This is a genomic window from Citrobacter pasteurii, assembly GCF_019047765.1.
GTDB lineage: Bacteria > Pseudomonadota > Gammaproteobacteria > Enterobacterales > Enterobacteriaceae > Citrobacter > Citrobacter pasteurii.
The window spans coordinates 287,642-402,984 of the sequence record NZ_CP077262.1 but is presented as its reverse complement, the minus strand read 5'-3'; the positions used below and the strand labels follow the sequence as shown (position 1 = coordinate 402,984).

112 protein-coding genes, 1 tRNA gene, 2 pseudogenes and 1 other annotated feature (2 of these 116 running past the window's edge) are annotated in these 115,343 nt (G+C 51.8%); of the genes and pseudogenes, 50 read left to right on the top strand and 65 right to left on the bottom strand.

What is annotated here, in order from left to right:
• Together kbl and I6L54_RS01975 are read right to left on the bottom strand one after the other, a co-directional pair.
• Window positions 1–674 carry the 5' portion of a glycine C-acetyltransferase gene (gene kbl / locus I6L54_RS01980; protein WP_005120460.1) on the bottom strand. The gene continues 523 nt to the left of window position 1, outside the view, so 674 of the gene's 1,197 nt are visible here — the first part of the coding sequence; the start codon lies at window positions 672–674; its stop codon lies beyond the left edge, outside the window.
• A gap of 153 nt (window positions 675–827) precedes the next feature.
• Entirely contained in the window at window positions 828–1,979 is a 1,152-nt protein-coding gene (locus tag I6L54_RS01975; RefSeq protein WP_040231583.1) for a glycosyltransferase, read from the bottom strand.
• Window positions 1,980–2,276: 297 nt separating this feature from the next.
• Here I6L54_RS01975 and rfaD point away from each other — a divergent pair, with 297 nt between their 5' ends.
• From rfaD to rfaC, 3 genes are read left to right on the top strand one after another with little or no spacing between them, the layout of a single operon-like run.
• Complete coding sequence (gene rfaD / locus I6L54_RS01970) at window positions 2,277–3,209, top strand: ADP-glyceromanno-heptose 6-epimerase (protein ID WP_003827312.1); 933 nt, start codon at window positions 2,277–2,279, stop codon at window positions 3,207–3,209.
• A 12-nt stretch (window positions 3,210–3,221) separates the two neighbouring features.
• Window positions 3,222–4,268, top strand: a complete 1,047-nt coding sequence (gene rfaF, locus I6L54_RS01965) for an ADP-heptose--LPS heptosyltransferase RfaF (RefSeq protein ID WP_040231582.1) — start codon at window positions 3,222–3,224, stop codon at window positions 4,266–4,268.
• A gap of 3 nt (window positions 4,269–4,271) precedes the next feature.
• On the top strand, window positions 4,272–5,231 hold the full coding sequence (gene rfaC / locus I6L54_RS01960) for a lipopolysaccharide heptosyltransferase RfaC (RefSeq protein WP_040231581.1): 960 nt from the start codon (window positions 4,272–4,274) through the stop codon (window positions 5,229–5,231).
• Between the two features lie 128 nt (window positions 5,232–5,359).
• Here the strand turns inward: rfaC and I6L54_RS01955 are convergent, their stop codons facing one another.
• From I6L54_RS01955 to I6L54_RS01935, 5 genes are all read right to left on the bottom strand, one after another.
• Window positions 5,360–6,130: a glycosyltransferase family 25 protein gene (locus tag I6L54_RS01955; protein WP_040231579.1), complete on the bottom strand. Its 771-nt coding sequence runs from the start codon at window positions 6,128–6,130 to the stop codon at window positions 5,360–5,362.
• Window positions 6,131–6,257: 127 nt separating this feature from the next.
• Window positions 6,258–7,055 carry a lipopolysaccharide core heptose(I) kinase RfaP gene (rfaP, locus tag I6L54_RS01950; RefSeq protein WP_040231577.1) on the bottom strand — a complete coding sequence of 266 codons (798 nt, stop codon included), beginning with the start codon at window positions 7,053–7,055 and terminating at the stop codon, window positions 6,258–6,260.
• On the bottom strand, window positions 7,048–8,172 hold the full coding sequence (locus I6L54_RS01945; RefSeq protein WP_040231576.1) for a glycosyltransferase family 4 protein: 1,125 nt from the start codon (window positions 8,170–8,172) through the stop codon (window positions 7,048–7,050). The genes rfaP and I6L54_RS01945 overlap by 8 nt, the downstream gene beginning before the upstream one ends.
• A 21-nt stretch (window positions 8,173–8,193) precedes the next feature.
• Window positions 8,194–9,198 (bottom strand): lipopolysaccharide core heptosyltransferase RfaQ, encoded by a 1,005-nt coding sequence (gene rfaQ / locus I6L54_RS01940; protein ID WP_005122622.1) that lies wholly within the window; start codon window positions 9,196–9,198, stop codon window positions 8,194–8,196.
• A 280-nt stretch (window positions 9,199–9,478) separates the two neighbouring features.
• Entirely contained in the window at window positions 9,479–10,729 is a 1,251-nt protein-coding gene (locus I6L54_RS01935; RefSeq protein ID WP_040231574.1) for an O-antigen ligase family protein, read from the bottom strand.
• A 311-nt stretch (window positions 10,730–11,040) separates the two neighbouring features.
• On the opposite strand from I6L54_RS01935, the gene I6L54_RS01930 reads away from it, so the two are divergent.
• From I6L54_RS01930 to coaD, 3 genes are all read left to right on the top strand, one after another.
• A complete protein-coding gene (locus I6L54_RS01930) occupies window positions 11,041–12,030 on the top strand; it encodes a glycosyltransferase (protein ID WP_040231573.1) in 990 nt (329 codons plus the stop codon).
• 246 nt (window positions 12,031–12,276) lie between these two features.
• Window positions 12,277–13,554 carry a lipid IV(A) 3-deoxy-D-manno-octulosonic acid transferase gene (waaA, locus tag I6L54_RS01925; protein WP_040231572.1) on the top strand — a complete coding sequence of 426 codons (1,278 nt, stop codon included), beginning with the start codon at window positions 12,277–12,279 and terminating at the stop codon, window positions 13,552–13,554.
• Between the two features lie 8 nt (window positions 13,555–13,562).
• Window positions 13,563–14,042: a pantetheine-phosphate adenylyltransferase gene (coaD, locus tag I6L54_RS01920; RefSeq protein ID WP_005122615.1), complete on the top strand. Its 480-nt coding sequence runs from the start codon at window positions 13,563–13,565 to the stop codon at window positions 14,040–14,042.
• A 48-nt stretch (window positions 14,043–14,090) separates the two neighbouring features.
• On the opposite strand, the gene mutM is transcribed toward coaD, so the two are convergent.
• The 4 genes from mutM to radC all read right to left on the bottom strand — a co-directional run bounded on the left by mutM (window position 14,091) and on the right by radC (window position 16,309).
• Window positions 14,091–14,900 carry a bifunctional DNA-formamidopyrimidine glycosylase/DNA-(apurinic or apyrimidinic site) lyase gene (mutM, locus tag I6L54_RS01915; protein ID WP_005122614.1) on the bottom strand — a complete coding sequence of 270 codons (810 nt, stop codon included), beginning with the start codon at window positions 14,898–14,900 and terminating at the stop codon, window positions 14,091–14,093.
• A 98-nt stretch (window positions 14,901–14,998) separates the two neighbouring features.
• Window positions 14,999–15,166: a 50S ribosomal protein L33 gene (gene rpmG, locus I6L54_RS01910; protein ID WP_003024094.1), complete on the bottom strand. Its 168-nt coding sequence runs from the start codon at window positions 15,164–15,166 to the stop codon at window positions 14,999–15,001.
• A 22-nt stretch (window positions 15,167–15,188) separates the two neighbouring features.
• A complete protein-coding gene (gene rpmB, locus I6L54_RS01905) occupies window positions 15,189–15,425 on the bottom strand; it encodes a 50S ribosomal protein L28 (protein WP_002436699.1) in 237 nt (78 codons plus the stop codon).
• A 218-nt stretch (window positions 15,426–15,643) separates the two neighbouring features.
• On the bottom strand, window positions 15,644–16,309 hold the full coding sequence (gene radC, locus I6L54_RS01900) for a RadC family protein (protein WP_005122612.1): 666 nt from the start codon (window positions 16,307–16,309) through the stop codon (window positions 15,644–15,646).
• A gap of 172 nt (window positions 16,310–16,481) precedes the next feature.
• Here radC and coaBC point away from each other — a divergent pair, with 172 nt between their 5' ends.
• The 3 genes from coaBC (at window position 16,482) to slmA (ending at window position 18,851) form a co-directional block, all read left to right on the top strand.
• Window positions 16,482–17,702, top strand: coding sequence for a bifunctional phosphopantothenoylcysteine decarboxylase/phosphopantothenate--cysteine ligase CoaBC (gene coaBC / locus I6L54_RS01895; RefSeq protein WP_137378496.1), 1,221 nt, complete (start codon window positions 16,482–16,484; stop codon window positions 17,700–17,702).
• Complete coding sequence (gene dut / locus I6L54_RS01890; RefSeq protein WP_040231570.1) at window positions 17,680–18,138, top strand: dUTP diphosphatase; 459 nt, start codon at window positions 17,680–17,682, stop codon at window positions 18,136–18,138. Before coaBC ends, dut begins: the two co-directional genes overlap by 23 nt.
• A gap of 116 nt (window positions 18,139–18,254) precedes the next feature.
• A complete protein-coding gene (gene slmA, locus I6L54_RS01885) occupies window positions 18,255–18,851 on the top strand; it encodes a nucleoid occlusion factor SlmA (RefSeq protein WP_005122608.1) in 597 nt (198 codons plus the stop codon).
• A 77-nt stretch (window positions 18,852–18,928) separates the two neighbouring features.
• Here the strand turns inward: slmA and pyrE are convergent, their stop codons facing one another.
• Window positions 18,929–19,570, bottom strand: coding sequence for an orotate phosphoribosyltransferase (pyrE, locus tag I6L54_RS01880; RefSeq protein ID WP_005122607.1), 642 nt, complete (start codon window positions 19,568–19,570; stop codon window positions 18,929–18,931).
• 65 nt (window positions 19,571–19,635) lie between these two features.
• Entirely contained in the window at window positions 19,636–20,352 is a 717-nt protein-coding gene (rph, locus tag I6L54_RS01875) for a ribonuclease PH (protein WP_003024054.1), read from the bottom strand.
• 125 nt (window positions 20,353–20,477) lie between these two features.
• Here rph and I6L54_RS01870 point away from each other — a divergent pair, with 125 nt between their 5' ends.
• Window positions 20,478–21,341 (top strand): YicC/YloC family endoribonuclease, encoded by an 864-nt coding sequence (locus tag I6L54_RS01870; protein ID WP_005122606.1) that lies wholly within the window; start codon window positions 20,478–20,480, stop codon window positions 21,339–21,341.
• A 101-nt stretch (window positions 21,342–21,442) separates the two neighbouring features.
• Here the strand turns inward: I6L54_RS01870 and I6L54_RS01865 are convergent, their stop codons facing one another.
• Together I6L54_RS01865 and I6L54_RS01860 are read right to left on the bottom strand one after the other, a co-directional pair.
• Window positions 21,443–21,883: a hypothetical protein gene (locus tag I6L54_RS01865; RefSeq protein WP_040231568.1), complete on the bottom strand. Its 441-nt coding sequence runs from the start codon at window positions 21,881–21,883 to the stop codon at window positions 21,443–21,445.
• A gap of 13 nt (window positions 21,884–21,896) precedes the next feature.
• Window positions 21,897–22,568 (bottom strand): hypothetical protein, encoded by a 672-nt coding sequence (locus tag I6L54_RS01860; RefSeq protein WP_040231567.1) that lies wholly within the window; start codon window positions 22,566–22,568, stop codon window positions 21,897–21,899.
• A gap of 444 nt (window positions 22,569–23,012) precedes the next feature.
• Between I6L54_RS01860 and I6L54_RS01855 the strand changes: the two genes are divergently transcribed.
• Complete coding sequence (locus I6L54_RS01855; protein WP_003024049.1) at window positions 23,013–23,630, top strand: trimeric intracellular cation channel family protein; 618 nt, start codon at window positions 23,013–23,015, stop codon at window positions 23,628–23,630.
• On the opposite strand, the gene ligB is transcribed toward I6L54_RS01855, so the two are convergent.
• Window positions 23,627–25,306, bottom strand: coding sequence for an NAD-dependent DNA ligase LigB (ligB, locus tag I6L54_RS01850; protein ID WP_040231565.1), 1,680 nt, complete (start codon window positions 25,304–25,306; stop codon window positions 23,627–23,629). The genes I6L54_RS01855 and ligB overlap by 4 nt on opposite strands.
• 261 nt (window positions 25,307–25,567) lie before the next feature.
• On the opposite strand from ligB, the gene gmk reads away from it, so the two are divergent.
• From gmk to recG, 5 genes are read left to right on the top strand one after another with little or no spacing between them, the layout of a single operon-like run.
• Window positions 25,568–26,191: a guanylate kinase gene (gmk, locus tag I6L54_RS01845; protein ID WP_005122601.1), complete on the top strand. Its 624-nt coding sequence runs from the start codon at window positions 25,568–25,570 to the stop codon at window positions 26,189–26,191.
• Between the two features lie 54 nt (window positions 26,192–26,245).
• Window positions 26,246–26,521 carry a DNA-directed RNA polymerase subunit omega gene (gene rpoZ / locus I6L54_RS01840; RefSeq protein ID WP_000135058.1) on the top strand — a complete coding sequence of 92 codons (276 nt, stop codon included), beginning with the start codon at window positions 26,246–26,248 and terminating at the stop codon, window positions 26,519–26,521.
• 18 nt (window positions 26,522–26,539) lie between these two features.
• The gene (gene spoT / locus I6L54_RS01835; protein WP_005122599.1) at window positions 26,540–28,654 is read left to right on the top strand and encodes a bifunctional GTP diphosphokinase/guanosine-3',5'-bis pyrophosphate 3'-pyrophosphohydrolase; all 2,115 of its coding nucleotides are present in this window, start codon (window positions 26,540–26,542) and stop codon (window positions 28,652–28,654) included.
• A 10-nt stretch (window positions 28,655–28,664) separates the two neighbouring features.
• On the top strand, window positions 28,665–29,354 hold the full coding sequence (gene trmH / locus I6L54_RS01830; protein ID WP_040231564.1) for a tRNA (guanosine(18)-2'-O)-methyltransferase TrmH: 690 nt from the start codon (window positions 28,665–28,667) through the stop codon (window positions 29,352–29,354).
• Between the two features lie 5 nt (window positions 29,355–29,359).
• Complete coding sequence (recG, locus tag I6L54_RS01825; protein WP_040231563.1) at window positions 29,360–31,441, top strand: ATP-dependent DNA helicase RecG; 2,082 nt, start codon at window positions 29,360–29,362, stop codon at window positions 31,439–31,441.
• Between the two features lie 39 nt (window positions 31,442–31,480).
• Here recG and gltS read toward each other — a convergent pair whose 3' ends face one another.
• Window positions 31,481–32,686, bottom strand: a complete 1,206-nt coding sequence (gene gltS / locus I6L54_RS01820; protein ID WP_005122595.1) for a sodium/glutamate symporter — start codon at window positions 32,684–32,686, stop codon at window positions 31,481–31,483.
• 225 nt (window positions 32,687–32,911) lie between these two features.
• Here gltS and xanP point away from each other — a divergent pair, with 225 nt between their 5' ends.
• Both xanP and I6L54_RS01810 read left to right on the top strand, forming a co-directional pair.
• A complete protein-coding gene (gene xanP / locus I6L54_RS01815) occupies window positions 32,912–34,303 on the top strand; it encodes a xanthine/proton symporter XanP (protein ID WP_005122594.1) in 1,392 nt (463 codons plus the stop codon).
• Window positions 34,304–34,424: 121 nt separating this feature from the next.
• Window positions 34,425–36,134 (top strand): AsmA family protein, encoded by a 1,710-nt coding sequence (locus tag I6L54_RS01810; RefSeq protein WP_040231561.1) that lies wholly within the window; start codon window positions 34,425–34,427, stop codon window positions 36,132–36,134.
• Window positions 36,135–36,166: 32 nt separating this feature from the next.
• On the opposite strand, the gene I6L54_RS01805 is transcribed toward I6L54_RS01810, so the two are convergent.
• The 9 genes and pseudogenes from I6L54_RS01805 to I6L54_RS01765 all read right to left on the bottom strand — a co-directional run bounded on the left by I6L54_RS01805 (window position 36,167) and on the right by I6L54_RS01765 (window position 46,249).
• A complete protein-coding gene (locus tag I6L54_RS01805; RefSeq protein WP_040231559.1) occupies window positions 36,167–36,853 on the bottom strand; it encodes a D-lyxose/D-mannose family sugar isomerase in 687 nt (228 codons plus the stop codon).
• Between the two features lie 49 nt (window positions 36,854–36,902).
• Window positions 36,903–37,763 carry a ketose-bisphosphate aldolase gene (locus tag I6L54_RS01800; protein WP_040231557.1) on the bottom strand — a complete coding sequence of 287 codons (861 nt, stop codon included), beginning with the start codon at window positions 37,761–37,763 and terminating at the stop codon, window positions 36,903–36,905.
• An 80-nt stretch (window positions 37,764–37,843) separates the two neighbouring features.
• Window positions 37,844–38,695, bottom strand: coding sequence for a class II fructose-bisphosphate aldolase (locus tag I6L54_RS01795; RefSeq protein WP_040231556.1), 852 nt, complete (start codon window positions 38,693–38,695; stop codon window positions 37,844–37,846).
• Between the two features lie 11 nt (window positions 38,696–38,706).
• Window positions 38,707–39,798 (bottom strand): annotated as a pseudogene (locus I6L54_RS01790) (PTS fructose transporter subunit IIC).
• 26 nt (window positions 39,799–39,824) lie between these two features.
• Entirely contained in the window at window positions 39,825–40,145 is a 321-nt protein-coding gene (locus tag I6L54_RS01785) for a PTS fructose transporter subunit IIB (protein WP_003844521.1), read from the bottom strand.
• A gap of 19 nt (window positions 40,146–40,164) precedes the next feature.
• The gene (locus tag I6L54_RS01780) at window positions 40,165–40,635 is read right to left on the bottom strand and encodes a PTS sugar transporter subunit IIA (protein ID WP_003024008.1); all 471 of its coding nucleotides are present in this window, start codon (window positions 40,633–40,635) and stop codon (window positions 40,165–40,167) included.
• Between the two features lie 26 nt (window positions 40,636–40,661).
• Entirely contained in the window at window positions 40,662–42,215 is a 1,554-nt protein-coding gene (locus tag I6L54_RS01775; protein ID WP_040231554.1) for a BglG family transcription antiterminator, read from the bottom strand.
• A 322-nt stretch (window positions 42,216–42,537) separates the two neighbouring features.
• A complete protein-coding gene (gene yicI, locus I6L54_RS01770; RefSeq protein WP_040231553.1) occupies window positions 42,538–44,856 on the bottom strand; it encodes an alpha-xylosidase in 2,319 nt (772 codons plus the stop codon).
• A 10-nt stretch (window positions 44,857–44,866) separates the two neighbouring features.
• Complete coding sequence (locus I6L54_RS01765; protein ID WP_040231552.1) at window positions 44,867–46,249, bottom strand: glycoside-pentoside-hexuronide family transporter; 1,383 nt, start codon at window positions 46,247–46,249, stop codon at window positions 44,867–44,869.
• 290 nt (window positions 46,250–46,539) lie between these two features.
• Here I6L54_RS01765 and I6L54_RS01760 point away from each other — a divergent pair.
• Together I6L54_RS01760 and I6L54_RS01755 are read left to right on the top strand one after the other, a co-directional pair.
• Window positions 46,540–46,634, top strand: a tRNA-Sec gene (locus I6L54_RS01760).
• A gap of 64 nt (window positions 46,635–46,698) precedes the next feature.
• Window positions 46,699–47,178, top strand: a pseudogene (locus tag I6L54_RS01755) (DUF6680 family protein); the annotation flags it as partial.
• Between the two features lies 1 nt (window position 47,179).
• Here I6L54_RS01755 and I6L54_RS01750 read toward each other — a convergent pair.
• A complete protein-coding gene (locus I6L54_RS01750; RefSeq protein WP_003844491.1) occupies window positions 47,180–47,371 on the bottom strand; it encodes a toxin-antitoxin system HicB family antitoxin in 192 nt (63 codons plus the stop codon).
• A 136-nt stretch (window positions 47,372–47,507) separates the two neighbouring features.
• Between I6L54_RS01750 and I6L54_RS01745 the strand changes: the two genes are divergently transcribed.
• The 4 genes from I6L54_RS01745 (at window position 47,508) to I6L54_RS01730 (ending at window position 49,307) form a co-directional block, all read left to right on the top strand.
• Window positions 47,508–47,798 (top strand): SymE family type I addiction module toxin, encoded by a 291-nt coding sequence (locus tag I6L54_RS01745; RefSeq protein ID WP_040231550.1) that lies wholly within the window; start codon window positions 47,508–47,510, stop codon window positions 47,796–47,798.
• Between the two features lie 243 nt (window positions 47,799–48,041).
• A complete protein-coding gene (locus tag I6L54_RS01740) occupies window positions 48,042–48,527 on the top strand; it encodes an Hcp family type VI secretion system effector (protein ID WP_040231549.1) in 486 nt (161 codons plus the stop codon).
• Window positions 48,528–48,537: 10 nt separating this feature from the next.
• Window positions 48,538–48,981: an STM2901 family protein gene (locus tag I6L54_RS01735; RefSeq protein WP_040231548.1), complete on the top strand. Its 444-nt coding sequence runs from the start codon at window positions 48,538–48,540 to the stop codon at window positions 48,979–48,981.
• Complete coding sequence (locus tag I6L54_RS01730; RefSeq protein WP_040231546.1) at window positions 48,975–49,307, top strand: DUF1493 family protein; 333 nt, start codon at window positions 48,975–48,977, stop codon at window positions 49,305–49,307. The genes I6L54_RS01735 and I6L54_RS01730 overlap by 7 nt, the downstream gene beginning before the upstream one ends.
• A gap of 98 nt (window positions 49,308–49,405) precedes the next feature.
• On the opposite strand, the gene misL is transcribed toward I6L54_RS01730, so the two are convergent.
• The gene (gene misL / locus I6L54_RS01725; protein WP_040231545.1) at window positions 49,406–52,186 is read right to left on the bottom strand and encodes an intestinal colonization autotransporter adhesin MisL; all 2,781 of its coding nucleotides are present in this window, start codon (window positions 52,184–52,186) and stop codon (window positions 49,406–49,408) included.
• A 74-nt stretch (window positions 52,187–52,260) separates the two neighbouring features.
• Window positions 52,261–52,878 (bottom strand): hypothetical protein, encoded by a 618-nt coding sequence (locus I6L54_RS01720; protein ID WP_005121535.1) that lies wholly within the window; start codon window positions 52,876–52,878, stop codon window positions 52,261–52,263.
• A 574-nt stretch (window positions 52,879–53,452) separates the two neighbouring features.
• On the opposite strand from I6L54_RS01720, the gene I6L54_RS01715 reads away from it, so the two are divergent.
• The 3 genes from I6L54_RS01715 (at window position 53,453) to I6L54_RS01705 (ending at window position 56,526) form a co-directional block, all read left to right on the top strand.
• A complete protein-coding gene (locus I6L54_RS01715) occupies window positions 53,453–54,226 on the top strand; it encodes a winged helix-turn-helix domain-containing protein (RefSeq protein WP_005121534.1) in 774 nt (257 codons plus the stop codon).
• Window positions 54,223–54,687: a hypothetical protein gene (locus I6L54_RS01710; RefSeq protein WP_005121533.1), complete on the top strand. Its 465-nt coding sequence runs from the start codon at window positions 54,223–54,225 to the stop codon at window positions 54,685–54,687. The genes I6L54_RS01715 and I6L54_RS01710 overlap by 4 nt, the downstream gene beginning before the upstream one ends.
• A 342-nt stretch (window positions 54,688–55,029) precedes the next feature.
• The gene (locus tag I6L54_RS01705; protein ID WP_040231543.1) at window positions 55,030–56,526 is read left to right on the top strand and encodes a C69 family dipeptidase; all 1,497 of its coding nucleotides are present in this window, start codon (window positions 55,030–55,032) and stop codon (window positions 56,524–56,526) included.
• Window positions 56,527–56,556: 30 nt separating this feature from the next.
• Here the strand turns inward: I6L54_RS01705 and I6L54_RS01700 are convergent, their stop codons facing one another.
• Complete coding sequence (locus tag I6L54_RS01700) at window positions 56,557–57,459, bottom strand: LysR family transcriptional regulator (protein ID WP_040231542.1); 903 nt, start codon at window positions 57,457–57,459, stop codon at window positions 56,557–56,559.
• A gap of 110 nt (window positions 57,460–57,569) precedes the next feature.
• Between I6L54_RS01700 and I6L54_RS01695 the strand changes: the two genes are divergently transcribed.
• Together I6L54_RS01695 and I6L54_RS01690 are read left to right on the top strand one after the other, a co-directional pair.
• Window positions 57,570–58,577 (top strand): zinc-binding alcohol dehydrogenase family protein, encoded by a 1,008-nt coding sequence (locus I6L54_RS01695; protein WP_040231541.1) that lies wholly within the window; start codon window positions 57,570–57,572, stop codon window positions 58,575–58,577.
• Between the two features lie 205 nt (window positions 58,578–58,782).
• Window positions 58,783–59,685: a carboxylate/amino acid/amine transporter gene (locus I6L54_RS01690; RefSeq protein WP_040231540.1), complete on the top strand. Its 903-nt coding sequence runs from the start codon at window positions 58,783–58,785 to the stop codon at window positions 59,683–59,685.
• Window positions 59,686–59,711: 26 nt separating this feature from the next.
• Here the strand turns inward: I6L54_RS01690 and nlpA are convergent, their stop codons facing one another.
• The 9 genes from nlpA to dagR all read right to left on the bottom strand — a co-directional run bounded on the left by nlpA (window position 59,712) and on the right by dagR (window position 69,210).
• Window positions 59,712–60,530, bottom strand: a complete 819-nt coding sequence (nlpA, locus tag I6L54_RS01685; RefSeq protein ID WP_040231539.1) for a lipoprotein NlpA — start codon at window positions 60,528–60,530, stop codon at window positions 59,712–59,714.
• A gap of 123 nt (window positions 60,531–60,653) precedes the next feature.
• Complete coding sequence (locus I6L54_RS01680) at window positions 60,654–61,592, bottom strand: Rpn family recombination-promoting nuclease/putative transposase (RefSeq protein WP_040231537.1); 939 nt, start codon at window positions 61,590–61,592, stop codon at window positions 60,654–60,656.
• Window positions 61,593–61,801: 209 nt separating this feature from the next.
• Window positions 61,802–62,545, bottom strand: coding sequence for a 2-dehydro-3-deoxy-phosphogluconate aldolase (gene dagF, locus I6L54_RS01675; RefSeq protein WP_040231535.1), 744 nt, complete (start codon window positions 62,543–62,545; stop codon window positions 61,802–61,804).
• Window positions 62,532–63,641 carry a D-glucosaminate-6-phosphate ammonia lyase gene (dgaE, locus tag I6L54_RS01670; protein ID WP_040231534.1) on the bottom strand — a complete coding sequence of 370 codons (1,110 nt, stop codon included), beginning with the start codon at window positions 63,639–63,641 and terminating at the stop codon, window positions 62,532–62,534. Before dgaE ends, dagF begins: the two co-directional genes overlap by 14 nt.
• A 3-nt stretch (window positions 63,642–63,644) precedes the next feature.
• Complete coding sequence (locus I6L54_RS01665; protein ID WP_005121522.1) at window positions 63,645–64,505, bottom strand: PTS system mannose/fructose/sorbose family transporter subunit IID; 861 nt, start codon at window positions 64,503–64,505, stop codon at window positions 63,645–63,647.
• The gene (locus I6L54_RS01660; protein ID WP_003023960.1) at window positions 64,502–65,251 is read right to left on the bottom strand and encodes a PTS mannose/fructose/sorbose/N-acetylgalactosamine transporter subunit IIC; all 750 of its coding nucleotides are present in this window, start codon (window positions 65,249–65,251) and stop codon (window positions 64,502–64,504) included. The genes I6L54_RS01665 and I6L54_RS01660 overlap by 4 nt, the downstream gene beginning before the upstream one ends.
• A 25-nt stretch (window positions 65,252–65,276) precedes the next feature.
• Entirely contained in the window at window positions 65,277–65,762 is a 486-nt protein-coding gene (locus tag I6L54_RS01655) for a PTS sugar transporter subunit IIB (RefSeq protein ID WP_005121521.1), read from the bottom strand.
• Between the two features lie 12 nt (window positions 65,763–65,774).
• Window positions 65,775–66,200, bottom strand: a complete 426-nt coding sequence (locus I6L54_RS01650) for a PTS sugar transporter subunit IIA (RefSeq protein ID WP_040231533.1) — start codon at window positions 66,198–66,200, stop codon at window positions 65,775–65,777.
• 211 nt (window positions 66,201–66,411) lie between these two features.
• The gene (gene dagR, locus I6L54_RS01645) at window positions 66,412–69,210 is read right to left on the bottom strand and encodes a transcriptional regulator DagR (RefSeq protein ID WP_040231530.1); all 2,799 of its coding nucleotides are present in this window, start codon (window positions 69,208–69,210) and stop codon (window positions 66,412–66,414) included.
• A 204-nt stretch (window positions 69,211–69,414) separates the two neighbouring features.
• Between dagR and I6L54_RS01640 the strand changes: the two genes are divergently transcribed.
• Both I6L54_RS01640 and I6L54_RS01635 read left to right on the top strand, forming a co-directional pair.
• Entirely contained in the window at window positions 69,415–69,708 is a 294-nt protein-coding gene (locus I6L54_RS01640) for a YicS family protein (RefSeq protein WP_040231528.1), read from the top strand.
• 92 nt (window positions 69,709–69,800) lie between these two features.
• Window positions 69,801–71,183: a 6-phospho-beta-glucosidase GmuD gene (locus I6L54_RS01635; RefSeq protein ID WP_040231526.1), complete on the top strand. Its 1,383-nt coding sequence runs from the start codon at window positions 69,801–69,803 to the stop codon at window positions 71,181–71,183.
• Window positions 71,184–71,238: 55 nt separating this feature from the next.
• Here I6L54_RS01635 and nepI read toward each other — a convergent pair whose 3' ends face one another.
• The 9 genes from nepI to ivbL form a co-directional block, all read right to left on the bottom strand.
• Window positions 71,239–72,423: a purine ribonucleoside efflux pump NepI gene (nepI, locus tag I6L54_RS01630; protein WP_005121516.1), complete on the bottom strand. Its 1,185-nt coding sequence runs from the start codon at window positions 72,421–72,423 to the stop codon at window positions 71,239–71,241.
• Window positions 72,424–72,592: 169 nt separating this feature from the next.
• Window positions 72,593–73,045, bottom strand: a complete 453-nt coding sequence (locus I6L54_RS01625; protein WP_040231524.1) for a DUF1198 family protein — start codon at window positions 73,043–73,045, stop codon at window positions 72,593–72,595.
• 125 nt (window positions 73,046–73,170) lie between these two features.
• Complete coding sequence (gene uhpT, locus I6L54_RS01620; RefSeq protein ID WP_040231523.1) at window positions 73,171–74,562, bottom strand: hexose-6-phosphate:phosphate antiporter UhpT; 1,392 nt, start codon at window positions 74,560–74,562, stop codon at window positions 73,171–73,173.
• 141 nt (window positions 74,563–74,703) lie between these two features.
• A complete protein-coding gene (gene uhpC / locus I6L54_RS01615; RefSeq protein WP_040231521.1) occupies window positions 74,704–76,032 on the bottom strand; it encodes an MFS transporter in 1,329 nt (442 codons plus the stop codon).
• Window positions 76,033–76,041: 9 nt separating this feature from the next.
• Complete coding sequence (gene uhpB, locus I6L54_RS01610; protein ID WP_040231520.1) at window positions 76,042–77,544, bottom strand: signal transduction histidine-protein kinase/phosphatase UhpB; 1,503 nt, start codon at window positions 77,542–77,544, stop codon at window positions 76,042–76,044.
• On the bottom strand, window positions 77,541–78,134 hold the full coding sequence (gene uhpA / locus I6L54_RS01605) for a response regulator transcription factor UhpA (protein ID WP_005121502.1): 594 nt from the start codon (window positions 78,132–78,134) through the stop codon (window positions 77,541–77,543). Before uhpA ends, uhpB begins: the two co-directional genes overlap by 4 nt.
• Before the next feature lie 156 nt (window positions 78,135–78,290).
• A complete protein-coding gene (ilvN, locus tag I6L54_RS01600) occupies window positions 78,291–78,581 on the bottom strand; it encodes an acetolactate synthase small subunit (protein WP_003023914.1) in 291 nt (96 codons plus the stop codon).
• A gap of 3 nt (window positions 78,582–78,584) precedes the next feature.
• Window positions 78,585–80,273, bottom strand: coding sequence for an acetolactate synthase large subunit (ilvB, locus tag I6L54_RS01595; RefSeq protein ID WP_040231518.1), 1,689 nt, complete (start codon window positions 80,271–80,273; stop codon window positions 78,585–78,587).
• A gap of 107 nt (window positions 80,274–80,380) precedes the next feature.
• Window positions 80,381–80,479: an ilvB operon leader peptide IvbL gene (gene ivbL, locus I6L54_RS01590; protein WP_072041451.1), complete on the bottom strand. Its 99-nt coding sequence runs from the start codon at window positions 80,477–80,479 to the stop codon at window positions 80,381–80,383.
• A gap of 522 nt (window positions 80,480–81,001) precedes the next feature.
• Here ivbL and tisB point away from each other — a divergent pair.
• The 3 genes from tisB (at window position 81,002) to emrD (ending at window position 83,426) form a co-directional block, all read left to right on the top strand.
• Complete coding sequence (gene tisB / locus I6L54_RS01585) at window positions 81,002–81,091, top strand: type I toxin-antitoxin system toxin TisB (protein ID WP_003023909.1); 90 nt, start codon at window positions 81,002–81,004, stop codon at window positions 81,089–81,091.
• A gap of 123 nt (window positions 81,092–81,214) precedes the next feature.
• The gene (locus I6L54_RS01580; RefSeq protein ID WP_040231517.1) at window positions 81,215–82,048 is read left to right on the top strand and encodes an EamA family transporter; all 834 of its coding nucleotides are present in this window, start codon (window positions 81,215–81,217) and stop codon (window positions 82,046–82,048) included.
• Between the two features lie 193 nt (window positions 82,049–82,241).
• A complete protein-coding gene (gene emrD / locus I6L54_RS01575; protein ID WP_040231516.1) occupies window positions 82,242–83,426 on the top strand; it encodes a multidrug efflux MFS transporter EmrD in 1,185 nt (394 codons plus the stop codon).
• On the opposite strand, the gene I6L54_RS01570 is transcribed toward emrD, so the two are convergent.
• Entirely contained in the window at window positions 83,353–84,435 is a 1,083-nt protein-coding gene (locus I6L54_RS01570; protein ID WP_040231514.1) for a cellulase family glycosylhydrolase, read from the bottom strand. The genes emrD and I6L54_RS01570 overlap by 74 nt on opposite strands.
• Before the next feature lie 78 nt (window positions 84,436–84,513).
• A complete protein-coding gene (dsdC, locus tag I6L54_RS01565; RefSeq protein ID WP_040231513.1) occupies window positions 84,514–85,440 on the bottom strand; it encodes a DNA-binding transcriptional regulator DsdC in 927 nt (308 codons plus the stop codon).
• Window positions 85,441–85,668: 228 nt separating this feature from the next.
• Between dsdC and dsdX the strand changes: the two genes are divergently transcribed.
• Both dsdX and dsdA read left to right on the top strand, forming a co-directional pair.
• The gene (gene dsdX, locus I6L54_RS01560) at window positions 85,669–87,006 is read left to right on the top strand and encodes a D-serine transporter DsdX (RefSeq protein ID WP_040231512.1); all 1,338 of its coding nucleotides are present in this window, start codon (window positions 85,669–85,671) and stop codon (window positions 87,004–87,006) included.
• Window positions 87,007–87,023: 17 nt separating this feature from the next.
• Window positions 87,024–88,346 (top strand): D-serine ammonia-lyase, encoded by a 1,323-nt coding sequence (gene dsdA / locus I6L54_RS01555; RefSeq protein WP_040231510.1) that lies wholly within the window; start codon window positions 87,024–87,026, stop codon window positions 88,344–88,346.
• A gap of 12 nt (window positions 88,347–88,358) precedes the next feature.
• Here dsdA and I6L54_RS01550 read toward each other — a convergent pair whose 3' ends face one another.
• The 6 genes from I6L54_RS01550 to ibpA form a co-directional block, all read right to left on the bottom strand.
• The gene (locus tag I6L54_RS01550; protein WP_040231509.1) at window positions 88,359–88,889 is read right to left on the bottom strand and encodes a radical SAM protein; all 531 of its coding nucleotides are present in this window, start codon (window positions 88,887–88,889) and stop codon (window positions 88,359–88,361) included.
• Complete coding sequence (locus I6L54_RS01545; RefSeq protein WP_040231507.1) at window positions 88,886–89,248, bottom strand: DUF202 domain-containing protein; 363 nt, start codon at window positions 89,246–89,248, stop codon at window positions 88,886–88,888. The genes I6L54_RS01550 and I6L54_RS01545 overlap by 4 nt, the downstream gene beginning before the upstream one ends.
• Window positions 89,238–89,585 carry a YidH family protein gene (locus I6L54_RS01540; protein WP_005121491.1) on the bottom strand — a complete coding sequence of 116 codons (348 nt, stop codon included), beginning with the start codon at window positions 89,583–89,585 and terminating at the stop codon, window positions 89,238–89,240. The genes I6L54_RS01545 and I6L54_RS01540 overlap by 11 nt, the downstream gene beginning before the upstream one ends.
• Window positions 89,586–89,820: 235 nt before the next feature.
• Entirely contained in the window at window positions 89,821–91,482 is a 1,662-nt protein-coding gene (locus tag I6L54_RS01535; protein WP_040231506.1) for a putative transporter, read from the bottom strand.
• Between the two features lie 124 nt (window positions 91,483–91,606).
• The gene (gene ibpB, locus I6L54_RS01530) at window positions 91,607–92,035 is read right to left on the bottom strand and encodes a small heat shock chaperone IbpB (protein WP_005121488.1); all 429 of its coding nucleotides are present in this window, start codon (window positions 92,033–92,035) and stop codon (window positions 91,607–91,609) included.
• Window positions 92,036–92,129: 94 nt separating this feature from the next.
• Complete coding sequence (gene ibpA, locus I6L54_RS01525; protein ID WP_040231504.1) at window positions 92,130–92,543, bottom strand: small heat shock chaperone IbpA; 414 nt, start codon at window positions 92,541–92,543, stop codon at window positions 92,130–92,132.
• Window positions 92,537–92,609: a sequence feature (ROSE (Repression Of Heat Shock gene Expression) occurs in the 5'-region of heat shock genes and acts as an RNA thermometer to modulate expression.), on the bottom strand. (Overlaps the previous gene by 7 nt.)
• A gap of 239 nt (window positions 92,610–92,848) precedes the next feature.
• Between ibpA and I6L54_RS01520 the strand changes: the two genes are divergently transcribed.
• Window positions 92,849–93,181: a YceK/YidQ family lipoprotein gene (locus tag I6L54_RS01520; protein ID WP_005121486.1), complete on the top strand. Its 333-nt coding sequence runs from the start codon at window positions 92,849–92,851 to the stop codon at window positions 93,179–93,181.
• Window position 93,182: 1 nt separating this feature from the next.
• On the opposite strand, the gene I6L54_RS01515 is transcribed toward I6L54_RS01520, so the two are convergent.
• On the bottom strand, window positions 93,183–94,409 hold the full coding sequence (locus I6L54_RS01515; RefSeq protein WP_005121485.1) for a YidR family protein: 1,227 nt from the start codon (window positions 94,407–94,409) through the stop codon (window positions 93,183–93,185).
• Window positions 94,410–94,508: 99 nt separating this feature from the next.
• Between I6L54_RS01515 and cbrA the strand changes: the two genes are divergently transcribed.
• Entirely contained in the window at window positions 94,509–95,633 is a 1,125-nt protein-coding gene (gene cbrA, locus I6L54_RS01510; protein ID WP_040231502.1) for a colicin M resistance lipid reductase CbrA, read from the top strand.
• Window positions 95,634–95,655: 22 nt separating this feature from the next.
• Window positions 95,656–96,306 carry a YidX family protein gene (locus I6L54_RS01505; RefSeq protein ID WP_137378489.1) on the top strand — a complete coding sequence of 217 codons (651 nt, stop codon included), beginning with the start codon at window positions 95,656–95,658 and terminating at the stop codon, window positions 96,304–96,306.
• Between the two features lie 43 nt (window positions 96,307–96,349).
• Here I6L54_RS01505 and yidA read toward each other — a convergent pair whose 3' ends face one another.
• From yidA to dnaA, 5 genes are all read right to left on the bottom strand, one after another.
• Entirely contained in the window at window positions 96,350–97,162 is an 813-nt protein-coding gene (gene yidA / locus I6L54_RS01500) for a sugar-phosphatase (protein ID WP_005121481.1), read from the bottom strand.
• Window positions 97,163–97,375: 213 nt separating this feature from the next.
• Window positions 97,376–99,790 (bottom strand): DNA topoisomerase (ATP-hydrolyzing) subunit B, encoded by a 2,415-nt coding sequence (gene gyrB / locus I6L54_RS01495; RefSeq protein WP_005121480.1) that lies wholly within the window; start codon window positions 99,788–99,790, stop codon window positions 97,376–97,378.
• A gap of 28 nt (window positions 99,791–99,818) precedes the next feature.
• Complete coding sequence (gene recF / locus I6L54_RS01490) at window positions 99,819–100,892, bottom strand: DNA replication/repair protein RecF (RefSeq protein WP_005121479.1); 1,074 nt, start codon at window positions 100,890–100,892, stop codon at window positions 99,819–99,821.
• On the bottom strand, window positions 100,892–101,992 hold the full coding sequence (dnaN, locus tag I6L54_RS01485; RefSeq protein ID WP_005121477.1) for a DNA polymerase III subunit beta: 1,101 nt from the start codon (window positions 101,990–101,992) through the stop codon (window positions 100,892–100,894). The genes recF and dnaN overlap by 1 nt, the downstream gene beginning before the upstream one ends.
• Window positions 101,993–101,996: 4 nt before the next feature.
• Entirely contained in the window at window positions 101,997–103,400 is a 1,404-nt protein-coding gene (dnaA, locus tag I6L54_RS01480) for a chromosomal replication initiator protein DnaA (protein WP_005121475.1), read from the bottom strand.
• A 222-nt stretch (window positions 103,401–103,622) separates the two neighbouring features.
• Between dnaA and I6L54_RS24530 the strand changes: the two genes are divergently transcribed.
• From I6L54_RS24530 to I6L54_RS01435, 10 genes are all read left to right on the top strand, one after another.
• Entirely contained in the window at window positions 103,623–103,778 is a 156-nt protein-coding gene (locus I6L54_RS24530; RefSeq protein WP_423244543.1) for a hypothetical protein, read from the top strand.
• A 228-nt stretch (window positions 103,779–104,006) separates the two neighbouring features.
• Window positions 104,007–104,147, top strand: coding sequence for a 50S ribosomal protein L34 (rpmH, locus tag I6L54_RS01475; RefSeq protein WP_003023858.1), 141 nt, complete (start codon window positions 104,007–104,009; stop codon window positions 104,145–104,147).
• Window positions 104,148–104,164: 17 nt separating this feature from the next.
• Complete coding sequence (gene rnpA, locus I6L54_RS01470; RefSeq protein ID WP_003844432.1) at window positions 104,165–104,524, top strand: ribonuclease P protein component; 360 nt, start codon at window positions 104,165–104,167, stop codon at window positions 104,522–104,524.
• On the top strand, window positions 104,488–104,745 hold the full coding sequence (gene yidD / locus I6L54_RS01465; protein WP_003023846.1) for a membrane protein insertion efficiency factor YidD: 258 nt from the start codon (window positions 104,488–104,490) through the stop codon (window positions 104,743–104,745). The genes rnpA and yidD overlap by 37 nt, the downstream gene beginning before the upstream one ends.
• A gap of 2 nt (window positions 104,746–104,747) precedes the next feature.
• A complete protein-coding gene (gene yidC / locus I6L54_RS01460; RefSeq protein ID WP_003023844.1) occupies window positions 104,748–106,394 on the top strand; it encodes a membrane protein insertase YidC in 1,647 nt (548 codons plus the stop codon).
• 105 nt (window positions 106,395–106,499) lie between these two features.
• Window positions 106,500–107,864 carry a tRNA uridine-5-carboxymethylaminomethyl(34) synthesis GTPase MnmE gene (gene mnmE / locus I6L54_RS01455; RefSeq protein WP_005121473.1) on the top strand — a complete coding sequence of 455 codons (1,365 nt, stop codon included), beginning with the start codon at window positions 106,500–106,502 and terminating at the stop codon, window positions 107,862–107,864.
• Between the two features lie 174 nt (window positions 107,865–108,038).
• Complete coding sequence (locus I6L54_RS01450) at window positions 108,039–109,220, top strand: MFS transporter (RefSeq protein WP_040231497.1); 1,182 nt, start codon at window positions 108,039–108,041, stop codon at window positions 109,218–109,220.
• The gene (gene yidZ / locus I6L54_RS01445) at window positions 109,189–110,148 is read left to right on the top strand and encodes an HTH-type transcriptional regulator YidZ (protein ID WP_040231496.1); all 960 of its coding nucleotides are present in this window, start codon (window positions 109,189–109,191) and stop codon (window positions 110,146–110,148) included. The genes I6L54_RS01450 and yidZ overlap by 32 nt, the downstream gene beginning before the upstream one ends.
• 166 nt (window positions 110,149–110,314) lie before the next feature.
• A complete protein-coding gene (locus tag I6L54_RS01440) occupies window positions 110,315–111,061 on the top strand; it encodes a 4'-phosphopantetheinyl transferase family protein (protein ID WP_040231494.1) in 747 nt (248 codons plus the stop codon).
• A 30-nt stretch (window positions 111,062–111,091) separates the two neighbouring features.
• Window positions 111,092–111,658 (top strand): NADPH-dependent FMN reductase, encoded by a 567-nt coding sequence (locus I6L54_RS01435; RefSeq protein ID WP_003827046.1) that lies wholly within the window; start codon window positions 111,092–111,094, stop codon window positions 111,656–111,658.
• Between the two features lie 54 nt (window positions 111,659–111,712).
• On the opposite strand, the gene adeP is transcribed toward I6L54_RS01435, so the two are convergent.
• Entirely contained in the window at window positions 111,713–113,050 is a 1,338-nt protein-coding gene (gene adeP, locus I6L54_RS01430; RefSeq protein WP_005121469.1) for an adenine permease AdeP, read from the bottom strand.
• A gap of 167 nt (window positions 113,051–113,217) precedes the next feature.
• Between adeP and yieH the strand changes: the two genes are divergently transcribed.
• Window positions 113,218–113,883, top strand: coding sequence for a 6-phosphogluconate phosphatase (gene yieH, locus I6L54_RS01425; protein WP_005121468.1), 666 nt, complete (start codon window positions 113,218–113,220; stop codon window positions 113,881–113,883).
• A gap of 84 nt (window positions 113,884–113,967) precedes the next feature.
• Here yieH and phoU read toward each other — a convergent pair whose 3' ends face one another.
• Both phoU and pstB read right to left on the bottom strand, forming a co-directional pair.
• Window positions 113,968–114,693, bottom strand: a complete 726-nt coding sequence (gene phoU / locus I6L54_RS01420; protein ID WP_006687755.1) for a phosphate signaling complex protein PhoU — start codon at window positions 114,691–114,693, stop codon at window positions 113,968–113,970.
• Between the two features lie 14 nt (window positions 114,694–114,707).
• Window positions 114,708–115,343, bottom strand: the 3' portion of a protein-coding gene (gene pstB / locus I6L54_RS01415; RefSeq protein ID WP_003023821.1) for a phosphate ABC transporter ATP-binding protein PstB. The gene runs 138 nt beyond the window's last position; 636 of the gene's 774 nt are visible here — the last part of the coding sequence; the start codon falls outside the window, past its right edge; its stop codon occupies window positions 114,708–114,710.

Below are 115,343 nucleotides of genomic sequence, written 5' to 3'. Positions count from 1 at the left end.
GAGCCACGGCCGTTCTCACCCACAAAGCCTACCGCGTGGGAATCATCTACCATCACCAGCGCATCATATTTGTCTGCCAGATCGCATACGCCTCTCAGGTTAGCGATGACGCCATCCATAGAGAACACGCCATCGGTGGCGATCAATACATGGCGGGCGCCTGCCTCACGCGCTTCTTTCAGACGCGCTTCCAGTTCCTGCATATCGTTGTTGGCGTAGCGGAAACGCTTCGCTTTGCACAGACGAACGCCATCGATAATAGAGGCGTGGTTCAGGGCGTCAGAGATAATGGCATCTTCTGCTCCCAGCAGCGTTTCGAACAGGCCGCCGTTGGCGTCAAAGCAAGAAGAGTAAAGAATGGCATCTTCCATACCCAGGAACGCCGCCAGTTTTTGCTCCAGTTGCTTATGGGTGTCCTGAGTGCCGCAAATAAAGCGCACCGAGGCCATACCAAATCCGTGAGAATCCATACCCGCTTTTGCCGCTGCAATCAGTTCCGGGTGGTTAGCCAGCCCTAAGTAGTTGTTAGCACAAAAGTTAATAACATGGCTTCCGTCAGCCACGGTGATATCAGCCTGCTGAGCAGACGTAATAATGCGCTCTTCTTTAAACAACCCTTCCGCGCGTGCGGTTTCCAGATCGTTCGTTAACTGCTTATAAAAATTCCCACGCATTGCAATTCTCCAGACTGGGCAAATTTCAGCACATATTACCCAATGCTATTGGTTTGTACGAGATGACTCATCATGACTTGTCTAAAATGCAGCATAAATCACGTGTACCCACATAACCTTTCAGGAATGACAGACCTGGCATCACAACCTGACTTACGTTGTCGCGTCATCAATGACCTGAGACACTGATGACGGTGCTATAGTAAATCCTGCCATAGCAAAGGCCTTATTAACCTTAATGATATAGTTGTCTTCGTAGAATTCCTCAATCGCCTGCTGAATCTGTTCGCCGGCAGGCAACGCTTTTCCATCAACAATTCCCTGTAGCAAGGAAACAAATTTTTCCGGTTCATCAGTAGGGTATAAATTACCGTTTATCCCTTCTTTGATAATGTCTGCAGGCCCCGTTTCACAATCAGAGCTAATGGCATAAACGCCGTGAGCGCTGGCTTCAACCAGAACCATAACGAAACCTTCAAAATGAGAAGTTAACAGCAGGCAGGTGATATTTTTTAGCGTATTTTGAATATATTCCCATGGTGATTTCTGCCAACCATGCCAGTGAATATTTCCACTAATCCCCAACGTTTCAGCTAATGCCGTTAAGGTATCAACATCCGGGCCGGTGCCGATAATATCTAAGGACCACTTCCCTTTTAGTTTAGCCAACCCGTTGAAAAGACTGCGTACATTTTTCTGTCCATCTGCCACAACCCTGCCTACATACACAAACCGGGCATGCTTCTCAGGGGTAGGGATACGGATATCGCATCGCGCAACGGGATTATAAATCGTTGCAATAGTGCTTTTTTCTATTCCCATCTCAATGAGCTGCTGAGTTATCCCTGAGCTAATTGAAAGATGATAGTCAGCTTTATTAATGTACTTGATTTTTTTCTTATAATTATTTTTGTAGAAGTTAAAAATAGAGAAGTGAAACCATGAAAATATTTTCACCTGCTTGCTTGTATATTTTCTTGCAACGTGACTGATGTAACATGAAAGCGTATCCAGGGAAATAATTATATCTGGACTTTCCTGAAGAATAATTTTTCGCAAACCATAAGCAAAACTTAGTCTTCTTAATTTAGTTATTTTTATATTAGAAGATAGATGACAATAGCGCTGCCCTGTGAGCCAGTCATTATTGACATTGCTATTATTATTTTTCTTAAAAAAAACAAAAGAGACATCAATATCAGGGTCTTGCGTCCGCAGCAGCCTCACCAAATTAATACATACCGTCTCCATACCTCCGAGGCCACTGGTTTCATAACCTGTAATAATTATCTTCTTAAGTTGCATATATTTTTTTCATTCCAACGACTATTGTCAGCCCCAACACAGTGCTTTACCTTGCTTATTCATTCGTTGATGGCTCCGAAAAAGCCAGCACCGCGCGCCTGAACATCCATTTACGACGTGAATCATACACCACCAGACCCTAACTATTTCAATTAAGAATGACTGAAGCAATAATCAGTACACATGTCACACGCCACATGACGCGACGTACTGCTGAAGCCGAAGCCATGTAGTGATATGATTAGAGGTATTCGTGTCTGAGATTGTCTCTGACTCCATAATTCGAAGGTTACATTTATGATCATCGTTACCGGCGGCGCGGGCTTTATCGGCAGCAACATCGTTAAGTCCCTGAATGACAAAGGCATCACCGATATTCTGGTGGTGGACAACCTGAAAGACGGCACCAAGTTTGTGAATCTGGTGGATCTGAATATTGCTGACTATATGGATAAGGAAGACTTCCTGATCCAGATTATGGCTGGAGAAGATTTCGGCGATATCGAGGCAATTTTCCACGAAGGCGCGTGCTCTTCCACGACCGAGTGGGATGGCAAGTATATGATGGACAACAACTATCAATACTCCAAAGAGCTGCTGCACTACTGTCTGGAGCGTGAAATTCCTTTCCTGTATGCCTCTTCTGCAGCAACGTACGGCGGTCGTACCTCTGACTTCATCGAATCTCGTGAATATGAGAAGCCGCTGAACGTCTATGGCTACTCAAAATTCCTGTTCGACGAATATGTACGCCAGATCCTGCCAGAAGCAAATTCTCAGATCGTTGGCTTCCGTTATTTCAACGTCTACGGGCCGCGTGAAGGTCACAAAGGCAGCATGGCGAGCGTCGCTTTCCACCTCAATACTCAACTCAACAATGGCGAAACGCCAAAATTGTTCGAAGGCAGTGAAAACTTCAAACGTGATTTCGTCTATGTCGGCGATGTTGCAGCAGTAAACCTGTGGTTCCTGGAAAACGGGGTTTCTGGCATCTTTAACCTCGGTACTGGTCGCGCAGAGTCTTTCCAGGCCGTCGCGGATGCCACGCTGGCATACCACAAAAAAGGCAGCATTGAGTACATTCCGTTCCCGGAAAAACTGAAGGGCCGCTATCAGGCATTTACTCAGGCGGATCTGACTAACCTGCGCGCTGCGGGCTATGACAAACCGTTCAAGACCGTTGCCGAAGGCGTAACGGAATATATGGCCTGGCTGAACCGCGACGCATAAGGCAGGCAATCAATGAGGATTCTGGTGGTTGGCCCGTCCTGGGTGGGCGACATGATGATGTCGCAAAGTCTCTATCGCACGCTCAAGGCGCGCTATCCCCAGGCGATAATCGACGTGATGGCACCTGCATGGTGCCGTCCGCTGCTGTCGCGTATGCCTGAAGTCAACGACGCCATCGCCATGCCGCTGGGACACGGCGCGCTGGAGATTGGCGAGCGCCGCAAACTGGGCCACAGTTTGCGTGATAAACGCTACGATCGCGCGTATGTCCTGCCGAACTCGTTTAAATCCGCACTGGTACCCTTCTTCGCGGGTATTCCTCATCGTACCGGCTGGCGTGGCGAGATGCGCTATGGTCTGCTGAACGATGCACGTGTACTGGATAAGGAAGCCTGGCCGCTGATGGTCGAGCGCTATGTCGCGTTAGCGTACGATAAAGGCGTGATGCTCACAGCCAAAGATTTACCACAGCCGCTGCTGTGGCCACAATTACAGGTCAGTGAAGGTGAAAAGTCACTTACCTGTAGCCAATTTTCCCTCTCGGCTGAACGTCCAGTCATCGGTTTCTGCCCCGGGGCAGAATTTGGTCCAGCGAAACGTTGGCCACATTACCACTATGCTGAACTGGCAAAGCAGTTGATTGACGAAGGTCATCAGATTGTCCTGTTTGGCTCGGCTAAGGATCATGAAGCTGGCAATGAAATTCTGGCTGCACTGAGCGTTGAACAGCAGGCATGGTGTCGGAACCTGGCTGGTGAAACGCAGCTGGAGCAGGCCGTTATTCTTCTCGCCGCCTGCAAAGCCGTGGTCACCAATGACTCCGGTTTGATGCACGTGGCTGCCGCACTAAATCGTCCGCTGGTCGCTCTGTATGGCCCTAGCAGCCCGGATTTCACTCCACCACTCTCTCACAAAGCACGCGTGATTCGCCTGATTACGGGCTATCATAAGGTGCGTAAGGGAGATGCTGCACAAGGGTATCACCAGAGCCTGATTGACATCACACCTCAGCGCGTACTGGAAGAACTGAATAACCTGTTGTTACAAGAGGAAGTCTGACGGATGCAGGTTCTGATCGTTAAAACATCGTCAATGGGCGATGTGCTGCATACGTTGCCCGCATTAACAGATGCGCAGCAGGCCATTGCGGATATTCAGTTTGATTGGGTAGTGGAAGAAGGGTTTGCTCAAATCCCCTCCTGGCATCCGGCCGTAGACCGTGTGATCCCGGTGGCGATTCGCCGCTGGCGTAAAGCCTGGTTTTCCGCCCCCATTAAAGCTGAGCGCAAGGCTTTTCGCGATGCGGTACGTTTACAGAACTATGACGTGGTTATCGATGCGCAGGGGTTGGTAAAAAGCGCCGCGCTGGTCACTCGTCTGGCGCATGGCATTAAGCATGGTATGGACTGGAGTACCGCGCGCGAACCGCTGGCGAGTCTGTTTTATAACCGTAAGCATCATATCGCCAAACAACAGCATGCTGTTGAACGTACTCGTGAGCTGTTCGCGAAAAGTCTGGGATATACCAAACCCCAGTCGCAGGGTGATTACGCTATTGCACAGCATTTTCTGAATGAACGCAATGCCGATGCAGGGCAGTATGCCGTCTTCCTGCACGCCACCACTCGTGATGACAAGCACTGGCCGGAAGCGAAGTGGCGGGAGCTCATTGGCTTATTAAATCACGCAGAAATACGTATTAAGCTCCCCTGGGGCGCTCCGCATGAAGAAGCGCGAGCCAGACGACTGGCAGAAGGATTTGATTACGTAGACGTTTTACCGCGAATGAGTCTTGGGGATGTAGCCCGGATATTAGCCGGCGCTAAGTTTGTAGTATCCGTTGATACCGGATTAAGCCACTTGACCGCCGCACTGGATCGGCCGAATGTTACGCTATATGGCCCTACGGATCCGGGGTTGATTGGGGGATACGGGAAGAATCAGGTCACATGTCGTGCCCCGGAAGGAAAGCTTGCTTTGCTTGAACCCACTCAGGTTTATTCTCACATAGCGCTACTGTAATTATTCAGGTATCGCAGATATGTTAAATTCTTTCTTATACAATCGCTTTGCTATTTAACATATCTGCAGCTGACCAAAACTATGCACTATATCGTCTTTCATCCACGATTAAGCATTGTTGCATTCATCTACTTCCACCAACATAACCCAAGAATAATTCGTCGGCCATACCAGTATGAGGATGAAATTTTACGTCTGAAAAGTGATTTTTGCTTTTTCTTGTGACTCTTTATCTCTTTACGTTCTTTCTCTAACCAGCTCCCGGACAACTCTTCAGGGTGATGGACAAAGTTTGCCAGGTATATATCAGAAAAATAGCCCTGACGCATCAGATATGCCCATTCATCTATGATGAAAAAGTTATTTTCAAAACGGGAAACAAGTTTTTGAGCGGTTACAGAATTCATCAAATAACCGCAGGCTCGCAAAACATATCCATGACCAAATATAACTTTGCCGAAGGTCTGGCCACCAATTTTCTTGAGTTTAAGCAAATTTAAGACAACTTTATTTTTATACCTTAAACCATCCTGCCCACCAAGTAGGTATAACGCATCTTTATTGAGAACACTTTCATCGACTGTCGATATAAATTCCTTAAAATTCTGATCGATTATTGCATCATCCTCAAGAATACAAACCCAATCTTGTCCACTCTGCCCAAACTGTTTAAATGCCTTCATATGGCTTAGTGAGCAACCCAGTTCACCATCAGTAGGCGTATGGTTTTCCCTGTGCTGAAAGTCAGTTAACGGTATCTTGCGCTTTTCTTCGGCGGACAAATTTTTCCCATAGATAGCATCAACGAACGAATACTCGATCTTTAATTCATTCATTATATCTGATACGCGTTTTCGTCGGGCATCGTCAAAAGGAAGCGAAATGACCAGCACGTACATGAGTTCAAACCCTCTAATATAATTAAGCCAGCACCGTCATCGTGAACTAAAGATTAACAATCACTGGCCAGCTGAATAAACTTAATTAACTATTCTATGTAGCTATACAAAGTCTATCATTTCATATTTATAGTTTATTCTTTGATGTATGATTAATAATTTTATCAGTTTTTTTTGCATAAGTTGCAAAGAGATCGGACTCATCACGAATAATTTTATTAATGTCTTTTTTAAAGTATATCTTCAAAAATCTGAAGTAGTCTCTTTGCGTTAACCCGATGTTTAACGAGGAGAAGTACAAACCAATCAGATCTTTATTGCGCCAACGAACAGGAACCGCATTTCTTATCTGAGCCCGGTGCAGATCAATAACCGACAGTTTGAACGTATTATCCTCAAAATTGGCCGGTTGGTGCAATAAGAAGTGACAGAGATAGCAATCACGGTGATTAACGCCTCCCTGATGCATCCTTCTGACCATAATGGCAAGACGCTCAATTAATGCCATTTTAATTTTTCGCGCAGGTGGATTCACCAACCAATCTGCGCAATAGTCTTCCAGGCTAACCGCCGGGCTCAGATCTTCAGTTATAATAAATGAGATACGGTTGAGCGGATTTATACCTTGCTGCCCGAAACCAACACCGTGCATTGTATCAACATCCAGTTCCTGCAAACGGTGTATAGCATTCCATTCCCTATCAGCTCCGAGTACCGGCAAACGTAAAGAGAACAAGTTTTTGATAACTTCCTTCAGTTTAGTTCCCTGGTGCCATTTCAGGAAATAGCTTTTACCTGCAATCTCAAACCTTATCGTTCTACGCGTTTCGAGCTGTCTAAATGTTTCTCCCTGCAGCTTCTGCACTTCAGAAAAAGCATCTTTCCCTTTCCACAAGGATAAAAATGGTTCTTTTAACTCAACCATGGGCACCACCTATAATAATATCCGCTGCTTTCTCAGGTAGACTATAAAGGTCTTGAGTATCAGCAAAGTGTTGTGCATTCTCTTTCCAGGCATTTCTCTGCTCTGAGTCAGTTAAAGAAAAATAAACAGCTTCATTTAATAATTTTTGTTCAAACGGTTCATCAATAACAATGCCGCACTCAGCATCTTTAACATAATGAGCATATCCGCAAACTGCCGTTGTTATGACAGGTAAACCTGCTGCAATTGCTTCAACCAGCACGATCCCTGCGGCTTCCTGGTATGCCGGATGAATCAATAGATCGGCCGCTGCCATTAACTCTGAGACATCATTACGGCCAGGGAAGAACTTGATATTGTCAGCAACACCATACTCTGTTGCCAGCTTTATATAGCGATCAGGCTTATCCTGACCCACAACAAACAGAATCGTTTGTTTGCGGACAGCTTCCGGTAAGGAAGCAATCGCCCTGATAGTTCTGTCGACACCCTTACGGGTAAAATCAGAACCGATTTGTATAATTAAATACTGGAAACCACTGATATCATTTTCTTTCCTGAAGCTAGCTCTACAATTTGCTGCCTGAGAGCTATATTTTCTGTCAGGATAAATCCCCGGCGGAAGAATATGGAAACGCGCTGGCTCGGTATGATAGTGCTTCTGAAAATCCGCAATTTGCTTATCTGTTAACATCAACAGCTGTGTTGATTTTCCCTCAGCAAATGTTGCTTTCTCAAAGGCAGCATAATGCCGGTATCGTGGTGTCAGACGATAGAGCAAACCTTTTTCTTGCGCGACTTTTTCTGCGTAGCAGACATCAGCAGCATAATAAACATCTAATCCAGGCATTTTATTGAACCCAACGACCCGGTCTGCTGGATTACTCTCAAGATGTTTACTTACCCACCGATGATACTCAGCATTTTTCCCGTTGTTGGAGCATGACCTCACAGGAACAATGATGATCTCCAGGCTGTCTGGAATATTTCCTTGCCATGATTGTGTGTAAACCCGAACATGATGTCCACGTGATGCGACTGTCGACGCTATACGCAAAAAATCACGCTGTAACCCACCAAAAGGGAAATATTTATACAAACAGAAAGCAATAACCATTTTATATATCCGGATGCTTTATTAATCGAGTTTAGGTAACCGTGATGCTATGGCTGCAATCACGTCTTCCGCAGGTATAGCAGATAAATATTTCTTACTTCGATCAAGTTTTTCACGCACAGGCATTGGTTGGTAATCACCAGCCCAAAATTGAACCACATCATCAGACCATGGTCGCCAGGCGATATGATCGGTGGCGCCGAAAAGACAAATGATGGGGGTTTTAACAGCTGCAGCAATATGCATCGGGGCAGAGTCAACACCAATAAAAAGTACGGCATGATCAATTAATGCAGCAAGCTCAGGGAATGTTGTCTTCCCGGCAATTTCAGTTAAAGGTTTGGTTTCACATGCCCTGGCAATCTCATCGACGCAGGCAATATCGCTGGCACCGGGTCCAGAAGTCAGTACAACCTGATACCCCAAATGATGTATCGCATCAATCACCAGGGAGAATCTATCATTCTCCCACGACTTGAATTCTTGTCTCGCCGTAGGCTGTATAACAACATACTTCTGGGTATCAACCTGAGGAAGTTTTTTCCGGACAGATTGCCAGACTTGCTCACCATAAACCATTTTCAGTATCGGGACTGATTCTTTTAGATTTAATGGCGTCAACACAGACAAATTACGTTCAACCCAATGATCGCCACTTAGAGGAACGTGATGAGTAAAACTGTCGCGCCAGAATTTCTTATTTCTGTGCGAGAAATCATGTGTCAACTTTATTGGGCAATCCAAACAACGACACAGTAAGGCAACTATCCACTGATCGGTAAGATTGACCACTAAATCATAATGATTACCACGTAGTGCCTTGGTTAGCGCTAAGAAATTTTTTGCTTTCTCAAAAGCAGAGCTCTTTTTATTTTTTATGCCATACAAAGCATGGATATCGGGGTTTTCAGATAAAATAGGAATGGTGTCTTCGTAGAGTAAAACATCAATATCAGCATCAGGATAATTTTTTTTAAGCGTGCTGATGACCGGTGTGGTTAGCAACATATCGCCGTGAAAGCGCATTTTTATTACCAGGATCTTTTTCACACTATACCCTTTCAGGTTATTGTTAATTTTCAAATCACGCTACCGCCCCAGGCTCAACAGCTACCTGTGTACTGCAGATCACACCATCTTATTTTATCGCTTATATTATACCACTATTCACTTGACAATTCGATATCTATGGGAATTTTCTATGTGAATTAGAGAAAAATGAATACTTACAATATATGAGACTATTTATCATATTATGAAAATTGAGCCTATATTCTCAACTACGTTACATAGGCTCATTTTAATGTTAATTCATTAATTTTCCTGACTCATTTTTGTCATACAACATCAGGATAGCTATGCTGTATAATAAAAAGACATTTATGAACATCTTTTCAAATAGACAATATACCAGAATATAGCCAACAAGAGAGCACAGTAATGAAATGCTAAAAATATCTTTTTGGCTTCTGGCTCGAATATATATGTCTTTAAATGTAATGAAAAAAGCCGCAGTAAATAAGAAGAGACCAATTGCCCCAACATTATAAAGAATTATTATAAAAAATGGTTCATCTATATTATAGCCTTTGTTCCGCTCAGAATATACCCCGCCATTTTTCGGCGCATTATGGTCCTCTAAATATTGATTGTATGTAGAATTTCCATATCCAATACCAAAGGCGGCATTGTTTATATTTTCCATTACTAAAGGGAAACGGTCTAAGATGATTTCATCACGACTGGATGTGACGTTATTCATTTGCAGAGTTTGATCGACTTTCATTTTTACCTGACCCACAGTGTTGTAGGCCCCGACAAGCAAAGCAACCATTATAAATAGCAAGCCACAGGTAGCAGCCATAAATCTCTTGATAGTTTTACTCACCAGAAATGAAATCAGGAAAATCTCTACAACAACTGCTAAGATCCCTGCCCGACTCCCGGTGTATGATAAAAAGACAAACGCAAGCGCAGAAATGATATATAATACTGTCTTCAGGAAGTGATTCTTGAATAAGATCGCCCCTGTTAATACAAAAGGAAATAGCATAACAACATAGAATGCGAAACCATAGCGAAGCTGTAGATACAGTTCCTGCGGGTTATTTTTTATAATTCTTAAAATCGGCACTACTAAGACAATATAGGATAGAGTAAGTATCGCCCCAATGACAAAGACCCGTCTCAGTGAGGTTATATGCTTACTGAATGCTCCAAAAAATAACATCATCACTAACGGGTAACGCCAGTCTTTTATCAATATAATAAAGGCATCAAGAGATTTATCTTCATAGGTGAAAAACACAATACAAAAAACACACCACAACGTGAAGAGTAACAATAACTTTCTCTTCTGTATGAGATCAAGCACAATATTTTTAATATCTATTTTATTGGCTTTAATATAGTAAATAGATAAAACTACAGCGAGCACAGAGGTCATATTTAGCACCCCTTGATTATCTATCGTAAATAACCCAAAAATCATTAAAACCAATACAACTTTGCTTAAAATCAAGATATTACTATTTTGACTGTATCTTACTTGATTCATAAAATTCAAATCTCACTTCTTCAAATTGCCTTGTTAATCAATAACAAACACTCGCTCGCACGATTTATGGGGCATATCTTATTATATAACATCGTAAAAATCCCCCATTAATTTTAGTCTCTTCCTCTCACGGTGTACCTTCATTCTAATCACAAAAATATTTTCACATAACACAATGATTAATAAAGAAAATTTAGCCACCAAGTATCTCTTTCCTTCCTTTACAGTTTGTTCTATTCTATGCCGACAGGAGAGCCATTTTGTCTTACATAAACACGCGTGCGCTCTGAAAGAATCAAAAGGAAAAGGATGTGAAAGAAAATATAGTAAAATATATTAAAAATGCACATATTGAAAATGACGATAAAAAAAGTACATGCATCAATATTACCTATGGCGCTGACAGACCCTTTCTTTACGGTACGGGCGTTTCAATTACATCGGTACTTTTAAATAATCGGGATCTGAACTTCCATTTCCATATTTTCACTAATTATCTTGATGAACATCAACTTCATCTTTTTTCTGTCCTGGCAAGCCAATACAATACCCGCATTACGTTTTATGTACTGGATGATAATGAATTAAAAAATCTACCTACTGCATCTAAGGCATGGAATTATTCGATCTACTTCAGACTTATTGCAATCGATTATTTTGCCGATAAACTCAGCAGCATTATATATCTTGACTCTGATATTATATGTAAAGGAAGCCTTACCTCGTTACTCACGGAAGAATTTAATGGCAATGTATTAATGGCTGTCCATGATAGCTTTGTCGATACGTCTGCTGTTGCCGGTATCAATCCAGGCCTGTACTTCAACTCAGGCTTCATGTATTTTAATCTTCCAGAATTAAAAGATACTAATTTGACTCTACAGGTCATTTCAAAGGTCAATGAAAACCGTTTCTCACATCCCGATCAGGATGCGTTGAACGTCCTCTTCAATGATCGCGTAAAAATTCTTGACCATAAATTCAATTCATTCTTTAACATTGATACGTTAGCCAGGAAAGGGGGGGATGCCTTTAAAATCACATCACAAACGGTATTCATTCACTATGTCGGCGTCACTAAACCCTGGCATGACTGGGCGCAATATTATGCTGAAGTCAAATACTTCAAAATCGCCAGAGATAATTCACCGTGGAAAGATATTCCTTTATTGGCACCCACTACGTATAAACAGCTATCGCGAAAAAGCACACATTTAAAACACAATGGTCATCTCCTCGGTGCTTTTATTTTCTATGTTAAGTATTTAGTTAACAAATACCAAACACAGAAAAAACGCTAATGTATTGATATTATTGTCTTTTCAGGAATGGCTATGTTTCTGGCATATTCTATAAAGAGATCGGTTTTTATGACCATAACCATTCCGTTTTTAGCCTTCCACTGCAGAGATTACCAAGCGGGGCAACACAACTCAGGCCCCCTTTCTCGTGATCCGTACAGTTTCCTCAAAAAATCAGCAAAAATGATGGTAAAGCCATAGTTAAATACATAGAATCCCCAGCACATCCATAAGCCAGCTACTATTATGCTTGAATTGCTTTACACCGCCCTTTTCTACCTTATTCAGCCTCTAATCTGGATACGGCTTTGGGTGCGCGGACGTAAAGCTCCGGCGTACCGTAAACGCTGGGGTGAACGTTACGGTTTTTATCGCCGCCCACTGAAACCAGGCGGCATCATGCTCCATTCAGTTTCCGTAGGTGAAACGCTGGCAGCAATCCCCTTAGTCCGCGCTCTGCGACATCGTTACCCGGATTTGCCGATCATGGTAACCACCATGACGCCAACCGGTTCTGAGCGCGTGCAATCTGCTTTTGGCACAGACGTTCAACATATCTATCTTCCCTATGATTTACCGGATGCGTTGAACCGCTTCCTGAATAAAGTTGACCCCAAACTGGTGTTAATTATGGAAACCGAGCTCTGGCCAAATCTGATCGCTGCACTGCATAAGCGCCACATCCCGTTGGTCATAGCCAACGCGCGCCTTTCTGCTCGTTCAGCCGCTGGCTACGCTAAATTAGGGAAATTTGTTAGCAGGCTATTACGCCGCATTACGCTGATTGCTGCACAAAACGAAGAAGATGGCGCTCGCTTCATTACATTGGGTGCCAGAAGCAATCAGGTCACCGTCACCGGCAGCCTGAAGTTTGATATTTCTGTCACCCCACAGCTGGCCGCTAAAGCGGTTACGTTGCGACGCCAGTGGGCACCGCATCGCCCGGTATGGATTGCGACCAGCACGCATGACGGGGAAGAAAGCATTATCATCGCTGCTCATCAGGCGCTGTTACACCAGTTCCCGAATCTTTTATTGATTCTGGTTCCCAGACATCCTGAGCGCTTCCCGGATGCCATCAACCTCGTACGCCAGGCTGGTCTAAGCTTTACCACACGTTCTTCAGGCGAAGTGCCGTCCTCAAGTACCCAGGTGGTTATCGGCGACACGATGGGTGAGCTGATGCTGCTGTACGGAATTGCCGATCTTGCTTTTGTCGGTGGCTCTCTGGTTGAGCGTGGTGGACACAACCCACTGGAAGCAGCGGCACATGCCATTCCCGTATTGATGGGCCCGCATACCTTTAACTTCAAAGACATTTGCGCCCGACTGGAACAGGCAAGCGGGTTGATCACCGTCACTGACGTCACCACGCTGGTGAAAGAGGTTTCGTCCCTTCTGACCGATGAAGATTATCGTAATTTTTATGGTCGCCATGCTGTTGAAGTACTGTATCAAAATCAGGGCGCGCTACAGCGTCTGCTGCAGCTGCTGGAACCTTACCTGCCACCCAAAACGCATTGAGGGCTGTCATGCAAAAACGGGCGATTTATCCAGGAACCTTTGATCCCATTACTAACGGCCACCTCGATATCGTGACGCGTGCGACAAGCATGTTTGATCACGTGATCCTGGCAATTGCCGCAAGCCCCAGTAAAAAACCGATGTTCACACTGGAAGAACGCGTTCAGCTGGCACAGCAGGCAACGGCGCATCTTGGTAATGTAGACGTCATGGGATTTAGCGATTTAATGGCAAACTTTGCCCGCGATAATCAGGCTAATATTCTGATTCGCGGTCTGCGTGCCGTGGCTGATTTTGAATATGAAATGCAGTTGGCGCACATGAACCGCCACTTAATGCCTCAACTGGAAAGCGTCTTTTTGATGCCTTCTAAAGAGTGGTCGTTTATTTCATCATCGCTGGTTAAAGAAGTCGCCCGCCACCAGGGTGACGTGACCCACTTCCTGCCAAAAAATGTTCATCAGGCGCTGATGGATAAGCTGAAGTAGCGCTTTAGCCGGGTAAGCCGACAATGTTTATCCGGCCTGCAATGAATGTTATTTCTGACAGCGACGGCAGTAGAACGTCGTTCGCTGAGCGTGCTTAGTTGCAACGATTGGCGCTCCGCATACGCGGCAAGGCTCACCTTCACGTCCATAAACCTGTAATTCCTGAGCAAAATAGCCTGGCTTACCGTCACTTTGCAGAAAATCTTTCAGCGTCGTTCCACCCTGCTCGATAGAGCGCAGCAATACAGCCTTAATAACACGTACCAGCAGCCCACACTCATCTTTCGACAGCGATGATGCCAGGCGGTCAGGATGAATGCCAGCCGCAAAGAGAGACTCACTGGCGTAGATATTTCCCACCCCCACCACCAGCTTGTTATCCATCAGCCAGGGTTTTATTGCCGTTTTCTTCTTCGCGCATTTCTGCTGGAGATAAGCGGCGTTGAAATCGTCGCTCAGCGGCTCAGGGCCAAGATGGGCGAGGACATTATGTCCATCCAGTTCTTTCGTCCACAGCCAGGCGCCAAAACGCCGGGGATCGGTATACCGTAGGACTTTGCCATTACTCATCACTAAGTCGACGTGATCATGCTTTTCTGCGGGAAGTTCTTCAGGAAGAATACGCAGACTACCCGACATCCCCAGATGAATGATAATCCAGCCATCCGCCAGTTCCAGCAGCAGGTATTTCGCGCGGCGCTGTACGCTCAGTACAGGTTTATCGCTCAGGCGATAGATTTCCTCAGATACTGGCCAGCGCAAACGACCATTACGCACAGTGGCGTGTAGAATCGTCGCCCCTACCAGATGCGGCTCAATACCACGGCGACTGGTTTCGACTTCAGGTAATTCAGGCATAGCATCTCCGGCGCTGTATCAGGTCTCATTAATATGGGGACGGCCAGAAAACAAAAAACCCCGCCGAGGCGAGGTTTTTTGCTACATCGAATCTAAAATTATTTGATTTTAGCTTCTTTGTACAGTACGTGCTGGCGTACAACTGGATCGAATTTTTTCAGTTCCAGTTTTTCCGGCTTAGTACGTTTGTTCTTCGTGGTGGTGTAGAAGTGACCTGTACCAGCAGAAGAAACCAGCTTGATTTTCTCGCGAATACCTTTAGCCATGATTTATTTCCTCTTTAAGTACTTAGTACTTTTCGCCACGGGCACGCAGTTCAGACAGAACTGTATCGATGCCTTTCTTATCGATTACACGCATACCTTTAGCAGATACGCGCAGGGTGACAAAACGCTTCTCGCTCTCAACCCAGAAACGGTGAGAGTGCAGGTTCGGCAGGAAACGGCGTTTAGTCGCGTTCAGTGCGTGGGAACGGTTGTTACCGGTCACCGGACGCTTGCCAGTAACTTGGCAGACTCGGGACATGTCTATTCTCCAAAAATCAAATTAGCTCGAGCTTCGTATGGGGTATCGGCGCCTCGTCAGGCTTTACAGCCCGGTCATCGCATAGTTCTAAGTGAACTCTCGATTGCCAGGCCCAAATGCCAAACCCGAGATTCTCAAAGGTGGCGTAGTATACGCTGACCCGGCGTTATGCTCAAGTCCCGAACAGACAAAGATCCCGATGGATCGCGTAAAGTGCGTTAAATCCAACCGCGTTCCGCAAAAGAAACGTACTCTCCGCGCCCAATGACCAGATGATCAAGCACCCGGATATCCATGAACTGACAGCATTTCACAACACGCTCGGTGATGAGTTTATCTGCTTTGCTCGGCTCTGCACAGCCTGAAGGGTGATTATGCGCAAGGATCACTGCGGAAGCATTCATTTTTATCGCTTCGCGGACAATTTCTCGCGGATGTACCTCGACGTGGCTAATCGTACCGGAAAAAAGTTTACTGTGTTTAATCACGCGATGTTGAGAATCCATAAAGATCACAAAAAAGATCTCGCGTTCCTCTTGCGAGAGCTGGCTTTGCAAAAATTCACGCGCCATTTCCGGGCTAAGTATCGCGCGCTCCTCAATCACCCGTACGTTGTAGTAACGCCTTGCCAGTTCCGCTATCCCCTTCAGCTGCGCATACTTCGCGATACCGATACCCGGAACATAGCTGAATTCCATGTAATCAGCAGACAACAGGCCATACAGCGAATCAAAATGCTGCAGCATCTCTTTCGCCAGCGTCAGCACATCTTTACCCAGCATCCCGGTGCGTAAAAAAAGAGCCAGTAGCTCAACGTCGGTCAGCGAGCTGGCTCCCTGCGCCAACAGCTTTTCCCGAGGCATTATACGTCCTGTATTTTCCATGCTTTTCCCCTCCTTTCGCGTCCGCATAGTGGCATAACGCCAACGGTGAATCGACGCTCTGTTATCAGTTCTTCGTAGCGCCTCGCAAACTGGATCGCGGGCAAAAGCGCGACACATTGCGGATTGTGATAAAATATCCGCCTTCTGGTGAAACCCAACAGGAAAGATCATGATGAGCCTGGCCGGTAAAAAAATCGTACTTGGCGTCAGTGGCGGTATTGCTGCGTACAAAACCCCTGAGCTGGTGCGTCGTTTACGGGAACGCGGCGCTGATGTTCGCGTGGCAATGACTGAGGCGGCAAAAGCGTTTATTACTCCTCTGAGCTTACAGGCAGTTTCGGGTTACCCCGTTTCCGACAGCCTGCTTGACCCCGCTGCCGAAGCCGCGATGGGTCACATTGAGCTGGGGAAATGGGCCGATTTGGTTATCCTGGCTCCTGCGACGGCAGACCTGATTGCTCGCGTTGCCGCCGGGATGGCCAACGATCTGGTCTCTACGATTTGTCTGGCAACACCCGCGTCTGTTGCCGTGCTGCCGGCCATGAACCAGCAGATGTACCGCGCTGCCGCTACCCAGCACAATCTGGGCATTCTTGCCTCGCGCGGTTTGCTCATTTGGGGCCCTGACAGCGGTAGCCAGGCATGTGGCGATGTCGGTCCTGGCCGTATGCTGGATCCCTTAACAATTGTGGATATGGCGGCAGAACATTTTTCACCTGTCAAAGATCTGCAACATCTCAACATCATGATTACGGCGGGTCCGACGCGTGAACCACTTGATCCCGTGCGATATATTTCCAACCATAGCTCCGGGAAGATGGGATTTGCTATCGCGGCCGCTGCAGCAAAACGCGGGGCAAACGTCACGCTGGTATCAGGTCCGGTTTCGTTGCCCACGCCGCCATTTGTCCAGCGCGTTGATGTGATGACCGCGCTGGAAATGGAAGCCGCCGTGCAATCTGCGGTGCAACAACAGCATATTTTTATCGGCTGCGCCGCAGTCGCTGATTACCGCGCTGAAACTGTCGCCCATGAGAAAATCAAAAAGCAGGCGACGCAGGGCGATGAATTAACAGTAAAAATGGTCAAAAACCCGGATGTTATTGCCGGCGTTGCCGCACTGGATGCTAACCGGCCTTTTGTCGTTGGGTTTGCCGCCGAAACAAATAATGTGGAAGAATATGCCCGACAAAAACGCCTCCGCAAAAACCTTGATGTGATTTGTGCGAACGACGTTTCGCTGTCTACTCAAGGATTTAACAGTGACAGCAACGCATTACACCTTTTTTGGCAGGATGGAGATAAAGTCTTACCGCTTGAGCGCAAAGAACTCCTGAGCCAATTATTACTCGACGAGATCGTGACCCGTTATGATGAAAAAAATCGACGTTAAGATTCTGGACCCGCGCGTAGGGCAACAATTTCCGCTCCCGACGTACGCCACCTCTGGTTCTGCCGGACTTGACCTGCGTGCTTGTCTTGAGGATGCCGTAGAACTGGCGCCAGGCGCAACAACGCTGGTGCCTACCGGGTTAGCCATCCATATCGCCGATCCTTCTCTGGCGGCGGTGATGCTCCCGCGCTCCGGGTTGGGCCATAAGCACGGTATCGTACTGGGCAATCTGGTCGGTTTGATTGATTCCGACTACCAGGGCCAACTGATGGTATCCATCTGGAACCGTGGTCAGGACAGCTTCACTATTGAGCCAGGCGAACGTATCGCGCAGATGGTATTTGTACCGGTCGTGCAGGCTGAATTTAATCTGGTGGAAGAGTTTGAAGCCACCGATCGTGGCGAAGGTGGCTTCGGCCATTCCGGGCGCAAGTAACCCGCAGAAAAGTATCCCACAGCGTAATAACGCAATAACATACCGCAAACAGTCGTTTGCGGTCGCTGTGTGGATGCCTGCCTGGCAAGAGCTTATTTTCAGGGGTATTTTGTAACATGGTAGAAAAGCAAACTGCGAAAAGGAATCGTCGCGAAGAAATACTTCAGTCTCTGGCGCTGATGCTGGAATCCAGTGATGGAAGCCAGCGTATCACGACAGCAAAACTGGCAGCCTCTGTGGGCGTATCCGAAGCGGCATTGTATCGCCATTTTCCCAGCAAGACTCGCATGTTCGATAGCCTGATTGAGTTTATCGAAGATAGTCTGATTACCCGTATCAATCTGATTTTGAAAGATGAAAAGGACACTAACGCGCGCTTGCGTCTAATCGTTCTGTTGATTTTAGGGTTCGGTGAACGTAATCCCGGCCTGACGCGAATTCTGACCGGACACGCGTTGATGTTCGAACAAGACCGTCTGCAAGGCCGCATTAACCAGCTGTTTGAGCGAATTGAGTCACAGCTACGCCAGGTTCTGCGAGAAAAAAGAATGCGCGAAGGTGAAGGCTACACCGTGGATGAAACGCTGCTGGCCAGCCAGTTACTGGCTTTCTGCGAAGGTATGCTATCCCGGTTTGTACGTAGCGAATTTAAATACCGCCCAACGGATGATTTTGACACCCGCTGGCCGTTAGTTGCCGCTCAATTGCAGTAACACAGCCGTCCACCTTATCAGGCCTGCGCAACCCGTAGGCCCGGTAAGCTTAGCGCCACCGGGCAATTCAAAAGCGATTAAACCCCAAACTCTTCGCGATACGCCCGTACTGCGGCCAGGTGTTCTGCCATTTCAGGTTTTTCTTCCAGATAGGCAATCAGATCTTTCAGGGTAATGATAGAAATCACCTTGCAACCATAATCGCGTTCCACTTCCTGAATCGCTGAAATCTCGCCGCGACCGCGTTCCTGACGATCGAGAGAAATGAGTACCCCTGCCAACGTCGCGCCATTTGTCTGGATTATCTCCATGGATTCACGAATCGCAGTACCGGCAGTGATCACGTCATCCACCAGCATGACACGCCCCTCAAGTGCGCTACCGACCAGATTGCCACCTTCACCGTGGGTCTTCGCCTCTTTACGGTTAAAGCAGTACGGCAAATCTTTATCGTGGTGTTCAGCCAGCGCAACGGCCGTTGTAGTCGCAATCGGAATACCTTTGTACGCTGGGCCAAACAGCAAATCGAACTCAATACCGGAATCCACCAGCGCTTCGGCGTAAAAACGGCCTAACAGAGCCAGGTCGCGCCCGGTATTAAACAGTCCGGCGTTGAAGAAATAGGGGCTTTTACGCCCGGATTTCAGCGTAAACTGGCCAAACTTTAGTACCTGCTTGCTAAGCGCAAACTCAATAAACTGGCGCTGATACGGTTTCATGGATTCGCTCCTCATCTCACTTTATTACAGACAAAAAAAAGGCGACTCATCAGTCGCCTTTAAAATCAATTTTCTAACGCCGCCTTCTGCGTCGCTACAATGGATTCGATTCCCCCTCGGGCCAATGCCAGTAGGGTGAGTAGCTCTTCGTGGCTGAACGGCTCACCTTCTGCCGTACCTTGCACTTCAATAATGCGACCGTCTTCGGTCATCACCACGTTCATGTCGGTCTCTGCGGCAGAATCTTCAACGTACTCGAGGTCACAGAGCGCTTCACCGTTAACAATACCCACGGAAACCGCCGCAACCATCCCCTTCATCGGGTTAGTTTTCAGTTTCCCGCTCGCGACCAGCTTGTTCAGCGCATCAGCCAACGCAACACATGCACCGGTGATTGATGCGGTGCGCGTACCGCCATCTGCCTGAATAACATCGCAGTCCAGCGTAATGGTGAACTCGCCAAGAGTTTTCAGGTCAACTGCGGCACGCAGCGCACGCGCAATAAGACGCTGAATCTCCATGGTACGGCCACCCTGCTTACCTTTCGCCGCTTCACGCGCGTTACGGGTATGCGTGGCGCGAGGCAGCATGCCGTATTCTGCGGTGATCCATCCCTGGCCCTGGCCTTTCAGGAAACGCGGAACACCTTCATCAATAGACGCGGTGCACAACACTTTGGTATCACCAAATTCGACCAGCACGGAGCCTTCAGCGTGTTTTGTATAATTACGGGTCAGGGTGACGGGACGCACCTGATTGGCACTACGACCTGCTGGACGCATGATAAAATCTCCGGCTTGAAACGAATGTGGCTGCGCATTATACGGACTTCCGACTGTTATTCCTATCCTGACAAGACGTGGATGGCTATAATCCTCCCATCTCATCTTTAAAAACAGGAACGTCTATGATCCGCAGCATGACCGCTTACGCCCGGCGTGAAATCAAGGGTGAATGGGGTAGCGCTACCTGGGAAATGCGCTCGGTAAACCAGCGTTATCTGGAAACTTATTTTCGCCTGCCGGAGCAGTTCCGTAGTCTCGAACCCGTGGTTCGCGAGCGTATTCGCACGCGTCTGACGCGCGGTAAAGTCGAATGTACGCTGCGTTTTGAGCCTGATGCCAGTGCACAAGGCGAGCTGATTCTGAATGAAAAACTCGCTAAACAGCTCGTTAGCGCTGCTAACTGGGTCAAAATGCAGAGTGATGAAGGTGAAATTAACCCGGTTGATATCCTGCGTTGGCCTGGCGTAATGGCAGCCCAGGAGCAAGATCTGGACGCCATTGCCGCCGAAATCCTCGCCGCGCTTGACGGTACGCTGGATGACTTCGTCGTCGCGCGTGAAACCGAAGGTCAGGCGCTAAAAGCGCTGATCGAGCAGCGTCTGGAAGGCGTCAGCGCTGAAGTCACCAAAGTGCGCGCACATATGCCGGAAATCCTGCAATGGCAGCGCGAGCGTCTGGTCGCCAAACTGGAAGATGCTCAGGTGCAGCTGGAAAATAACCGCCTTGAGCAAGAGCTGGTGCTGATGGCACAGCGTATCGACGTGGCTGAAGAACTGGATCGCCTGGAAGCTCACGTCAAAGAAACCTACAACATTCTGAAGAAAAAAGAGGCGGTTGGCCGTCGTCTGGACTTCATGATGCAGGAATTCAACCGTGAGTCGAATACTCTGGCATCGAAGTCTATCAATGCCGAGGTGACTAATTCCGCGATTGAACTGAAGGTATTGATCGAGCAAATGCGCGAGCAAATTCAGAATATCGAGTAATTTTGAATATCATCCCTATGCTATCGTAACGTACTAGATAGCCTGCTCAATGCAGGCTATCCGTACCGCCAGTAAGTGCTGACTTATATAAAATTGAATACTTATTTATCTGGCATATATTTGTCGTTATAAATACTCTTCAGAATATCAATCCGAACAGCATTACTGCTGTTCATATTCACGACTGTCAGTACTTCATCGGAGCCCCTGAGACGCCAGCATTCCGCCTCAACATCGCATTTTACCTGTTTTTCATAGCCCGCCATTGAGAGATATTTACTAATCCTCCCCGTATTACTGGTATCATGGAACGTCACACTCCATACATCAGCCTTAGGACCAGAAATGTTCGTATAATTAAAGTCATACACTTGGGATATTCTCGGCATTTTTTTTAAAACTTGAGGAGTATAATAATCATATTTGTCTTTATCAAACTCTGTATATTGTGCGTTACCAGCAAGTCTCATTTTAATATTAGGACAGAAATAAGAACTGCATATAGCTATTATCATCAGCACTATTATGACTGCCTGTTTCATATGTTTCCCTTTTTTACCAGTTAACGACCGTTCCATCTCTGGAAACTATTTTAACGTTACCAGAACTAAAGTCGCTGTAAGGTATCACTGTTCTCATGAATGAGGGTAAAACACCTTTTACAGGAAGAGCTAAAGCTGATTTCATCGGATCGGGAAATAAAATCGGTTGGAATGAGGTGTTTTTAAAAGAACCGATTGGACCATAATAATCCCAACGTCTGAGGGCTTCCTCTTTGCTGACGGGCTGCAATAGCGGGAATGGGTTACTATATGAGACTACGCGGTAGAACCCCAGCAAATCGGATACTAAATCCTCACCACTGAAACCGCTGTCGGTGTAAAGATAAAAGGGGAAATTTGACTGTAAACCTTCAAAACGATGAGCAAGCGCCATCATCATGGAAAGCGCTATACTATATCGTTCAAATAAACTTCGCCCTTTTCTAATTCTCCATCTGATGAACTTCCCAATTGTGAGCCCTCCTCTTCCCATACTTTGAGTGTATTTTACATCGTAATAATCCTTTCCTGAATGCTCGCCTTGGTGCATATCCGAGAGTAACTTTCTGACATCATCTCCTCGAGCATGTCCCATATCTATCCACCCCAAAACTTCGGTGTAGATTTTCCCACTTCTTAAATTTCCAGCCTCTCTGCCATCCTGAATTTCCTCTCTTACGCTCATGTCTATCACTCCGACTGACTAAATGCTGAAGATTTTGCTGTAAATGTGTCTACACGCATAGAAGCGATAGCTGAGGGGGGCATTTTTCAGAATAGAGGCCGCTGAATATCAGAGTTTACTTAGGATGACTTCTCTAATGGCTTCTGGAGTGTCAACTTGTCCAATGGTCGGGGGGGATAGTTTTGTTGAAATACCATACGTGGCTCGCCAGTAAACGGCGGCGCTACGTGCTTTTCCGATGGGCATGTTTATAACTTCTCACTACGCATTATATTTTCTCATCACTTATCACCATCACTAATATCGTTATGCGCACAACATATGGCATTTTCTTCAAACAAGCATTAGCTGTAGTTATTAGAATCACTTCACCTTAGAAAATCTCAATCGTGACAGTGCGCACAAATCGTTAACCTTAGCCCCCAGCAAATCAGGGGGAATAACATGCTGTTACACGTTTTATACTTAATTGGTATTACTGCCGAAGCCATGACGGGTGCACTTGCGGCAGGTCGTCGTCGTATGGATACATTTGGCGTCATTATTATTGCCACCGCGACGGCCATTGGCGGTGGATCAGTGCGCGACATTCTTCTCGGCCACTATCCGCTCGGTTGGGTAAAGCACCCTGAATACGTCATTATCGTGGCGACCGCTGCGGTACTGACCACCATTATTGCCCCCGTCATGCCCTATCTGCGTAAAATATTCCTCGTACTGGATGCGCTGGGCCTGGTGGTCTTTTCTATTATTGGCGCTCAGGTGGCGCTGGATATGGGACACGGGCCAATTATTGCCGTGGTCGCTGCGGTTACCACTGGTGTCTTTGGCGGTGTATTACGCGATATGTTCTGCAAACGCATCCCGCTGGTGTTCCAGAAAGAATTGTATGCCGGCGTATCATTTGCCGCTGCCGTGCTGTACATCGTGCTACAGCATTATGTCTCCAGCCACGATGTCGTAGTTATCTCCACCCTGCTTTTCGGCTTTACAGCACGTTTACTGGCACTGCGCCTGAAGTTAGGACTGCCGGTATTTTACTATCGCCATGAAGGGCATTAAGGCATAAAGCCCGTGATCCGCTGAGCAGCTAACCAGTTGCTCAGCACTGTGACCTCTCGCTCCTCCAGCCACTGCATCATCTGCCGAGCCCGCCGCTCCCCCATAAAAGGAAGCTGCCGCCAGCTTTGTTCACTACGCTCGTGTAACTGCAGCCATGAACCATCCCGACTGGCATTCAACGTAGCCTGTGTTATTGGTATTCCCATAGCAATCAGCCAGCGCGTGAACGGAAGATCGCGTGACAGGTTGAACTGATGCCATAACTTCTCCCCTTTGCTTACACCAAATGTGGACTGTAGTTGTTCCTGAGTTAGCCCAAGCCAGGAAAAGATATGCTCAAAGCGATACGCCTGATGGAGCTCCCGCCATCCCGCCTCGCCGATGCCCTCCAGCCCCAATACATCTTTGGCGCCCAGCCAGACCAGCCTTGCGACAAACTGCTCATAACACTCCGGGGTAGCATAAAAACAGGTTAATGAATTGAAGCGCCCCTCAGGTGGCGTTGGCTTAATACGCTGGGTACTGCGCCACACCACCTCATCTATACGGGGGATCCCTTGTCCGGCGAGGCTTATCAGAATCTGATCGCCAGGCGCGATATCCCATTCATTCCAGCGTCGGACAGAGCCAATATTGACGCGCTGCACCCGCTTATCATCCAGCATGACGGGCTTCAACATAGCAACAACGGCAATTTTCCCACTTTTACCAACTGAAAACTGAATATCTGTAACCTCTGATACCTGAGCCACCGGAGGATATTTCCACGCTGCCAGCCAGTCTCCCTGTCCAGGGAGCCAGTATCGCGCCTGCGGTTCTTTCCCCGATCGCACCACGACACCATCCGTCACAAAAGGGAGCGCCGAAGTCCACCACCTGGCGCGGGCCTGCTCTACGTCGTCCGCATTCTTCACGGCCTGAGTATAGCGCTGCGCAAAACTGAACCCGGCAGCAGTGAGTTGCTCCAACCTTTCCGACATGACCGCCGGACCATCAGGCCAGGCCCAGATAAATATGTTCAGAGAGCGTAATAACTCCGGCGTGTTCTGCCGCATCATCATTCCAGCAACCTTTGAACGGGCGTTCATTCCCCCTCTCTGCTGTTGGATATGCCCTTCCTGCTGCAAAAATATCTCACCCTGCAGAGTACTGTTAGCGAGCTGTCCCTCGGTAATATGGGGTACGGAAGGGATCTGAAGAACCTTTTGCGTCCAGTCTTCACCTTTCAGGCCGTTACCACGGCTAATCGCCTGTATCAGATTGCCGTTGCGATAAACCAGCGTGACCGCCACGCCGTCCACCTTCGGCTGCACCCAGAGATCGCTACGGGCCTGCATCCATTGCTGGAGCGCTTGCTTATCGGCAAGTTTTCGAACTCCCGTGTGGGGAACAGGGTGCGAAACTGTGCCACTTATTGGGGGCGCAGACAGATCGGGTGGGGCTTCATCGACAAAACAACGTTGCCATTGGATAAGTTGCGCATTGAGCTGGTCATAAACGCCGTCGTCTACGGCACTTTCACCCTGTTTCCAGTAACTGTCATTCCACTGTGTTATCTGCTGCTGTAGTCGCGAAATTTCCTCATTTGCCCGGGCAGGCGACCAGACGGGGCAAACCGCCCAGGCGGGTAGATATCCCATTAGCAAAATCACCCCTATGCCTTTCCATAACCTCATGCTACCTCCGCTGAACACTGCGTTTCCCGGCAGATATAGCGCGAAGTGAAAAGGAAACAGAGCGGTAAAAACTCATCCTGCGAGCACCATTCCTGACATTTGCACAAATTGCTGCAAATCGTGGATAAAACAGGAAACTGGTACGCAAAACGCAATAAACATGCGCAAAAAGTGTGACAAAGGCTACGTAGCAAAGCGGCTACGTGTATAATAAGCCCGTATGTAGGCTCTCTTTCGACAATCACATACATTAAGATACTCATGGCTCAAGGCACGCTTTATATTGTTTCTGCCCCCAGTGGCGCGGGTAAATCCAGCCTGATTCAGGCTTTATTAAAAACCCAACCGTTGTATGACACCCAGGTTTCTGTTTCGCACACCACGCGCGCTCCGCGTCCGGGGGAAGTGCATGGTGAACACTATTTCTTTGTGAACCATGATGAATTCAGAACCATGATTGGCAGAGATGCGTTCCTGGAACACGCTGAGGTATTTGGCAATTACTACGGCACCTCGCGTGAGGCAATTGAGCAAGTACTGGCATCGGGCGTCGATGTCTTTTTAGATATCGACTGGCAAGGTGCGCAGCAAATTCGTGAAAAAATGCCGCATGCACGCAGTATTTTTATTTTGCCACCTTCTAAGATTGAGCTGGACCGCCGCCTGCGTGGCCGTGGTCAGGATAGCGAAGAAGTTATCGCAAAACGTATGGCGCAAGCTGTTGCAGAAATGAGCCATTACGCCGAATATGATTATCTGATTGTGAATGATGACTTCGATACTGCCCTGGGCGATTTGAAAACGATCATTCGCGCCGAACGTCTGCGCATGAGCCGCCAAAAGCAGCGTCATGACGCTTTAATCAGCAAACTGTTGGCAGACTGAACCCACATTCAGTATCATGCCCAGTCATTTCTTCACCTGTGGAGCATTTTAAGTATGGCACGCGTAACTGTTCAGGACGCTGTAGAGAAAATTGGTAACCGTTTTGACCTGGTACTGGTCGCCGCGCGTCGCGCTCGTCAGATGCAGGTAGGCGGAAAGGATCCGCTCGTACCGGAAGAAAACGATAAAACTACCGTTATCGCGCTGCGCGAAATCGAAGAAGGTCTGATCAACAACCAGATCCTCGACGTGCGTGAGCGCCAGGAACAGCAAGAGCAGGAAGCCGCTGAATTACAAGCTGTTACCGCTATTGCTGAAGGTCGTCGTTAATCACAAAGCGGGTCGCCCTTGTATCTGTTTGAAAGCCTGAATCAACTGATTCAACACTACCTGCCGGAAGACCAGATTAAGCGTCTTCGGCAGGCGTATCTCGTTGCACGTGACGCTCACGAGGGCCAGACACGTTCAAGCGGTGAACCCTATATCACGCACCCGGTAGCGGTAGCCTGTATTCTGGCCGAGATGAAACTCGACTACGAAACGCTGATGGCTGCGCTGCTGCATGACGTGATTGAAGATACCCCAGCCACCTATCAGGACATGGAACAGCTTTTTGGTAAAAGCGTTGCAGAGCTAGTAGAAGGGGTATCGAAGCTTGATAAGCTTAAGTTTCGCGATAAGAAAGAGGCGCAAGCCGAAAACTTTCGCAAGATGATTATGGCGATGGTGCAGGATATCCGCGTCATTCTCATCAAACTTGCCGACCGTACTCACAATATGCGCACGCTGGGCTCATTACGCCCGGACAAGCGTCGCCGCATCGCCCGTGAAACCCTCGAAATCTATAGTCCGCTGGCACACCGTTTAGGTATTCATCACATTAAAACCGAGCTGGAAGAGCTGGGTTTTGAAGCGCTGTACCCGAACCGCTATCGCGTGATTAAAGAAGTGGTTAAAGCCGCTCGCGGCAACCGCAAAGAGATGATCCAAAAAATCCTCTCGGAAATCGAAGGGCGTTTGCAGGAGGCAGGCATTCCGTGTCGCGTGAGCGGGCGCGAGAAGCACCTGTACTCTATCTACTGCAAAATGGTGCTCAAAGAGCAGCGTTTTCACTCCATCATGGATATCTACGCTTTTCGCGTCATTGTTCATGATTCCGATACCTGCTATCGCGTACTCGGCCAGATGCATAGCCTGTACAAACCGCGTCCTGGTCGCGTGAAAGACTATATCGCCATTCCAAAAGCGAACGGATATCAGTCTTTGCACACCTCAATGATCGGCCCTCATGGCGTTCCGGTTGAAGTACAAATTCGTACTGAAGACATGGATCAGATGGCAGAAATGGGTGTGGCGGCGCACTGGGCTTACAAAGAGCACGGCGGCGAAAGCAGCACCACCGCACAAATCCGCGCTCAGCGCTGGATGCAAAGCCTGCTGGAACTGCAGCAGAGCGCCGGTAGCTCGTTTGAATTTATTGAAAGCGTCAAATCTGATCTCTTCCCGGATGAGATTTATGTTTTCACACCGGAAGGGCGCATTGTCGAACTGCCCGCCGGTGCAACGCCTGTCGACTTCGCCTACGCCGTGCATACCGATATCGGTCACGCCTGCGTCGGCGCACGTGTCGACAGACAGCCTTACCCGCTTTCACAACCGCTGTTTAGCGGTCAGACCGTTGAAATCATTACCGCGCCGGGCGCACGTCCGAATGCGGCATGGCTTAACTTCGTCGTCAGTTCGAAAGCGCGCGCCAAGATTCGCCAACTGCTGAAAAACCTCAAGCGCGATGATTCCGTCAGTCTGGGCCGTCGACTGCTCAACCATGCCCTGGGCGGTAGCCGTAAACTGGCTGAGATCCCGCCAGAGAGCATCCAGCGTGAGCTTGAGCGCATGAAGCTCGCCACGCTTGACGATCTGCTCGCAGAAATCGGTCTGGGTAACGCCATGAGCGTGGTGGTAGCGAAAAACCTCCAGCAGGGCGAAGCAACAGCGAACGTACCGGCACAATCTGGCCATGGTCATCTGCCGATCAAAGGCGCAGACGGTGTGCTGATCACCTTCGCGAAATGCTGTCGTCCGATTCCAGGCGATCCCATCATTGCCCACGTCAGCCCGGGTAAAGGTCTGGTGATTCACCATGAATCCTGCCGTAACATTCGTGGCTACCAGAAAGAGCCTGAGAAGTTTATGGCGGTGGAATGGGATAAAGAGACGGAGCAGGAGTTCATCACCGAGATTAAGGTGGATATGTTTAACCACCAGGGTGCTCTGGCGAACCTGACGGCGGCAATTAACACGACCACCTCCAATATTCAAAGTCTGAATACGGAAGAGAAAGATGGCCGCGTCTATAGCGCCTTTATTCGCCTGACCGCCCGCGACCGTGTGCACCTGGCAAATATCATGCGCAAAATCCGCGTCATGCCGGACGTGATCAAAGTCACCCGTAACCGTAACTAGAACACGTTTTATGAATGAACAGCGCTATGCACGTATCCGCGAAATGCTCGCACGTCGTCAGCCCGATCTGACCGTCTGCATGGAAGAGGTCCACAAACCTCATAACGTTTCCGCTATCATTCGTACTGCAGATGCGGTCGGCGTGCATGAAGTCCACGCCGTCTGGCCGGGTAGCCGTATGCGCACCATGGCCTCTTCTGCCGCAGGCAGTAACAGTTGGGTACAGGTTAAAACTCACCTTACTATTGGCGATGCGGTCTCACATTTAAAAAACCGCGGCATGCAGGTGCTGGCAACCCATCTGTCAGATAAAGCAGTGGATTTTCGCGAGATTGATTACACGCGCCCCACCTGCATCCTGATGGGCCAGGAGAAAACCGGCATCACTCAGGAAGCGTTGGATCTGGCTGATCAGGACATCATCATTCCCATGACTGGCATGGTGCAGTCGCTGAACGTTTCGGTCGCCTCCGCGCTGATTCTGTACGAAGCACAACGCCAGCGGCAAAACGCTGGGATGTACCGACGAGAAAACAGCATGCTGCCACAAGACGAGCAGCAGCGTTTGCTGTTTGAAGGCGGTTATCCGGTGCTGGCGAATGTCGCTAAGCGCAAAGGTCTTCCCTACCCTCACGTAAACACGCAGGGCGAAATTGAAGCCGATGCAACGTGGTGGGCCACTATGCAATCTGCGAGATAAACGCGATGAAAGGCCGTTTACTGGATGCCATCCCACTCAACTCTCTGACCGGCGTTGGCGCAGCGCAAAGCAGTAAACTGGCGAAAATTGGCCTGCACACCGTACAGGACCTCCTGCTACACCTCCCCCTGCGTTACGAAGACCGTACCCATCTGTACCCAATTGGCGAACTGCTGCCGGGCGTCTATGCCACCGTTGAAGGCGAAGTGCTGAACTGCAATATCACCTTCGGCGGTCGCCGGATGATGACCTGTCAGATCAGCGATGGCTCCGGCATTCTCACCATGCGCTTTTTCAACTTCAGCGCAGCAATGAAAAACAGCCTCGCCACCGGTCGCCGGGTGCTGGCCTACGGTGAAGCCAAACGCGGGAAATACGGTGCAGAGATGATCCACCCGGAATACCGTGTGCAGGGCGATCTCAGCACGCCGGAATTACAGGAAACGCTTACCCCTGTTTATCCGACTACCGAAGGCGTGAAGCAGGCCACGCTGCGCAAGCTGACCGATCAGGCGCTGGACCTGCTCGATACCTGCGCCATTGCCGAACTGCTGCCGCCAGAGCTGTTGCAGGGCATGATGAGCCTGCCGGAAGCCCTGCGCACGTTGCACCGCCCACCGCCGTCACTGCAGTTGAGCGATCTGGAAACCGGCCAGCATCCGGCGCAGCGACGTCTCATTCTGGAAGAACTGCTGGCGCATAACCTCAGCATGCTGGCGTTACGCGCCGGAGCCCAGCGTTTTCATGCCCAGCCGCTGAGCGCAAACAATGCGCTGAAAGATAAGCTGCTGGCGGCGCTACCGTTTAAACCGACCGGCGCACAGGCCCGCGTTACCGCTGAGATCGAACATGATATGGCGCTGGATGTCCCGATGATGCGCCTCGTGCAGGGCGATGTCGGCTCCGGTAAAACGCTGGTTGCAGCACTTGCTGCTCTACGGGCAATTGCACATGGCAAGCAAGTTGCGCTGATGGCCCCCACCGAACTACTGGCTGAGCAGCATGCGAATAACTTCCGTAACTGGTTCGCGCCGCTGGGCGTTGAAGTGGGCTGGCTGGCAGGTAAACAGAAAGGCAAAGCGCGCCAGGCGCAGCAGGAAGCTATCGCCAGCGGTCAGGTGCAGATGATTGTCGGCACGCACGCGATTTTCCAGGAACAGGTGCAGTTCAATGGACTGGCGCTGGTTATCATCGACGAACAGCATCGTTTTGGCGTGCATCAGCGTCTGGCGCTGTGGGAGAAAGGCCAGCAGCAGGGTTTCCATCCGCACCAGCTCATCATGACTGCCACGCCCATCCCGCGCACGCTGGCGATGACCGCCTATGCCGACCTCGACACATCAGTCATTGACGAACTGCCTCCGGGGCGTACGCCGGTCACTACGGTGGCGATTCCGGATACCCGCCGCAGCGACATCATTGATCGCGTGCGCAACGCCTGTACCCACGAAGCGCGCCAGGCATACTGGGTCTGTACGCTGATTGAAGAGTCTGATCTGTTAGAAGCTCAGGCAGCAGAAGCAACGTGGGAAGAGCTTAAAATTGCGCTGCCAGAACTCAATATTGGCCTGGTACACGGCCGTATGAAGCCCGCCGAGAAGCAGTCAGTAATGGCGGCCTTTAAGCAGGGTGAACTGCATCTGCTGGTTGCCACCACGGTAATTGAAGTGGGTGTGGACGTGCCAAACGCCAGCCTGATGATTATTGAAAACCCGGAGCGTTTGGGTTTAGCACAGTTACACCAGTTGCGCGGCCGCGTCGGTCGTGGCGCGGTAGCCTCCCACTGCGTCCTGTTGTACAAATCACCACTGTCAAAAACAGCGCAAAAACGCCTGCAGGTTCTGCGCGACAGCAACGACGGGTTTGTGATTGCACAAAAAGATTTGGAGATCCGCGGCCCCGGCGAGCTGTTAGGTACTCGCCAGACCGGAACGGCGGAATTCAAAGTAGCGGATCTGTTGCGCGATCAGGCAATTATTCCGGAAGTTCAGCGCATTGCCCGCCATATTCACGAACGTTACCCGCAACAGGCGGTGGCGCTGATTGAGCGCTGGATGCCGGAAACCGAGCGCTATTCCAACGCATAGTGAATTAATCGCGGCGGACATGACTCCGCCGCACAGCCGTTATTGCGCAAAAATCGGCAACAGCAGATACAGCTTAATCACCAGCGCGTTGACGATATCGATAAAGAACGCCCCCACCATCGGCACCACCAGAAACGCCATATGGGATGGCCCAAAGCGTTCGGTAATCGCCTGCATGTTGGCAATCGCCGTCGGCGTCGCGCCAAGACCAAAACCGCAATGCCCGGCTGCCAGTACGGCGGCATCGTAGTTCTTACCCATCATGCGCCAGGTGACGAATATCGCGTACAGCGCCATGAAAATAGTCTGCACAACCAGAATTGCCAGCATCGGCAGAGCCAGAGAAGCCAGCTCCCACAACTTCAGGCTCATCAGCGCCATCGCCAGGAACAACGACAAACTCACGTTACCCAGCACCGAAACCGCACGCTCGAACACCCGGTAAAAGCCCAGTAATGCCAGACCGTTACTGAGGATCACCCCAACAAACAGCACGCAGACAAAGGTCGGCAGTTCCAGCACCGTTCCGACCAGCATTTGCGCAACGATTTTCCCCACCGTCAGGCAGATAGCGATCAGCGCAATAGTTTCAATCAGCACCAGCGAAGTGATCATGCGCCCGACGTCCGGCTTTTCAAACGCGGTCGGCACGGCCTGATCGTCCGGCATGCCATCTGGCGTGGTGGAGTGTTTGACCAGATAGCGCGCCACCGGACCGCCAATCAGTCCACCCAGCACCAGGCCAAACGTTGCGCAAGCCATCGCCACTTCAGTCGCATTGGTGAAGCCATAACGTTCAATAAACAGCTTGCTCCAGGCGGCCCCGGTTCCGTGTCCGCCAGAGAGGGTTATCGAACCGGCGATCAGACCCATCAAAGGATCCAGGCCCAGCAAGGTTGCCATACCGATCCCGATGGCGTTTTGCATCAGCAGCAGGCCAACAACCACAATCAGAAAAATACCCACCACGCGGCCACCGGCGCGCAGGCTGGCGATATTGGCGTTCAGGCCGATGGTGGCGAAGAATGCCAGCATCAACGGATCGCGCAGGGTCATGTCGAAGTTCACTTCCCAGCCCATGCTTTTTTTCAGCACCAGCAGCGCAATCGCCACCAGCAATCCGCCAGCGACAGGTTCAGGAATCGTGTATTTTTTCAGGAAGGAAACAGACTGGATGAGCTTACGTCCCAGCAGCAACACAAGGGTTGCCGCAACCAGTGTTGATAACGTATCGAGATAAAACATTTACAGCTCCATTAGTGCGTTTAGCACAATCACGCACGATGCTTTCCAGACCGATTTTTAGCTCTTATTGAGTTTTCGGGGTGGATTTTAAGCAGAAAATGATGAAAGGTTATATAAAAATGTTTGTTTATCCGTTTTAAATATTAAGAATACTTACTGGCAAACGTTTGCTTTTCTGCCCTGGTCAGATAAAATCACCGCTTTTCCACCATGGGATTGCCTCTGATGTCCGTTAACGCCGTAGAGTCAACAAATGCGCAACCGGTTGCGCAGACTCACAACAGTGAACTGATTTACCGTCTTGAAGATCGCCCCCCGCTAGCCCAGACCCTGTTTGCCGCCTGTCAGCACCTGCTGGCCATGTTCGTCGCGGTAATCACCCCTGCTCTGTTAATTTGCCAGGCGCTCGGCTTACCGGCTCAGGATACTCAACACATTATCAGTATGTCGCTGTTCGCTTCCGGCGTGGCTTCTATCATTCAGATCAAAGCCTGGGGGCCGGTCGGCTCAGGGCTGTTATCCATTCAGGGCACCAGCTTTAACTTTGTTGCGCCACTGATTATGGGTGGTACGGCGCTAAAAACCGGTGGCGCAGATGTTCCAACCATGATGGCGGCGCTGTTCGGTACGCTGATGCTGGCCAGCTGCACTGAGATGGTTATCTCACGCGTACTGCATCTGGCGCGGCGGATCATTACCCCATTGGTCTCAGGCGTGGTGGTGATGATTATCGGCCTGTCGCTGATTCAGGTGGGTTTGACATCGATTGGCGGCGGCTATGCCGCAATGAGCGACAACACCTTTGGCGCACCGAAGAATTTAATGCTGGCAGGCGTCGTACTGGCGCTGATTATCCTGCTTAACCGCCAGCGCAACCCGTACCTGCGCGTTGCGTCATTGGTGATCGCAATGGCGGCGGGCTACCTGCTGGCCTGGTTTATGGATATGCTGCCGCAAAATACCGCGCCGGTAAGTCAGGATCTGCTGATGGTGCCAACGCCGCTGTATTATGGCCTGGGTATTGACTGGAGCTTACTATTACCGCTGATGCTGGTCTTTATGATCACCTCGCTGGAAACCATCGGTGATATTACCGCTACTTCCGATGTCTCCGAGCAACCCGTCTCTGGCCCGCTGTATATGAAGCGTCTGAAAGGCGGCGTGCTGGCGAACGGTCTGAACTCATTTGTTTCTGCCGTGTTCAATACCTTCCCTAACTCCTGTTTTGGTCAGAACAACGGGGTTATTCAGTTAACCGGCGTTGCCAGCCGCTATGTTGGTTTTGTGGTGGCGCTGATGCTGATCGCGCTGGGTCTGTTCCCGGCGGTCAGCGGTTTTGTACAGCATATTCCTGAGCCAGTACTGGGCGGGGCAACGCTGGTAATGTTCGGTACTATCGCCGCATCCGGCGTGCGTATTGTGTCCCGTGAGCCGCTGAACCGTCGCGCGATTCTGATTATCGCGCTGTCGCTGGCTGTTGGTCTCGGCGTCTCCCAGCAGCCGTTGATCCTGCAGTTCGCCCCGGACTGGGTGAAAAACCTGCTCTCTTCCGGCATTGCTGCTGGCGGTATTACCGCTATTGTTCTGAACCTGATTTTCCCGCCAGAGAAAGCGTAAGCGAAATGCGGCGTTGATTCTGAATCAACGCCGCTGTAACGCTCTTTCACCATTCCCGCCTTGAGCATTGCGCGTAAATCGTGCATAACTTGACTATGTGCACTTCGCGGGATGGAAGACCATGAAATTTATTGGAAAGCTGCTTCTTTACGTGCTGATCGCCTGTGCAGTGGCGATCCTCGGCCTTTATTTTCTACTGCAAACCCGCTGGGGCGCAGAGCACGTCAGCGCCTGGGTTTCACAGAACAGCAGCTACCATCTGGCCTTTGATGCCATCGATCACCGGTTTTCTTCCCCTTCCCATATTCTGCTGGAAAACGTCACCTTTGGCCGGGATGGTCAGCCCGCGACGCTGGTCGCTAAAACGGTCGATATTGGACTGAGCAGCCGCCAAATCACCGACCCGCTGCATGTTGACACCATTTTGTTGCAAAACGGTACGCTGAATTTGTCGCAGCAAACCGCGCCGTTGCCTTTCCAGGCCGATCGCCTGCAGTTGCAGGATATGGCGCTTAACAGCCCCGGCAGCGAATGGGCCCTGAGCGCGCAGCGCGTTAACGGCGGCGTCATGCCCTGGAGCCCTGAGGCGGGCAAAATTCTCGGCAGCAAAGCGCAAATTCAGCTCAGCGCCAGTTCGTTGACGCTGAACGATGTCCCGACCACCAACGTATTGATTGAAGGCAGCATCGACCATGACCGGGTGACGCTAAGCAATATTGGCGCGGACGTGGCGCGTGGGGCATTAACCGGTGTAGCGCAGCGCAATGCCGACGGTAGCTGGGTGGTGGAGAATCTGCGCCTGAACGATATTCGGCTGCAAAGCGACAAATCGTTGGCCGATTTTTTTGCCCCGTTAAGTACCATTCCTTCCCTGCAAATTGGTCGTCTGGAAGTGACGGATGCCCGTCTGCAAGGCCCTGACTGGGCGGTTACGGATCTCGATCTGAGCTTGCGCAACATGACCTTCAGCAAGGATGACTGGCAAACTCAGGAAGGAAAATTGTCGATGAACGCCAGCGAGTTTATCTACGGCTCGCTGCACTTCTTCGATCCGATTCTGAACGCTGAATTCTCGCCGCAGGGTATTGCGCTGCGCCAGTTCACCACCCGCTGGGAAGGCGGTATGGTCAGAACATCGGGTAACTGGCTGCGCAACAACAAAGCGCTGGTCCTCGATGATGCCGCCATCGCCGGCCTGGAATACACGCTGCCAGAAAACTGGAAACAGCTGTGGATGAAACCCCTGCCCACCTGGCTAAACAGCCTGACGCTGAAGAAATTCAGCGCCAGCCGTAATCTGGTGATTGATATCGATCCGGACTTCCCATGGCAGCTCACCGCGCTGGACGGCTACGGTGCCAACCTCGGGCTGGTACAAAATAATCAGTGGGGGATCTGGAGCGGCAGCGCCACCCTCAATGCCGCAGCCGCCACATTCAACCGCACCGACGTGCGTCGCCCTTCGTTGGCGCTGACGGCGAACAACAGCACCATCAATATCGGCGAACTGAGTGCCTATACGGAAAAAGGGTTGCTGGAGGCCACCGCCAGCATTTCGCAGTTGCCTCAGCGCCAGGCTCAGATCAGCCTGAACGGGCGCGGCGTGCCAATGACGATTCTGCAACAATGGGGATGGCCCGTGCTGCCGCTTTCCGGCGACGGTAATATTCAGCTTACCGCCAGCGGCAATATTCAGGCCGACGCGCCGCTCAAGCCAACGGTCAGCGGCCAACTACATGCGGTGAACGCGGAGAAACAGCAGGTCACGCAGACCATGCAGGCGGGCGTGGTTTCGGGGAGTGAAGTCACAGCCCCACCACCTGCGCAATGATTTATTGCCCGGTAAGCGAAGCGCCACCGGGCCTACTCACGCTCATAACGACTATATTCGCTGCACAGCAACCACTTCACCGGCTCATCCTCGTCTATCGTCGGAAAGCGACCGACCGGCTCAAGGAAATGGTTGTCATGCAGGTCGTCATTGACCATCGAGATTTCCCAGCCCAGCACAAATGCTTTCTCCGCCCAAAAGCGATGATACAGCCGCGGCGGCAGACACACCCCCTGCCCCGGTTTCAACACCAGCGTCTCACCGGGTTTCACGCTATGCCGCTGACCATCGACGCTAACTTCAACAATACGCCGTGCGTCATACCCGTTATCAGGCGTGGCCCATGCCAGCTGCATACATAAGTCACCGCCGCCGCGATTCACGATATCTTCCATTTTATGGCGATGAAAATGCCATGGCGTTTGCTGATCCTGCTGAATTTGCAGCATCTTTTCGGCATACGGTTTGGGATAACCCGCTGACCCTGGCTGACCATTGCGCAACGTCAGTAACGTCAGTCCCGTTTGCGCAAAATCTCCACGCCCAAAGTCGGTAATGTCCCAGCCCAGCCGGAGATCGAACACTTCACCCCACAGAGTTTGATCCTGTTGCCGCCAGACGTCAGCCGTAAAATACGCAAAATCAGGCAGACAGACCCGAAAAGTCTCGGCTATGGCATGCGCTTTATCGACGGCATAATTAATGTGTGAACGCTTCATTCCACTTTTCCTTGTTGCGAAAAAGGCGGGTCACCCCGCCTGCATGCCGTTAGTAAAGTGATGCTTTGCCGGTTGAACCGAACAATTTCATTTTGTGGCGGATCACGTCACGCGCGGCGCTAATCGCTTCCGGGTAAATCACGTTCGGATCCCACCAGGTTTCTTTCGCCAGGATTTCGCGGACTTTCTGGAAATAGGCGTATTTCATATCGCTGGAAATATTGATTTTACCCACGCCCAGCGTAACGGATTCGGCAATTTCCGCATCCGGGTTCGCGGAGCCACCATGCAGCACCAGCGGAATGTCCACACGCCCGGCAATATCGCGCAGGATGTTCATTTGCAGCTCTGGCTGCATCCCTTTCGGGTAGATCCCGTGCGCGGTTCCAATCGCCACCGCCAGCGTGTCTGCGCCGGTACGGGCGATAAAATCCTGTGCCTGAGCTGGATCGGTATAGGTAACCTTCGATACGCCGCCTTCCACTGACGTTCCGGTCTGGCCAATTGTACCCAGCTCACCTTCAACCGAGACGCCTACCGCATGCGCCAGTTTGACCACTTCGCGGGTTAGCGCCACGTTTTCTTCATACGGCAGTAGCGATCCATCAATCATCACCGAGGTAAACCCACACTGAATCGCCCTCAGGACATGCTCAACCGAAGCGCCGTGGTCCAGATGCAGAGTAAAGGGAACCGGGCTGCGCAGAGTGATATCGCGGACGTAGCTAAAAAACGCATCGCCGACAAAATCATGTTCGCTGGGGTGAATCGAGATAATCGCCGGGGTGTTAGTCGCTTCCGCTTCTTCCACGACTGCACGTACAAAGCAGCTGTCCGCCACGTTGAATGCGCCGATGGCAAAACCGTGCTGACGGGTAGGTTGCAGTAATTCTTTCATCGAAACTAACATGTCAATTCTCCAGTTTCAGGGTGTAGAAAGCCCTGCCAGTGCGTTATCGCAGAGGCATAGAAGGCGTTACAGAAAACGAATCAGGCTTTGTTGATAGCGCCGCTGGCCTGTAGATACGGAATAATGGCTTCCTCGCAGGCCTGCTCCATCAGGGCCAGGGCATCAACGAGCTCACCGGATGTGTCGCGACACAGGGTGTGCAGCAGCGCGGCCTTTCCGGCTTCAAAGACCGCCGCGCCAACGTTTATCTTGGCGACGCCAAACGTCGGACAGCGCTGCAACTGATCAAACGGCGTACCGCTGCCGCCATGCAGCGCCAGTGGCACAGTTGATAATCGGGCAATTTCCTCCAGCCGCTGGAAATCAATGGCTGGCGTAACGCCCGGCGCGTACATGCCGTGCGCCGTACCGACCGATACTGCCAGTAAGTCGATCCCGGTTTGTTGGATAAACGGTAAAACATCGGCGGCCTGAGTCATCAAATCCGCGTTAGTCTCGTGGTCATAACGCGGGGCGTCGGCCAAATGACCCAACTCGCCTTCCACGCACAGAGAAACGCTGGCTGCAAGTTCTACCACCGCCCGGGTCTGGCGAATGTTCTCCTCCAGTGCAAACGCCGAGGCGTCGATCATTAACCCGCTGAATCCGGCGCGGAAAGCCTGACGAATGCGTACAGGATCCTTTCCATGATCCAACGCCAGCGCGACCGGTACCGAGGCTTCTTCCGCCAACGTTTTGACGATCGCTACTGCTAGCGGCGCAGGAAAATGGTCCAGATGCCCCTGATACAGATTCAGAATGATGGGCGCACGGTGTTTCTCAGCTACCCGAACTGCCGCGCGGGCGCTTTCCAGGTTCATGCAGTTGATAGCCAGCAGCGCGTACTGCTCACGCCAGGCTTTTGTCACCATGCTTTTCATATCGGCAAACATACGGCCTCCGGTTATTCCAGGGTGAAGGTGATGTCTTCGTCTTTCAGCTTTTGATCGCTGAGTTCGTCAAACTCTTCGTCACGCTCGGTCACCGGTTTCTTCCACAGCGACAGCATGACGCCGCAAATCACCGTGCCGATCCCCAGCGCCAGGCAAAACAACAGCGGGTGCGTAAAGAGTGGGACCACGAACATACCGCCGTGCGGGACCGGGCTTTCAACGCCCCATACCATAATGAGCCCTCCCGCTACCGCCGAAGCCACCACACAGGACCCCACTACGCGCAGCAGGTCGCGCGCCGCAATCGGAATGACCCCTTCGGTAATCATGCAGATCCCCATCGGAAATGCTGCTTTCAGCGCCTCGCGCTCCGCACGGGTGTACTTGTGACGCGTCAGCAGGAAGGAGAGCGTAATGCCGAACGGCGGGATCATCGAACCAACAAACTTCACCGCTTCCGGACCGTACACACCGCTGACCAGCATGCCGTCAGCAAACAGCGACATGGTTTTATTCACCGGTCCGCCGAAGTCGAATGTCGCCATCGCACCGAGGATAGCGCCCATCAGAAAGCGGGATCCGCCCTGCATGGACTCCAGCAGATGAATCAACGCGTCCTGCAGCCAGGCTATCGGCTTGCCAATCAGCGTCATCATCAACAGGCCGCCAATGACGGTACTCAGTACCGGCAACACCATGATGGGCATCAGCCCCTGCATCGACTGTGGCAAACGGATATAGCGCTTAAGTAGCAGTACGGTATAACCGACCAGGAACCCGCCCAGCATCCCGCCGATAAAACCGGTATGAATTTCGCCGCAAACAAAGCCGACAATCAGGCCCGGCGCAAATCCGGGACGATCGGCAATGGAGTACGCAATCGCCGCACTAATCAGCGGTACGATTAACCCCATCCCCCAGCCGCCAATCTGGTTGAGCATCCAGGGTATGGTTCATGTTTTTTCACCCACGTTAGTGCCGCCAAGTATTTGCCCGAGAGCAATACAGATCCCGGCGGCGACAATTAACGGAATCATCCACGAAATCCCCGTTAATAAATGTCTTTTTATTTCCTGAGATAGCGGAATTTTATTTTCACTCATGTGAAATCCCTCCAAAATGAGGATCGCTACTGGTTATTATTAACTAATGATTTTTCGACCTTTTCAAGAAACTGAATGGGCGATTTTATGACGATTTCGGTTTTCACTCGCACGATGCGTTTATTTGAAAATCGTTCCTCCCCTTTTATTTTGACATCGACAGCAAGAATTACGACATCAGCTGCAGAAATATCCTCTGTCAGCAGTTCGTTCTCCGTGCCGATAGTTCCCTGGGTTTCAACTCTTATATTATGACCAAGCGCTTTAGCACCTTTAATTAGCTTCTCACGGGCAATATAGGTGTGCGCAATACCCGCCGTACAGGCGGCAACACAAACAATATTCATAACATGCTCCACTTTTTATTTAGCAGACATTGGATTCAGCATATTGGCTAAAAAGCTCAATAATTTTCTGTGGACTGCTTTCGACTAACAGTTGTTCAATAATGTCGTCATCCGCCAACGCGCCGGCAACCTGCGAAAGCAGACGAATATGTGTAGTGTTTTGATCTTCAAGACGTACGGCAAACAGAATGATGCAGCGCACGTTGCTGCCATCCAGGGTTTCCCAGGGAATATCCTGGCGGGTACGCCCAATTGCCAGCGTGGTATTGACCACCGCCGAGGATTTGCCGTGCGGAATAGCAATATGGTTTTCGAAACCGGTCGAGCCTTCTGATTCACGCTGCCAGACATCCTGAATAAACGTTTCCCGACAGCTAATTGCCCCATCTTTTTGCAGAATATCCGTCAGTTCCTCAATAGCCTCCGTTTTGTTCGTGGCCTTCATGTCCAAAATAACGCGATTTGTATTGAGTATTTTCGTGATGTCCATCAATCATACCTCATGGAGTTCAGACATTAATTTTCAACGACCAGCGACGTCGCCCGATGTAATTTTTCCGTAATAACCGTTTCTGTTACTCGCTTAATATCCGCATCATTGAAAAAGGCGGTGACATACACAACCGGCATGGCAACAGCGGGTAAATTAATTGTCGATACCACCAGTTCAATATCGTCCGTCAGTACGGAAGGCAAGCTACCAGCCGACACCACGCCAACGATGGTCCAGTCCGGAAAAGTGCGTAGAATGCGGCTTTTGAGTAAGTGGGAAGTACCGATACCGGTTGAGCAGACCAGCAGCACGCGCTTACGCGCGATCTGCCGCTCCATTGCGGCCTGAAAATGTACGGTTAGATACCCCACCTCATCTTCCGACACGGCCCGCTCGCCCCAGCCGCTAAACACCCGATTTACCGCGCACTGGGTCAGACGCCACACGTCCTGCAACTCGCCTTTAATGTCCTCCAGCAGCGGATTACGGATGCGGATTTGGTAGTTCAGGCGGTTAATCAGCGGCTTAATATGGATCAGTAATCCGTCATACAGCGCAGTATCCTGGCTAAGATCGCTGTCGACCATTTCAGCGAAGGTGGCAATCAGCCGCTGGGTAATCAAGCGCGCTTCATCGCTGGAGTGCATATGGCCAATCACGCTCACGTCGTTATGCTCTTCAATTACCACGCCGGAAGAGATAATGTATTGATAAATAAACCAGACTTCGTCTTCCGGCAGCGGGTGGGCAATGCGTTTTTCAATATGTTGAATCATACGACTGGCAATGGAAAAGATGTTCTCATCACAGGTAGTGATGCTCTCTTCTTTTCTCGGTAGCGCGTTGCCCCGCGTGATGCGGTACATCATGATCAGAATATGGGTAAAAATATTGACGTAATAAGGCTCGCCCAACGACCAACACAAATCGTTCTCCATTTCCTGCAACAGCGTCTGGACAAACAAAACGTCTTCTTCGCCGAAGTAATGCACCAGCGCTTTATAGCTGCCCGGATCAAGACGTGAATAAATTACGCTGCCAGGTTCATTATGGTTAATCACGCCGTTAATCAGCGATGCCATTGCCTGGCGTACACCGCTCTCGCTGCCTTCGATGTGCGTACCGCTCTGGCTGCGAATCAGCGACAGGCCCAGCGGGGTAATCCAGGATTCAATCACTTTCAGATCGTTAACAATCGATGCACTACTAATAAAATAACGCTCGGATAACTTACTGATCGACGTTTCATGAGGCGTTTCGCTTAATAATTGTGAGGCTATCTTGACTCGCCGTGAATTATTCATCATGCCGTCAGTATCATCACCCTCCGATCCTAATAACTGGTCCATATATAAAAGGTCAGTAATATTATCGGAACTTAATATCACCCCAGCACCAGCACGTTTATCGATGGTTATTTTCCATTCTGATAACCAGGGTTCCAGTAAGCGCAGATCGCGCTGCACAGTTTTCTCTGAAACAGATAAATACTCGGCAATTTTCAGCAGCGTGACATATTCCTTCCGTGATAGAAGAAACTTTAATAATCTGTTTTGTCGCGAGGTAATCATTTGCATTATTTACCCTTATTACATACCAGATTAAATATCTAAAGAAGCATTTATGCTCCACGTGTAATCCGTGATGATAAATATAAGAGGACTACGATGCGCCAACAATACTAAATCGTGTCCTGTATTCCGGACAGAAATAAGACAAAAGGAGGAAATAGTGAGATATTTACGGCGCAGATCACATTTTTCGCGGGAATCAGAGTGATACCGCTCGCAAATATGCAGAGATAAAAATTTAATTCAGGATGTTTTGGATTTTCAGATCTGGAATGCTGCTCGCAGCGTGGGCCGGATAAAACGCATCCGGCACCACGTCGACACATGCTTACAAGGTAATCGTCAGCTCACTGCCCTGTGGAGTAATAACTACACCCAGCTCGCTGCCCATATGCGACCCGCATTTAATGCCGCCAATTTTCTGAATATTTCGCAGGCACAGCGTCCAGTTACGTGCCTCACCATTCCCTTTCACAGTGATGGTATTACCTACACGCGTCGCCTTCAGCGTGAAGATAACCGAGCCGTCCATCGCAGACACTTCACACACCGCTTCCCGTCCCTCCTGCAAATGGAACAGCTGGAACGCGGTTCCTTCATGCCAGGCGTAGTCCGGCTTCTGGTTATTGCTGCCCAGCGCCAGCAGGGTGTTCTCACGCACGTAGACTGGCAGGCTCAGGAAGTCATGCCGCTGCTTATGCCAGCGGCTGCCAGACACCTCGTCGTTAAGCCACAGATGCGTCCAGCGTCCTTCCGGCAGGTAGAACTGCACATCGCCGGCCTCGCTAAACACCGGTGCGACCATTACGCTATCGCCCAGCATGTACTGGCGGTCGAGGTAATCACACGCCGGATCGTCCGGGAACTCCAGCATCATCGCGCGCATCATCGGTGTGCCTTGCTCATGGGCACGGGCCGCTTCGCGATACAGATACGGCATCATGCGGCATTTCTGCTCGGTGAAGTAGCGCACCACATCGCAGGATTCATTATCGTACGCCCACGGCACACGGTAGGATTTGCTCCCGTGCAGACGACTATGGCTGGAGAGCAGCCCGAACGCACACCAGCGCTTGTAGACGTGCGCCGGGGCGGTATTCTCAAAGCCGCCAATATCGTGACTCCAGAAGCCAAAGCCGGACAGACCAATGGACAACCCGCCGCGCAGGCTTTCCGCCATCGATTCATAGTTGGCATAGCAATCGCCGCCCCAATGCACCGGAAACTTCTGCGCGCCCACTGAAGCTGAACGGGCAAACAGGACAGCGTCTTCTTCACCGACGGTTTCTTTCAGCACGCTCCACACCAGTTTGTTGTAGATGTACGCATAATGGTTGTGCATTTTCTGTGGATCGGAACCGTCAAACCACTGCACATCCGTGGGAATGCGTTCGCCAAAGTCGGTTTTGAAGCAATCAACGCCGATATCCACCAGACCTTTCAGCTTGTTGGCATACCAATCACAGGCTTGCGGATTAGTGAAGTCATAAATCGCCAGGCCCGGCTGCCATTTATCCCATTGCCACAGGGAACCATCCGGTCGCTTGAGCAGATAGCCCTTCTCTTTCAGCTCGTTGAAAATCGGTGATTTTTGCCCGATGTACGGGTTGATCCACACGCACACCTTCAGCCCTTTCTCTTTCAGGCGGCGGATCATGCCTTCCGGGTCCGGGAAGGTCAGCGGGTCCCACTCAAAGTCGCACCACTGGAAGGCTTTCATCCAGAAGCAGTCGAAGTGAAAAACGTGCAGCGGCAGATTGCGCTCGGCCATGCCGTCGATAAAGCTGTTAACCGTCGCTTCATCGTAATTGGTGGTGAATGACGTGGTCAGCCACAGGCCGAACGACCAGGCGGGCGGCAGCGCGGGACGGCCAGTGAATTGGGTATAACGGTTCAACACGTCCTTCGGCGTTGGGCCGTCAATAACGAAGTATTCCAGATACTCGCTTTCCACGCTGAACTGCACTTTCGACACTTTCTCAGAGCCGATTTCAAACGACACGCACTGCGGATGATTCACCAGCACGCCGTAGCCGCGGTTGGTGAGATAAAACGGGATGTTCTTGTAAGATTGCTCGGTACTGGTGCCGCCGTCACGGTTCCAGGTTTCTACCGTTTGCCCGTTACGCACCAGCGCGGTAAAGCGTTCGCCCAGGCCGTATACCGTTTCGCCGACACCCAGATCCAGGCGCTCAAACATATAGTTACGCCCGCTGTGGGTCTCCTGCACGTAGCCGTTGTTTTTCAGCTGACTGCCGGTAATACGCTCGCCATTACGCAGGAAATCTAGCGACCAGAACTCACCTTTGGTAACGCGCACGCTGAGATTGCCGCTCTTCAGTTCGGCAATCTCAGCGGTGTTGCGCATCTCGACCTTCACATCCTGCAGCACATTTAGCGGGTAATGCGGACCGGTATCCAGCGCACCCTGGAAATGCTCCATACGCACGCCCACCACGCCTTCCTGCGGCGAGAAGAAGCGCAGGGTAAACAATGGGGTATCCAGTTGCCAGGTACGTTCACGCACGTCTCGCGGCGCAACGTAGACAATCATCTCATTGCCCTGCTGTTCAACCTCGAACACCTGAATCGGGTTAATCACGTTCAGACCGGGCTGAATCAGCCAGTTTCCATCGCTTATTTTCATCATCGGTTCCTTAGTTCTGTAATTCTTTCGTCGTAAAATCTTGCTGATTGCGACGCGCGCCCTGCGCCAGTTGGCTCATGATTTCAGTCAGATACGGCGTTTTCAGGGTATAGAAGCGTTTGGCAATCACGGCGCTCAGCAGGTAGCAAATAGCCGGGACAATGGTGAACAGCCCGATGATGATGCTAATGGTGGCGCCGTTCTGGGTTTTCGCTGCGGCGTCGTAGCCCCCACCTGCCAGCATCCAGCCAATCAGCGCCCCACCGAGCGCCAGGCCCAGCTTGAGCACGAACAACGTGCCGGCAAAGCTGATCCCCGTCAGACGTTTTCCGTTGCACCACTCGCCGTAATCCACGGTGTCGGACATCATTACCCACTGAATTGGCGTCACGAGCTGATGCAGTACGCCAATCACGAAGATGAAGACGAACATAGTGATGTTGGCGTGCATCGGTACGAAGAACATCGCCAGACTGACGACCGCCAGCGCGGCGTTGGTCCACCAGAAGACGCTGACTTTGCATTTCCAGTCGGTGAGAGGCTTCGCCAGTGCAGAGCCGATCAGGTTGCCGACACAATAGGTGGTAAGGAAGGCAACAAATACTTCTGGCGTACCCAGGATCCAGGTGACGTAATACATCATCGCCCCGCCGCGTACGCAGACGGCCAGGATGTTGAGAATGGTCAGCAGGCCGACGATGCGCCATTGATCGTTCTGCCAGATGTCGCGCAGGTCTTCACGCATCGAGGTGGTGCTCGGCGGCGCTTCCACGCGTTCTTTGGTGGTGAAAAAGCAAAACGCCAGCATCAGGAACGCCACCACCGAGAGCACGGCAATCCCGCCCTGAAAGCCGAACGCTTTATCCTCGCCGCCAATCAGATCCACCAGCGGCATCATCAGCACGGTGGAGAGCATGCCGCCCGCCGTCGCCAGCACGAAGCGCCATGATTGCAGGGAGATACGCTGCGCGGGGTCATTGGTGATGACACCGCCCAACGCACAGTAGGGGATGTTCACTACGGTGTAGAGCAGGGTCAGCAGCGTGTAAGTAATTGCAGCATAAATCATTTTGCCGTGCAGGCTGAGATCTGGCGTACTGTAGGCCAGCACGCAAACCAGACCAAACGGCAGTGCGCCAAACAGCACCCACGGGCGGAATTTCCCCCAGCGCGACCGGGTACGGTCGGCCAGCAGCCCCATGCAAGGGTCTGAGATGGCATCCAGCGCACGCGCCAGTAAGAACATGGTGCCGACAAATCCGGCCGGAATACCAAAAATATCGGTATAGAAGAACATCATATATAACATGACGTTATCGAAGATAATGTGGCTCGCCGCATCGCCCATTCCGTAGCCAATCTTCTCTTTAACAGACAGAATCTCACTTTTCATTACGCATCCTTGTTAGCACTTTCACACGCCCTGATACCGGTTACAGTTCTTGTAAACCATCCCTGTGAGCGCGGGTATTCCGATATCTCGTTATCAAATTACGATTCTTGTTTTCTGTGATCAGAGTTGCGTCGAAAAATGTGATGAAATGTAACTACCGGATTTATTGAGGATTTATATGAAACCGATCATGGCAAGACAAAAGGGAAGTTAAAAAAGTGAGTGAGGGGGTGTGGAAACCGTAGGAAGTAGCTATAATGCGCCCCGCCTCCATGTAGCAATCGAGGCGCGGAAGATCGTCATCTCCGGTGAGGTGGCTGGACTTCAAATCCAGTTGGGGACGCCAGCGTTCCCGGGCAGGTTCGACTCCTGTGATCTTCCGCCAAAATTCTCATATCATCCTCAAAGATTTTATTTCGTTTCAATTTTCATAACCTTCAGAAAAAAGAAACATAAAAGTTAATATATTCACCGAACTAATGGCAACAAGATCGGCCGCAGCTCGCCTTTCCAATGAGCACGTTAGAGCGCTGAATATGATCGACTTAGCATTCTATGGTGATATAAATGGAAGTATAAACAAAAGAACAAAATCCGAGAAAAAAGCCCTTGATGCCTGGAAAGAATATTTCACTCATTTATGTACTCACTGTCCAGAAAGTGAGAGTGGTAACACGATGTGGAATCAAACTAGCGATAGACTATTTGTGAATTTACTTTCGGTTATGGCTGAAGATATAGGCTACGATTTTGATCGAGTTCATTTGCAGAACGCTATTTATATACCTGTAGCTCACGGAAAAATGAATTTAGATAATCAAAAAATTCGTAAAGGCCTAGCTTCAATTTTCTCTGGTGAAACAGCATTAAAAATGGATGTGGTTTCTTTTCCCGAATCTTCTGACGCTCAAAATTCTCAATTGAACTAGCCTACATTTCTGGCTCAATACCTAATTTACGTAATTCATTTCTCCCCAAGGTTTTGAGCCAATTCCCCAAACTCATCCCTTCTGCTTTTGCAGCAGCCTCGAACTGCGCCTTTAACTCCGGCGTGATACGAATCTGAAAAGTCGGTGCTTTTCCGGATTTTGACTGATTTGGGTCGCGTTTAGCCGTTGACATGTACGTACCTACAAGCGCAAGATATCACCAATCAGGTACGTACCTTTTTATCTAACGACCTGACTTATAAACGCCCTTGCCCGGTATTCGCAGTACCCGACGAGAGCTAACCTCACCAACTATCAAGGAGTTGATTATGGCTGATTCGCATTCTACCCCAGACAGCGACCAATCCGGAACCGAGCGTTCGGTAATTGTGGGATATCGCCCGAATGTTTTCGACAAATCCACACCCAAAATTATTCTTTCCGGTAAGTGGCTACGCACAGCGGGGTTTGATACCGGGCAACAGATTAGCGTAAAAGTGATGAACGGCTGTATCGTCCTGATGGTCTATGGCGAACAGGAGCAACGATTGCAGGATGAGCTGCAAGAGTCACAGCAGAAGTTAATAATAATTAAGAGCACGCTGGCGACTCTCCAGTGAAGTGCGGCTGAACCGGTAAGCGTTAATTACAGGTTAGCCAGATGCCGGATGGCGCTAACGCTTATCCGGCCTACTTTCAAAATTAATTACCCGTCCCAAATCAATCATCTAAATTATATATGGATATTTTAAATTCACCCGCGGAATAAGTTATTTACTTTTATCTATTATTAATGCCTTTACTATTGCAAACCAATCGTAAAAAACTTTATATGTTATTTTTTAACAAAGTGGACTATTAAAATGGCAATTCCTGCTTATCTCTGGCTCAAAGACGATGGTGGTGCACCTATAAAGGGTTCTGTTGATGTAAATAATCGCGAACGTTCAATCGAGGTGACATCGTTTAGCCATAACCTTTATATCCCAACGGATGGTAACACAGGAAAGCTTACTGGCACACGTGTGCACGGCGCACTGATTTTTGAGAAGGAATTCGATAGCGCTTCCCCTTATCTTTTTAAAGCCGTTGCCACAGGGCAAAGCTTGCAATCGGCCGAATTCAAATGGTACGAGATCAATGATGCAGGTCAGGAAGTAGAGTACTACAACATGCTCCTCGAAGGGGTTAAAGTTGTATCCGTAACACCGATGATGCATGACACTAAAACTGTCATCAATGTTGGTCATAGAGAACAAGTACAGCTACGTTACGATAAAATCACCTGGCACTATCTCGATGGGAACATTCAATATTCAGATGCCTGGAATGAACGCATAACCGAATAAGTGAAATCATATGGACACTGTCGAAGAGCTTAACGGTACATATTTCTACAGAGGGTTTGCTAATCTTTCAGCAGGAGAACTTCTTTTCTGGATTTTCCTGGATGAAACAAGTGAACAATTTGGCGTAAATGATTATATGACCTTGGGTCTAATTTTACTTGGTCAACCTACGATCGCAACCAGAGATAAGCCGATAGGGGCAACTGCAGGGACATCACCACTGAGCTCTCAGTTACGACATTGGTTAAATATAGAAACTAGACGTTTACCCACCCTAACTACAGGAAGTATAAGACGATTAAAATTTGCATATGTAACAAATCTGGGCGCTTTTGTTGGAAGATGGATTCCAATATTGGGGATTGTCATAATGGCTTATGACGTGACTGAGATTTCATACAAAGTCACAATTAAATATAACACCATAGCCAGAGGTAAAGATAAGCTATGGTAAGTGATGATGATATCATCGCCTGGTACGATGAAACATTTAATAAACCCAGCTTATTCTTTAAAAAGCGTTGGCCAGTCACTCTCGATACCAGCCTTTCAACGGGAGATTATGTGTGGGCCAGTGAAACGGGCGCAGACATCATGGATGCTTACTTTGCAACTTTCAATGTTGATTGCGCCAATTTCGATTTCTATAAATATTGGCCTATTGAGACATTCATACTTTATGCAATGTTTACCTGTAGCAGAGATGACGATGAGCCACAGCCATTAACACTCCGCATGCTGGCAGAGTCTGCAAAAGCGGGTAAATGGCTTTATGACTGAACCTTATTGACGGATGCCATTTATCCGACCTACCGCTTCCCCAAAAAATAAAGCCGCTGACCTATTAATCAGCGGCTTTTCTGTTACTTACAATCCCGTCAGAAATTGTATTTCACGCCCAGCATACCGCGGGTATCGCTGTAGCCTTTGTCGCCGACCTGTTGGGCCACGTTGCTCCACACGTTGAGGCGCGGAGTGATTTGACCTTCAACGCCGACTTTCAGCTCGCCGATGTTCTTCGTGCCGCGCATGTCATTGCTCACATCGTCCATCTTCACGCTGGCGGTCTGGGTGTTGTGGATCCAGTTGGCTTCAACAAACGGCTGGAACTCACGGGATTTACCGTCGTCGATGGCGTTGTGACCGTTGATAAAGGCCTTCACGCCCAGACGGGTCATCAGGTTGCCATCGGTATCATCCTTCACACGGGTACCATTCGCTTCGCGGTGACTGTCGGCCTGCACATCCATCCACACCACCTGCGCTTTCGGTTGCAGCCAGTAGCTGTTGCGCTCGTTTTCACCCAGTTTGAAGCTGTAACCGGCTTCTACCGAAGCGGTTATCCCGCTGGATTTGTATTTCTCTATCGCCTGCTCCTGGCCCATCACTTTGTTATCAAACCAGTTGTACAGCATCCAAGTATCCACGTAGGTGCCGGTTTTGTCTGCGTCATTGGCATACCAGGTGCCGTACAGCCCCACGCTGTAACCGGTAACCTGACCACGTGAATGGTAGCCGGTCAGGCTGGACTGCGTGCGGTTCTGGCTGTTGGCATAGCCTGCCATTGCGCCAATGTGCCAGCGGTCGAGACCGTCGGAACTCCACTGCGCCAGATCGCCGCCTAACTGCATCACATAGCTGTTGCTTTGGGTTTTCAACTGCCCGCTACCGTCTTTAAAGCGGGTATGCGCCCCGACGTTACGCATCCACATACTGGTGACTTTTTTCTCGCCCGTCAGCATGTCGATGTACTGCGTTTCGCCCAGACGATCGTGCAGTCGGGTCATAAACAGCGTGTTAGCGGCGTAGTTGTTCGCCAGATAGCTACCCGCTTCCGGACGGTACTGCTGCTCAGTGACCGGAGGTGCTACAGGTTCTTCCGGTTCAGGAATAATCGGGTCCACAGGATCGACCGGGTCTGGGTCAACAGGATCAGGGTCATGCGGATCGACCGGGTCCGGGTCTTCCGGATCCGGCGGAGCAGGAATAAAGCTGGTCAGATACCAGTTGTTGCCCTTCTGCACAACGTTATAGTCGTAGGCACCGGCAACAATACGGCTTGCCTTCTCAAAATTGCCGTCAGAATTGCCAGCCACTTCAATTATCTCAATCCCTTCAACGGTTTGTGCCCCGGTGCCGCCAATGTTGTTCACCGCCACAAAAGAGTCACCCGTGGTGTTGCCGAGAACAATCAGCTTATCGGTTTCGGAGGTATCGTCATTGAGGACGGTATTAAAGACCAGCGTGCCGCCGTTGCCGGTGTAATCTTCATTGATGGTAAGCGTCTGCCACGGTTCGCCGTCAGTATGCCTAAAGTTCACCACCGCCCCGCTGTTCAGCGTCAGGTCGGTGAGCGTGGAACTGTTGGTCATATTCCAAACTGCATCACTCATTTGCAGCGAGATAACCCCCGTTCCGGCCGTGACGCTGGTGATGTATGACGCCCCACTCCACAACGAGTTGTCGGTCATGTTGAGCTTAATCGCACTGTTTTGCTGCGGCAGGCTGCTGTTCGCGGCAGTCGCGCCAGCGGCGTGAAGATCGCCGTCGATGAGGAAACGCCCGCCAGCAGAGCCATCGACGATACCGCCCGTTTCTGTGCTGATGGCGTAGCTTTCATTGCTGTGGTCGCCCGCCATAGCAATAGTAGCGCCGCCACCAAGATTTACCGTGCCGCGTGAAATCGCATACAGACCGCGTGGCGCTTTGCTGTAAGAGGCTGCCTTCGTAGAGCTGTTAACGTTAATCGTCGCGTTATCACCCAGATTCACCGTTGCATTGGTGGAATAGACCGCATGGGCGCTGGCACCGCTCACCGAAATAGTGGCGTTATTGCCCAGTTCCGTTTTGGAAGATGAGGCGGCATAGATCCCTGTCGAGGAAGCACCCGACGTCTCGATAGTGGCGTCATCACCAAGGCGGATCGAGGAACCACTCTGCCCGGTGCGAAGACCTTCTGAACTGTCACCGATCGTCACAATGTGTGCCCGGTCGCCGACGACAATTGTATTTTTAGCCTGCGTGGCGTCTTTCATTGCGTTTGCAGTGATACCACGCCCCTGGGAACCGGTGGTTTGAATATACAGATCGTCGCCGACGTAAATGCTGGCTGAGCCTTTCCAACCCTGGCTATAGGAGTTGTAACCGGCGTTAATACCGTCACCATCCTGACCGTCCACATAAATGCTGGTGCGATCTCCGGTGATGATAAACACTGGGTTATCCGGCGTATTGGCCCCGTGCGTACGGATACCGTCAACATCTTTACCATTATTAGCGGCATTCTTCGACTGTGTGCGAATCGTCAGGTCATCGCCAAAAATAACGCCCGGACTTCCCGTTTGGCTGTTCTGAATAACGGTAATGGAGTGCTCAAAGGCTTCTGCTCCTGGCCCATTGAGCGTTAACCCATTGCCATAAACAGGAATGATGCCAGCACTCCATTGATAAACATAATTCGGCGTGGCGCTGGTTTTTGCGAAACTGGCATTCGCCTGAGCAGGAAATAAAGCCTGCAATTCCGGCGAAAGGCTGCTCACCAGTCCACTGGAAGGCAGACTGTCAATATCAATCCAGGCCGCGTGGGTTGAAAATACCATTGACGTTAACGCGGCTGATACCGCTATAGCAATGCGTGAGTAATGCTTAGGTTTTTTCATAATAGCCTCCTGCTTTCGGGCGTAGGGCGTCCACCACATCGCGATGACGTGGAAATAATAAAAATGAGAATCAGCTATAAAATGTTAGAGAGTATTTTATGAATGCTTAGGCCTAACTTATCTTCAAGTCGAAGTTTGTAGACATATATTCTCTTAACATCAATATTATCTATTCGGGTAATTTGCTGAATACTTACCCCTGAAATAAATCGCTTGAGTAATACCATTTCCGTATAATTTAATGAACGCCCACGTTTGCTGTTGGCGAGATGCCCCCGGAATAAGCGACGTATTTTCTGATGTTGAACTTCATCACTATCATTGGAATAAATAATCCCTTGAATTTTATTGCTTTTCGATAACCAGTAATTGGCTAACGGCGCCAGGATCCGGTCCGCTATCAATACAATATGCATACCACTCTGCGTCAGGCGATCCACCCATTGCGGATCGGTGAACAGGCGCAAATTCGGGAATGAAAAATCGATAAAAATAAATCCATGGGATAAATGGTTGTGATTATTAAGTAAAAGTTTTTCAACAATGCCTTTTTTCAAATAATCATTACCCTCTGGCCAGACAGCAAAAGCGGCTCGGTGGCAATATTGTGCACGTACGGCAGCATCCGGAAATAATTCACAGGATAATTCACAGCTTATGCAACGAACACTCTGTAGCGTCTTTCTCTTCATCAACTATGCCCCTGTTATTTTCCATAAATATTTCATCGGTAAATAAATGTGTCAATCCGACACGTGGTGAACTCCATTTCTGCTAATAACAGTCGATTGATGAAAATGTTATAAAATCCTATAGAAAAACAATCTCCAACTGTAAACATCGTTATGTTGATAAGTATTACGAAGTTTTCTCTCAGATTAATAACCCATATATTAGGAGTTTTATACACAAATCCAGACATCACGATAAACGTAAATACAGCACTATTTGCTAAAACAAAACCTTAAAAAATGATTTTAGTAAATTACAAAATTCCTAAAAACCAGAAACCTTTGTGATGTTGTGGGATAAATATAATAACTAATCAGATAAACCTGTAATTAATTCTCATTATTTTACCTTAGTTAATTATCACCTAAGATATGTATACCATAACTCATTGTATTAAAAGGATTTACCCATCAAACACAAAATTCTTATCTTTGATCAAGTACAAAGGTAGAAGCGTCTTATCCATTTAGATGTAATATGAAATGGGTATGTTGATGCAAAATATGAGACGTTTTCGTTACTGAGGGCCGGGCATTGTACCTTATCAACCAGTTGGTCGAATTTAATCCTGATAACAAAAGTCTGGTCAATCGACAGACCGGGCGAGCAATTCAACTGCAGATCCCAGCCTCGCTCTGTTTTCTCTATTTAATTACTCACGCAAGTGACATTGTTTCTCAGAACACGCTGCTCAAAGTAGGTTGGGGAGAAAGAAACAATGTGACGACGACCAATACTTTTTACCAGGCAATTTTGACGTTGCGCAATGCACTGGCGGATGTCGGGTTGCCCCGTGATACAGTCAAAACTATTTCCCGGCGTGGACTCAGATTAAATGAGAATACGCATGTGGAGACGATCACTCATTCCCAAACTGAGCCCCCCTTAGCACCATTTATTAAGGAAAACAACAATCCCGAGGTAACACCCTCTCCACCGCAAGTAGCAACGTCGATTCCCTGGTGGAACATTTTCTTAACCACCGGAGTGATTATTACTACTCTGATTATCTGGTTGGTTTGGTATCAGACTCGCCCTGTCATGCCGTTTAGTAAATTCGTGTCGGTTTCTATGCAAATTCCCTCTCAGGAAAACTGTAAAATTTATTACTCACCGAATGAACACAATCTGGAAAGCTATTTCAGCCTGATGCAATCGCATCCCGATCTTTGTGAATATAACAAACATGTGTTTCTTTCAGGTTACCGTAGGGCACAGAGGATGGTGGCCTTTGTCTGCGATAAGGATGCGCGGATAGATGTTCACGCGTTTTGTTCTACTCATTACTACTGGATGCGCGGGAAATGAACAAAATACACAATCTTATCCTGCTGGCGATCGGCGTGGTATTGATGCTGGGTTCAGGCGCCTGGTTATGGTATTCACGCTACGCCGACAGGCCATTGAACTGCGTCGGTAACGTGGAGTGGAATATTGGCAGCAACCGCTTTACCGGCACGGTGTCGTATCGGTTGTACGACCATCAGGGGCTGGCAACCTTAACCGGAAAACTGTACGGGCGTCACGTCACAGGTATTAGCAGAAACATCTATTTTACCTATACCCAGCACCACGACGCGCGCGTGCTGCAGTCAACGCAACTGGTAAAAACCTTCTCAGACTCCGCCGATAAAGACGATATCAACGAGACCTTGCCCAGTTTTTATCGCGAAACCGGACAGCGCCTGAGTCTGGTCATGGAGGAGTATAAAGGGGCGTGGATAGTAGCGAGTTCCACTGTTCCTTCGCTGTATTGCCGTAAAAAGTAACGTCATATCCGGATACAAAAAGGGTGCCCTCACGCAGGAATTCATATTTGTCATCATCGACTTACGCGACATGGGTCACTGAATCCATTCATATCCCATTGCTATTCTTTTCCCCGAATCAGGAAACATCCTGAATATCACGATATCCATTGCGTAATAATTAAGCGAAACGGGCGTTTTATTTTGTCCAGAAGACTTCAATCTACGGATGGATATTTGGAGAAGGCGTGGGCAGGGGCGTTTATCTCTCTCGCGAGCAATGTCTGAAGGTTCAGGCGTTATCGCATTTCAGGAAACGGTGTGTTTCCGGTGTATTTTTGGCGTACATATGAGGGATACGTAATGTTTACTTTTAAAAAGTGCCTGATTGCACTTTCTATAAATTTGGCCGTTGTTTCATCAGGTTTTGCTTGTACGACCCTGCTGGTCGGTAACGAAGCATCAGCGGACGGCTCCATGCTGGTAGCGCGTAGCGCTGACAGTGATGCCCTGAAAGCACAGCATTTTGTCATTCACCCGGCAAAACAGAATCAGACCGGGGTATACAGCACCAAAGCACATAACGGTGCGAATGACTTTACCTGGCCGCTACCCAAAAACTCTCTGCGTTATACCACTGTTCCAAACTGGAAAACCCAGTTGCACGGCGCGACCGGATTTAACGAGCTGGGCGTTGGCGTGAGCGGCACAGAATCTATTTTTGCCTCACCAAAAGCGCTGGCCGCCGACCCGTACGTTGAGGATAAAGGGATCACCGAAGACGATATTCCGGATATTCTGCTGTCGCAGAGTAAAACCGCGCGTGAAGCCGTGGCGCTGCTGGGCCATATCGTTGAGACCGTCGGCGCAGGTGAAGGCTTTGGCGTTGCCGTCGTCGACGATAACGAGATCTGGTATCTGGAAACCGGCAGCGGCCATCAGTGGATGGCACAGCGCCTGCCGAATAACCAGTATTTTGCCACCGGCAATCAGGGGCGTTTACAGGATTACGATCCGAAAAACCCTGACATGATGGCGTCAAAAAACCTGATCCAATTTGCGACCGAAAAAGGTCTGTACGAACCGGCAAAAGACGGTAAATTCAACTTCTCCAAAGCCTATACCCGTGATGACGAACGTGACCGCACGTATAACGACCCTCGCGTATGGACCATCCAGAAAGAGTTCAATCCTTCCGTAAACCAGGATATGGCCAAAGGACGTGAACTCCCGGTCTTCATGACGCCAGAGAAGAAAATGACGCTGGACGATGTGAAGGCCGTACTGCGTAACCATTACGAAGGCACCAGCCATGACCCCTACACCAACGGTCTGAACGGCAAAGAGCCGTGGCGTCCGGTCAGCGTCTTCCGCACCTATGAAGCGCACGTTATGCAGGTTCGTCCGTGGTTGCCAAAAGAGATTGGTGAAACGACCTACATTGGCCTGGGTATGGCCGACCTCACCGCCTTTGTTCCGTACTACAGCGGCCTGAAAGCGTATCCGGCTAACTATACGATGGGTACCGATAAAGCGGACGATCAGTCTATCTACTGGAAATATCGTAAATTACAAACGCTGACCATGACCGATTATCCGAATCTCGCGCCAATCGTTAAAAAAGCCTACAAAGCGTGGGAAGACAAAGTGGCGAAGGAGCAAAAAGAGGTCGAAGCAGAGTATCTGAAAATGGCGAAAACCGATAAACCTGCCGCCGATAAGATGCTGAATGACTTCAACCTTCGCATCATGGCTGACGCCGAGAAGCTGACGGAAGATCTGACTAATCAGCTGTTTACCATCCGCACTAAAGACATTCAGTCTGATATCTTCTTTGCCAACGCGGCGAAAAAAGACTGATTAACGACGCAATAAAATTGCTGGCGCATATTAGTTTTGCGCCAGCATTTCACACCGCGCCTTCACCGCGTCGTGCAGCAGACGGACCGCCGTTGAAAGCTGCTTCCTATGCGGGCAAATCATATTCAGCGGGACTGTCTCTCCCTGATAATCCGGCATCAGCAGTTGTAATCGACCATCACGTACATCCTCGCTGACATCCAGCCACGACTTATATGCCACGCCCTCGCCGGTAATCGCCAGGCGGCGGATCACTTCCGCATCGTCGCTCATTATGGTGCCGTTAACCTGCACGCTGCTGACCTCACCGTTTCGCGTAAACGTCCAGCGATCGTGCAGACGTCCGCGCAAGACGAAGGTCATGGCGTTGAGCTGCGCTAAGTCACCCGGGCTTTGCGGCGCGCCGTTTTGCACCACCCATTCCGGTGAGGCCACCAGCACGCGTCGGTTCCCCGGCGCCACGGGCAGTGCAATGTAAGACGCGTCTTCGGTGTTGCCATAGCGAAACGCAACATCGACGGGATCTTTAAAGACATCCGTCACCTGGTCGGAGAAAAAAATCCGCAGGCGCAGCGCGGGATAGCGGCGTCGAAATGACTGAAAGACCGGCAACAGCAGGTTACGGCCGAGATCGGAAGGCACGGCAATTTGCAGCGTGCCTGACACTTCATCTTCCGGGGTCTGTATTTTTTGCAGTCCGGCATGCATTACGTCCAGCATCTGGCGGGCATAGGGTAGCCAGACCTCGCCTTCGGGCGTCAGGCGCAGGCTGCGCGTGGAGCGGGCGAACAAACGGATAGCCAACGTCGACTCCAGACGCTTGATGGCTGAGCTAACCTGAGCAGGCTGAACGCCGACTTCGCGCGCAGCATCGCTAAAACTATTCAGCGCCGCGGCGCGGACAAACAACGTGAGATCTTCAAGCCGGAACATTTTCACTCCCCGAGTATAAGTCCTGTCGCCGTGGGGCTATTTTTCCCGTTCTGCTGCCGGTTTACCATCGAATTATTCAACACAGATAAGGTTTCTGAACCGGAGAGATGATGAAAGCCATCGCTATTACCCGCGCCGCGACCGACGGCAATAATATTGAATTTTTACAAGAGATTGACCTGCCCATGCCAGTCGCTACCGGGCACGATCTGCTGGTTGAAGTGAAGGCCATTTCCGTCAACCCCGTTGATACCAAGGTTCGCGAGGGTTTTAACGCTGATGTGCCGCGCGTGCTGGGCTGGGATGCCGTGGGCGTGGTGAAATCCGTGGGTGAAGCCGTCACCCTGTTCTCACCGGGCGATGAAGTCTGGTACGCCGGTGCGCTGGGTCGCGCTGGCAGTAACAGTGAATTTCAGCTGGTTGATGAACGTATTACCGCGCTGAAGCCGCAATCACTGGATAATGCCTCTGCGGCGGCGCTGCCGCTGACCGCGATCACCGCCTGGGAAATGCTGTTTGACCGTCTGGGCGTTGAGGAAAACGGCAATGAAGATGATGTGTTACTGATCGTTGGCGCGGCTGGCGGCGTCGGTTCTATCCTGACGCAACTGGCCAGTAAGCTGACCAAAATGACCGTCATCGGTACGGCATCACGTCCGCAGAGCCAGAAATGGGTTCGTGAAGCGGGCGCTCATCATGTGATTGACCACAGCAAGCCGTTGACGGAAGAGCTGGCACGGATAGGCATTAAAGAGGTGACGCACGTTGCCAGCCTGAACAATACCGAGCAGCACTACCAACAAATTATTGCCGCCCTGGCACCGCAGGGCAAACTGGCGTTGATTGACGATCCTGAATTCCTCGATGCCCGTCCGCTGAAGGCCAAAAGCATTTCGCTGCACTGGGAATTTATGTTTACCCGTTCGATGTTTACCACCCACGATATCATCGCGCAACACCAGCTTTTGACCCGCGTGGCACTGCTGATCGACAGCAACACCCTCCGCACCACGCTGGGCGAGCATTTTGGCGCTATCACTGCAGCAAATCTGCAAAAAGCCCACGCGCAAATTGAAACCGGTCGTTCGGTCGGCAAGATTGTGCTGGAGGGGTTTTAACATGCCTGACACTGGGGTGATTTTCATTATTGCGGTACTAAAGGCCAAACTGCTACGGCTGGATTATCTGACGCCGATTGCGCCATAAAATAACTGCCGAAGCCCCTGCCGCATAGGGGGCTTCGGCAGTCATGTCTCACTCGCTTCACTATCTCTGCTATGATGCCTGCACACAAATAAAACAAAACAACATGCCGAGGGAAAGATGAGTTCCACCAGAAGAGGGATGATGAACGTCCTGATTGCCGCCGTATTGTGGGGAAGTTCAGGCGTTTGCGCGCAGTACATCATGGAGCAAAGTCAGATGTCGTCGCAGTTTCTGACCATGACACGTCTGATTTTCGCCGGGCTGATTCTGCTGATGCTCTCTTTCGTTCACGGCGACAAAGTGTTCTCTATTATCAAAAACCGCAAAGACGCCATCAGCCTGCTCATTTTTTCCGTGGTCGGGGCGCTCACCGTACAGCTCACCTTTCTGCTGACCATTGAAAAATCCAACGCTGCCACCGCGACGGTACTGCAATTTTTGTCACCGACCATTATCGTGGCGTGGTTTTCCGTGGTTCGCAAAGCACGACCGGGAATATTAGTGCTGACCGCGATTTTCACCTCGCTCATTGGCACCTTCTTACTGGTCACCCACGGTAACCCGACGTCGCTGTCTATTTCACCTGCCGCGCTGTTCTGGGGAATTGCTTCGGCGTTTGCCGCCGCGTTTTATACCACCTACCCCTCAACGCTTATCGCGCGTTACGGCACGCTGCCGATTGTCGGCTGGAGCATGTTGATAGGCGGCCTGATCCTGCTCCCGTTCTATGCCGGAGAGGGAACAAACTTCATGGTGAATGGCAGTTTAATTCTGGCGTTTTTCTATCTGGTGGTCATCGGTACGTCGCTCACGTTTAGCCTGTACCTGAAAGGCGCGCAGATGATTGGCGGGCCGAAGGCGAGCATTTTAAGCTGCGCAGAACCGTTGAGCAGCGCATTGCTGTCCCTGCTGTTGTTAGGTATTACCTTTACCCTGCCTGACTGGCTGGGCACGCTGTTGATCCTCTCATCGGTCGTGCTGATTTCCATGGACTCCCGCCGCCGCGCCAGAACGGTATAGCCCCGAACGGCGCGGCAACGGGGAGATTACCAACCCGGAACCGCGCCGCCGTTAAAGATTTTCTCAGCCGCTTTCGCCACTTCCGGTGACTGATAAGATTGCAGGAATTCTTTCACATTCTCGGCATCTTTGTTGTCTTCTCGCGCCACCAGGATGTTCACGTACGGTGAGTTTTTGTCTTCGATAAATACGCTGTCATGTACCGGGGAAAGCCCGGTTTGCTGAATGTAGGTAGTACTGATAATCGCCACATCCACTTTCTGATCGTCCAACACGCGCGGCAACTGCGCACCTTCCAGCTCCATAATATTCAGGTGTCGCGGATTATCAGTAATATCCAGCGCCGTGGGCAGCAAGCCTGTATTTGCTTTCAGCGTGATTAACTTTTCTTTTTGCAGCAGCAGTAGCGCCCGCCCGAGGTTTGTGGGATCGTTAGGTATCGCAATCGTCGCACCGTCTTTAAGTTCTGCAACGGTTTTGATTTTCTTCGAATAACCGGCCATCGGGAACACAAAGGTATTGCCCACCGCAACCAGCTTATAGCCGTGCGCGTTATTATCTTGCTCAAGAAATGGGCGATGCTGGAAGACGTTGGCATCCAGTTCACCCTGATTGGTGGCATCGTTGGGCAACAGGGAACCGCTAAACCCTACCAGCTCCACCTCCAGGCCATATTTTTCTTTAGCCACTTTCTTCGCAACTTCCGCCACATCCTGCTCTGCGCCGTTAATTACGCCGACTTTGATATGCTTCGCATCGCTGCTCTGCTGATCGCATCCTGCCAGCAATAATCCCGCCAGCAATACTGCCGCCCCGGCCCCAAAATGAGGTATCTTCAGTTTCACGTTTTATCCTTTTTTAATAACCGCCTGATGAGTAATGAAATGACTATAGCGGCAAGGCCGCTGCGGTTTAAAAAACGAAAAAGCATCAGCAAGAAGAAAAAAGCATAACGGGAAAAAGATAAATTAGTCGGAAGATGCCATTAGTTCATCACTTGAAAGCCCGGTGATAATTAGCACCAGTTCACGATCGATCCCCTTCTCCAGCATGGCCTGGGCTATCCGCAACGCTTCGTCTTGTTTGCCTTCGAGTTTGCCCTTTTGTAATCCCTCTTGTAGGCCACTGTGATGACCAGTTCTTCGCCCCGACTCGCGTAAGCATTCTGCAATAGTCATTAATCTCTCCTTGTGTTGGGGAACGCGTAAAGCCACCTCACGAATAAACGCCTCGAAACGCGGTGCGCTACCAGACTGCATCAGATAATTAAATAGCGTTTCTACCTGGCTGTCATTAGCGTATCCCTTAACCAGCAAAGCAACCAGGTTATCCACCAGCACCATCAGGTCACGTTCACGTATATGCTTCTGGACAAGCTCAAGTAGCGCCACCCGCCGATGCTGCATAATCTCATCATCAGACATCACCGTGATGTCTACCAGCGGGAAGGCCGTACCATAAAGCTGCCGCGCGGTTTGTGGATCGTCAAATTCATCCAACCAACACAGCGAGTACGGATACGGGCTGTCAACGCCATGGTAAAAAAGTATCGGCACCACCAGCGGCAGCGTTTTATGTCCTGCATCAAGGTGCTTCTGCATCGCAGCAATGGCATAACGCATCATCCGGAATGCCATATGAACATCTGGCGAGCTTTGGTGCTCAATCAACGCATAGATATAGCCTTTACCCGATGTCGTTTTCAGCGACCACAGCACATCGGAATAACACGCACGCAAATCTTCTTCAATAAAACTCCCGGGTTCCAGCTTCAGTGTGTCCAGATCGCAAAGCTCATGTAATGACGCCGGAAGATAGGTATCAAGAAAATCCCGTGCCGTATCTGGATGGCCCAGGAACTTTTTAAATACCGCATCATGCGGCGTAGAGGTTATTGGTTTTTGCATGGCGATCCGTCACAAGAAGAACAAGATGACGGGACATTACTCGCCAGTGGCGCACACAACATCAGAGAACTTTTCTATCTGCGAGGCGTTTTGACGGATAAATACATACTTCTGCAATGCATTCATTTTTCATGAATGATATTCGCAAAAATGCCCGGTAAGCGTGAGCTTCTCCGGGCATTCTCTTTTCGCTATCCAACGATGGCGCCTCACACCAGGGTTTTGACTATCTCCATCATCCTGGCGACATCTTCAGGCCGGGTATTGCCGGTTTGCGAGTCGATAATCGAGCTGTACACATGCGGCATGACCCGCGGTACGCCCGCCTCGAGGCAGGTTTGCAGGATAATGCCGAAGTTATCCAGCGAGATACCGCCGGTCGGTTCAATCAGCGTCATGCCGTTGCGCGCCGCGGTCGTCGCCAGCGCGTACAGCTCAGGCAACGATTTCTCACCGCCCATCGGGAAGAACTTCGCCGCATGCGCGCCAGAGTCCAGCATCATGCGCACTGCGGCATCGCAGGAAACGCGGGCTGGCGTGCCCTGGCTGCTGCTGACCCCGGTCGAGATCAACACTTCCCCCGGCGTGCCCGTGGGACTGACTAACGCGTTGATATGGGTCTGTTCACCGCCCGTTGCGGCCAGCGCGCCTGCCGCAAAACCACAGCCGGTAAAAGTCTGGTTGACGTGTGCCGGATGGATCCGTGAGGCAATCATGGCCGCTTTGTAATACTGCGCCGGGTCGCCCGCCCCAAGCCCTACGGAAATTGACGGCACTTCAGCCATCCAACGCTTCACTTCGACAACCCCTTCCTCAACCGAGGCAAACTGTGCGGAAAGGATGCCGATCACCGCATGGCCTTCAGCGGCATCATAGATTTCCCGCGCATTGGCGATATCCTTCGCCAGTACGTTAATCGCCACTTTATTACGATAAAAATTAATCTGCTGCATGCTCTGCAATCTCCTTTAATCGCGCCACGATCAGCGCCATTTCCCCTTCTGCGACCGTACGCGGATCGAGACTAAAGACACCCTGGTGAAGGTTATAACGACGCGCGTAAATCGCAATATCGCCCCCACGCAGCTGTGCTTCTACGGCGTATGCATCCAGTCCCAACGCCTGCGCGTTCACCTGAATACGAACCCGCCAGATGGCGCGTCCGGCTTCGTCCTGCTCAATATCCGCCTTCAGTCCGTGAATCGCTGAAATCGCCTGCGCGACCGGTTGCAGTTCTTCGGCGGTAACGCTTGTTTGCCCCTGATGATAGTTTTCCAGGGCATACACCAGCCCGACCATATTCTCTTTGCCGATCTTCATCGCCCGGGCAATTCCGTGGTGCTGCGCTTTACACGCCGCAATCCATTGTTTTTTCCCGGTGATAAACCCGGAGGTCGGCGCATTAAAGGCTTTTGCCCCGCTGTAGACCACCATATCCGCCCCGCTCGCCACCCAGGCGTGTAAGTCTTCCTCGGCGGCGGCATCGACAATCAGCGGCAGATTGTGAACCTGCGCAACCTGTACGAAGTCCGCAATGTTCAACATGCCTTTCTGCACGCAGTGGTGCGATTTCACATACAGCAGCGCGGCGGTGTTGTCGGTAATCGCGCTCTCCAGCTGCCAGCGGGCCGCCAGATTACTCGAGCCAACCTCCACCACGCGTCCTCCCCCTAAGCGAATCGCGCTGGTGATCGGCGCCCCATAGTCCACGTTATGCCCACGCAGCATGACCACTTCATTGGCCATACCCGCGCTGTCCGGCATCATCGTGACACTAGCCTGGTCACCGCGGGTAATGGCGGCGGCAACGGCAATCGCAATACCCGCCGAGGCGCACGAAGTAACATAGCTGTCCTCCGCGCCGGTGTAGCGGGAAACCAATTGACCGGTACGGTCCACCAGCCGGTCAATTTCAACAAAGGTCGACGCTGCTCGTGCGGTGGCCTGCATCACTTCCGGCGCGACGCTGGAAACGCCCAGAATCGTCATCTTGCCGCAGGCGTTAATCACCTGTTTTAGCCCCAGTTGTTGATAGATATTCTGTGTCATGGCTTACAACACTCCCAGCAGCGAACAGACCACGCTGAGCGCGACAATCGACAGCAAAATGGTGGTGTAACGCGGTCCTTTCTTCACCAGATAGAAGTAGATGGCGAACACCGCCGCCAGCGGCAACAGACCGGGAGCAATAGAGTCGAGGATTTGCTGAACCACCACTTCAGAACCTTTCAGGGCGCTGAGTTTTAACGGCGTGGTGATCTTGACGTAGCTTGCCGACAGCGCCCCCATCATGATCAGGCCCAGCACGTTCGCGCCGTAGATAAGCTCCTTTATTCGCCCTCCCTGCAGCAGACCAATTATCGAGTCACGCCCCAGCGTATAGCCTTTGTGCACCATGCCATAGCTGATTGCCAGCGTAATAGCAGGATAGAGAATTAACGGCACAATTCCGCCCATCGCGCTGCCATTGGCGGCAAACGGGATGAAAATGGCAATTAGCAGCGGCATCACGGCGGCCCAGATGATCGAGTCTCCCATCCCGGCCAGCGGCCCCATCAAGCCCGTTTTTATCCCGGTGATGGATGCGTCGCTGATCGGCTCACCGCGCGTTTTCTGCTCCTCCATCGCAATGGAGATCCCCTGAATTACCGCCCCGAACGTCTGCTCTGAGTTGAAGAAGTTCAGATGGCGTTTCAGCGCTTCTACCTGTTCCTCTTTTTGCGGATAGAGCTTTTTGATGATCGGCGTCATCGAGGCGCAGAAAATCAGGCTCTGCAAACGCTCATAGGAGCTGGAAACTTCCGCACCCAGCCAGTAGATAAACCAGGCTTTGGTGATATCGGCTTTGGTCAGCGTGCCGCTTTCACGCGCACGCTCCACCAGTTCATGTTGCATTACGTCGCTGCTCATCATGCTGCTCCTTCATTTTTCGCCAGACCTTTAATCAGGAAGGCCACGCAGGTACCAAAGATTGCCATCGCCATGATGTCCACCTTCAGGTACAGCACTGCGAAGAATCCGCCGATAAACCACGGCAGCAGGCTCTTTTTACCGATCACCATAATGGTGATGGCGAAGCCCAGCGCTGGCAGAATGCCGCCCATAATTTCAAAGGAGTGCGTCAGCCAGTGCGGCATCAGCTTGAGGAAGCTTTCCACCACATCCTGACCAAAATAGTTGGCGGCGAAAACCACCGGGAAACGCAGCACCAGCCCAAGCAACGCCGGGTAGAGGAACGCACAGCGCATGATACCCGCCATGTTGGCCGTTTCCGCATGTTTGTCGGCCATATGCACCCATGCCGCGTTTAACGTGCGGCGCAGCTGGTCGAGGAACACACCGATGACGCCAAATGGGATCGCCAGCGCGATAGCCAGGTTCGGGTCCATTCCGGCCTTCACGGCGATAGGAATTGAAATACAGGCGGCCAGCGCCGGATCAGAGGGCACATTACCACCCGGCGTGGAGGTCACGCCGAGGTAAACCAGCTGCATACCTGCGCCAATGATCATCGCCGTTTCCATGTTGCCTAACAGCAGGCCAACGAATACGGCAATCACCACCGGTTGCAGCAGCATAGCGGAGAAGGTGTAGCCAAGGCGTAAACGGGCAAACCAGTAATACAACCCCATCAGGCTTGCGAAGACTAAAGTATCCATAGTTAATTACCCTGTTATCAAAGAGTTAGAATTTTTTCAGGATATCGTCCAGCGACTGCGGCTTATCTTCCGGGATGGTCTGGAAGAACACCTGAATCCCACGATTTTTCAGGTCGCTCAGAATGCCGACGTCTTTTTCATCCAGCGTAATGTTCTGGAATACCGCTTTGCGGTTTGGCCCACCGCCCAGCCCACCGACCTGAATAGTGGTGACATCAAAGCCCAACTGGACCGCTTCCTGCACCGCCACCAGAGAGGGGAACAGCACCAGCACTTTGCCGTCACCAAGCTGGTTTTCTTTCCAGGCGGCAGCAAAACTTTGGTTACCGAAGCAATCCACTTTGATGTTCGGCGGCGCGGCCATCAGGTAGATATTTTTCATAAACGGATCGGCATCCAGCTCATCGCTGACCACCGCAATCCGGTTGGCCTGAGATTGTCCAACCCACTTGGTCACCACTTGTCCATGAATCAGACGGCTATCGATACGACATAAGACGATGTTTGCCATGATGTTTATTCCTTATTGTGATTGTTGTAATTGACGCACGTGGGCGACAACGTCCAGGCAACTGCTACGCCCGGCTTCGACCAGTTCAGCCACGCAGGTGGTCAACTGGCCATGCTCGCGTTTGTCGAGCGCCTCCAGTAGCAAAGAGGCATTGAGCCCGGAAATCACAGCCACCGGGTAATCGGCACTCAGCCGCGCCGCCACGTTAGAGGTGGTGCCGCCAATAAAATCGGTCAGGATCAGTGAACCTTCCGGCATGGTTTTCACCACGGCTTCAACGCGCTGGTAAAACTCGCCGAGCGTATCAACGGGCATCAGCGCAATTTCCGTCACGCCTTTGATTTCACCCATCACCATGCGCAGGCTGTTGCAAAGCTGTTGCCCCCAGCCGCCATGGGTCAGCAGCAGGATCTGGGGCAAGGATTCAGTGGTAGTCAAAATGGCCTCCTGGCTCGATTACATGAGACTTGCGATGCCTGATGGCGCTTCGCTTATCAGGCCTACGGCAAGTGCTTTGTAGGCCGGATAAGGCGTTTTATGCCGCCATCCGGCAAACTCATCAAAGTAAGAGCAAAGGCTGTGCCAGAATTTGTGTCACGCGGGGAAGAGAGGAGCGCTGGCGAGGCAGGAAGCCGCGCCAGTAAAGGGATTAGCTATACAGCAGTTCGTAGATATAAAAATACTCCGCGTCCGATAAGCGAATGGCATAGGCCTCTTCGATCGGCAGGAAAGCGGATTTAATGACACTAAACGCGCGATTATCCAGATCCGGCTTGTTCTCCAGCGCCATCTGTAACGGTTTACGGTTAATCACGATACGCTCGACCATACAGCAGCAGTGGATCAGGAAGCGCAGTGTCACCTGACGACTCGGTTTCAGGGCAAGCGCAGTGGTCAGATGGTTAAGCACACTCTCCATCTCTTTCAGAATACGCTGCGGGTTGAGCACCGAAATATGGTTAATGATGCTCTCCATAGTCAACGCGCTGATAAAGCGCATTGCGCTGCGCTCCATCTCCACGCGGCGTTCGCTGCTGGAGAGATCCGGCGTCAGCAGACTGAGCACCAGCTCGGGGCCTTGCTCAGAGAACAGCTCCTCGAGCGAGATAAACGGAATATCCGGCAGTCCTGGCTGGAAAGTCCCCACTATTCCCGCCAGGCGTTCACTGGCGTTAATCGCCTGCTGCACGCGCTCCAGACTGCGGACTTCATTGTAATCGAGGATCACCATCCGCGTGTCCTGCGACATCAGCTCGCCGAAGCTCTCTTCCAGCACCTTTTTGATTTTTTCTGCCGTTCCCATCCCGGTGATGCAGGAGATAACCAGCACCTTACCGCTGTTTTCCTGCTGCGGCGTGCAGAGCTGACAGGGGATATCTTTACTCTGCATTAACGCCGCCAGCTGCGTTAAGTCGCTGGTTTCGTAGCTTAAATCCAGCCCAATCTCCAGCAGGCTGGTGAGCGTGATATTGGGCATTAGCAGTACGTCTATCTGGAATAACTTACTGATCGTGCTACCAAAATGCACCAGCGAACCAATATCCACCATCAGGATCAACCGGCGATATTGTCGGGTCTGGATCATCTGTGTCAAAGCTTCCAGCGTGTCATGCACCGACTGCTCAAAAGGCATATCGATAGCGCTGAACACCTCGCGCTCCAGCACGCGATTCACGTACTGCGCCTGGCTTGTCGCCGTCGTCGCACCGTGGGCAATCAAAATCACCCCGCAATCCGGACTGGCATCAATCCGTTGGCGGTAATGGCGACACTCTTTGAGGAACAGGCACAGCCAGACCACTTCCGTCGCCGGACACTGAATATGCAGCAGTTCATTGATTTTCCGGCATAGTAGCGTGGCGTTGTCATATTCATCTTTACAGCGATCGAGGATCAGGCTGGAAGAATAAAGTTGCGGAATAAGGCCGCGCTGCACATAGCCAATCAGCGCCAGGAAGTGTTTGCGCAGCGGATTAACCAGATTCTCCGGCAGCGTGAAACCGAGCACCTGTTCAACGCAGCCGATCAGCAGCGTGACGCGCTCTTCTATCTGATCGCCATAGCGCGGCGGATGCCCCACGCTGTCACGGCTGTAGAGACCATATTCAAAAATCGAACTGAGCTTGTTTTTGAGGATCGCCAGCGTTTCGGCTGGCGGCACGTTGCTGTTACGCAGGTTGATATATTCGCGGGTCAGGAAGCTGTAGAAGAGATCGCTCTCTTCAATTTCGGCTCCGGTGGCCAGCGAATTTTTCAGCGCGGGCAGCGTGCGGGCATCGATGCTTAAATGCTCTTTGCCTTCGAACAGTGCGCCAACCAGCAGACGCTGTTCCGGCGTGGCGTTAAACGAAATCTCCGCCAGACGTTTATCCAGCTGTAGCGTGTCGCTGTGCCCGGTCATCCCTGAGGCCCAGGCCTGGGCGCAGAGAAACTGAATGTCGCTCTTAAGCTGACCAATGTTACCTTCCAGCGGCTTGTTCAGTAGCCAAAGCAGTAAGGTGCGGTCGATGCTTATCGTACGCTCGATTTTGCGGCTCTCACGCTGCAAGAAGCCAACGATAAGCTCAACCTGCTCTTCCACCGAACGCTGGCGGATGCCGGGCAAATCGATACACACCTGAATACGTCGCTGGAAGGTACGCAGCAATGCCGAACTCACCGGCTCGGTGGTGGCGCAAATCAGGCGCACCGAAATAGACCGCGCCACGGCGCTTGAGCCCAGCGGCCGATATTCACCTTTGTCGAGAATAGAGAACAGCTTTTCCTGACCTTCATACGGCAGACGATGCACTTCGTCGAGCAGCAAATAACCGCCGTCGGCTTGCTCGACCAGACCGGGTTTATTTTCATTTGCGCCGGTAAATGCCCCCTGTCGATGACCAAACAGGTGCGAAGAAAGCAGCTCCGGGTTATGGGCGTATTCCGCGCAGTTAAAGTAAACCAGCGGCGGCGACGCTCCCACTGCGCGTTCGCAGGCAAAACGGTGCATCAGTTCGGCAAAAAAGGTTTTGCCGACGCCGGAGGGACCGGTCAGCAGAACGTGCAGCCCGTGGGGATACAGCACCGCCGCGCGGCCTTTTTCCACCGCGTCGCGCAGGCTACGATCGTAACCAATCAGGCCGAAGAAGGGATCCTCTGTTGCCTGATTTTCCTGAACCGGCAACAGGTCGGCAACGGTTTGCACTTCGCGCTCGGACTCATCCAGTTTGCGCCCCAGCAGCGTTTCAATCGCCTGACGATGCAGAAAGAATACCGGGCGTCCGCGGCTTTTAATCGCCAGGCCGTCGTTCCAGAGCTGATTGAGATCTTTACTGACCGAGTTGCGCGCCAGTCCGAGGTTAAAGCCGATAGCTTCTGCTGTGAACGCCGTTTCCTGCGCCAGATGGGCAAGATTCAGTCCTCGCGTCAGCCGTTCCAGCTCCCCCAGTATTATCTCAATCCGTCTCATCTCTTTACCGCTTAAGAAATAAATGATTGTTCAGAACATACACTATTCTGCTGCGCAAGAAAGTGAGGAGAAGAGGAGAAGCCATCTACAACTTACAGACGAGACCGTTTTCCCTGGTAATGCAGACTGTTGAGTGAGTCATGTGCAATGTAGTGTCTACACTTAGTCTTGAGATGATGCGCATCGACAACAAGGATTATTATCATGAAACGAGCCGCTTTACCGCTTATTGCCATTCTTTTCACGCTGCCGGGTTTAGCGCAGGCCGAGTCGGCTTACGGCTCTCTACAGTCCGTTCATGAAAAAAACACTGTATTGAAGGACTTACGCAAGATTTGCACCCCGCAGGGTTCACCCTCCGATGAGATGTGGGAAAAAACGATTATGGCTGATACACGTAATCAGCAGCATATCCGCGAGGCTATTCTGGCAATACAACGAAATAACCAGAACACCTACTGGGAAGCGTTGGGCAAAGTTGAATGCCCGGATTTGTAACTATCGTATTGAAAAACGAGCTCTGTAACCGGTTTCTGTTTAGCAAAATCGCCTATTGTGTAGGGAAGTGAAATACATCAAGGAGCAAGATAATGCGATACCGTTTTCCTGATAACTTTTGGTGGGGGAGTGCCTGCTCGGCGTTGCAAACCGAAGGGGATAGCCTGAATGGCGGCAAAAGCCAGACAACATGGGACGTGTGGTTCGACCGCCAGCCAGGGCGTTTCCACCAGGGGGTTGGCCCGGCAAACACCTCAACGTTTTATCAGCACTGGAAACAGGACATCGCACTGCTCAAACAGCTGAAACACAACAGCTTCCGCACTTCTATCAGCTGGTCACGACTGATCCCGGACGGTACTGGCGAGGTTAATCGTGAGGCTGTCGATTTCTATAACAACGTCATCGACGAACTGCTGGCGCAAGGCATTACACCGTTTATCACCCTGTTTCACTTCGATATGCCGATGGTGATGCAGGAGAAAGGCGGCTGGGAAAACCGTGACGTGGTTGAGGCGTTTGGCCGCTACGCGCAGACCTGTTTTAACATATTCGGCAATCGGGTGAAGCACTGGTTCACCTTTAACGAACCGATTGTCCCGGTAGAAGGCGGTTATCTGTATGATTTCCACTACCCTAACGTAGTGGATTTCAAACGCGCGGCCACCGTGGCGTATCACACTGTACTGGCGCATTCCACGGCGGTGCGCGCGTATCGCGCCGGAAACTACGGCGGTGAAATCGGTGTGATCCTAAATCTGACGCCGTCTTACCCACGCTCGCAAAACCCGGCGGATGTAAAAGCCGCGCACCATGCGGATCTGCTGTTTAACCGCAGCTTCCTTGACCCGGTACTAAAAGGGGAATATCCGGCGGATCTGGTCGAACTGCTGAAAGCGTACGATCAGCTACCAGCCTGTCAGCCAGGCGACAGTCAGCTCATCGCCGAGGGGAAAATCGACCTGCTCGGTATCAATTATTATCAGCCGCGCCGCGTGAAATGTCGTGATACTGCCGTCAATCCAAACGCGCCGTTTATGCCGGAGTGGCTGTTTGATTATTACGAAATGCCGGGGCGTAAAATGAACCCTTACCGTGGCTGGGAAATTTATGAGCCAGGTATTTACGATATTATTACTAATCTTCGTGATAATTACGGCAACCCGCGCTGCTTTATTTCTGAAAACGGTATGGGTGTGGAAAATGAGCAGCGTTTCGTTGAGCAGGATCAGATCAACGACAGCTACCGCATTGAATTTGTATCTGAACATCTGAAATGGCTACATAAAGGCATCAGCGAAGGGTGTAATTGTCTTGGCTACCATATGTGGACTTTTATTGATAACTGGTCCTGGCTCAACGGATATAAAAACCGCTACGGTTTTGTCCAGTTAGATTTAGACACGCAAAAACGTACGGTGAAAAAGAGCGGCGAATGGTTTGCCCATACCGCCGAGAACAAGGGTTTTGATTGATACCGTTGTCAGATAGCGGTATTGCCTGATAGCTGTGCGCCATCAGGCAATACTCTCACTGCATTCTGACCTTCATCGTGACCAGAAGCGCCGTCAACAGCATCAGACTGCCGGAAAGCATCAGGGGCGACAGCAATCCGAGGTTATCGAGCGCATAGCCTCCCACTGCGGCCCCGCAGGTATTGGCAAGCTGGATCACGGCAACCTGCACCGATCCGGCTTTTTCTGCCTGATCGGCCAAAGAACGGGTGATCCACGTCGACCAGCCTACCGGTACCAGCGCAAACGCCAGTCCCCAGATAATCGCAATGCCAGCCGCCACCACTTTGTCGCTGCCCCACAGGATCAGAACCAGCGCACTGAGCGCCAACACCAGCGGCGCACCGGCTAAGGCCAGTTTGACCGAGCGCTTCAGAATCACCGAAGAGAGCGACGTCCCGACAAAGCTGGCGATACCAAAGCTCAACAGCACTAACGTCAGGCCATCAACATCAAAGCCCGCCAGATTCATGTATACCGGACGGATGTAGGTAAAGAAGGCAAACTGCCCGGCAAAGGACATAAAGATGGCGATCATGCCAGCCATCACGCCCGGACGTTGCAGCAGGCTGAACATATTTTGTTTTTGGTGCGACGGTTCACCGGGCAGCGATGGCAGCGCTCTCACCACCCAAATCGTGCACAGCACGCCCATCACCGCCGCCGCATTAAACACGTTACGCCAGCCGATAATACCGCCTAAAAAGCTCCCCAACGGCGCGGCAATCACCAGCGCGATAGAGACAGCGCCAAAAATCACCGACAGCGCTTTCGGCACCGTACGAGGGGGAACCAAACGCATGGTCAGCGACGCCGACATTGCCCAGAAACCGCCAAGCGCCAGACCGAGGCAAGCGCGGCCAATGAGCAGCAGCGAAAAAGAGTTGGCAAAGGAAACCAGCAGGCAGGAGAGCGTCAGCAGCACTGAGAACAGGATCACCACATAGCGACGATCGGTCGCCTGGATGATTTGCGTCACAAACAGGCTGGCGAACATAGCGACAAATGCCGTCACTGTCACCGATTGCCCCGCCACACCTTCAGAAATCCCCAGATCCTGCGCCATCGGCGTTAACAGGCTCACGGGAAGAAACTCAACGGTTATCAGGCAGGCAACGCAGAACGCCACGGCGAATACCGCCGACCAGTTAGGTCGGGTATTCACTTCAGCGCGGGATTTTTGTTCAACAGCTTCACTCATTTTGTTACCTGCGTGGGGTTATTGTAGAAAAGTTACGCAGTGTAACATTAAATGTGTGACGTATTTAACGTTTCAACAACTTTCTCCGCCGAATGGCGATGTGGCTTATTCCATCTAAGGCAGGGCCCTTTTTTCGACCTGAGAAGCGTAACGCCACCAGGCATAACTATCAATGTAACCAGTGCACGCCATCTTCGGGCTGGAAAAAGGCGTTATAGCGCATCTGAAACGCATTTATCTCCTGCATATCCGGTTCCATTTCGCGCAAAAAACCAAGCGCCAGACGCACCTGCGCGTCGGTAATCGGCGCGGCCAGCCGAGCTTTTTGCAGCCAACGGTGCCACTGCAGCAGATTTGGCTCACTGCCGTCGACAATCACGATTTGCCAGATCAACAGCACCTGGGCCGCATTTTGCAGATGCGATTCGTCAGGGCGGTGCAGGTACTGTAAAAACGCCTCGCCCTGCACTTTTCCCATCTGATCGATCATCGACTCTACCGGCACGACATCAATATTCAGTCGCTCGCTCAGACGGCGAATTGCCCGTCGAGATCCGGACGTCAGCACCCGAAACCCCACAACAAAAACAACCACCAGGGTGGCCAGCATTATCCAAATCATGCGCACATCCATTACCAGACAGGATGCCCATCATAGCGGCAAATTTATCTCTGTCGATGGATGAACGCCACGGCATAAAAAAGCCCGCCATTAAGGCGGGCAAAAGTTACCAATGCACACTTAACTTAAGCGACTTTCAATTGTTGAATCTTTTTCTCGCGGCGAATTTTACGCTCTTCAAACACGGCCACGATTGCCATCAGGCAGATACAGCCGATGGCGGCGGCATCCAGCGCGGCGAAGGTTCCTGCCCAACCGGTGAGGCCGAAAATCGGCGTGCCGTCGGCAATCATCCCCAGACCCAGCTTGGCAAAGCTGTCACCGATCAGATAAGCGAAAGTACCTTTGATCCCATCGGCTGCGCCGATCGCTTTTTTCGGCACAAATCCGACTGCCGCCACGCCGATTAACAGCTGCGGACCAAACACCAGGAAGCCGAGGGCAAACAATGAAGCCAGGTAAACGTACTGGTTGCTGGCGTGCTGGTAAACACCGAGCGTGGCAATAATTAATGCCAGCGCCACGCAGGCCACCAGCGCCCGGCGACCGTTCGCCAGATCAGACAACCAGCCCCACAGCAACGTACCGACCAGCGCACCCACTTCAAACAGGGTAAAGCCCTGAATCGCCACTTCTTTGGAGAGTTTCAGTTCCTGGAACGCGTACACGGTAGACCACTGGTCGATACCAATACGCACCACGTACAGGAAGATGTTGGAGAAGCACAGCAGCCAGATCACTTTGTTTTTCAGCACGTACTCAACAAAGATCTGCCACTTGGTCATGTCATTTTCTTCGGTCTCTTTGTCTTCTTCGCTGATCTCTTCACCGAACAGCTCTTCAGCTTTCCCCAGACCATAAGATTCCGGGGAGTCGCTGCCATAGCGCAGGCCGATAAAGCCAACAATCAGGGCGATAATCGACGGGAAGATAAACATACCGATGACGTGGCCGTCGAACAGGTAGTTGGCACCAAACAACGCCACACCAGCCGCACCGGCACCACCGAGGTTGTGGGAAATGTTCCACATACCGAGGTAAGAACCACGTTTACGGCGAGGCGTCCATTTGGTGATGGTGGAATAACTACAGGAACCGCCAGTACTCTGGAAGAATCCGCTCAGCGCGTAGAAAGCAATCATCAGGAACAGGCTGGTTGAGCCTGCGCCCATGCTGGCGCTGAAGCCGAGCATACAGATGGCGGAGAGAATCAACATAAACGGCAGGAACTGCTTGGTGTTTTTGCCATCCGCGTAATAAGAAACCAGCGTTTTACCCACGCCGTAGGTGATGGAGAAGCCCAGGCCAATCATCCCCAGCTGCGTCATGCTCAGCCCGTAGGTGGAGATCATGTCGTTCTGCGCGATGTTGAAGTTTTTGCGGATCAGATACATGGTCAGGTAACCAATAAAGACCACCAGATAGGACTGCATGAACGGTTTGAACCACATTTTACGCCGCACATCGAGCGGCAGATCCAGGGTTGGCTTGCGCACCTGGTTTAAGAAGGCCAGCATAGGACTCTCCGAGCTAATTTTTATACCTGCGAATAGCAGGCATTGTAAAAATCAGCCCGAGATCACGCCTGAGACAGCGTCCAGGTGAAACCGGGAAAATTTCTTAGTTTTACCCCACTCGGGGCAAAAAGGTGAGGTACATCACGCTTCACCAGGCTCACGCGGCGCCTGGGCATTCAAAAACGGCAGCAGCAATAGCGCGGAGATCCCCGCGGCGATAGCGATAACCACAAAGAATCCGGTCCAGTGCCAGACCTCCATCACCTTCGCCAGCGGCCAGCCGGAGAGCGAAGCTCCCAGATAAGCGAACAGCCCGACAAACCCGGTCGCCGCCCCTGCCGCCTCTTTGTGCGAGCACTCTGCTGCCGCCATACCAATCAGCATTTGCGGGCCAAAGACGAAGAATCCGGTGGTGAAAAAGCACGCCGCCTGCATCACATAGCTGGCGAACGGCATCAGCCATAGCGAGCCGACGGAGAGCAAAATCCCGGCGGCAAAAATCAGGTTCATTGGCCCACGATTGCCGTTGAACAGCTTATCTGACCCCCAACCCGCCACCAGTGCCCCGATAAACCCGCCCAGTTCAAACATGGTCACCGCGGTGTTGGCGGTCACCAGATCGACCCCCAGCGTTTCTGACATGTACAGATTACCCCAGTCGTTGATCGCCGCACGTACCACGTACACCAGCACATAACACAACGACAGCAGCCAGATGTAGGGATTCAGCAACACATAGCGGGTGAGGATTTCTTTGCGGGTTAAGCCTGCGCCCTCCTGCTGCTGGGCAATTTCTAACTCATCGTGTCGCCAGTCGCCAACCGGGGGTAAGCCAATCGCCTGCGGCCTGTCGCGCAACCGCCAGCACAGGAAAAATCCCACTACAATCGCCAGTATTCCGGCAATCATCATTCCTGCACGCCAGCCATAATGCAGCGCCGTCGCCGCCATCACCATCGGGATCAGCGCCCCGCCGACGTTATGCGCGGTGTTCCATAGCGCCCACCAGCCACCGCGCTCAGTACGCGAATACCAGGCCGTTAGCAAACGAGCGCATACCGGCGATCCCCAGCCCTGGAAGAACGCATTCAGTGCCCACAGTAGCGCAAAGGCCCAAAGCGAGGTCGAGAAACCAAACAGGATGTTTACCACGCCGGTTGCAATCAAGCCAATGCCCATAAAATAGCGGGCGTTGGAACGATCGCTGACGATACCAGAGACAAACTTCGACAGGCCGTAGGTGATGTAAAACAGCGTTGCCAACAGGCCAATGTCGCTGCGGGTCAGTACGCCGCTGGTCAGGATATCCGGCACCGCAGCGTTGAAGCTTTTGCGCGTAAAATAAAACAGCGCGTAGCCAAGCCAGATGGTGGTCAGAATATGCCGCCGCCAGTAGCGATAACGGGCATCCACCTCACTTTTATTGGTAATGAGTGGCGCATTCGCCGGGGCTTTTAGAAACTGAAACATTGCCATTCCTTACACATAACGCTGAGGCAAAGAGACGCTGACCCGCGTACCGTGCGTACAGGATATCGAAAGCTTACCGCCGAGGGCCGTAATGCGCTCACGCATCCCGGTGAGGCCAAATCCCTGCTGATTCGAACCCGGCGGCAGGCCGCTGCCATCGTCCTCAATCACCAGCATCAACCGCTCATCCTGTAGCCAGCCCTGCAACGTCACCGCACTGGCATTGGCATGCTTAACAATATTGTTCAGTCCTTCCTGGCAGACGCGAAACAGCGTCACCCGCTGGCTTTCGCTGAGTTCTGATTCATCAATATGCCAGTCGAGATGGCTGACGATACCGCGACTTTCCAGCTCCATTTCCCGCATCAACGAACGGATAGCTTGCTCCAGCGTTAAATCATCTAACTGGCGCGGGCGTAAACGCCCCAACAGGCGACGTACCGAATCGTATACCCCGAGTGAAAGCTGCTCGATATGCGCCCCACTGCGCTTCACCCCTGCGTTTTCCGGCGCCAGCCGCTGAACGATACCCGCCTGGGTACGAATGGCGGTAATGGTCTGCCCGATATCATCGTGCAGCTCGCGCGCCACGTCGCGACGCACGCTTTCTTCGGTTTCCAACAAACGCTCGGCCAAACGATGATTACGCGCCAGCTCGTTTTGCAGCGACTGATTGAGTTCACGCAGGCGCTGAATACCCGCGCCGAGCAGCAGCCCGGTCAGGCTCTGCGCCAGCAAGGAGAGCAGCAAGTCGACAGGATGGTCGTGCCAGGTCTGGCTGGCAATCAGCGCGATGGCATTCATCAGCGTGGCGATCAGCGCCCCCTGCCAGCCATAGTGCCAGGCAAGTGCAATAATCGGCAGCGCCAGGCAAAACGGCGTAAAACGTGACAGCTCATTCGGCAGCCCCAACTGCAACCACAGGCTGACACTGAACAACAGCAGATACCAGACCAGATGTCGTCCGCGCCAGTTCACAGGTTGAGAAACCACCGCCGGTCCCAGCGGCAGCCAGGTGGTGCTGGTCAGATAGTGCCAGAATACCAGGCAGATCGGCGCCAGCGTCAGCCCACCGGTGAGTGTTAGCAGCAGCACGGTCCACGCCTCTTCACCTTGCCCAAGCCAAGGTAGCGATTGCAGCAGTGCCGCCGCGGTCAGCGCTGCCCCCTGTAATAACAATGTGCGCCAGTCACGTTGATGGCGGAAACGTGAGGTCAGTGCGACAGGAAGTAAGGCGAGAAAGCTACCGATCACCAAAAGTGGCAGATGGGACAGCGCCACTTCCTGCGCCAGCCAGAACAGAAGCAGCCATTCCGCACCCAACAGCACCGGCCAGTAGCCGCGCGGACATTGCAGCAGCAACCCCAGGCGCAGGCCGAATGGAAACAGCAGCACTGCCAGCTCCGGGCGTTCAACCAGATGCAGGCTGATGCTCCACAGGCAAAACCATGCGGCAGAGAAGATAAAAAAGCAGGCAACAATGGTGACTAACCGGGAAAAGAACGTGTTCATTGCCAGCCGTCAAACATCCGCCGAGCCAACTCAACATCGTTGCTTACGCCCAACTTTTCCATCAGGTTGGCGCGGTGCACGTGTACCGTTTTTGGTGACAAGCCCAGTTCAGCCGCAATCTCTTTGACTGCCATCCCTTGTGCCAGTTTTTCTGCCACCTGACGTTCGCGTTTTGTGAGCGGGTCCTGACGTCCGGCCGCCAGTTTGACGGCGATGTCCGGCGTTAAATAACAGCCGCCGGTTGCCACGGTACGCACCGCGGCAATCAGCTCATCAGGGCTACAGCGTTTTGAGAGGAAACCTCGCGCCCCTGCGTTCAACGCCTGTTCCACCAGCGCCGGGCTGTCGTGGACGGAGAGCATGATAATCGCCATGCCTTTTGGCAACTGGCTTAACAGTTCGAGGCCGGAAATGTCAGGCATGGAGATGTCGCAGATACAGACCTGCACGCCGCGCCCCGGCAATCCTGCCAGTGCCTCGCTACCTGAGCCAAACTCAGCCACAACCTGCAAATCGGGTTCCAGCCCCAACAGTTGGGCAAACCCGGAACGGACGATAAGGTGATCGTCGATAAGGGCAACGGTAATCATGGGTTATGTCCTGGTGCTGGAAAACGCCTGATGGCGCTGCGCTTATCAGGCCTACAAGAAGGTAGGCCGGATAAGCCATGAATGCCGCCATCCGGCAAAGGCGATTACCTTAACGATATACACCTCATCCTTCAAGCGGCCTCTACCTTGAGCGGATTACTCGAAAAAGACGGTAATTTTGTTAAACATCGATGGATCAGACTGGTTGCGCGCCACTTTCACCACATCTTCCAGTTTGTCGATCTGGCTTATCATCTGCTCCAGACGCTGATCGTCATTCACCAATAGCCAGATACGGCTCTTATCACTGTCCTGAATCGGTAGACAGAGGATACCTTCCACGTTGAACGCACGGCGGGCAAACAGTCCACAAACGTGGGTCATTACACCCGGGTGATTGCGTACGGTGAGTTCCAGGATTACGTTGTCATGAGTCTGCTGTTGCATGGCTTATTCCCCCACCATTTCAGTGTTTGCCGCACCCGGCGGTACCATCGGGTACACTTTTTCTTCTGCATCAATACGTACGTGGATCAGCGCAGGTCCTGGACGATTGATTATCTCCTGCAGCGCCGCCTGTGGATCCGCTTCATGATTTAAATCGCAGGTTTCGAGACCAAAACCGGCGGCAATCTGCATAAAGTTAATCATCCCCGGATAGGTCGCAGCAAACACGCCTTGCTTATAGAACAGGCTCTGCTGCTGATACACCAGACCCAGTGCTTCGTTATTCATCAGGATGATTTTAATATCCAGCTGATTTTCGCTGGCAGTCGCCATCTCCTGAATATTCATCATCAGGCTGCCGTCGCCGGAGAAGCACAGCACTTTCTTGTCCGGGTTCGCCAGCGCCGCACCAATCGCTGCGGGCAGACCGAAGCCCATGGTCCCCAGACCACCAGAAGTCAGCCACTGACGTGGGCGATTCAGCGGGTAGGCCTGCGCCGCCCACATCTGATGCTGACCCACGTCGGTGGTGATGATGGCGCTGTCGTCCACGCAAGCCGCAACGGCGTTAATCAGCCCATAATGGCTGAGCGGATCGCTTTCCTGTGGAATCGTACAAGGGAATTCGCGTTGTAAATCGGCCACCATCTGATGCCACGCGTCCCGAGGTTGTGCTTCAATCTGCGGGATCAATTGCGCCAGAACCTCATTCACATCCGCCTGAATGGCCACGTGCGGCTGTTTGATTTTACCCAGCTCGGCACGATCGATATCCACGTGGATTATTTTTGCATTCGGGCAGAACTGTTCGGTTTTACCTATCGCCCGATCATCAAAACGCGCACCAAGAACAACTAATAAATCAGCCTCTTGCAGTATAAAGTTAGTGCTGCGTGCACCGTGCATACCCAGCATGCCTAACGACAGCGGATGCGCTTTTGGCAACATGCCCAGCGCCATCAACGTCATGGTGGTAGGCAGTTTCGCTTTTTCCGCCAGCTCACGTACGCGCTCAGGTGCGTTAATCACGCCGCCGCCGAGGTACAGCACCGGACGTTGTGCCGCATTAATCATGGCGGCAGCATCGCGAACGCTGTCCGCGCTAAAGGTTGGCGCAGGGGCTTTTTCTGCAGGCTCCGGCATCTCTTCAATTTCAAATATGGCTGTTTGAATGTCCTTAGGTATGTCTATCCACACCGGGCCTGGGCGTCCTGACTGCGCAATGCGGAAGGCATCGCTCATGACCTGCGGTAATTCATTGATATGGCGAACCAGATAATTGTGTTTGGTGATGGGGATAGAGATGCCGTAGGTGTCAACTTCCTGGAAGGCGTCGGTGCCGATCATCGAGGCCGGAACCTGCCCGGTGATACACACCAACGGAATAGAATCCAGGCGCGCATCGGCGATAGCAGTAACCAGGTTAGTTGCCCCTGGCCCGCTACAGGCCATACACACCGCGGGTTTACCCTCGGTTCGTGCCATCCCCTGGGCGATGAACCCCGCCCCCTGCTCATGGCGCGCCAGGATATGACGGATTTGCGTGCTTTGGCTTAAGGCGTCGTAGACGGGGAGAATTGAGCCGCCAGGAATACCGGTGACCACTTTAATTCCCTGACGTTCCAGGAAATGAACGATGAATTCTGCGCCCGTAAAGCGCGTACGCTTGGATGTGATGCCCGAACTTGCCATGCTCCAGTCCTTTTATTCTGGGCCTTTGCTCCGGGCAGGTCTCTTATACGAAAAACCCCGCCCGGTTTGCGCCGGCGGGGTTTTGGAATCGTGTGTTGTTCCGGACCCTACGGCGCATTGCCGACGACCACCACCACACGCACGACGACCGCTGCGCGAGATGGCGCAGTTTTTAGTAGGGCCGCAGTCAGCATGGAAGGGTTCATTAGGGACCTTGTCTGTTTGTTGGTTAACAGGATTTATACAAACACAGGTTTTTCAGCGTGACAATGGAAAATTTTTCATCTGCGCAAAAATGCGTCAAAGATCACGTTTAGCTGTACGCAATGTAAAAACAAAAAACCCCGCCGGAGCGAGGTTTTTTCAGCGTTGTGCGGTTGGTAGCCGCCGAACATACTGTGTTATGTCAACGAAAAAAGTATACGCGTTCTACGAAGAACACGCAATTTCGGCACGAATTTTGATGTTTTTGAGTATGGAACATGAATAGCGTAACGTCCATAAAATACTGTTAATTTATACAGTATTTATCTATAATGTCTCGGTACGCAATATGTTATGCGGGGGCCGCATCGTAAACCGGCGCATCAAAGTCCTGGCTGAAACGGGTGGTGCCGTCAGCGCCTTAACCCCCGTGTGAGCACACTGTGTTATGTCAACAAAGGTGCTGGCAACAGGCAGCGGCGAGGTACGTCAGCACCGTGCTCCTTGTACCAAAAGGAGAGCGTATGAGCCTCGTGGATATCGCTATTCTTATCCTCAAACTCATTGTTGCAGCACTGCAACTCCTTGATGCCGTTCTGAAATACGTTAAGTAATTCAGATTCAAGTCGCACCTAAGGGGGGCGGGAAACACTCCGCTCCCCTTTCACCTTCTCCCTGGTGCTTGTGCCATGCCAATGTGTTACGTTTTTATGACATCCTCAGGGAAGAATTCCGCCATGACGCTTTCTGTTTTCTGCATTTTGCTGTTCGCCGCACTACTGCATGCCAGCTGGAATGCCATCGTAAAAGCGGGAAGCGACAAGCTGTACTCGGCGATCAGCGTCAGCGGAACCGCTGCGATTATGGCGCTGATTTGTTTACCCTTTGCGCCGCAACCCTCTGCCGCCAGCCTGCCGTTTTTAGCTGTCTCAACCGCATTACAGGTGGTCTATACCGTCCTGGTCGCTAAAACCTATCAGGTTTCGGATATGAGCCAAACCTATCCCATCATGCGCGGCACAGCGCCGCTGCTGGTCGCAATTATCAGCGTCTTGTTTCTCGACGATCGTCTGTCAATGCTGGCCTGGGTGGGGATTGCCACCATCTGCCTGGCGATCCTCGGCATGGCATTTAACGGACGCAACAGTTCGCAACGCGGGATCGTTCTGGCACTCATTAATGCCTGCTTTATCGCCGGCTATACGCTGGTTGATGGCACCGGTGTTCGGCTTTCAGAAACTGCACTGGGCTACACGCTGTGGACCTTCTTTCTGAACGGCTCCTGCTTGTTGAGCTGGGCGATGATTGCCCGACGCCGCGAAGCCTCCCGCTATCTGGCGCACCAATGGAAGAAAGGTATTCTTGGCGGGATTGGCACCATGGGCTCTTACGGCCTGGCGCTATGGGCCATGACCCAGGCTCCGTTGGCGGTGGTCGCTGCGCTGCGTGAAACGTCGATTCTGTTTGGCGCTCTGCTCGCGTGGCTGCTGCTGAAAGAAAAGGTTGCCGGAATACGTCTTGTCGCAGCCGCAGGTATTGCAGCCGGCGCAGTTTTACTCCGCTTATCATGATCTCGTTGTAAACCTGATGCAATCCGGCAACATTTGTTGCCGCTATTTGTTTACATTTCCTGCCGTTCATCGTTGAAACATTCCAGTCCACTATCTGGCCTTCTTTTTCTGTTGTGGTAGATTCCACGCGCATTTATGGGAAAGTGCAGCACCTTATTCTTATTTTTTATTCATTTGAAAAGTAATCAGCGAAATGAAAAGGCATAGAAGCGTCAATTTGTTGTTGATGTTGGTATTACTGGTGGCGGTGGGTCAGATGGCGCAAACCATTTATATCCCCGCGATTGCTGATATGGCGCGTGAACTGAACGTTCGCGAAGGCGCAGTGCAAAGCGTGATGGCCGCCTACCTGTTGACCTACGGCTTGTCGCAACTGGTTTACGGTCCCCTTTCAGACCGCGTAGGGCGCCGCCCGGTGATCCTCGCCGGGATGTCTATTTTTATGCTGGCTACGCTGGTCGCCATTACCACCCATAGCCTGACGGTACTGATTATCGCCAGTGCCATCCAGGGGATGGGAACGGGCGTCGGCGGTGTGATGGCGCGAACTTTACCGCGCGATCTGTACGAAGGCACGCAACTGCGCCACGCCAATAGTCTGTTAAACATGGGGATCCTGGTTAGCCCGCTGCTGGCACCATTGATTGGCGGTGTACTGGATACAGTGTGGAACTGGCGCGCCTGTTATATTTTTCTGCTGATTCTGTGTGCGGGCGTGACGTTTAGCATGGCACGCTGGATGCCGGAAACACGGCCTGCGGGTGCACCGCGTCCACGGCTTATTGCCAGCTACAAAACCCTGTTTGGTAATAGCGCTTTCACCTGTTACGTGCTGATGTTGATCGGCGGTCTGGCGGGCGTTGCGGTCTTTGAAGCCTGCTCCGGAGTATTATTGGGCGCACGGCTCGGTCTAAGCAGCATGGCGGTCAGCATCCTGTTTATTCTACCTATTCCGGCGGCGTTTTTCGGCGCCTGGTTCGCCGGTCGCCCTAACAAGCGGTTTTCAACGCTAATGTGGCAGTCGGTGAGCTGCTGTCTGGTAGCGGGTTTAATGATGTGGATCCCGGGGCTGTTCGACGTGATGAACGTCTGGACACTGCTGGTTCCTGCCGCACTGTTTTTCTTCGGTGCCGGAATGTTGTTCCCACTGGCAACCAGCGGCGCAATGGAACCTTTCCCGTTCCTGGCAGGTACTGCCGGCGCGCTGGTTGGTGGATTACAAAACATTGGCTCTGGCGTGCTGGCGTGGCTCTCCGCGATGCTACCGCAGACCGGGCAAGCCAGCCTCGGGCTGCTGATGACCCTTATGGGGCTGCTGATTTTTGTGTGTTGGCTGCCGCTGGCGTCACGCGTGTCGCATCAGGGACAGGCGGTTTAAGCGCATGATGGCCCGGCTTATCGCCGGGCTTGTCACATTCAGGCGCAATCATCGTATTAATCAACGGCTCCAGTGCCGGACGCCAGGCGCCTTCCTCACCATCATAAAACTGCGTATCAGCATTGATTGCATAGGGGATTTTCGCCTTGCGCAGTTCACATGCCACAAACCGTGCAAATGCAGTTTGCGCGGCAGAAGGCGTGTTTTTGATGGTTTCTCCCGCTGACCACCCCCCCACCCAACTGACATGACCCGTTTTCTGTTGCCAGTGAATGGCCGTATTAATACGGGCGCGAATGGCGGCTTTTTCTGCCGCAGTTCCCGACGTCCAGGGATACTTACCGTTATTTTTTAGCGGCCCCCACGGGAAGATATGCCATTCAGCCAGAACGGTATTCTGACTTTGCGGCGGTAATCTCAGATTAAGCAAATCTTCCGGTGCCGCGCGCAGTCGCGGAGCAATGAAAATCATCCGCTGCGGCGAAATGGCGTGGATGGTGCGAATCGTTTTGTCGTACACCCGATTGAGCGAAGTCTGATTGTGATTAAGCTTATCGGCAGGCTCATAAATCAGGTCAAAACCCAGCAACGGCGAGCTTTGCCCAAAGTAATGCGCCACTGCGACCCACCAGTTAACCACCTCTTTTTCGTTGCCACTATTGGGGTCTTTTTTATATTCATCAGCTTGATAAGTAATAATCGGGATCACGCCGTATTGCTCGCAAGCCTCTACCAGCTTGCGCAAATGGATGAGTCTGGCTTCTGTTGGCTCGCCAGCCACACGAATACGCACATGAGAGATCCCCTTCGCCTTGAAATCCCGTACCACCAGTGGATCGAACTCGCGGATACCGCGATCGGTGCGAGCCCAGTCTACGTCCATTCCAACCCCAAGCTGCTGCGCATACAGCGCCGCCGTCAACACAGGGGGCGCTGCATACACGGTAGCACTGGCTAACAGTAAGAGGGAAACAATCGGCTTTAACACGGTCGTCCTTACGCAAATCATCAGGAGTGATATCACGTATTTAGCATGCTTTTTCACTTTCCGTGTAGAGAGAAAGCGTAAAAAATATTCGCGGCCCGCTTATTTAACCTGCTCCTGCAGCCAGCCAATAAATGCCTCGATTTTTGGCCACTGCCTGCCGGGTAACGTGGTGATGTAATAGTGTTGATGGCATTTCAGCGCCATATCACCGAAAGGCGCGACCAGTTCTCCGCTGTCTAGGCGCTTTTGTACCAGTCTCTTTCGGCCCATCGCTACGCCGATATGGTTCATCGCCGCAATGACCGCTAAATCAGAACGATCAAAACCGATACCCGATGATGTCGGCAGATTCGCCGCAAAATGCTGCGCCCAACTGTGCCATTCATCGGTTCCTGAGTCGTTACTCCATGCCTGCCTGTCGTGCAACAACGTGCAGTGCGACAGATTCACTAACGACCCCGTAAGATCATAACGACGGGCATAGTCCGGGCTGCATACCGGCAGAATCTCTTCATCCATCAGAAAATGGTGCGTAAGTTGCGCAGAGGGCGCATCGTCAAAATAGATAGCCAGATCAACCCCGGCACGTTGCAAATTGACGTTGTCATTCCCGGTCAGCATGGTCAGCGAAATCGACGGATAGCGACGGGTAAAGTCACCAAGCGCCGGAACCAGCCAGCACTGTGCGATGGAGGGGCGTGAGTACACAGTGAGCGTCCCGGACAGCTCCTGGTTTTTGATATCGAGGATTTCCTGATTCAGCGTATCCAGCGACGATTTCAACGCCCAGAACACCCGTTTACCTTCGTGGGTAAGCTCCACTTTGCGGTGCGAGCGCACAAACAGCTGAATGCCCAGCTCCTCTTCCAGCTGGTTAATGCGGTGGCTGACGGCGCTGGGACTTAACGACAGTTCGTCTGCTGCCAGCGCAAATGACTGATGCCTGGCCGCCACTTCAAAGGTATACAGCTTCGACAGCTGCCAGCCATTGAGTAGCCGATTTCTGACTTCGCGCAGGGGGTCCATATTCACCTCCTTCATCCTGATTCTTTCGCCGAAGTGTAAAAAAATCCGCTGTAAAAATCAGCGTAAAGATGAATCAGAGTGAACCATATCGCATTATCAGTCCGTTATTAGATGTAAGTCACTCTTTTGATTCAATCTGGCTCATGTGAGTGGGGATTTATATCGTTTGTCAGACCGTGCCTTATTTTTGTCCAATAACCCTATATTAATCACAGGGCAAGGTGAGCTATGCACTCTCAAATCTGGGTTGTGAGCACGCTGCTGATAAGCATCGTGTTAATCGTTTTGACCATCGTGAAGTTCAAATTCCACCCGTTTCTGGCGCTGCTGTTAGCCAGTTTCTTCGTGGGTACGATGATGGGGATGGGGCCGCTGGATATGGTCAATGCCATTGAGAGCGGCATAGGCGGTACGCTGGGCTTTCTCGCCGCCGTTATCGGTCTTGGTACCATTCTCGGTAAAATGATGGAAGTGTCCGGCGCGGCCGAACGCATCGGCCTGACGCTACAGCGCTGCCGCTGGCTTTCGGCCGACGTCATTATGGTGCTGGTCGGGCTGATTTGCGGCATCACGCTATTTGTCGAAGTCGGCGTGGTGCTGTTGATCCCACTGGCTTTTTCTATTGCTAAAAAAACCAATACCTCACTGCTGAAACTGGCGATCCCGCTGTGTACGGCGCTGATGGCTGTACATTGCGTGGTGCCGCCACATCCGGCCGCCCTGTTCGTGGCGAACAAGCTGGGTGCGGATATTGGCAGCGTGATTGTTTATGGTTTACTGGTGGGTTTAATGGCTTCGCTTGTCGGCGGGCCGCTGTACCTGAAATTCCTCGGCAACCGTCTGCCGTTTAAACCGGTACCAACTGAGTTTTCCGACCTGAAAGTGCGCGACGAAAGTACGCTGCCGTCGCTGGGCGCCACGCTGTTTACCGTACTGCTGCCGATTGGCCTGATGCTGGTCAAAACCGTCGCTGAGCTGAACATGGAGAAAGGCGGTACGCTGTATACGCTGCTGGAGTTTATCGGTAACCCGATCACCGCGATGTTTATTGCCGTTTTCGTGGCCTATTACATTCTCGGTCTGCGTCAGCACATTGGTATGGGGGCGTTGCTGACCCACACCGAAAACGGTTTTGGCTCCATAGCCAACATTCTGTTGATTATCGGCGCAGGCGGCGCATTCAACGCTATCCTGAAAAGCAGTGGGCTGGCGGATACTCTGGCGCTGATCCTCTCGAATATGCACATGCACCCGATTCTGCTGGCCTGGCTGGTCGCACTGATCCTGCATGCGGCGGTAGGCTCAGCCACCGTTGCGATGATGGGCGCAACGGCAATCGTTGCCCCGATGCTACCGCTGTACCCCAACGTTAGCCCGGAGATCATCGCCATTGCCATCGGTTCCGGCGCTATTGGCTGCACGATCGTCACCGATTCCCTGTTCTGGCTGGTGAAGCAGTATTGCGGTGCCACCCTGAATGAAACGTTCAAATACTATACGACTGCGACATTTATCGCGTCCGTTATTGCACTGGCTTGCACATTCCTGCTTTCCTTTATTATATAAGCGCGAAGAGACTGACTATGGAAAACATTCAAACACTTATCGCCCAGCATCCTTTAGTGGAAGATCTGGTGGCTCTGAAAGAGACAACCTGGTTTAACCCTGGCACCACCTCTCTTGCGGAAGGTTTACCCTATGTTGGCCTGACCGAGCACGATGTGCAGGATGCCCACGCGCGTCTGACGCGCTTCGCACCGTATCTGGCGCAGGCCTTCCCGGAAACTGCCGTCACTGGGGGCATTATCGAATCTGAGCTGGCCGCCATCCCTGCCATGCAAAAACGGCTGGAAAAAGAGTTCGGGCAGCACATTAACGGCGAATTGCTGCTGAAGAAAGATAGTCATTTGCCTATTTCAGGCTCGATTAAAGCGCGTGGCGGCATTTATGAAGTACTGACCCACGCGGAAAAACTGGCGCTGGAAGCCGGTCTGCTGACAACAGAAGACGATTACAGCATTCTGCTTTCGCCTGAATTTAAACAGTTTTTCAGCCAGTACAGCATTGCGGTCGGCTCCACCGGCAACCTTGGGATGTCTATCGGCATCATGAGCGCCCGCATCGGCTTTAACGTTACGGTCCATATGTCTGCCGATGCCCGCGCGTGGAAAAAAGCCAAACTGCGCAGCCACGGCGTGACGGTAGTGGAGTACGAAGAAGATTACGGCGTGGCGGTTGAACAAGGTCGTAAGGCGGCACAGTCCGATCCAAACTGCTTCTTTATTGATGATGAAAATTCCCGCACGCTGTTCTTAGGCTATGCGGTCGCCGGCCAGCGTCTGAAAGCGCAGTTTACGCAGCAGGGGCGCGTGGTGGATGCCGATCATCCGCTGTTTGTTTACCTGCCTTGCGGCGTCGGCGGTGGCCCTGGCGGCGTGGCGTTTGGCCTGAAGCTGGCGTTTGGCGATAACGTTCATTGCTTCTTCGCTGAGCCGACTCATTCACCGTGCATGCTGCTGGGGATTTATACCGGGCTGCACGATACCATTTCCGTGCAGGACATCGGTATCGACAACCAGACGGCAGCGGACGGACTGGCAGTCGGTCGCGCCTCGGGCTTTGTTGGCCGGGCGATGGAACGCCTGCTCGACGGACTGTATACGCTGGACGATCAAACGATGTACGACATGCTGGGCTGGTTGGCACAGGAGGAAGGTATTCGCCTTGAGCCATCGGCGCTGGCGGGCATGGCTGGTCCTCAGCACGTTTGCGCCTCCACGGATTACCAGCAGATGCAAGGATTGAGCGCGGATCAGCTCAATAACGCCACGCACCTGGTGTGGGCGACCGGCGGCGGCATGGTGCCGGAGACCGAGATGGCGCAATACCTGGCAAAAGGACGCTAACCCCCGCTGATCTCAGCGCAGCATCGCCATCAGCTCCATCGGTGAGCGATGCTGCTTAATGAGATCGCGCATAACTCGCATATGGGGTGATGAGTGTTCAAAGAAGGCCTGATATCCCGCACACAGCACGTTTTCCCCGTGAATATCCCCATGCACCGGGCAATCACCACGGTAAAATTGCGATAGTGAACATGACCGACAACGCACGCTCTGCTGTGAGGTCGATTGCCGTTCAATTTGAACCGCCAGACCACACCATCGACGCAGCGTTTTATCAAAAAGCTGAATAGATACCCGATTAATATCTTCACGAACCCAGATATCAAATATCGTATTTAAAAACTGCCCCCACCCTTCTGGTGTGACAGATTCAGCCGTCAGGTTGCCTGCTTCATCGCGCTTAATCAGGGGGATAAACTGTACGAGACGAACATCGCCTTGTCGTAAATCACGGTACAGTTCAATAGGTTGTAAACTCTTCTGGTGATCAATCACCACCTTTAAAATACCCTCACTAACATCCATGTCCTCACATACTGTCATGCAAAATTCCCGATATATACGATAAGTTGGCGAACGTGTGTTACAGCAAACAGTATTGCAAGGGATAACACCGCGAGGGAGATCATAAATTTGTCACGCACCGCGCGAGATTCAGAAAAATCGCGATGCGTAACATCCATCAGGTTACGGCTACGGGTGTAGCGCCAGAGAATAATCGCCACAATTGCCAGTACCGCTATCGAAACCCAGAATAACGCGCCCGCCTGATGCCAGTTATGCTTAATCGCCAGCGCCATCAGTGCGCCATAGCCTAGCAACGTGCGAAACCAGGCCAGCGATGTCCGTTCCGGTTGTAAACCAGGATCGGACTCGCGACGGGCCTTACGACTACCCGGCATACAACACCAACGCCATAACAATCACCGCCACAAGCGTCAGCATGACGCTGATAATCAGCAGGCTATTGGTGTACGGCATGTCCTCTTTCAGACGCATCGCCTTTTCATTGCGCAACCAGCGCAGATAACCGTAGATCGCCAGACCGCCCGCAAACAGACACAGCAACAAGGCAAGTGCCTCACGAATGACCGGCGTAGCAAAGTCCGGGGCCAGTTGATCAAGACCAACGCCCGCCGCCAGAAAACCCAGCGCAGTGCGGATCCACGCCAGAAACGTACGCTCATTTGCCAGCGAGAAGCGGTAATCCGGCGCTTCCCCAAGGCGGGAAATCTTCATGACGGCTCCTTCAATATTGTAGTCTGGTCGTTATACCGGAACAGTGAAGGAGTATGAACCTGATTCGCAAACGAAAGGGAGCGTAATGTGATGAGACAATGGAAAAGAGAGGTGTGCTTTGTAATACCGGATGGCGACTGACGTCTTATCCGGCCTACAGTGAACGATGCTGATGTAGGCCTGATAAGCGCAGCGCATCAGGCATTCCTGGATATGCTGACTGGGTAGGTCAGTTTTAACCTAATCCCCAGAAAATCACCGCCAGCAGTTGTGGGGTAATAATGCGCAGAAACATGACCAGCGGATAAACGGTGGCGTAGGAGAGCGCAGCCGCCCCGCTGGTGGCATGCAGGTTGTTAGCAAACGCCAGCGCAGGAGGATCGGTCATCGACCCAGCCAGCATGCCGCACAGCGTCAGATAGTTCATCCTGGCAAAGATACGTGCCAGCAAACCGACAGTAATCAGCGGAATGGCGGTAATGAAAATACCGTAGCCCACCCAGCTCAGACCGTCGCCCTGCGTTAGCGTATTCACAAAATCGCCGCCGGATTTCAGACCAACCACCGCGAGAAAGAGCACAATACCCAGCTCACGCAACGCCAGGTTCGCGCTGGGAGGCATAAACCAGTACAGCTTACCGATGCTGCCAATACGCCCCAAAATCAGCGCCATAATCAGTGGTCCACCGGCCAACCCCAGTTTTAATGCCACCGGGAAACCGGGGATAAACAGCGGGATTGACCCCAGCAGAACACCTAGTCCGATACCGATAAATACCGGCAGCATCTGCACCTGCTGCAGTTTTTGCTGCGCGTTACCCACAACATTGGCAACGGCATCAATCGACGAAGGACGCCCTACCAGATTGAGGATGTCCCCGAATTGCAGGCTGGCGTCGCTGCTGGCGACCAGCTCAACGCCCGCGCGGTTCAGACGGGAAATCACCACGTCGTAACGTTCTTTAAAGTGCAGGTCACGGATCCGCTTGCCAAGCACCTGTTCGTTGGTCACAACGACACGTTCAACGCGCAAATCCGTGCCCCGCGTTGACAGTGAAGTGTCTACTTCCTGCCCAATAACCACCTTCGCATTATGCAGATCGCCAGGCTGTCCGACCAGGTGGAGCAGATCGCCCATCTGGATAATCGTCCCCGGCGACGGCACCATTAACGTTTCATCTCGCTTCAGGCGTGAACAGATGATTTTGTCGCTGTTCAGAATGGGGACATCCTGAATCGCCATATTATTGAGGTTCGGGTTTTCAACACGAATGTTCATCGTCTGAATCAGCGTATGACCGTTGGTCAGCGTTGATTCATGCTGCTGAGCTTCGGACTCAACGTTCACGCGGAAAATGAGGCGCATCAGCCACATCGTGAGCAAAATACCGCAAATACCGAAAGGATAAGCCATGGCATAGCTCATCCCCATCTGATCGACCACATCACCCGGCGTACCCAGATCGCGCAGAATTTGCTGTCCGGCACCCAGTGCGGGCGTATTGGTGACCGCGCCGGAGAAGATCCCCAGCACCACGGGCAGCGGAATAGCGAAGATCTTATGCAGAAGCGCGGTGACCAGCCCCCCGATAATCACGATCAGCACTGCAAACAGGTTCAGACGCAGTCCCGAAACACGCAGTGAGGCAAAGAAACCCGGCCCTACCTGGATGCCGATGGTATAGACGAAGAGTATCAGGCCAAATTCCTGAATAAAATGCAGCATATCGCCGCTCAGGGTCATCCCTGCCTGATCGACAAAGTGTCCGACGATGATACCGCCGAACAGCACGCCTCCGATGCCAAAACCAACGCCCCGTACTTTAATGTTGCCGATCCATAACCCGACAACCGCCACCAATGCCAGAACGCTGACCGTCAATGCTATATCACTCATTCTTCTGTTCCCTGTGAATAACATCATTAAGTAAATGGATTCTCGCAGAGTACAAGCGCAATGTATGGGGGGTAAAGCACAAAAAAGCCCCGTCATTTCTGGCGGGGCAAAGGCCTGGAGCTATTTAGCTATTTAATGCGGGACGTTCGCTGATGGCGATACGTTGTGGAGCAATGGTTTCAGGCTCATTACGGGTTAAATCAATATGCAGCAAGCCATTGGTGAAGCTTGCGCCGGAGACTTCCATATTTTCAGCCAGCGTAAAGCTCAGACTGAATGATTGAGTGACCAGCCCCTGATGCAACCATTTGGTCTCTTTTTCCGGCTGCTGCGGCGTACCTTTTACGGTCAGACGCGTGCCTTCCAGTTGAATATCCAAATCTTCCTGACGGAAACCGGCTAACGCAAGGGTAATGCGGTAGTGGTTATCATCGCTCTTTTCGATGTTATAGGGTGGGAAGCTTTGGCTTTCACCGGCGTTTTGTAATGCATTGGCCAGTTTGTCAAAACCGATCCATTGACGCAGCAGTGGGGATAAATCGTAGTTACGCATAATATTCTCCTTCTAAGAAGCGAGTAAGTACCTTTCGGCTCCCTGACGGCAAGCCTGTGCTTAGCAGGGCCGCGCAAGCGGCCCGACAGATAAATTAGTTGATTTCGATGCGGCGCGGTTTGTTCGCTTCAGGAATCACGCGCTCAAGCTCGATATACAGCAGACCGTTTACCAGGTTTGCGCCGCGAACGTGGATGTTCTCCGCTAACTGGAACTTGCGTTCGAAGTTGCGTTCGGCAATGCCCTGGTACAGGTAAGTACGTTCTTTTTGTTCGTCCGCATGCGCGCCTTTCACCACCAGCAAATTATCCTGGGCGGTAATTTCCAGCTCGCTTTCAGCAAAGCCCGCAACGGCAATCGCAATGCGGTAGTGGTTTTCGTCTACCAGCTCAACGTTGTACGGAGGGTAGCCACCATTGCTTTGGCCCTGGTTGTTTTCCAACAGGTTAAACAGACGATCAAATCCAATAGCAGAACGGTATAGCGGGGATAAATCAAAGTTACGCATAATCAATAGCTCCTGAAATCAGCGAGAATGTTGGACCTTCCATCTTGGACAGGTCAGGTAGCCAGGACACCCATCAGGCATGCCCTTCATTTGTCTACACCCTAAAAATGGGTCTTAATACAAACTTTTCAAGCGTACTCCTCTGACTTTTTTTGCAGTTTGTTGTCTATTGCATACACTGGGGGGAGCAGTCGTTATCGTTAAATCGCGATTGCCGCCACAGTGCGACAAGATGGTGATGTTATTTTCGCAACGGATCGCTTTAACTCACCCTGCAAACACGATGATTAGCAGATGAAATAATGATGATAAAAAAAATGGTGTTAACACTGATGATGTGCAGCGGGATGGTTTTTATCAGCGGCTGCTCCAGCGTGATGTCACATACCGGAGGGAAAGAAGGTACCTATCCAGGCACCCGTGCCAGCGCCACAATGATTGGCGATAGCGATACGAACTGGGGAACAAAGTCGTTGGCTATTCTGGATATGCCTTTTACTGCGGTTCTGGATACGGTACTGCTCCCGTGGGATCTCTTTCGCAAAGATAACTCGGTTCGATCTCGCGTAGAAAAGAGCGAGGAGAGAACGCAAGCCACCAACGCCGTTATCCCCCCGGCTCAAATGCCTGCGCCTTAAGTTAACGTCCGGTTTCTGTCACCCATAGCTGGCGGAAACCGTCGACGTCTTCCATCCATGCAACCTGTCGGCCATCAGGAGAGAAGACAATCGCATCTGCTGAAGGTGGGTTGCCATGGCTGGTCGTTAAAAACTCAATCTCTCCCGTCTGCGCATCGCAGCAGGCAATTCGGTTTTCCAGCACAAATCCCAACCATCGACCCGACGGATGCCAGTTGAATGCCGACTGAATATCCGTGGCGCTCCGGGTTAGTTGACGCAGCTTCCCCCCTAGCACGGTAATGAGCCATAACTGCACGATACCGTTGTCATCACGCATCAGAAACGCAATTTCGTCTGCCTGTGGATTGCTGCGTACCCAGTGGCGTGGTTGATTCACCAGCCCCGGGAAGGCGCGATCGTGAGTAAACGTCAGGCGGCGCTGAACGATGCCGGCTGGTGGCGCAGGCATTGTTGATTCCGTTCCCTCCAGAGGTGCCTCGCCAGGCTGTTTCCAGCCGCTTTCATGGCGTGGCAAATCAACGATAAACAGTTCCGGTACTTTTTCGCCACTGACAGACAACGTATCGCCGATAAAGGCCAGCGTATGATTTCCTACCCAACCCTCTTCATAAGCACGGTTAATCTCATCGCTGCCCGGTTTGGGTTTCGGCGTTGTCTGACTGACCAGCACACACCAGTGGCTACCGCTGTACTCACGCGGGTGATCAGCTGACACAGTCACTGGGCCATAGGGAACAGCCACACCAACGTTACGTAAATCCAGTGCCGGAGAACGCTCATGCAGCACATGGTCGTTGTAGGTGAAGCTAACAAACTCACCGTTCGGACTAAAGACATGCACATGACTACCGCCACGCAGCGCGCCTGGGGTATACGGAGCGGTAATATCCATCGCATCCAGATTCGCCACTGCGGTCTGGTCCGCAATCACACCACGGCGATGATGGAAGTCGTAATGCCATGATTCATCTGGATTTTCAGGGCCGTGAATAAACACATATTTTTCAGACTTTGGATGAACGGTCACCACGCCGACGTGTGCCTCCTGCGTCGCGCGATAAATCACCGCCACCTCGCCGGTGTGAATATTGACGCGCTCAATCGTCTCACCGGTAAACGATGCACCGGAAGGACGCACATCAAAAACCAGCCACTGGCTGTCCGGAGTCCAGGTATTGATATTGGTCAGTTGGTGATTACGCGGCGTAAAGGTGATTTGCTTCATGAAATGCCCTGATACAAGACGATTTCAGCAATCATACTTCACAAGCACTTCACTTTCAGGCTTTAGCGTATCGCCATCTTCATTTTTGCGGACAGAAAGATGGAACATTTTGACGTGGCGATTATCGGATTAGGTCCGGCAGGCTCAGCGCTGGCGCGGCAGTTGAGCGGAAAAATGCGCGTGATTGCGTTGGATAAAAAACGCCAGTGCGGCAACGAAGGTTTCACTAAACCCTGCGGCGGTCTGCTGGCCCCGGACGCCCAGCGTTCGTTTATCCGCGATGGTATAACCTTACCCGTTGATGTCATCGCCAACCCGCAGATTTTTAGTGTTAAAACGGTTGATGTTGCCGCTTCTTTGACGCGTAACTACCAGCGCAGCTACATTAATATCAACCGCCATGCGTTTGATTTATGGCTTAAATCGCTCATTCCCGACGATGTACAGGTGTATCACGACAGCTTGTGTCGAAAAATCTGGCGCGAGGACGATAAATGGCATGTTATTTTCCGCGCCGACGGTTGGGAGCAGCAGATCACCGCGCGTTATCTGGTCGGGGCCGACGGTGCGAATTCACTGGTGCGCCGTCATCTCTACCCCCAGCATCAAATTCGTAAATATGTCGCTATTCAACAATGGTTTGCAGAAAAGCATCCTGTGCCGTTCTATTCCTGTATTTTTGATAACGACGCAACTGACTGTTATTCATGGAGTATCAGCAAAGATGGCTATTTTATCTTTGGTGGTGCCTATCCCATGAAGGACGGACAGGCACGCTTTGACGCGCTGAAGGAGAAGCTGAAAGCGTTCCATTTCCAGTTCGGTAAACCGGTGAAAAGTGAAAAATGTACGGTGCTGTTCCCCTCACGCTGGAAAGACTTTGTCTGCGGAGAGGACAACGCATTTTTGATTGGTGAAGCGGCCGGTTTTATTAGCGCCAGCTCGCTGGAAGGGATTAGCTATGCGCTGGACAGCGCGGAGATCCTCAAATCAGTACTGCTACGGGATGCGCCAGATATGAATCTCGCTTACCGCAAAGCTACCCGTAAAATACGTCTCAAACTGTATGGCAAAATCCTTAAAAGCCGGGCGCTCACATCAGCATTTTCGCGTAAATGGATAATGCGCAGCGGCGTGGCACATATTCCCTTGGCAAAATCTGAAAGTCGCCCACCTACAAAAGCAAAGCGTGATAAATCGCGTAGTATGACCATGACATTATAGAGCGTTATTTTAAGGGATTAAATTGAAGATAAAATATTGCTGGTTGGTAAAATTGTTGGTCGTATCATCACTTAGCATTATGTTATCAGGGTGCCTGAGCGTTATGTGGCTCAAAGCAGGCGAGCCACAAGCAACAAAGGAAAAGTGGAAAACTGACACCGTTATTGGTTTATCATCAGGTAAAGATGATGATGGTAATGAAGGCTATGTCTTTGTCGGCAAAACGTTTGATTATCTGCTAACCAGTGGTGCCGAAAGCGTGGTGAAGCTGCTGCAAGATCCGCAAATCGACCGTCATAATTTACAGGTAGTTGATATCGCCGAATTCATAATCAGTGACAACAAAAAGGGATTTGAAGGCGTATTAACGCTTAAATACACCGGGGAAACGCAGGACGTTAAGCAAGTGCTTACGGGCTACGGTTTTAACTGCACAGAGCAAAATTGCACTAAAAATCTATCCAAACTGCAAGGGACAATTCATAAGAAAAGCACCAAACAGGATTATTCACAGATGCTCACGTTTTATCATCCATTTACCGTTGGTTTTTACGAATATAAAAACTCTCAGATTCCCAAGGTTCTCACAAACGCACTGCTGCCCATCACTATCACTCTGGATGTTGTAACCTCTCCATTACAAATATTGTTTTTTAGTAATTATCACCCTTAATAATTTAATGGGCAAATGCGGCGAAGCATTTGCCCATAACATCTTATTGCAGCGCAAACTTCTCAATGGCGTACGCGACGCCATCTTCAAGGTTGGATTTGGTCACGAAGTTGGCGATTTCTTTGACTGATGGAATAGCGTTGTCCATGGCAACGCCCACGCCCGCGTATTCAATCATCGCGATGTCGTTTTCCTGATCGCCAATCGCCATCACCTCTTCGGCTTTAATTCCTAACGCATCGGCCAGCGATTTTACGCCAGTGCCTTTATTGACGCGTTTATCGAGAATTTCGAGGAAGTACGGCGCACTTTTCAGCACGGTGTACTTCTCTTTGACTTCTGCTGGGATGCGCGAGATGGCTTTATCGAGGATCTCCGGCTCGTCAATCATCATCACTTTCAGGAACTGGGTTTCTGGATCCATTTTCTCGGCTTCACAGAACACCAGCGGAATGGTCGCGACAAACGATTCATGCACCGTGTAGTAGCTGATATCACGATTGGCGGTGTACAGCGTATTGCGATCGAGGGCGTGGAAATGCGATCCAACTTCCCGGGAGAGCTGCTCCAGATAGCGATAATCGTCATAGCTTAACGCGGTTTGCGCCACGGTACTGCCATCCCCGGCTTTCTGCACCAGCGCCCCGTTATAGGTAATACAGTAGTCACCGGGCTGTTCCATGTGCAGTTCTTTCAAATAGCTGTGGACGCCGGCATAGGGGCGCCCCGTGGTCAGCACCACATTTACGCCACGCGCGCGTGCCGCGGCAATCGCCGTTTTGACCGCAGGTGAAATGGTGTGATCGGGCAGCAGAAGTGTGCCATCCATGTCGATAGCAATAAGTTTGATAGCCATGAGTTCCCCGGAATAAATGAGTCCATCCTCATGCTAACGCGATTCCGCTCAAAAAACAGCTACGAAAAGGGGGATGGGAAGGGGAATCGGGATCCCCCTTTTGACAATCGATGGTAGGCCGGATAAGGCCTGAGCCGCCATCCGGCAAACGCAGACGAACTGCCTGATGGCGCTGCGCTTATCAGGCCTACAGGAGCAGGCCTGAGGTACATGTTAGATATCGATGTTCGCCGCTTTCAGGGCGTTCTCTTCGATAAACGCGCGACGTGGTTCAACGGCATCGCCCATCAGCGTGGTGAACAACTGGTCGGCGGCAATCGCATCCTTCACGGTAACGCGCAGCATGCGACGGCTTTCCGGATCCATAGTAGTTTCCCACAGCTGTTCCGGGTTCATCTCGCCCAGACCTTTATAACGCTGAATCGCAAGGCCACGACGGGACTCTTTCACCAGCCAGTCCAGCGCCTGCTCGAAGCTGGCAACCGGCTGACGACGCTCGCCACGTTCGATAAACGCATCGTCTTCGATCAAGCCACGTAGTTTCTCACCCAGCGTGCAGATACGACGGTATTCGCCGCCGGTCACAAACTCGTGGTCCAGCGGATAGTCGGTATCAACGCCGTGGGTACGCACGCGGATCACCGGTTCGAACAGGTTCAGTTCAGCGTCTTTACGCACAAAACTGTTCCAGGTGCTGCCATGCATTTCTTTTTCATTCAGCACGTTGACCAGCTGAGAAACCCAGGCAGTGACTTTCGCTTCATCAGCGAGATCGGCTTCAGCCAGCGTCGGCTGATAAACAAGTTCTTTCAACAACGCTTTCGGGAAACGACGTTCCATACGGCCAATCATTTTCTGCGTCGCGTTGTATTCAGAAACCAGTTTTTCCAGCGCCTCACCCGCCAGCGCCGGGGCGTGGGCATTGGTGTGCAGCGTGGCACCATCAAGGGCGATAGAGATCTGGTACTGATCCATCGCTTCATCGTCTTTGATGTACTGTTCCTGCTTGCCTTTCTTCACTTTGTACAGCGGTGGTTGCGCAATATACACGTGACCGCGTTCCACGATTTCCGGCATCTGACGATAGAAGAAGGTCAACAGCAACGTACGGATGTGCGAGCCATCGACGTCCGCATCGGTCATGATGATGATGCTGTGATAGCGCAGTTTGTCCGGGTTGTACTCGTCACGACCGATGCCACAGCCCAGCGCGGTGATCAGCGTCGCCACTTCCTGAGAAGAGAGCATCTTGTCGAAGCGCGCCTTCTCAACGTTAAGAATTTTACCCTTCAGCGGCAGAATCGCCTGGTTCTTACGGTTACGTCCCTGCTTCGCAGAGCCGCCCGCTGAGTCCCCTTCCACCAGGTACAGTTCAGAGTGAGCCGGGTCGCGTTCCTGACAGTCCGCCAGTTTGCCCGGCAGACCCGCTAAGTCCAGCGCACCTTTACGGCGGGTCATTTCACGCGCGCGACGTGCCGCTTCGCGGGCACGTGCCGCATCAATAATTTTACCGACGACGATTTTCGCGTCAGACGGGTTTTCCAGCAGGTATTCACTCAGCAGTTCGTTCATCTGCTGTTCTACCGCCGATTTCACCTCAGAAGAGACCAGCTTGTCTTTGGTCTGGGAGGAGAATTTCGGATCCGGTACCTTCACGGATACAACGGCAATCAGGCCTTCACGGGCATCATCACCGGTGGCGCTGACTTTGGCTTTTTTGCTGTAGCCTTCTTTGTCCATGTAGGCGTTCAGGGTACGGGTCATCGCCGCACGGAAGCCTGCAAGGTGAGTACCGCCGTCACGCTGCGGAATGTTGTTGGTGAAGCAGTAGATGTTTTCCTGGAAACCATCGTTCCACTGCAGCGCAACTTCCACGCCGATACCGTCTTTTTCGGTGGAGAAGTAGAAGATATTCGGGTGGATCGGCGTTTTGTTTTTGTTGAGGTATTCAACAAACGCCTTGATGCCGCCTTCGTAGTGGAAATGGTCTTCTTTGCCGTCGCGCTTATCGCGCAGACGGATAGACACACCGGAGTTCAGGAATGACAGCTCGCGTAGACGCTTCGCCAGAATGTCGTATTCGAACTCAACGACGTTGGTAAAGGTTTCGTGGCTTGGCCAGAAACGGACCTGGGTCCCCGTCATTTCTGTTTCGCCAGTTACCGCCAGCGGCGCCTGCGGCACACCGTGCACGTAAGTTTGCTGATGCACTTTGCCTTCACGACGAATCACCAGCTCCAGTTTCTGCGACAGGGCGTTAACGACGGAAACACCTACGCCGTGCAGACCACCGGAAACTTTATAGGAGTTATCATCAAATTTACCGCCTGCGTGCAGAACGGTCATGATAACCTCCGCCGCCGAAACGCCCTCTTCCGGGTGAATACCGGTTGGGATACCACGGCCATCATCGGTAACGGACACGGAGTTATCAGCGTGAATCGTTACCACGATATCTTTACAGTGACCCGCGAGCGCTTCGTCGATAGCGTTATCTACCACCTCGAATACCATGTGGTGCAGACCAGTGCCGTCATCCGTGTCGCCGATATACATACCCGGGCGCTTACGCACCGCATCCAGTCCTTTCAGGACTTTGATACTGGAGGAGTCATAAGAATTCGACATCAACGTTTCTCGCTCATTTTATCTTGGGTTAATCCGTTATTTTACCCTTTTCCACGGTAAACATCTTCGAATTTTCATCGGACATGTCCATAACGTGTTCAGCGCTGATTGCGCTGACAAAGACCTGAGATTGCGTGGCTTTTAAGCGGCTGGCCAGCAGCCCACGACGCGCATCATCCAGTTCAGAGGCAAAATCATCTATCAGGTACAGGCAGCGCCGTCCGCTTTCGCGGGTCAGGAACTCCCCTTGCGCCAGACGTAAGGCGCACATCAGCAGCTTTAGCTGCCCACGCGACAACGTGTCTTCCACCGGCGCACCGTCGGCGCGAATGCGGAAATCCGCCTTATGCGGGCCGTGCGCGGTGTAGGTCAACATGCGATCGCGTTCAAAACTGCGTTCCAGCACTTCGGCGTAATCTGTCTCTTTCTCCCAGCCGCGCTGGAAAGAGAAGGAGAGAGAAAACTCGGGAAGAAACTGCTGGCAGGTATCCGCCATATCCTGCGCGATACCGGCGCTGTACTCCGCGCGCCAGGTGCTGATTTGTTCCGCCAGTGGGATCAGTTCTTTATCCCACGGGCGCAGTTGCTCATAACGACTCACCTGGCGCAGCGCTGCATTGCGCTGCTTGAGCAGGCGCTTCAGGTTGCTCCAGGCGGTGAAAAATCCGGCTTCATTGTGAAAGCATCCCCAGTCAAGAAATGCTCTTCTGTATTTGGGGCCGCCATTGAGTAAAGTAAACCCTTCAGGCGTTATCAGCTGCATCGGCATCAGGTGCGCCAGTTCCGCAACCTTGTGCCCGTCGGTGCCGTCAATGCGCACTTTGCTGTCGCCCAGTTTGTCTTTCGTCAGACCAATCGACGTCTCACGCTCATCACCCTGCAAACGACCGTGTAAAACAAACGATTCCTGTTCGTGGCGAATCACACGGCCAATCTGCAAACTGCGAAACGCCCGACCATGGCCGAGCGTATAGATGGCTTCCAGCACGCTGGTTTTGCCGCTGCCGTTCGCGCCAACCAGAAAGTTAAAGCCGGGAGATAAAGCGAGATCCGCATTTTCGATATTGCGAAAATCGCGGATCAACAGGCGGGTCAGCGACATTACAGTCTCATTGGCATAACAACGTAAGCCGCGCTCTGGCTGGCTGCATCTTCAATTTGTACGCTGGAGACGGAATCGGTCAGCAGAATACGCACGTTTTCGCACTTCAGCGCGTTCAGAACGTCCAGTACGTAGCTAACGTTAAAGCCGATTTCCAGTTCTGTACCAGGATAGGAGACATCCAGAATTTCTTCGGCTTCTTCCTGCTCCGGGTTATTAGCGGTGATTTTGAGCTGGTTTTCACTGACATACAGACGCACGCCGCGGAATTTCTCGTTAGAGAGGATCGCCGCACGAGCAAACGCCTGCTTGAGGATATCGCAACCGGCTTCCAGATGTTTGTCCGGATTCTTCGGCAATACGCGGCGATAATCCGGGAAACGACCGTCAACCAGCTTGGAGGTAAAGATGAAATCACCCACGTGCGCACGAATGTTGTTGCTGCCAATCTGCACGCGCAGCGGGTTATCGCCGCCGTCGAGCATACGCATCAGTTCAATCACACCTTTACGCGGTACGATCACCGAATGGCTAGGCAACGGCTGACCGACAGGCATTGAACAGACCGCCAGGCGGTGACCGTCGGTCGCCACGGTACGCAACTCTTCCCCTTCGGTTTCAAACAGCATGCCGTTTAAGTAGTAACGCACGTCCTGATGCGCCATCGAAAACTGCGTGGCTTCAATCAGGCGCTTCATTGTCGCCTGTGGCAGGGTGAATTCGACTTCGCTCTGCCAGTCGTCCAGATTCGGGAAGTCGGCGGCAGGCAGCGTAGACAGCGAGAAACGGCTGCGGCCAGAACGCACCAGCATACGGTCGCCTTCCAGTTGAACGGCAATTTCCGCCCCTTCTGGTAATCCACGGCAAATATCGAAGAATTTACGCGCCGGAACGGTGGTCGCACCAGGTTCATGAGGCTGGATCAGCGCCACGCGCGCCACCATCTCCATTTCGAGATCGGTACCGGTCAGAGAAAGCGCACCGTCAGCAACCTGCAGCAGCAAGTTTCCGAGGATCGGCAGTGTAGGACGTCCACCCAGCGGGCCGCTGACCTGCTGAAGCGGTTTTAATAAATGTTCACGTTCAACGGTAAATTTCATAGCGTCACGAAGATAATGTTCTGATTAAATTGGAGAAATCTTCTTTAATATCATGGCTTTCTTCACGCAACTGCTCAATCTTACGGCAGGCATGAAGCACGGTAGTATGGTCACGCCCACCAAACGCGTCGCCAATTTCCGGCAGACTGTGGTTAGTGAGCTCTTTTGCCAGCGCCATCGCCATCTGACGCGGACGAGCTACCGAACGAGATCGACGCTTAGAAAGCAGATCCGCAATTTTGATTTTGTAATACTCTGCCACCGTCTTTTGAATATTGTCGATGGTGACCAGCTTTTCCTGCAAAGCCAGCAGATCGCGCAGCGCTTCACGCACGAAATCGATAGTAATCGCCCGGCCAGTAAAGTTAGCGTTGGCGATCACGCGGTTCAGTGCACCTTCCAGTTCACGCACGTTAGAGCGTAGACGCTTGGCGATAAAGAACGCCACTTCACCCGGCAGACGAATGTCATTTTCGTCAGCCTTTTTCATCAGGATCGCGACGCGTGTTTCCAGCTCAGGCGGTTCGATCGCGACAGTCAGTCCCCAGCCGAAGCGGGATTTCAGACGATCTTCAACGCCGTTGATCTCCTTCGGATAGCGATCCGATGTCAGGATGATCTGCTGATTACCCTCCAGCAAGGCGTTGAAGGTGTGGAAAAACTCTTCCTGCGATCGTTCTTTATTCGCGAAGAATTGGATATCGTCAATCAGCAGCGCGTCAACGGAACGGTAGTAGCGTTTAAACTCTTCGATCGCATTGTTTTGCAGGGCTTTAACCATGTCCTGCACAAAACGCTCGGAGTGCATATACACCACTTTGGCATTCGGCTTTCGCGCCATAATGCCGTTACCGACAGCGTGCAGCAGGTGGGTTTTACCCAGGCCTGTACCGCCATAAAGGAATAACGGATTGTAGGCGCCGCCAGGATTGTCCGCCACCTGACGTGCCGCCGCGCGCGCCAGTTGGTTAGATTTACCTTCAACGAAGTTATCAAACGTATGTTTGACGTTGACGTTAGAGCGATAGGTAGGTTCTGCCGGAGCCGGTACGTTATCCCAGCCGGGGCGCGCCGCCGGAGCGACGCGTTGCGGTTGAACTTGTTGAGCCACATGCGCAGGCGTAACGATGTTATTCACCGGCGTCTTCAGCGTTTGCGTGACAGGTTTAGTGCCGACTTCAAAACGCAGCTGTGGGGCATCCGCTCCGCAGAAATTATTCAGCAATCCATTAATATTATTGAGGTATTTATCCCTTACCCAATCGAGCACGAAACGGTTTGGCGCATACAAAGCCAGCGTGTTATCGCTCAGTTCCGCCTGCAACGGGCGTATCCACATACTGAATTCTGTGGCTGGTAACTCATCCTGCAATCGGGCAAGACACTGCTGCCAAAGCGAAAGTGACACGGCGGACTCCACTCGAACAAAAGTCGATAAATGACAAAGGCTGAAACATTCATGATTGTTGACGCACATCGACAAGACCCTATGCAAAGGGTGACGTGCGAATTGCTATCTGCAATTTTTACCCGATCAGGATCCATTGAAACGATCGGAACCGCGGATCATAGCGTAAACTGAGAAAGAGATCTTCTGTTTCTCACAGATTCTTCCCGATTTATCCACAGGATGATCCAGAATCGGCTAAGTGTAAACGATCCTGGAGAAGTGCTGCAGGTTTTCGCGCGCATATTGAAAAAATTAATGAGTAAAGATGCTTTACTGCTTAAACGATCTAATAAAGATCCCGAGCGATCCTTGCGCTTTATCCACCAGCCCGTATAATTCTTACCCCCAGCGAGTAACGGTCGCCTTACGGCGTCAACGCTGCCTGTTTTTTACGCGAAACCGTGCGGAAAAAAGCGGGAAATAAGGAAAGAGAATTGACTCCGGAGTGTACAATTATTACAATCCGGCCTCTTTAATCACCCACACTGTGGCGTAAGTCGTTCGAAACTCGTTCGGGTATACGCAAAAGTCAGTGAATTTATTCAAGTTTAGGTAGAAATCGCCATGAAACGCACTTTTCAACCGTCTGTACTGAAGCGCAACCGTTCTCACGGCTTCCGTGCTCGTATGGCTAATAAAAATGGTCGTCAGGTTCTGGCACGTCGTCGTGCTAAAGGCCGTTCTCGTCTGACCGTTTCTAAGTAATAAAAGCTAGCCCCTGAGTGGTTAAGCTCGCATTTCCCAGGGAGTTACGTTTGTTAACTCCCACTCATTTCACATTCGTCTTCCAGCAGCCACAACGGGCTGGCACGCCGCAAATCACCATCCTCGGCCGCCTGAATTCGCTGGGGCATCCCCGTATCGGTCTTACCGTCGCCAAGAAAAATGTTAAACGTGCGCATGAACGCAATCGGATTAAACGTCTGACGCGTGAAAGCTTCCGTTTACGTCAGCACGAGCTTCCAGCAATGGATTTCGTGGTGGTGGCGAAAAAAGGGGTTGCTGACCTCGATAACCGTGCTCTCTCGGAAGCGTTGGAAAAATTATGGCGTCGCCATTGTCGCCTGGCTCGCGGGTCCTGATAGCCCTCATTCGGGTCTATCAACGCCTGATCAGTCCGCTGCTTGGGCCGCATTGCCGTTTCACTCCAACCTGTTCGAGCTACGGAATTGAGGCATTGCGCAGGTTTGGAGTGATAAAAGGCAGTTGGTTGACGGTGAAACGCGTATTAAAATGCCACCCTTTACACCCTGGTGGTGACGATCCCGTCCCGCCCGGACCATTTGATACCAGAGAACACTAACGATGGATTCGCAACGCAATCTTTTAGTCATCGCTTTGCTGTTCGTGTCTTTCATGATCTGGCAAGCCTGGGAGCAGGATAAAAACCCGCAACCTCAGGCTCAACAGACCACGCAGACAACGACCACCGCAGCGGGTAGCGCCGCAGACCAGGGCGTACCGGCCAGTGGCCAGGGGAAACTGATTACGGTTAAAACTGACGTGCTTGATCTGACCATCAACACCCGTGGTGGTGATGTGGAACAGGCTTCACTGCCAGCTTACCCGAAAGAACTCGGTTCTACCGAACCGTTCCAGTTACTGGAAACCACGCCACAGTTCATCTACCAGGCACAGAGTGGCCTGACAGGTCGTGACGGCCCGGATAACCCGGCTAACGGCCCGCGTCCGCTGTACAACGTCGAAAAAGACGCGTTTGTACTGGCTGACGGTCAGAACGAACTGCAGATCCCGATGACCTATACTGACGCAGCGGGTAACACATTCACTAAAACGTTTGTACTCAAGCGTGGTGAATATGCTGTCAACGTTAACTACAGTGTGCAGAACGCCGGCGAAAAACCGCTGGAAGTCTCCACCTTTGGTCAGCTGAAGCAATCCATCAATCTGCCATCTCATCGTGATACCGGAAGCAGCAACTTTGCGCTGCACACCTTCCGCGGCGCGGCGTACTCCACGCCGGATGAGAAATATGAGAAATACAAATTCGACACCATTGCTGAAAACGAAAACCTGAACGTCAATGCTAAAGACGGCTGGGTTGCAATGCTGCAACAGTATTTCGCTACGGCATGGGTTCCGCGTAACGACGGCACCAATAACTTCTATACCGCAAATCTGGGTAACGGCATTGCCGCTATCGGCTATAAATCACAGCCGGTATTGGTACAGCCTGGCCAGACTGGCGCGATGACCAGCACCCTGTGGGTCGGCCCAGAAATTCAGGATAAAATGGCGGCCGTTGCACCGCACCTGGATCTGACCGTGGATTACGGCTGGTTGTGGTTCATCTCTCAGCCGCTGTTCAAACTGCTGAAATGGATCCATAGCTTCCTGGGTAACTGGGGCTTCTCCATCATCGTTATCACCTTTATCGTTCGTGGCATCATGTACCCGCTGACCAAAGCGCAGTACACCTCCATGGCGAAGATGCGTATGCTGCAGCCGAAGATTCAGGCAATGCGTGAGCGTCTGGGCGATGACAAACAGCGTCAGAGCCAGGAAATGATGGCCCTGTACAAAGCTGAGAAGGTTAACCCGCTGGGCGGCTGCTTCCCGCTGATCATCCAGATGCCAATCTTCCTGGCGTTGTACTACATGCTGATGGGCTCCATTGAACTGCGTCATGCGCCGTTCGCGCTGTGGATCCATGACCTGTCTGCACAGGACCCGTACTACATCCTGCCGATCCTGATGGGCGTGACGATGTTCTTCATTCAGAAGATGTCTCCGACCACCGTGACCGACCCGATGCAGCAGAAGATCATGACCTTCATGCCGGTCATCTTCACCGTGTTCTTCCTGTGGTTCCCGTCAGGTCTGGTGCTGTACTATATCGTCAGCAACCTGGTAACCATTATTCAGCAGCAGCTGATTTACCGTGGTCTGGAGAAACGTGGCCTGCATAGCCGCGAGAAGAAAAACTCCTGATTCGGTGTAGGCCGGATTAGGCGAAGCCGCCATCCGGCACACGGAACATAACGTAAAGGGCGGTCATTAGACCGCCTTTTTTATTGCATTAAGAAGAGACAAACCATGAGCCATAACGACACCATCGTCGCTCAGGCCACCCCACCGGGACGTGGTGGCGTGGGTATCCTGCGTATCTCCGGCCTGAAGGCGAGCGAGGTCGCAGAAACCGTACTGGGGAAACTGCCAAAACCGCGTTATGCCGACTATCTGCCGTTTAAAGACGCGGATGGCAGCGCGCTGGATCAGGGGATTGCCCTGTGGTTCCCCGGCCCGAACTCCTTTACCGGTGAAGACGTTTTAGAGCTTCAGGGTCACGGCGGCCCGGTGATTCTTGATCTGCTGCTCAAACGTATTCTGACGATTCCCGGGCTGCGCATTGCCAGACCAGGTGAATTCTCCGAGCGCGCGTTTCTCAATGATAAGCTCGATCTGGCTCAGGCAGAGGCAATTGCCGACCTGATCGACGCCAGCTCAGAGCAAGCCGCTCGCTCGGCATTGAACTCGTTGCAGGGCGCATTTTCCGCACGGGTAAATCATCTTGTGGAAGCACTCACTCACCTGCGTATCTATGTGGAAGCGGCGATCGACTTCCCGGATGAAGAAATCGACTTCCTGTCTGACGGCAAGATTGAAGCCCAGCTCAATAGCGTGATGGCCGATCTTGATGCCGTGCGTGCCGAAGCGCGTCAGGGCAGCCTGCTGCGCGAAGGGATGAAGGTAGTCATTGCCGGTCGCCCTAACGCCGGGAAATCGAGCCTGCTGAACGCGCTGGCAGGCCGTGAGGCTGCTATTGTGACCGACATTGCGGGGACGACTCGCGACGTGCTGCGAGAGCATATTCATATCGACGGTATGCCGTTGCACATCATCGACACTGCCGGTCTGCGCGATGCCAGCGATGAAGTTGAACGCATTGGTATTGAACGCGCCTGGCAGGAAATTGAACAAGCCGACCGCGTACTGTTTATGGTTGATGGCACCACCACCGACGCCGTTGACCCGGCAGACATCTGGCCTGACTTTATTGCCCGTCTGCCAGCCAAACTGCCAATTACCGTGGTGCGTAACAAAGCGGATATCACGGGTGAAACGCTGGGTCTTAGCGAAGTAAATGGCCACTCACTGGTTCGCCTCTCCGCACGAACCGGTGAAGGTGTTGACGTACTGCGCAACCATCTCAAACAGAGCATGGGCTTTGAAACCAATATGGAAGGCGGCTTCCTGGCGCGTCGCCGTCATTTGCAGGCACTGGCTGAAGCGGCGAAGCATCTTCAGCAGGGCAAAGCGCAGCTATTAGGCGCATGGGCCGGAGAACTGCTGGCGGAGGAGCTGCGTCTGGCGCAGCAGAACCTCAGTGAGATCACCGGGGAATTTACCTCCGACGATCTGCTGGGTCGTATTTTCTCCAGTTTCTGTATTGGTAAATAGTTTTGCCGGATGGCGGCTATGCCTTATCCGGCCTACTCGACATGTAGGCCCGGTAAGCGTAGCGCCACCGGGTAACAGTGTTTTCCTCTCAGGAAATCACTGTTGTCCAAATGGCAACTCGTGTAGTTAACTCTCTACCCGTATGCTTAGCGCCACATTTCTCATGAGGTCGCTATGACACGCTTTCTAATCTGCAGTTTTGCCCTGGTTCTTCTCTATCCCGCCGGTATTGATATGTATCTGGTGGGATTGCCCCGTATTGCTGCCGATTTACAAGCCAGCGAGGCTCAGTTGCATATCGCGTTTTCGGTCTACCTGGCAGGGATGGCGACAGCAATGTTGTTCGCCGGAAAAATTGCTGACCAGTCGGGTCGTAAACCGGTCGCCATTGTCGGGGCCCTCATTTTTATTGTCGCCTCGTCGCTGTGTTCGTTCGCCGAGAGCGGTACGCCGTTCCTGGTAGGCCGCTTTATTCAGGGCGTAGGCGCTGGCTGTTGCTATGTGGTGGCTTTCGCCATCCTGCGCGATACGCTCGACGATCGCCGCCGGGCGAAGGTTTTGTCGCTGTTGAACGGTATCACCTGCATCGTGCCGGTGCTGGCGCCGGTGATGGGGCACCTGATTATGCTCAAATACCCGTGGCAGAGCCTGTTCTACACGATGATGGGAATGGGTGTGGCTGTTTGCCTGCTGTCGGTGTTTGTCCTGCGAGAATCGCGCCCAGCGACGCTCTCGACCTCTACGCAGAGCGATCATCGCGCAGAGTCGCTGGTGAACCGTTTTTTCCTGAGCCGTCTGGCCATTACCACCCTCAGCGTGTCGGTGATCCTGACCTTCGTGAATACGTCTCCGGTGCTGCTGATGGAAGTGATGGGCTTCGACCGCGGCGAGTACGCCACTACCATGGCCATGACCGCAGGCATCAGTATGACGGTCTCTTTCTCTACACCATTCGCCCTGAGTATTTTTAAACCCCGCATCCTGATGCTGACTTCACAGGTTTTGTTCCTGGCTGCGGGCATCGTGTTAATCCTTGCCAGTACGCACGCGGTAACGTTGTTCGGGTTGACGTTAATCTGTGCCGGATTCTCGGTCGGTTTCGGCGTCGCCATGAGTCAGGCACTGGGGCCGTTCTCGCTGCGTGCGGGTGTGGCAAGCTCGGCGTTAGGCATAGCGCAGGTTTGCGGTTCATCGCTATGGATTTGGTTGGCTGCCATCCTCGGTCTCGACGCGCTGAATATGCTGATCGGGATTCTGATTGGCTGTAGCATAGTGAGTATCATGCTGATTATCACTGTTGCACCAAACCGGTCCACACCAACTCATGAAGAAATCCCTCAGCAGTCTCGATCTTAATTTACTGCTCTGCCTGCAGCTCCTGATGCAGGAGCGCAGCGTCACCAAAACCGCCAAACGGATGAACGTCACGCCGTCGGCGGTCAGCAAGTCGTTGTCGAAGCTGCGAACCTGGTTTGACGATCCGCTGTTTGTGAATACCCCGCTTGGGCTGACGCCAACGCCGCTGATGGTCAGCATGGAGCAGAACCTGGCGGAGTGGATGCAAATGGGCAATCAATTGCTCGATAAGCCACACCATGAAGCACCACGTGGGCTGAAGTTTGATTTAGTGGCTGAAACGCCGCTGGTGATGATCATGTTTAACGCGCTCTCCCAACAGATCTACCAGCGTTATCCACAAGCCTCGATCAAAGTGCGTAACTGGGATTACGATTCGCTGGACGCCATTATCCGTGGCGAGGTGGATATCGGCTTTACCGGACGTGAAAGTCACCCACGCTCGCGTGAATTGCTGAGTCTGCTACCGTTATCGATCGACCATGAAGTGCTGTTTTCCGATCTCCCCTGCGTCTGGCTGCGCGAAGATCATCCGGCGTTACGAGAAGAGTGGAGCCTGGAAACATTCCTGCACTATCCCCATATCAGCATTAGCTGGGAGCAGAGCGACACCTGGGCGCTGGACGATGTGCTTCAGGAGATGGGGCGTGCGCGTAACATCGCATTGTGTCTGCCGGGCTTTGAGCAGTCGCTGTTTATGGCCGCGCAGCCCGATCACGCATTGATAGCCACCGCCCCGGTCTATTGTCAGCGTTATAATCAACTCCACCAACTTCCGCTCGTGGCACGTCCAATGCCTTTTGATGCTGCGCAACTGGAAAAAATGCGCGTCCCATTCACCCTACTTTGGCATAAACGCAACAGCCACAATCCTAAGATCGTCTGGCTGAAAGAGACGATCAAGGCACTCTATCGCGAGATGTCATGAAGATCCTTTGCTATATTGTTGTTTTATTGACCTCCCTGGCGGTGGAAATGTAAATGTCGCGTAATGTATCCCGATTCCGTTTACTTTTTGGGCAGTAAAGCCTGCCTGGAAGCCGCGTAAATGTTACTCTGATAATAATCACGGACCATTAATCACGGAGCGAAAAATGGCGACACATTTTGCCAGAGGGATTCTAACGGAGGGACACCTGGTTTCAGTTCGTCTCCCGACTCCATGTCATTTTGAAGTAAGAAATCTACCCACTCACCGCCGAACACGCTTTCTGGCCTCCCGAAGCCTTCTCGCTGAACTGATGTTTATGCTTTACGGCACCAGCACATTGCCTGAGATTGTTACCGAGGCGAAAGGTAAGCCCGTTTTTCGCGATAAAAACCTGCCAGGCTTTTCGATTTCCTATGCCGGGAACATCGTTGGCGTCGCGCTTACCACAGAAGGTTCATGCGGCCTGGATATGGAGCTTCAGCGAGTGACCCGCGGGTTCCATACCCCGAATGCCACAGAAACCTACCGCTTTTCCAGTAACGAAAACCTGTGGATCAATAATCAAAACGACCCCAATGAAGCGCGTGCGCAGCTCATTACGTTACGCCAGAGCGTTCTCAAGCTCACTGGCGACGTGTGCAATGACGATCCACGTGAACTCCAGTTGTTACCGGGTGCGGGCCGTCTGAGATGTGCTCACGTTACGCAGATAGAAGCCATTTGCGATGCCGAAGATGTACTGGTGTGGTCGGTCGCGGTCACGCCAACCATTGAAAAACTCAAGGTTTGGGAGTTTGATGGTAAACAGGACTGGAAAAGCTTGCCTGATATCCAGACCCGCGCGAATGAGCCAACGGGTCGCCTGATCCGGTTTTCACAATTATCCGCAGCGAAGAGCCATACGCTTTGATTTAACCTTCATGATGAAACAGGAGTAACCATGTCTGAAACATTGAATGTTGTTACGTTACTGGGGAGCCTGCGCAAGGGTTCGTTTAATGGAATGGTTGCCCGTACGCTGCCAAAAATTGCCCCCGCGGGGATGGAAGTGAATGCGTTACCGTCGATTGGGGATATTCCTCTGTACGATGCCGACCTCCAGCAGGAAGAGGGTTTTCCGGCAAGTGTAGAAGCGCTGGCGGAACAAATCAGGAAGGCTGACGGCGTCGTTATCGTCACACCTGAATATAACTATTCTGTTCCGGGCGGACTGAAGAACGCCATCGACTGGCTGTCTCGCCTGCCCGATCAGCCATTATCCGGCAAACCGGTGCTGATCCAGACAAGCTCCATGGGTGCCATTGGCGGCGCGCGCTGCCAGTACCATCTGCGTCAAATCCTGGTGTTTCTCGACGCGATGGTAATGAACAAGCCAGAGTTTATGGGCGGCGTTATTCAGAATAAAGTGGACCCGCAGACCGGCGAAGTGATCGACCAAAGCACGCTGGACCATCTGACCGGCCAGCTGACTGCATTTGGCGACTACATTCAGCGCGTGAAAGCCTAAAAGAAAAAGCCCGCCAGCAACGATGCCTGGCGGGCCGTAGTCCAGACCGATATTTTAATGCGCGTCGATAAACACAATCTTCAGTACAAACAGCAGCGCGACAACAATGACGCACGGGCTGAGATCGCGGAAACGTCCGGTACCAATTTTCATCACGCAGTAGGAAATAAAGCCCAGCGCGATGCCTTCAGTGATGGAGAAGCTAAACGGCATCATCACAGCGGTAATAAACGCCGGAACAGCCTCAGTCAGATCATCCCACTTAACGCGCGACAGGCTTGATGTCATCAGGACACCAACGTAAATCAGCGCACCTGCGGCAGCATATCCCGGCACCATTCCCGCCAGCGGCGACAGGAAGATAACCAGCAGGAACAGCAGGCCAACGACGACTGCAGTCAGGCCTGTACGGCCACCAACCGACACCCCGGAAGAGGACTCAATATAGGCGGTAACGGAAGATGTACCTATAAACGCGCCGGTAACAGAGGACACACTATCCACATACAACGCCTGCTTCATGCGTGGGAACTTGCCCTTCGCGTCCGCCAGACCGGCTTTATCCGTGACGCCAATCAACGTACCGGAGGAGTCAAACAGGTTAACCAGCATGAACGAGAAAATCACGCCCGCAAGGCCAATGTTAAACGAACCGGCCAGGTCAACATGCCCGATAACCGACATCACGCTCGGCGGTGCGGAGACGATCCCATTGTAATGGACATCGCCCAGCATCCAGCCCAACAGCGTGGTCACAATGATGGAGATCAGCACTGCCGCGTGAATGTTGCGTGATGCCAGAATCGCGATGATAAAGAAGCCCAGAATACCCAGCAGCACGCTATGGGACGTCAGGTTACCAATGGAAACCAGCGTGTCTTTGTTCGCAACAATAACACCGGCATTTTTCAGCCCCATCATGCCGATGAACAGGCCGATACCACTGGTGATGCCCACGCGCAGACTGACCGGGATATTGGCAATCATCCAGTAACGTACGCGGAAAATGGTCAGCAGCAGCAGACCTATCGCGCCCCAGAAAATAGCGCCCATACCGATCTGCCATGACAGACCCATCGCGCCAACGACCACGAAGGCGAAGAACGCGTTCAGGCCCATAGCAGGCGCAAGTGCGACCGGCAGGTTAGCAAATAGCCCCATCAGGATGCTACCAAAGGCAGCAATAAGGCAGGTGGTAACAAAGACGGCGCTGGTATCCATGCCAGCCACGCCAAGAATTTGCGGGTTAACAAAAACGATATACACCATCGTCAGGAAGGTGGTTAAACCGGCGATCACTTCGGTCCGTGCCGTCGTGCCATGTTCGCGCAGTTTGAACACGCGTTCCAGCATCCCCTGGCCAGAAGCCTGGGTTGTGTGTTGTTGGCTCATTATCAATTTCCGAACAAGGAGGGAAAATTCGTCGCTATCCTATACCAAAATGCGACAATAGGGTTGGGTTATGAGCAACTTTTTTCATTGATTTTGCTTATACGGCAACGATTGCGTCCCCCCATTATGCATTACGAAAACGTTAAACTTGTTAAAATGGAAATGACATGTCCCAGATAGAAGCCGTATTTTTTGACTGTGACGGTACCCTTGTCGACAGTGAAGTAATTTGTTCTCGCGCGTATGTCAGCATGTTCCAGGCGTTCGGCATTACGCTCGATCTTGAAGAGACGTTTAAACGCTTCAAGGGGGTAAAGCTCTACGAAATCATCGACATTATTAACGAAGAACACGGTGTCGAACTGGCAAAAGCCGAGCTAGAACCGGTTTACCGCGCTGAGGTCGCACGTCTGTTCGATACCGAGCTGGAAGTCATTGCTGGTGCGAACACGCTGCTGGACAGCATGGCTGTGCCAATGTGCGTGGTGTCTAACGGTCCGGTCAGCAAAATGCAGCATTCGCTGGGTAAGCTGGGCATGTTGCACCATTTTCCTGATTTACTGTTCAGCGGCTACGATATCCAACGCTGGAAGCCCGATCCGGCCCTGATGTTCCATGCGGCAAAAGCCATGGACGTTAACGTTGAGAACTGCATTCTGGTTGATGATTCCAGCGCAGGCGCGCAGGCGGGAATTGCCGCCGGGATGGAAGTGTTCTACTTCTGTGCCGATCCGCATAACAAACCGATCGAAAACCCAAAGGTCACGACCTTTACCGATCTGGCGCAGTTACCGGAATTGTGGAAGGCGCGAGGTTGGGATATTACCCGGTAATTTTTTGTAGGCCCGGTAAGCTTGCGCCACCGGGCAATTGCCGGATGGCGCTAACGCTTATCCGGCCTACTTTCTACGTTTTTATCACTCTTTCGGGTCTTTGCCCGCCAGCAGTTTATCCAGCTCATCACCGCCCACGTGACGGAAGTCCTGCCCCTTCACGAAATAGAAGATGTATTCGCAGATATTCTGGCAGCGGTCACCGATACGCTCGATAGAACGCGCGCAAAACAGCGCGGTCAGTACGCTTGGAATGGTACGCGGGTCTTCCATCATGTAGGTCATCAGCTGACGCACGATGCCTTCATACTCCTGGTCAACTTTCTTATCTTCGCGATAAATACGTACCGCTTCGTCGAGATCCATACGCGCAAACGCATCCAGCACGTCGTGCAGCATCTGCACGGTGTGACGACCCAGCGACTCCAGACTTACCAGCAGCGGCTGGTGCTGTTGCGAGAACTTCTCCAGTGCGGTGCGGCAAATTTTGTCCGCCACGTCGCCAATACGTTCCAGCTCGGCGATAGTTTTGATGATTGCCATCACCAGGCGCAGGTCGCTCGCCGTCGGCTGACGTTTGGCGATGATGCGCACGCAGGCTTCGTCGATCGCCACTTCCATCATGTTGACGTTCTTATCGCCTTCAATGACACGCTTCGCCAGATCGCTGTCCTGATTGTGCATGGCGGTAATCGCATCAGAAAGCTGCTGCTCGACCATGCCACCCATGGTCATCACCTGGGTACGGATGCTTTCCAGCTCTGCGTTGAACTGGCCGGAAATATGTTTATTAAGATTAAGGTTATCCACAACAAGCTCCTGAATCAGCCGTAACGACCGGTGATGTAATCTTCAGTTTGTTTCTTCGCGGGCTTGGTGAACAGATCGTCCGTATTACTGAACTCAATCAACTCGCCCAGGTACATAAATGCCGTGTGATCGGAACAACGCGCAGCCTGCTGCATGTTGTGGGTAACGATAACAACGGTGTAATCTTCTTTCAGCTCAGTGATCAGCTCTTCAATACGCCCGGTAGAAATCGGGTCGAGCGCTGAACATGGCTCATCAAGCAGTAGCACTTCCGGGCGAATGGCGATACCACGCGCAATACACAAACGCTGCTGCTGACCACCGGAGAGAGAGTACCCACTCTGGTGTAATTTATCTTTGGTTTCGTTCCACAGTGCGGCCTTGGTCAATGCCCACTGTACACGCTCGTCCATATCGGCACGGGAAAGCTTCTCAAACAGACGCACGCCAAACGCGATATTGTCGTAGATAGACATTGGGAACGGCGTCGGCTTCTGGAACACCATGCCGACTTTGGCACGCAGCAGTGCGATATCCTGGGTGTTGGTGAGAATATTGTCACCATCCAGCAGGATTTCACCTTCCGCACGTTGCTCCGGGTACAGTTCAAACATTTTGTTGAAGGTACGCAGCAGCGTCGATTTACCACA

Bases quoted from the DNA above. Each gene is read 5' to 3' on its own strand.
- I6L54_RS01975 (WP_040231583.1), bottom strand. From the start codon at position 1,979: ATGCAACTTAAGAAGATAATTATTACAGGTTATGAAACCAGTGGCCTC.
- rfaD (WP_003827312.1), top strand. From the start codon at position 2,277: ATGATCATCGTTACCGGCGGCGCGGGCTTTATCGGCAGCAACATCGTT.
- rfaF (WP_040231582.1), top strand. From the start codon at position 3,222: ATGAGGATTCTGGTGGTTGGCCCGTCCTGGGTGGGCGACATGATGATG.
- rfaC (WP_040231581.1), top strand. From the start codon at position 4,272: ATGCAGGTTCTGATCGTTAAAACATCGTCAATGGGCGATGTGCTGCAT.
- I6L54_RS01955 (WP_040231579.1), bottom strand. From the start codon at position 6,130: ATGTACGTGCTGGTCATTTCGCTTCCTTTTGACGATGCCCGACGAAAA.
- rfaP (WP_040231577.1), bottom strand. From the start codon at position 7,055: ATGGTTGAGTTAAAAGAACCATTTTTATCCTTGTGGAAAGGGAAAGAT.
- I6L54_RS01945 (WP_040231576.1), bottom strand. From the start codon at position 8,172: ATGGTTATTGCTTTCTGTTTGTATAAATATTTCCCTTTTGGTGGGTTA.
- rfaQ (WP_005122622.1), bottom strand. From the start codon at position 9,198: ATGCGCTTTCACGGCGATATGTTGCTAACCACACCGGTCATCAGCACG.
- I6L54_RS01935 (WP_040231574.1), bottom strand. From the start codon at position 10,729: ATGAATCAAGTAAGATACAGTCAAAATAGTAATATCTTGATTTTAAGC.
- waaA (WP_040231572.1), top strand. From the start codon at position 12,277: ATGCTTGAATTGCTTTACACCGCCCTTTTCTACCTTATTCAGCCTCTA.
- coaD (WP_005122615.1), top strand. From the start codon at position 13,563: ATGCAAAAACGGGCGATTTATCCAGGAACCTTTGATCCCATTACTAAC.
- mutM (WP_005122614.1), bottom strand. From the start codon at position 14,900: ATGCCTGAATTACCTGAAGTCGAAACCAGTCGCCGTGGTATTGAGCCG.
- rpmG (WP_003024094.1), bottom strand. From the start codon at position 15,166: ATGGCTAAAGGTATTCGCGAGAAAATCAAGCTGGTTTCTTCTGCTGGT.
- rpmB (WP_002436699.1), bottom strand. From the start codon at position 15,425: ATGTCCCGAGTCTGCCAAGTTACTGGCAAGCGTCCGGTGACCGGTAAC.
- radC (WP_005122612.1), bottom strand. From the start codon at position 16,309: ATGGAAAATACAGGACGTATAATGCCTCGGGAAAAGCTGTTGGCGCAG.
- coaBC (WP_137378496.1), top strand. From the start codon at position 16,482: ATGAGCCTGGCCGGTAAAAAAATCGTACTTGGCGTCAGTGGCGGTATT.
- dut (WP_040231570.1), top strand. From the start codon at position 17,680: ATGATGAAAAAAATCGACGTTAAGATTCTGGACCCGCGCGTAGGGCAA.
- slmA (WP_005122608.1), top strand. From the start codon at position 18,255: ATGGTAGAAAAGCAAACTGCGAAAAGGAATCGTCGCGAAGAAATACTT.
- pyrE (WP_005122607.1), bottom strand. From the start codon at position 19,570: ATGAAACCGTATCAGCGCCAGTTTATTGAGTTTGCGCTTAGCAAGCAG.
- rph (WP_003024054.1), bottom strand. From the start codon at position 20,352: ATGCGTCCAGCAGGTCGTAGTGCCAATCAGGTGCGTCCCGTCACCCTG.
- I6L54_RS01870 (WP_005122606.1), top strand. From the start codon at position 20,478: ATGATCCGCAGCATGACCGCTTACGCCCGGCGTGAAATCAAGGGTGAA.
- I6L54_RS01865 (WP_040231568.1), bottom strand. From the start codon at position 21,883: ATGAAACAGGCAGTCATAATAGTGCTGATGATAATAGCTATATGCAGT.
- I6L54_RS01860 (WP_040231567.1), bottom strand. From the start codon at position 22,568: ATGAGCGTAAGAGAGGAAATTCAGGATGGCAGAGAGGCTGGAAATTTA.
- I6L54_RS01855 (WP_003024049.1), top strand. From the start codon at position 23,013: ATGCTGTTACACGTTTTATACTTAATTGGTATTACTGCCGAAGCCATG.
- ligB (WP_040231565.1), bottom strand. From the start codon at position 25,306: ATGAGGTTATGGAAAGGCATAGGGGTGATTTTGCTAATGGGATATCTA.
- gmk (WP_005122601.1), top strand. From the start codon at position 25,568: ATGGCTCAAGGCACGCTTTATATTGTTTCTGCCCCCAGTGGCGCGGGT.
- rpoZ (WP_000135058.1), top strand. From the start codon at position 26,246: ATGGCACGCGTAACTGTTCAGGACGCTGTAGAGAAAATTGGTAACCGT.
- trmH (WP_040231564.1), top strand. From the start codon at position 28,665: ATGAATGAACAGCGCTATGCACGTATCCGCGAAATGCTCGCACGTCGT.
- recG (WP_040231563.1), top strand. From the start codon at position 29,360: ATGAAAGGCCGTTTACTGGATGCCATCCCACTCAACTCTCTGACCGGC.
- gltS (WP_005122595.1), bottom strand. From the start codon at position 32,686: ATGTTTTATCTCGATACGTTATCAACACTGGTTGCGGCAACCCTTGTG.
- xanP (WP_005122594.1), top strand. From the start codon at position 32,912: ATGTCCGTTAACGCCGTAGAGTCAACAAATGCGCAACCGGTTGCGCAG.
- I6L54_RS01810 (WP_040231561.1), top strand. From the start codon at position 34,425: ATGAAATTTATTGGAAAGCTGCTTCTTTACGTGCTGATCGCCTGTGCA.
- I6L54_RS01805 (WP_040231559.1), bottom strand. From the start codon at position 36,853: ATGAAGCGTTCACACATTAATTATGCCGTCGATAAAGCGCATGCCATA.
- I6L54_RS01800 (WP_040231557.1), bottom strand. From the start codon at position 37,763: ATGTTAGTTTCGATGAAAGAATTACTGCAACCTACCCGTCAGCACGGT.
- I6L54_RS01795 (WP_040231556.1), bottom strand. From the start codon at position 38,695: ATGTTTGCCGATATGAAAAGCATGGTGACAAAAGCCTGGCGTGAGCAG.
- I6L54_RS01785 (WP_003844521.1), bottom strand. From the start codon at position 40,145: ATGAATATTGTTTGTGTTGCCGCCTGTACGGCGGGTATTGCGCACACC.
- I6L54_RS01780 (WP_003024008.1), bottom strand. From the start codon at position 40,635: ATGGACATCACGAAAATACTCAATACAAATCGCGTTATTTTGGACATG.
- I6L54_RS01775 (WP_040231554.1), bottom strand. From the start codon at position 42,215: ATGCAAATGATTACCTCGCGACAAAACAGATTATTAAAGTTTCTTCTA.
- yicI (WP_040231553.1), bottom strand. From the start codon at position 44,856: ATGAAAATAAGCGATGGAAACTGGCTGATTCAGCCCGGTCTGAACGTG.
- I6L54_RS01765 (WP_040231552.1), bottom strand. From the start codon at position 46,249: ATGAAAAGTGAGATTCTGTCTGTTAAAGAGAAGATTGGCTACGGAATG.
- I6L54_RS01750 (WP_003844491.1), bottom strand. From the start codon at position 47,371: ATGTCAACGGCTAAACGCGACCCAAATCAGTCAAAATCCGGAAAAGCA.
- I6L54_RS01745 (WP_040231550.1), top strand. From the start codon at position 47,508: ATGGCTGATTCGCATTCTACCCCAGACAGCGACCAATCCGGAACCGAG.
- I6L54_RS01740 (WP_040231549.1), top strand. From the start codon at position 48,042: ATGGCAATTCCTGCTTATCTCTGGCTCAAAGACGATGGTGGTGCACCT.
- I6L54_RS01735 (WP_040231548.1), top strand. From the start codon at position 48,538: ATGGACACTGTCGAAGAGCTTAACGGTACATATTTCTACAGAGGGTTT.
- I6L54_RS01730 (WP_040231546.1), top strand. From the start codon at position 48,975: ATGGTAAGTGATGATGATATCATCGCCTGGTACGATGAAACATTTAAT.
- misL (WP_040231545.1), bottom strand. From the start codon at position 52,186: ATGAAAAAACCTAAGCATTACTCACGCATTGCTATAGCGGTATCAGCC.
- I6L54_RS01720 (WP_005121535.1), bottom strand. From the start codon at position 52,878: ATGAAGAGAAAGACGCTACAGAGTGTTCGTTGCATAAGCTGTGAATTA.
- I6L54_RS01710 (WP_005121533.1), top strand. From the start codon at position 54,223: ATGAACAAAATACACAATCTTATCCTGCTGGCGATCGGCGTGGTATTG.
- I6L54_RS01705 (WP_040231543.1), top strand. From the start codon at position 55,030: ATGTTTACTTTTAAAAAGTGCCTGATTGCACTTTCTATAAATTTGGCC.
- I6L54_RS01700 (WP_040231542.1), bottom strand. From the start codon at position 57,459: ATGTTCCGGCTTGAAGATCTCACGTTGTTTGTCCGCGCCGCGGCGCTG.
- I6L54_RS01695 (WP_040231541.1), top strand. From the start codon at position 57,570: ATGAAAGCCATCGCTATTACCCGCGCCGCGACCGACGGCAATAATATT.
- I6L54_RS01690 (WP_040231540.1), top strand. From the start codon at position 58,783: ATGAGTTCCACCAGAAGAGGGATGATGAACGTCCTGATTGCCGCCGTA.
- I6L54_RS01680 (WP_040231537.1), bottom strand. From the start codon at position 61,592: ATGCAAAAACCAATAACCTCTACGCCGCATGATGCGGTATTTAAAAAG.
- dagF (WP_040231535.1), bottom strand. From the start codon at position 62,545: ATGCAGCAGATTAATTTTTATCGTAATAAAGTGGCGATTAACGTACTG.
- dgaE (WP_040231534.1), bottom strand. From the start codon at position 63,641: ATGACACAGAATATCTATCAACAACTGGGGCTAAAACAGGTGATTAAC.
- I6L54_RS01665 (WP_005121522.1), bottom strand. From the start codon at position 64,505: ATGATGAGCAGCGACGTAATGCAACATGAACTGGTGGAGCGTGCGCGT.
- I6L54_RS01660 (WP_003023960.1), bottom strand. From the start codon at position 65,251: ATGGATACTTTAGTCTTCGCAAGCCTGATGGGGTTGTATTACTGGTTT.
- I6L54_RS01655 (WP_005121521.1), bottom strand. From the start codon at position 65,762: ATGGCAAACATCGTCTTATGTCGTATCGATAGCCGTCTGATTCATGGA.
- dagR (WP_040231530.1), bottom strand. From the start codon at position 69,210: ATGAGACGGATTGAGATAATACTGGGGGAGCTGGAACGGCTGACGCGA.
- I6L54_RS01640 (WP_040231528.1), top strand. From the start codon at position 69,415: ATGAAACGAGCCGCTTTACCGCTTATTGCCATTCTTTTCACGCTGCCG.
- I6L54_RS01635 (WP_040231526.1), top strand. From the start codon at position 69,801: ATGCGATACCGTTTTCCTGATAACTTTTGGTGGGGGAGTGCCTGCTCG.
- nepI (WP_005121516.1), bottom strand. From the start codon at position 72,423: ATGAGTGAAGCTGTTGAACAAAAATCCCGCGCTGAAGTGAATACCCGA.
- I6L54_RS01625 (WP_040231524.1), bottom strand. From the start codon at position 73,045: ATGATTTGGATAATGCTGGCCACCCTGGTGGTTGTTTTTGTTGTGGGG.
- uhpT (WP_040231523.1), bottom strand. From the start codon at position 74,562: ATGCTGGCCTTCTTAAACCAGGTGCGCAAGCCAACCCTGGATCTGCCG.
- uhpC (WP_040231521.1), bottom strand. From the start codon at position 76,032: ATGTTTCAGTTTCTAAAAGCCCCGGCGAATGCGCCACTCATTACCAAT.
- uhpB (WP_040231520.1), bottom strand. From the start codon at position 77,544: ATGAACACGTTCTTTTCCCGGTTAGTCACCATTGTTGCCTGCTTTTTT.
- uhpA (WP_005121502.1), bottom strand. From the start codon at position 78,134: ATGATTACCGTTGCCCTTATCGACGATCACCTTATCGTCCGTTCCGGG.
- ilvN (WP_003023914.1), bottom strand. From the start codon at position 78,581: ATGCAACAGCAGACTCATGACAACGTAATCCTGGAACTCACCGTACGC.
- ilvB (WP_040231518.1), bottom strand. From the start codon at position 80,273: ATGGCAAGTTCGGGCATCACATCCAAGCGTACGCGCTTTACGGGCGCA.
- ivbL (WP_072041451.1), bottom strand. From the start codon at position 80,479: ATGAACCCTTCCATGCTGACTGCGGCCCTACTAAAAACTGCGCCATCT.
- tisB (WP_003023909.1), top strand. From the start codon at position 81,002: ATGAGCCTCGTGGATATCGCTATTCTTATCCTCAAACTCATTGTTGCA.
- I6L54_RS01580 (WP_040231517.1), top strand. From the start codon at position 81,215: ATGACGCTTTCTGTTTTCTGCATTTTGCTGTTCGCCGCACTACTGCAT.
- emrD (WP_040231516.1), top strand. From the start codon at position 82,242: ATGAAAAGGCATAGAAGCGTCAATTTGTTGTTGATGTTGGTATTACTG.
- I6L54_RS01570 (WP_040231514.1), bottom strand. From the start codon at position 84,435: ATGATTTGCGTAAGGACGACCGTGTTAAAGCCGATTGTTTCCCTCTTA.
- dsdC (WP_040231513.1), bottom strand. From the start codon at position 85,440: ATGGACCCCCTGCGCGAAGTCAGAAATCGGCTACTCAATGGCTGGCAG.
- dsdX (WP_040231512.1), top strand. From the start codon at position 85,669: ATGCACTCTCAAATCTGGGTTGTGAGCACGCTGCTGATAAGCATCGTG.
- dsdA (WP_040231510.1), top strand. From the start codon at position 87,024: ATGGAAAACATTCAAACACTTATCGCCCAGCATCCTTTAGTGGAAGAT.
- I6L54_RS01550 (WP_040231509.1), bottom strand. From the start codon at position 88,889: ATGACAGTATGTGAGGACATGGATGTTAGTGAGGGTATTTTAAAGGTG.
- I6L54_RS01545 (WP_040231507.1), bottom strand. From the start codon at position 89,248: ATGCCGGGTAGTCGTAAGGCCCGTCGCGAGTCCGATCCTGGTTTACAA.
- I6L54_RS01540 (WP_005121491.1), bottom strand. From the start codon at position 89,585: ATGAAGATTTCCCGCCTTGGGGAAGCGCCGGATTACCGCTTCTCGCTG.
- I6L54_RS01535 (WP_040231506.1), bottom strand. From the start codon at position 91,482: ATGAGTGATATAGCATTGACGGTCAGCGTTCTGGCATTGGTGGCGGTT.
- ibpB (WP_005121488.1), bottom strand. From the start codon at position 92,035: ATGCGTAACTACGATTTATCCCCACTGCTGCGTCAATGGATCGGTTTT.
- ibpA (WP_040231504.1), bottom strand. From the start codon at position 92,543: ATGCGTAACTTTGATTTATCCCCGCTATACCGTTCTGCTATTGGATTT.
- I6L54_RS01520 (WP_005121486.1), top strand. From the start codon at position 92,849: ATGATAAAAAAAATGGTGTTAACACTGATGATGTGCAGCGGGATGGTT.
- I6L54_RS01515 (WP_005121485.1), bottom strand. From the start codon at position 94,409: ATGAAGCAAATCACCTTTACGCCGCGTAATCACCAACTGACCAATATC.
- cbrA (WP_040231502.1), top strand. From the start codon at position 94,509: ATGGAACATTTTGACGTGGCGATTATCGGATTAGGTCCGGCAGGCTCA.
- yidA (WP_005121481.1), bottom strand. From the start codon at position 97,162: ATGGCTATCAAACTTATTGCTATCGACATGGATGGCACACTTCTGCTG.
- gyrB (WP_005121480.1), bottom strand. From the start codon at position 99,790: ATGTCGAATTCTTATGACTCCTCCAGTATCAAAGTCCTGAAAGGACTG.
- recF (WP_005121479.1), bottom strand. From the start codon at position 100,892: ATGTCGCTGACCCGCCTGTTGATCCGCGATTTTCGCAATATCGAAAAT.
- dnaN (WP_005121477.1), bottom strand. From the start codon at position 101,992: ATGAAATTTACCGTTGAACGTGAACATTTATTAAAACCGCTTCAGCAG.
- I6L54_RS24530 (WP_423244543.1), top strand. From the start codon at position 103,623: ATGATCCAGAATCGGCTAAGTGTAAACGATCCTGGAGAAGTGCTGCAG.
- rpmH (WP_003023858.1), top strand. From the start codon at position 104,007: ATGAAACGCACTTTTCAACCGTCTGTACTGAAGCGCAACCGTTCTCAC.
- yidD (WP_003023846.1), top strand. From the start codon at position 104,488: ATGGCGTCGCCATTGTCGCCTGGCTCGCGGGTCCTGATAGCCCTCATT.
- yidC (WP_003023844.1), top strand. From the start codon at position 104,748: ATGGATTCGCAACGCAATCTTTTAGTCATCGCTTTGCTGTTCGTGTCT.
- mnmE (WP_005121473.1), top strand. From the start codon at position 106,500: ATGAGCCATAACGACACCATCGTCGCTCAGGCCACCCCACCGGGACGT.
- I6L54_RS01450 (WP_040231497.1), top strand. From the start codon at position 108,039: ATGACACGCTTTCTAATCTGCAGTTTTGCCCTGGTTCTTCTCTATCCC.
- yidZ (WP_040231496.1), top strand. From the start codon at position 109,189: ATGAAGAAATCCCTCAGCAGTCTCGATCTTAATTTACTGCTCTGCCTG.
- I6L54_RS01440 (WP_040231494.1), top strand. From the start codon at position 110,315: ATGGCGACACATTTTGCCAGAGGGATTCTAACGGAGGGACACCTGGTT.
- I6L54_RS01435 (WP_003827046.1), top strand. From the start codon at position 111,092: ATGTCTGAAACATTGAATGTTGTTACGTTACTGGGGAGCCTGCGCAAG.
- adeP (WP_005121469.1), bottom strand. From the start codon at position 113,050: ATGAGCCAACAACACACAACCCAGGCTTCTGGCCAGGGGATGCTGGAA.
- yieH (WP_005121468.1), top strand. From the start codon at position 113,218: ATGTCCCAGATAGAAGCCGTATTTTTTGACTGTGACGGTACCCTTGTC.